Annotated in this window: 113 protein-coding genes, 1 pseudogene and 1 riboswitch (1 of these 115 only partly in view); of the genes and pseudogenes, 20 read left to right on the top strand and 94 right to left on the bottom strand. The window is 38.2% G+C overall.

Annotation, left to right across the window (positions count from 1 at the left end):
* The 11 genes from dapB to AUF14_RS00925 all read right to left on the bottom strand — a co-directional run.
* Positions 1-289: the 5' end (the start) of a 4-hydroxy-tetrahydrodipicolinate reductase gene (dapB, locus tag AUF14_RS00975; RefSeq protein ID WP_016180967.1), read on the bottom strand. The gene continues 512 nt to the left of window position 1, outside the view; 289 of the gene's 801 nt are visible here — the first part of the coding sequence; it begins with the start codon at positions 287-289; its stop codon lies beyond the left edge, outside the window.
* A 134-nt stretch (positions 290-423) separates the two neighbouring features.
* Entirely contained in the window at positions 424-1,068 is a 645-nt protein-coding gene (locus tag AUF14_RS00970) for a hypothetical protein (RefSeq protein ID WP_016180968.1), read from the bottom strand.
* Positions 1,069-1,211: 143 nt separating this feature from the next.
* Positions 1,212-2,657, bottom strand: coding sequence for an IS1182 family transposase (locus AUF14_RS00965; protein WP_456151918.1), 1,446 nt, complete (start codon positions 2,655-2,657; stop codon positions 1,212-1,214).
* A gap of 121 nt (positions 2,658-2,778) precedes the next feature.
* Positions 2,779-3,339 (bottom strand): glucose-6-phosphate isomerase family protein, encoded by a 561-nt coding sequence (locus AUF14_RS00960; protein ID WP_016180969.1) that lies wholly within the window; start codon positions 3,337-3,339, stop codon positions 2,779-2,781.
* A gap of 23 nt (positions 3,340-3,362) precedes the next feature.
* The gene (locus AUF14_RS00955; RefSeq protein ID WP_016180970.1) at positions 3,363-4,142 is read right to left on the bottom strand and encodes a glucose-6-phosphate isomerase family protein; all 780 of its coding nucleotides are present in this window, start codon (positions 4,140-4,142) and stop codon (positions 3,363-3,365) included.
* A gap of 16 nt (positions 4,143-4,158) precedes the next feature.
* A complete protein-coding gene (locus tag AUF14_RS00950) occupies positions 4,159-5,892 on the bottom strand; it encodes a class I mannose-6-phosphate isomerase (RefSeq protein ID WP_016180971.1) in 1,734 nt (577 codons plus the stop codon).
* 35 nt (positions 5,893-5,927) lie between these two features.
* Positions 5,928-6,347: a PTS sugar transporter subunit IIA gene (locus tag AUF14_RS00945; protein ID WP_016180972.1), complete on the bottom strand. Its 420-nt coding sequence runs from the start codon at positions 6,345-6,347 to the stop codon at positions 5,928-5,930.
* 28 nt (positions 6,348-6,375) lie between these two features.
* Positions 6,376-7,218 carry a PTS system mannose/fructose/sorbose family transporter subunit IID gene (locus tag AUF14_RS00940; protein ID WP_016180973.1) on the bottom strand — a complete coding sequence of 281 codons (843 nt, stop codon included), beginning with the start codon at positions 7,216-7,218 and terminating at the stop codon, positions 6,376-6,378.
* Positions 7,218-8,030, bottom strand: coding sequence for a PTS mannose/fructose/sorbose/N-acetylgalactosamine transporter subunit IIC (locus AUF14_RS00935; protein ID WP_016180974.1), 813 nt, complete (start codon positions 8,028-8,030; stop codon positions 7,218-7,220). Before AUF14_RS00935 ends, AUF14_RS00940 begins: the two co-directional genes overlap by 1 nt.
* A gap of 18 nt (positions 8,031-8,048) precedes the next feature.
* Positions 8,049-8,537: a PTS system mannose/fructose/N-acetylgalactosamine-transporter subunit IIB gene (locus AUF14_RS00930; RefSeq protein ID WP_016180975.1), complete on the bottom strand. Its 489-nt coding sequence runs from the start codon at positions 8,535-8,537 to the stop codon at positions 8,049-8,051.
* A 146-nt stretch (positions 8,538-8,683) separates the two neighbouring features.
* Positions 8,684-9,421: a GntR family transcriptional regulator gene (locus AUF14_RS00925; RefSeq protein ID WP_016180976.1), complete on the bottom strand. Its 738-nt coding sequence runs from the start codon at positions 9,419-9,421 to the stop codon at positions 8,684-8,686.
* A 166-nt stretch (positions 9,422-9,587) separates the two neighbouring features.
* On the opposite strand from AUF14_RS00925, the gene AUF14_RS00920 reads away from it, so the two are divergent.
* Positions 9,588-9,857 (top strand): hypothetical protein, encoded by a 270-nt coding sequence (locus AUF14_RS00920; RefSeq protein ID WP_227132012.1) that lies wholly within the window; start codon positions 9,588-9,590, stop codon positions 9,855-9,857.
* A 46-nt stretch (positions 9,858-9,903) separates the two neighbouring features.
* Here the strand turns inward: AUF14_RS00920 and AUF14_RS00915 are convergent, their stop codons facing one another.
* Genes AUF14_RS00915 through AUF14_RS00905 form a run of 3 tightly spaced genes read right to left on the bottom strand, consistent with a single transcriptional unit; the run spans position 9,904 to position 13,058 of the window.
* Positions 9,904-10,539, bottom strand: coding sequence for a TetR/AcrR family transcriptional regulator (locus AUF14_RS00915; RefSeq protein WP_016180978.1), 636 nt, complete (start codon positions 10,537-10,539; stop codon positions 9,904-9,906).
* A gap of 4 nt (positions 10,540-10,543) precedes the next feature.
* On the bottom strand, positions 10,544-12,151 hold the full coding sequence (locus AUF14_RS00910) for an ABC transporter permease (RefSeq protein ID WP_016180979.1): 1,608 nt from the start codon (positions 12,149-12,151) through the stop codon (positions 10,544-10,546).
* Positions 12,144-13,058: an ABC transporter ATP-binding protein gene (locus AUF14_RS00905; protein ID WP_016180980.1), complete on the bottom strand. Its 915-nt coding sequence runs from the start codon at positions 13,056-13,058 to the stop codon at positions 12,144-12,146. The genes AUF14_RS00910 and AUF14_RS00905 overlap by 8 nt, the downstream gene beginning before the upstream one ends.
* Positions 13,059-13,324: 266 nt before the next feature.
* On the opposite strand from AUF14_RS00905, the gene AUF14_RS00900 reads away from it, so the two are divergent.
* Entirely contained in the window at positions 13,325-13,963 is a 639-nt protein-coding gene (locus AUF14_RS00900) for a DUF998 domain-containing protein (protein ID WP_016180981.1), read from the top strand.
* 73 nt (positions 13,964-14,036) lie between these two features.
* On the opposite strand, the gene AUF14_RS00895 is transcribed toward AUF14_RS00900, so the two are convergent.
* The 8 genes from AUF14_RS00895 to AUF14_RS00860 all read right to left on the bottom strand — a co-directional run bounded on the left by AUF14_RS00895 (position 14,037) and on the right by AUF14_RS00860 (position 21,730).
* Positions 14,037-14,801, bottom strand: coding sequence for an acyl-CoA dehydratase activase (locus AUF14_RS00895; RefSeq protein ID WP_016180982.1), 765 nt, complete (start codon positions 14,799-14,801; stop codon positions 14,037-14,039).
* Positions 14,789-15,967 (bottom strand): double-cubane-cluster-containing anaerobic reductase, encoded by a 1,179-nt coding sequence (locus AUF14_RS00890; RefSeq protein WP_016180983.1) that lies wholly within the window; start codon positions 15,965-15,967, stop codon positions 14,789-14,791. The genes AUF14_RS00895 and AUF14_RS00890 overlap by 13 nt, the downstream gene beginning before the upstream one ends.
* Positions 15,968-16,549: 582 nt before the next feature.
* Complete coding sequence (locus tag AUF14_RS00885) at positions 16,550-17,047, bottom strand: GyrI-like domain-containing protein (protein ID WP_016180984.1); 498 nt, start codon at positions 17,045-17,047, stop codon at positions 16,550-16,552.
* Positions 17,048-17,158: 111 nt separating this feature from the next.
* On the bottom strand, positions 17,159-18,454 hold the full coding sequence (locus AUF14_RS00880; protein ID WP_016180985.1) for a sensor histidine kinase: 1,296 nt from the start codon (positions 18,452-18,454) through the stop codon (positions 17,159-17,161).
* A gap of 59 nt (positions 18,455-18,513) precedes the next feature.
* Complete coding sequence (locus AUF14_RS00875) at positions 18,514-19,227, bottom strand: LytR/AlgR family response regulator transcription factor (protein ID WP_016180986.1); 714 nt, start codon at positions 19,225-19,227, stop codon at positions 18,514-18,516.
* 518 nt (positions 19,228-19,745) lie between these two features.
* Positions 19,746-20,399, bottom strand: a complete 654-nt coding sequence (locus AUF14_RS00870; protein WP_016180987.1) for a TerC family protein — start codon at positions 20,397-20,399, stop codon at positions 19,746-19,748.
* Positions 20,400-20,502: 103 nt separating this feature from the next.
* Positions 20,503-20,925, bottom strand: coding sequence for a DUF2000 domain-containing protein (locus AUF14_RS00865; RefSeq protein ID WP_016180988.1), 423 nt, complete (start codon positions 20,923-20,925; stop codon positions 20,503-20,505).
* Positions 20,912-21,730 carry an AraC family transcriptional regulator gene (locus AUF14_RS00860; protein WP_016180989.1) on the bottom strand — a complete coding sequence of 273 codons (819 nt, stop codon included), beginning with the start codon at positions 21,728-21,730 and terminating at the stop codon, positions 20,912-20,914. The genes AUF14_RS00865 and AUF14_RS00860 overlap by 14 nt, the downstream gene beginning before the upstream one ends.
* Before the next feature lie 111 nt (positions 21,731-21,841).
* Between AUF14_RS00860 and AUF14_RS00855 the strand changes: the two genes are divergently transcribed.
* Positions 21,842-22,570 (top strand): DNA alkylation repair protein, encoded by a 729-nt coding sequence (locus AUF14_RS00855; protein WP_016180990.1) that lies wholly within the window; start codon positions 21,842-21,844, stop codon positions 22,568-22,570.
* 51 nt (positions 22,571-22,621) lie between these two features.
* Here AUF14_RS00855 and AUF14_RS00850 read toward each other — a convergent pair whose 3' ends face one another.
* From AUF14_RS00850 to AUF14_RS00760, 19 genes are all read right to left on the bottom strand, one after another.
* Positions 22,622-24,277: an LPXTG cell wall anchor domain-containing protein gene (locus AUF14_RS00850; protein ID WP_016180991.1), complete on the bottom strand. Its 1,656-nt coding sequence runs from the start codon at positions 24,275-24,277 to the stop codon at positions 22,622-22,624.
* Positions 24,278-24,876: 599 nt separating this feature from the next.
* Positions 24,877-25,698 carry a helix-turn-helix domain-containing protein gene (locus tag AUF14_RS00845; protein ID WP_016180992.1) on the bottom strand — a complete coding sequence of 274 codons (822 nt, stop codon included), beginning with the start codon at positions 25,696-25,698 and terminating at the stop codon, positions 24,877-24,879.
* A gap of 6 nt (positions 25,699-25,704) precedes the next feature.
* Complete coding sequence (locus tag AUF14_RS00840; protein WP_048718898.1) at positions 25,705-27,702, bottom strand: HelD family protein; 1,998 nt, start codon at positions 27,700-27,702, stop codon at positions 25,705-25,707.
* Between the two features lie 150 nt (positions 27,703-27,852).
* Positions 27,853-28,548 (bottom strand): N-acetylmannosamine-6-phosphate 2-epimerase, encoded by a 696-nt coding sequence (locus AUF14_RS00835; RefSeq protein ID WP_016180994.1) that lies wholly within the window; start codon positions 28,546-28,548, stop codon positions 27,853-27,855.
* A gap of 124 nt (positions 28,549-28,672) precedes the next feature.
* On the bottom strand, positions 28,673-29,350 hold the full coding sequence (locus AUF14_RS00830) for a ribulose-phosphate 3-epimerase (protein WP_016180995.1): 678 nt from the start codon (positions 29,348-29,350) through the stop codon (positions 28,673-28,675).
* A 33-nt stretch (positions 29,351-29,383) separates the two neighbouring features.
* On the bottom strand, positions 29,384-30,259 hold the full coding sequence (locus AUF14_RS00825; protein WP_016180996.1) for a class II fructose-bisphosphate aldolase: 876 nt from the start codon (positions 30,257-30,259) through the stop codon (positions 29,384-29,386).
* A gap of 17 nt (positions 30,260-30,276) precedes the next feature.
* The gene (locus AUF14_RS00820; RefSeq protein WP_016180997.1) at positions 30,277-30,987 is read right to left on the bottom strand and encodes a GntR family transcriptional regulator; all 711 of its coding nucleotides are present in this window, start codon (positions 30,985-30,987) and stop codon (positions 30,277-30,279) included.
* Between the two features lie 177 nt (positions 30,988-31,164).
* Positions 31,165-32,199, bottom strand: coding sequence for a zinc-dependent alcohol dehydrogenase (locus AUF14_RS00815; protein ID WP_016180998.1), 1,035 nt, complete (start codon positions 32,197-32,199; stop codon positions 31,165-31,167).
* Between the two features lie 24 nt (positions 32,200-32,223).
* A complete protein-coding gene (locus AUF14_RS00810; protein WP_016180999.1) occupies positions 32,224-33,072 on the bottom strand; it encodes a PTS system mannose/fructose/sorbose family transporter subunit IID in 849 nt (282 codons plus the stop codon).
* An 11-nt stretch (positions 33,073-33,083) separates the two neighbouring features.
* Complete coding sequence (locus AUF14_RS00805; protein ID WP_016181000.1) at positions 33,084-33,851, bottom strand: PTS mannose/fructose/sorbose/N-acetylgalactosamine transporter subunit IIC; 768 nt, start codon at positions 33,849-33,851, stop codon at positions 33,084-33,086.
* Between the two features lie 12 nt (positions 33,852-33,863).
* A complete protein-coding gene (locus AUF14_RS00800) occupies positions 33,864-34,337 on the bottom strand; it encodes a PTS system mannose/fructose/N-acetylgalactosamine-transporter subunit IIB (RefSeq protein WP_016181001.1) in 474 nt (157 codons plus the stop codon).
* Positions 34,338-34,339: 2 nt separating this feature from the next.
* The gene (locus AUF14_RS00795; RefSeq protein WP_227132017.1) at positions 34,340-34,822 is read right to left on the bottom strand and encodes a PTS sugar transporter subunit IIA; all 483 of its coding nucleotides are present in this window, start codon (positions 34,820-34,822) and stop codon (positions 34,340-34,342) included.
* 289 nt (positions 34,823-35,111) lie between these two features.
* Positions 35,112-36,167 carry a serine hydrolase gene (locus tag AUF14_RS00790; protein ID WP_225844240.1) on the bottom strand — a complete coding sequence of 352 codons (1,056 nt, stop codon included), beginning with the start codon at positions 36,165-36,167 and terminating at the stop codon, positions 35,112-35,114.
* A gap of 265 nt (positions 36,168-36,432) precedes the next feature.
* Complete coding sequence (locus AUF14_RS00785; protein ID WP_016181004.1) at positions 36,433-37,260, bottom strand: ABC transporter permease; 828 nt, start codon at positions 37,258-37,260, stop codon at positions 36,433-36,435.
* Positions 37,260-38,282, bottom strand: a complete 1,023-nt coding sequence (locus AUF14_RS00780) for an ABC transporter permease (protein WP_016181005.1) — start codon at positions 38,280-38,282, stop codon at positions 37,260-37,262. Before AUF14_RS00780 ends, AUF14_RS00785 begins: the two co-directional genes overlap by 1 nt.
* 24 nt (positions 38,283-38,306) lie before the next feature.
* Positions 38,307-39,911 (bottom strand): ABC transporter substrate-binding protein, encoded by a 1,605-nt coding sequence (locus AUF14_RS00775; protein ID WP_016181006.1) that lies wholly within the window; start codon positions 39,909-39,911, stop codon positions 38,307-38,309.
* Positions 39,912-40,095: 184 nt separating this feature from the next.
* Entirely contained in the window at positions 40,096-41,079 is a 984-nt protein-coding gene (locus AUF14_RS00770) for an ABC transporter ATP-binding protein (RefSeq protein WP_016181007.1), read from the bottom strand.
* Positions 41,080-42,072 (bottom strand): ABC transporter ATP-binding protein, encoded by a 993-nt coding sequence (locus AUF14_RS00765; RefSeq protein ID WP_016181008.1) that lies wholly within the window; start codon positions 42,070-42,072, stop codon positions 41,080-41,082. It abuts the gene before it with no gap.
* A 391-nt stretch (positions 42,073-42,463) separates the two neighbouring features.
* Complete coding sequence (locus tag AUF14_RS00760; protein WP_016181009.1) at positions 42,464-42,898, bottom strand: hypothetical protein; 435 nt, start codon at positions 42,896-42,898, stop codon at positions 42,464-42,466.
* A 316-nt stretch (positions 42,899-43,214) separates the two neighbouring features.
* Here AUF14_RS00760 and AUF14_RS00755 point away from each other — a divergent pair, with 316 nt between their 5' ends.
* A complete protein-coding gene (locus AUF14_RS00755; protein WP_311775818.1) occupies positions 43,215-44,108 on the top strand; it encodes an Rpn family recombination-promoting nuclease/putative transposase in 894 nt (297 codons plus the stop codon).
* A 97-nt stretch (positions 44,109-44,205) separates the two neighbouring features.
* Here AUF14_RS00755 and dagF read toward each other — a convergent pair whose 3' ends face one another.
* From dagF to AUF14_RS22725, 35 genes are all read right to left on the bottom strand, one after another.
* On the bottom strand, positions 44,206-44,943 hold the full coding sequence (dagF, locus tag AUF14_RS00750) for a 2-dehydro-3-deoxy-phosphogluconate aldolase (protein ID WP_016181011.1): 738 nt from the start codon (positions 44,941-44,943) through the stop codon (positions 44,206-44,208).
* A 40-nt stretch (positions 44,944-44,983) separates the two neighbouring features.
* Positions 44,984-46,072, bottom strand: coding sequence for a DgaE family pyridoxal phosphate-dependent ammonia lyase (locus AUF14_RS00745; RefSeq protein ID WP_016181012.1), 1,089 nt, complete (start codon positions 46,070-46,072; stop codon positions 44,984-44,986).
* The gene (locus tag AUF14_RS00740) at positions 46,062-47,168 is read right to left on the bottom strand and encodes an amidohydrolase/deacetylase family metallohydrolase (protein WP_016181013.1); all 1,107 of its coding nucleotides are present in this window, start codon (positions 47,166-47,168) and stop codon (positions 46,062-46,064) included. Before AUF14_RS00740 ends, AUF14_RS00745 begins: the two co-directional genes overlap by 11 nt.
* A 15-nt stretch (positions 47,169-47,183) precedes the next feature.
* Complete coding sequence (locus AUF14_RS00735; protein ID WP_049219320.1) at positions 47,184-47,876, bottom strand: DUF4310 family protein; 693 nt, start codon at positions 47,874-47,876, stop codon at positions 47,184-47,186.
* 120 nt (positions 47,877-47,996) lie between these two features.
* Positions 47,997-48,776: a DUF4311 domain-containing protein gene (locus AUF14_RS00730; protein WP_016181015.1), complete on the bottom strand. Its 780-nt coding sequence runs from the start codon at positions 48,774-48,776 to the stop codon at positions 47,997-47,999.
* Between the two features lie 25 nt (positions 48,777-48,801).
* Complete coding sequence (locus AUF14_RS00725; RefSeq protein ID WP_016181016.1) at positions 48,802-49,152, bottom strand: DUF4312 family protein; 351 nt, start codon at positions 49,150-49,152, stop codon at positions 48,802-48,804.
* 11 nt (positions 49,153-49,163) lie between these two features.
* Positions 49,164-49,517, bottom strand: coding sequence for a glycine-rich SFCGS family protein (locus AUF14_RS00720; protein ID WP_016181017.1), 354 nt, complete (start codon positions 49,515-49,517; stop codon positions 49,164-49,166).
* Between the two features lie 12 nt (positions 49,518-49,529).
* A complete protein-coding gene (locus AUF14_RS00715) occupies positions 49,530-49,868 on the bottom strand; it encodes a PRD domain-containing protein (protein ID WP_016181018.1) in 339 nt (112 codons plus the stop codon).
* Entirely contained in the window at positions 49,865-51,718 is a 1,854-nt protein-coding gene (locus tag AUF14_RS00710; protein ID WP_016181019.1) for a BglG family transcription antiterminator, read from the bottom strand. The genes AUF14_RS00715 and AUF14_RS00710 overlap by 4 nt, the downstream gene beginning before the upstream one ends.
* Positions 51,719-52,023: 305 nt before the next feature.
* Positions 52,024-52,458 (bottom strand): MerR family transcriptional regulator, encoded by a 435-nt coding sequence (locus tag AUF14_RS00705; RefSeq protein ID WP_016181020.1) that lies wholly within the window; start codon positions 52,456-52,458, stop codon positions 52,024-52,026.
* Between the two features lie 214 nt (positions 52,459-52,672).
* On the bottom strand, positions 52,673-53,578 hold the full coding sequence (locus AUF14_RS00700; RefSeq protein ID WP_016181021.1) for a magnesium transporter CorA family protein: 906 nt from the start codon (positions 53,576-53,578) through the stop codon (positions 52,673-52,675).
* A gap of 505 nt (positions 53,579-54,083) precedes the next feature.
* Complete coding sequence (locus AUF14_RS00695) at positions 54,084-54,404, bottom strand: hypothetical protein (RefSeq protein ID WP_225844239.1); 321 nt, start codon at positions 54,402-54,404, stop codon at positions 54,084-54,086.
* A gap of 45 nt (positions 54,405-54,449) precedes the next feature.
* The gene (locus AUF14_RS00690) at positions 54,450-55,049 is read right to left on the bottom strand and encodes an alpha/beta hydrolase (protein ID WP_049219318.1); all 600 of its coding nucleotides are present in this window, start codon (positions 55,047-55,049) and stop codon (positions 54,450-54,452) included.
* Positions 55,050-55,209: 160 nt separating this feature from the next.
* A complete protein-coding gene (locus AUF14_RS00685; protein ID WP_016181024.1) occupies positions 55,210-55,788 on the bottom strand; it encodes a VanZ family protein in 579 nt (192 codons plus the stop codon).
* A gap of 204 nt (positions 55,789-55,992) precedes the next feature.
* Positions 55,993-56,757 carry a tyrosine-protein phosphatase gene (locus tag AUF14_RS00680; protein ID WP_016181025.1) on the bottom strand — a complete coding sequence of 255 codons (765 nt, stop codon included), beginning with the start codon at positions 56,755-56,757 and terminating at the stop codon, positions 55,993-55,995.
* A 7-nt stretch (positions 56,758-56,764) separates the two neighbouring features.
* A complete protein-coding gene (locus AUF14_RS00675; protein ID WP_016181026.1) occupies positions 56,765-57,514 on the bottom strand; it encodes a CpsD/CapB family tyrosine-protein kinase in 750 nt (249 codons plus the stop codon).
* 37 nt (positions 57,515-57,551) lie between these two features.
* Positions 57,552-58,337 carry a YveK family protein gene (locus AUF14_RS00670; RefSeq protein WP_016181027.1) on the bottom strand — a complete coding sequence of 262 codons (786 nt, stop codon included), beginning with the start codon at positions 58,335-58,337 and terminating at the stop codon, positions 57,552-57,554.
* A gap of 14 nt (positions 58,338-58,351) precedes the next feature.
* Positions 58,352-59,197 (bottom strand): hypothetical protein, encoded by an 846-nt coding sequence (locus AUF14_RS00665; RefSeq protein WP_016181028.1) that lies wholly within the window; start codon positions 59,195-59,197, stop codon positions 58,352-58,354.
* 48 nt (positions 59,198-59,245) lie between these two features.
* A complete protein-coding gene (locus AUF14_RS00660; RefSeq protein WP_049219316.1) occupies positions 59,246-59,896 on the bottom strand; it encodes a class D sortase in 651 nt (216 codons plus the stop codon).
* A gap of 25 nt (positions 59,897-59,921) precedes the next feature.
* Positions 59,922-60,515 carry a hypothetical protein gene (locus tag AUF14_RS00655; protein ID WP_016181030.1) on the bottom strand — a complete coding sequence of 198 codons (594 nt, stop codon included), beginning with the start codon at positions 60,513-60,515 and terminating at the stop codon, positions 59,922-59,924.
* A 402-nt stretch (positions 60,516-60,917) separates the two neighbouring features.
* The gene (locus tag AUF14_RS00650; RefSeq protein ID WP_016181031.1) at positions 60,918-61,871 is read right to left on the bottom strand and encodes an LCP family glycopolymer transferase; all 954 of its coding nucleotides are present in this window, start codon (positions 61,869-61,871) and stop codon (positions 60,918-60,920) included.
* A gap of 39 nt (positions 61,872-61,910) precedes the next feature.
* Complete coding sequence (locus tag AUF14_RS00645) at positions 61,911-62,888, bottom strand: acyltransferase (protein WP_016181032.1); 978 nt, start codon at positions 62,886-62,888, stop codon at positions 61,911-61,913.
* A 97-nt stretch (positions 62,889-62,985) separates the two neighbouring features.
* Positions 62,986-63,816 carry an SDR family NAD(P)-dependent oxidoreductase gene (locus AUF14_RS00640; protein ID WP_016181033.1) on the bottom strand — a complete coding sequence of 277 codons (831 nt, stop codon included), beginning with the start codon at positions 63,814-63,816 and terminating at the stop codon, positions 62,986-62,988.
* A gap of 9 nt (positions 63,817-63,825) precedes the next feature.
* Positions 63,826-65,616, bottom strand: a complete 1,791-nt coding sequence (locus tag AUF14_RS00635) for a thiamine pyrophosphate-binding protein (protein WP_016181034.1) — start codon at positions 65,614-65,616, stop codon at positions 63,826-63,828.
* Positions 65,617-65,639: 23 nt separating this feature from the next.
* A complete protein-coding gene (locus AUF14_RS00630; protein WP_102865859.1) occupies positions 65,640-67,154 on the bottom strand; it encodes a lipopolysaccharide biosynthesis protein in 1,515 nt (504 codons plus the stop codon).
* The gene (locus AUF14_RS00625; RefSeq protein ID WP_016181036.1) at positions 67,147-68,274 is read right to left on the bottom strand and encodes a polysaccharide pyruvyl transferase family protein; all 1,128 of its coding nucleotides are present in this window, start codon (positions 68,272-68,274) and stop codon (positions 67,147-67,149) included. Before AUF14_RS00625 ends, AUF14_RS00630 begins: the two co-directional genes overlap by 8 nt.
* Complete coding sequence (locus AUF14_RS00620; protein ID WP_227656318.1) at positions 68,234-69,208, bottom strand: hypothetical protein; 975 nt, start codon at positions 69,206-69,208, stop codon at positions 68,234-68,236. The genes AUF14_RS00625 and AUF14_RS00620 overlap by 41 nt, the downstream gene beginning before the upstream one ends.
* A 281-nt stretch (positions 69,209-69,489) precedes the next feature.
* Complete coding sequence (locus AUF14_RS00615; RefSeq protein WP_016181038.1) at positions 69,490-70,578, bottom strand: glycosyltransferase family 4 protein; 1,089 nt, start codon at positions 70,576-70,578, stop codon at positions 69,490-69,492.
* Positions 70,579-70,612: 34 nt separating this feature from the next.
* On the bottom strand, positions 70,613-71,794 hold the full coding sequence (cps2T, locus tag AUF14_RS00610) for a beta 1-4 rhamnosyltransferase Cps2T (RefSeq protein WP_016181039.1): 1,182 nt from the start codon (positions 71,792-71,794) through the stop codon (positions 70,613-70,615).
* Between the two features lie 12 nt (positions 71,795-71,806).
* Positions 71,807-72,523 (bottom strand): sugar transferase, encoded by a 717-nt coding sequence (locus AUF14_RS00605; RefSeq protein WP_016181040.1) that lies wholly within the window; start codon positions 72,521-72,523, stop codon positions 71,807-71,809.
* A 23-nt stretch (positions 72,524-72,546) separates the two neighbouring features.
* A complete protein-coding gene (locus tag AUF14_RS00600) occupies positions 72,547-73,314 on the bottom strand; it encodes a tyrosine-protein phosphatase (RefSeq protein ID WP_016181041.1) in 768 nt (255 codons plus the stop codon).
* Positions 73,315-73,332: 18 nt separating this feature from the next.
* Positions 73,333-74,037, bottom strand: coding sequence for a CpsD/CapB family tyrosine-protein kinase (locus AUF14_RS00595; RefSeq protein ID WP_016181042.1), 705 nt, complete (start codon positions 74,035-74,037; stop codon positions 73,333-73,335).
* A 9-nt stretch (positions 74,038-74,046) separates the two neighbouring features.
* Positions 74,047-74,835 (bottom strand): YveK family protein, encoded by a 789-nt coding sequence (locus AUF14_RS00590; protein ID WP_016181043.1) that lies wholly within the window; start codon positions 74,833-74,835, stop codon positions 74,047-74,049.
* Between the two features lie 680 nt (positions 74,836-75,515).
* Positions 75,516-76,361 carry a TPM domain-containing protein gene (locus tag AUF14_RS00585; protein ID WP_233421624.1) on the bottom strand — a complete coding sequence of 282 codons (846 nt, stop codon included), beginning with the start codon at positions 76,359-76,361 and terminating at the stop codon, positions 75,516-75,518.
* Positions 76,362-76,381: 20 nt separating this feature from the next.
* Positions 76,382-76,540: a hypothetical protein gene (locus AUF14_RS22725; protein ID WP_227132122.1), complete on the bottom strand. Its 159-nt coding sequence runs from the start codon at positions 76,538-76,540 to the stop codon at positions 76,382-76,384.
* 298 nt (positions 76,541-76,838) lie between these two features.
* Between AUF14_RS22725 and ahpC the strand changes: the two genes are divergently transcribed.
* Both ahpC and ahpF read left to right on the top strand, forming a co-directional pair.
* Positions 76,839-77,402: an alkyl hydroperoxide reductase subunit C gene (gene ahpC, locus AUF14_RS00580; RefSeq protein WP_016181045.1), complete on the top strand. Its 564-nt coding sequence runs from the start codon at positions 76,839-76,841 to the stop codon at positions 77,400-77,402.
* Positions 77,403-77,411: 9 nt separating this feature from the next.
* Positions 77,412-78,953, top strand: a complete 1,542-nt coding sequence (gene ahpF, locus AUF14_RS00575; protein WP_016181046.1) for an alkyl hydroperoxide reductase subunit F — start codon at positions 77,412-77,414, stop codon at positions 78,951-78,953.
* 357 nt (positions 78,954-79,310) lie between these two features.
* Here the strand turns inward: ahpF and spx are convergent, their stop codons facing one another.
* The 3 genes from spx to AUF14_RS00560 form a co-directional block, all read right to left on the bottom strand.
* Positions 79,311-79,736 carry a transcriptional regulator Spx gene (spx, locus tag AUF14_RS00570; RefSeq protein ID WP_016181047.1) on the bottom strand — a complete coding sequence of 142 codons (426 nt, stop codon included), beginning with the start codon at positions 79,734-79,736 and terminating at the stop codon, positions 79,311-79,313.
* Between the two features lie 784 nt (positions 79,737-80,520).
* A complete protein-coding gene (locus AUF14_RS00565) occupies positions 80,521-81,714 on the bottom strand; it encodes a 3D domain-containing protein (protein ID WP_016181048.1) in 1,194 nt (397 codons plus the stop codon).
* 193 nt (positions 81,715-81,907) lie between these two features.
* A complete protein-coding gene (locus AUF14_RS00560; protein WP_016181049.1) occupies positions 81,908-82,687 on the bottom strand; it encodes a putative ABC transporter permease in 780 nt (259 codons plus the stop codon).
* Between the two features lie 526 nt (positions 82,688-83,213).
* Here AUF14_RS00560 and AUF14_RS00555 point away from each other — a divergent pair.
* The 3 genes from AUF14_RS00555 to AUF14_RS00545 all read left to right on the top strand — a co-directional run bounded on the left by AUF14_RS00555 (position 83,214) and on the right by AUF14_RS00545 (position 88,372).
* Positions 83,214-84,734: a helix-turn-helix domain-containing protein gene (locus tag AUF14_RS00555; RefSeq protein ID WP_016181050.1), complete on the top strand. Its 1,521-nt coding sequence runs from the start codon at positions 83,214-83,216 to the stop codon at positions 84,732-84,734.
* 159 nt (positions 84,735-84,893) lie between these two features.
* On the top strand, positions 84,894-86,618 hold the full coding sequence (locus AUF14_RS00550) for an ABC transporter ATP-binding protein (protein ID WP_016181051.1): 1,725 nt from the start codon (positions 84,894-84,896) through the stop codon (positions 86,616-86,618).
* A complete protein-coding gene (locus AUF14_RS00545; RefSeq protein WP_016181052.1) occupies positions 86,615-88,372 on the top strand; it encodes an ABC transporter ATP-binding protein in 1,758 nt (585 codons plus the stop codon). Before AUF14_RS00550 ends, AUF14_RS00545 begins: the two co-directional genes overlap by 4 nt.
* Positions 88,373-88,644: 272 nt before the next feature.
* Here AUF14_RS00545 and AUF14_RS00540 read toward each other — a convergent pair whose 3' ends face one another.
* The gene (locus tag AUF14_RS00540) at positions 88,645-89,322 is read right to left on the bottom strand and encodes a DUF3862 domain-containing protein (protein ID WP_016181053.1); all 678 of its coding nucleotides are present in this window, start codon (positions 89,320-89,322) and stop codon (positions 88,645-88,647) included.
* A 288-nt stretch (positions 89,323-89,610) separates the two neighbouring features.
* Between AUF14_RS00540 and AUF14_RS23290 the strand changes: the two are divergent.
* Both AUF14_RS23290 and AUF14_RS00530 read left to right on the top strand, forming a co-directional pair.
* Positions 89,611-90,086, top strand: a pseudogene (locus AUF14_RS23290) (helix-turn-helix domain-containing protein); the annotation flags it as partial.
* A gap of 393 nt (positions 90,087-90,479) precedes the next feature.
* Positions 90,480-90,616, bottom strand: a riboswitch (M-box (ykoK) riboswitch).
* 333 nt (positions 90,617-90,949) lie between these two features.
* Positions 90,950-93,031, top strand: coding sequence for a MucBP domain-containing protein (locus AUF14_RS00530; protein WP_227656317.1), 2,082 nt, complete (start codon positions 90,950-90,952; stop codon positions 93,029-93,031).
* A gap of 98 nt (positions 93,032-93,129) precedes the next feature.
* Here AUF14_RS00530 and AUF14_RS00525 read toward each other — a convergent pair whose 3' ends face one another.
* The 11 genes from AUF14_RS00525 to AUF14_RS00475 form a co-directional block, all read right to left on the bottom strand.
* Entirely contained in the window at positions 93,130-94,362 is a 1,233-nt protein-coding gene (locus AUF14_RS00525; protein WP_034876543.1) for an MFS transporter, read from the bottom strand.
* A 115-nt stretch (positions 94,363-94,477) separates the two neighbouring features.
* A complete protein-coding gene (locus AUF14_RS00520; protein ID WP_016181056.1) occupies positions 94,478-95,650 on the bottom strand; it encodes a glycoside hydrolase family 3 protein in 1,173 nt (390 codons plus the stop codon).
* Between the two features lie 264 nt (positions 95,651-95,914).
* A complete protein-coding gene (locus AUF14_RS00515; RefSeq protein ID WP_016181057.1) occupies positions 95,915-96,622 on the bottom strand; it encodes a winged helix-turn-helix domain-containing protein in 708 nt (235 codons plus the stop codon).
* A 167-nt stretch (positions 96,623-96,789) separates the two neighbouring features.
* Positions 96,790-97,401: a hypothetical protein gene (locus AUF14_RS00510; RefSeq protein ID WP_016181058.1), complete on the bottom strand. Its 612-nt coding sequence runs from the start codon at positions 97,399-97,401 to the stop codon at positions 96,790-96,792.
* 103 nt (positions 97,402-97,504) lie between these two features.
* On the bottom strand, positions 97,505-98,446 hold the full coding sequence (gene trhO / locus AUF14_RS00505) for an oxygen-dependent tRNA uridine(34) hydroxylase TrhO (RefSeq protein ID WP_049221154.1): 942 nt from the start codon (positions 98,444-98,446) through the stop codon (positions 97,505-97,507).
* A 294-nt stretch (positions 98,447-98,740) separates the two neighbouring features.
* On the bottom strand, positions 98,741-98,992 hold the full coding sequence (locus AUF14_RS00500; protein WP_049221152.1) for a hypothetical protein: 252 nt from the start codon (positions 98,990-98,992) through the stop codon (positions 98,741-98,743).
* Between the two features lie 76 nt (positions 98,993-99,068).
* The gene (locus AUF14_RS00495) at positions 99,069-99,671 is read right to left on the bottom strand and encodes a TetR/AcrR family transcriptional regulator (RefSeq protein ID WP_016181061.1); all 603 of its coding nucleotides are present in this window, start codon (positions 99,669-99,671) and stop codon (positions 99,069-99,071) included.
* 292 nt (positions 99,672-99,963) lie between these two features.
* The gene (locus AUF14_RS00490) at positions 99,964-100,209 is read right to left on the bottom strand and encodes a GlsB/YeaQ/YmgE family stress response membrane protein (protein ID WP_016181062.1); all 246 of its coding nucleotides are present in this window, start codon (positions 100,207-100,209) and stop codon (positions 99,964-99,966) included.
* Between the two features lie 192 nt (positions 100,210-100,401).
* Positions 100,402-100,752, bottom strand: a complete 351-nt coding sequence (locus AUF14_RS00485) for an iron-sulfur cluster biosynthesis family protein (protein WP_016181064.1) — start codon at positions 100,750-100,752, stop codon at positions 100,402-100,404.
* A 23-nt stretch (positions 100,753-100,775) separates the two neighbouring features.
* A complete protein-coding gene (locus AUF14_RS00480; RefSeq protein ID WP_049221149.1) occupies positions 100,776-101,627 on the bottom strand; it encodes a glycosyltransferase family 8 protein in 852 nt (283 codons plus the stop codon).
* Positions 101,620-102,492, bottom strand: a complete 873-nt coding sequence (locus AUF14_RS00475) for a glycosyltransferase family 8 protein (RefSeq protein WP_102865858.1) — start codon at positions 102,490-102,492, stop codon at positions 101,620-101,622. The genes AUF14_RS00480 and AUF14_RS00475 overlap by 8 nt, the downstream gene beginning before the upstream one ends.
* 620 nt (positions 102,493-103,112) lie before the next feature.
* Here AUF14_RS00475 and amaP point away from each other — a divergent pair.
* The 3 genes from amaP to AUF14_RS00460 are packed head-to-tail and all read left to right on the top strand — an operon-like array spanning position 103,113 to position 104,443.
* Positions 103,113-103,682 carry an alkaline shock response membrane anchor protein AmaP gene (gene amaP, locus AUF14_RS00470; protein WP_016181067.1) on the top strand — a complete coding sequence of 190 codons (570 nt, stop codon included), beginning with the start codon at positions 103,113-103,115 and terminating at the stop codon, positions 103,680-103,682.
* 11 nt (positions 103,683-103,693) lie between these two features.
* The gene (locus tag AUF14_RS00465) at positions 103,694-103,882 is read left to right on the top strand and encodes a DUF2273 domain-containing protein (RefSeq protein WP_049221146.1); all 189 of its coding nucleotides are present in this window, start codon (positions 103,694-103,696) and stop codon (positions 103,880-103,882) included.
* A gap of 12 nt (positions 103,883-103,894) precedes the next feature.
* On the top strand, positions 103,895-104,443 hold the full coding sequence (locus AUF14_RS00460; protein WP_049221144.1) for an Asp23/Gls24 family envelope stress response protein: 549 nt from the start codon (positions 103,895-103,897) through the stop codon (positions 104,441-104,443).
* 240 nt (positions 104,444-104,683) lie between these two features.
* Here AUF14_RS00460 and aspT read toward each other — a convergent pair whose 3' ends face one another.
* The 3 genes from aspT to AUF14_RS00445 all read right to left on the bottom strand — a co-directional run bounded on the left by aspT (position 104,684) and on the right by AUF14_RS00445 (position 109,305).
* Entirely contained in the window at positions 104,684-106,351 is a 1,668-nt protein-coding gene (aspT, locus tag AUF14_RS00455) for an aspartate-alanine antiporter (protein ID WP_102865857.1), read from the bottom strand.
* A 12-nt stretch (positions 106,352-106,363) separates the two neighbouring features.
* On the bottom strand, positions 106,364-107,950 hold the full coding sequence (locus tag AUF14_RS00450; RefSeq protein ID WP_049221140.1) for a bifunctional aspartate transaminase/aspartate 4-decarboxylase: 1,587 nt from the start codon (positions 107,948-107,950) through the stop codon (positions 106,364-106,366).
* Positions 107,951-108,204: 254 nt separating this feature from the next.
* Entirely contained in the window at positions 108,205-109,305 is a 1,101-nt protein-coding gene (locus AUF14_RS00445) for a hypothetical protein (protein ID WP_049221139.1), read from the bottom strand.
* An 861-nt stretch (positions 109,306-110,166) separates the two neighbouring features.
* On the opposite strand from AUF14_RS00445, the gene AUF14_RS00440 reads away from it, so the two are divergent.
* From AUF14_RS00440 to AUF14_RS00415, 6 genes are all read left to right on the top strand, one after another.
* Complete coding sequence (locus tag AUF14_RS00440; RefSeq protein WP_049221137.1) at positions 110,167-110,682, top strand: hypothetical protein; 516 nt, start codon at positions 110,167-110,169, stop codon at positions 110,680-110,682.
* A gap of 58 nt (positions 110,683-110,740) precedes the next feature.
* On the top strand, positions 110,741-111,412 hold the full coding sequence (locus AUF14_RS00435) for a response regulator transcription factor (RefSeq protein WP_049221135.1): 672 nt from the start codon (positions 110,741-110,743) through the stop codon (positions 111,410-111,412).
* Positions 111,400-112,545, top strand: coding sequence for a HAMP domain-containing sensor histidine kinase (locus tag AUF14_RS00430; RefSeq protein ID WP_102865856.1), 1,146 nt, complete (start codon positions 111,400-111,402; stop codon positions 112,543-112,545). The genes AUF14_RS00435 and AUF14_RS00430 overlap by 13 nt, the downstream gene beginning before the upstream one ends.
* An 87-nt stretch (positions 112,546-112,632) precedes the next feature.
* Positions 112,633-113,514 (top strand): ATP-binding cassette domain-containing protein, encoded by an 882-nt coding sequence (locus AUF14_RS00425; protein WP_049221130.1) that lies wholly within the window; start codon positions 112,633-112,635, stop codon positions 113,512-113,514.
* Between the two features lies 1 nt (position 113,515).
* Positions 113,516-114,721, top strand: a complete 1,206-nt coding sequence (locus AUF14_RS00420) for a hypothetical protein (RefSeq protein ID WP_049221128.1) — start codon at positions 113,516-113,518, stop codon at positions 114,719-114,721.
* A complete protein-coding gene (locus tag AUF14_RS00415) occupies positions 114,705-115,325 on the top strand; it encodes a hypothetical protein (protein WP_049221127.1) in 621 nt (206 codons plus the stop codon). The genes AUF14_RS00420 and AUF14_RS00415 overlap by 17 nt, the downstream gene beginning before the upstream one ends.
* The last annotated feature ends 18 nt before the right edge of the window (positions 115,326-115,343 follow it).

Here is a 115,343-nt window from a genome sequence, read left to right as displayed (position 1 = left end):
CCAAAGCTTTTCTATGTTTCTTAGCTAATTGTAATACCTTCAAGCCCATCTCTCTTGTTGAAAAATCAATAATAACATCGCACTCGTCAATTACTTCTTCCAAATTATCCACAACAAATACTCCTAGATTACGTCCAAGTAATGCCGTCTGTCCTAAATCCTGACCTATATAGTCACGATCCTTTGCTCCGACTCCAGCTATTAGCTCTAATTCTTTACTATCAGCAGCTATTTGCGTGATTAAGCGCCCCATCTTCCCCCGTGGTCCAACAACGATTGTTTTGATCACATTTTTCCCTCCTGTACTAACTATAAAACGATTTCAAAAATAGTTTACCATGGAAAGAACTTCATTGATGCGAAATCAAAGAAAAATAAAAAATCACCCGTAGATATCTCTACAGATGATAACCTTGAACTTAATTAAAAAAACATTCGTAGGAACGACCATAAATAACGTAATAATCGAAATAAAATAAATAAGAGGAAAATATTACCTAAAATAAAGCTAACCGCATTTCCAGCACTCGCCTTTAAATTACTCAAAGTAAATCGTCTTAAAAAGCGTGGTACTGAGCTATAACCGTTACGCTTTAAACGGAATTTTTCTTCATATGTAAGGTCAAGCATGTCATAATAGACAATTTGTAGCGGCTCCCGAGAAAAAAAGGCTTTTGAGAATCCAACCATCATTGTGTACTGTTTGTTATTAGAAGGCAGATTGCGCACCCCTTTTTTATTGATCCGGACTTTTTCAGCATCTATCACATTGTAGCTGTATTCTTCTTCTTGAATTTTATGAATCTGCACTTCTGGTTGATTTTCTGCGAGAAAAGCTTGATAGACTTCTGAAAATTTTTGTTTTTCTAAAAATAAATAAACCATTGCACAAGCTAGTATTCCCATCAATAAGATATTCAAAAACAAGTTATCTTGGAAAATACTACTGTAAGCTATAATAATAACTAATGCAATTCCACTAACCATAAGCCGTTTCCAATAATAGTTCTGATACATGACCTTGATTGTGCGTTCATAATAATCAAAATCTGACGCTGCAAAATTCATCGTTCTCATCCCCTTCATTACTTTCTTGTTTTAAGTATAGCTGAGCAATTGCTTGGTGTCAGTCCATTTTATTTATTCACGAAAAAAGCAAAGATAGTTTAAAACTATCTTAAAAAAGCTGGCGCGATAAAATCACGCCAGCTTCAGACTGTAGACAAAAGACGTCTCGAACTCGTAATTTGAGTTTGAGACGTCTTTTTATCTGATTTCTTTCGAAATTTTGAACAAAAAAATAAAGGCTCCTTGCCTTTCCATAGCCAGGTGGCTAATTTCTTTAAATTCATTGCAGCAAACACTAGCATCGTATGCGTCGCGACTTTTTCCAAGCCTCGATACTTGGTCCAACGCATCCCATGCTTTTCTTTTGCATCCGCAAATATTCGTTCAATCGTTTGTTTCCGTTTTTTGTAAATTGATTTATTCAGATCCGTTAGGCGAAGATGTTCTGCTTCATCCATTAGGTCACCCCAAACATGTCTCGTGATGACTCGTTGATGATTTTTACTTTTGGTACATTGGTTTAGCAGAGGACAGTTCACACATTCTTTTGGATTGGATTTGTATTCTCGGTACCCTTCTCGAGTAACCGTTGAAAAAGCGAGCATTTGATCTTGCGGACAAATGTAACAATCATAATACTCGTCATAGAGAAACTCGTTTTTTGATAATAGCCCCTTTTTCCCTTTAGGCCTTGAATAAGGCAAACAAGGTCGAAGGTTCAAATGAGTCAAAAAGTGAACAAACTTAGGTGTCTTATACCCAGCATCAGCGACAACACAGTTGATTTCAGGAAAAAGTCTCTTCGATTGTTTGACGAGCTGAAAGGCGACTTGACTGTCATGAATATTTCCAGGAGTGATGATTGTGCTAAGAATAAATCCGTTGTCGTCGCATGAAGTATGGGCAGAATAAGCAAATTGTTTTTCTCGTTCGCCTTTGACGTAGTAGCCGCTTTCCGGATCAGCCTTACTTATTTTTCTTTCTTTCAGCTTCACTTCCTTTTCTAAGTCCAAAGTAAAAGGGCGTTTTCCGGCCTCTATTCGTTGACGATTGATCTCATCTTCTAATTCATCCTGATAGGCTTTCGCTTCATCGTGGGTCATTTCTTTCGTAAACTTATGTTTATTGGCGTTAGCTTTGATGTGGGTAGAATCAAGATACAAATTATCCTCTGTTACAAAACCTGCTTTAACTGCTTGTTCTAAAATATAGGCAAAAATATCCTCAAACACCGTCGTTTCTCTAAATCGGCGGACATAATTCTTTCCAAAAGTTGAGAAGTGGGGGATTTTCTCCTCGAAGGAATAGCCTAAAAACCAGCGGTAAGCGACATTGGTATCGACTTCCTTAATGGTTTGTCGCATGGAACGGATACCGAATAAATACTGAATAAACACCAATTTGATCAGAATCACTGGATCGATACTTGGGCGACCTAGATCGGAGTAAGTGGCTTCAACGATTGGATAAATAAATTCAAAATCAAGCGCAGCATCAATCTTTCGAACGAGATGATCTTGAGGAACCAAATCATCAATCGTGAGCATCGCAAATTGATTTCTACCGTTCGTATTGTTTTTAGACATCATAACTATCACTCCTTGCATTCGTTTTCATAAATCTATTATAAAAGAAAAGACTGTAGACATCATCCATAAAATGGACTTTGTCTACAGTCTGAAGCTGGCGCGATAAAATCACGCCAGCTTTTTAGCTATTTGTTTCAATAACAGGCTTTCCCACTATATCCCGAAAAACTCTTAAAGGAAACATTTCTTCTGGAAGTGCATAATCATGCCCTGACTCTGTTTGCCAGCAGGCTGAAACAGATAACTCTTTTGATCCCGTATTAATTAAACGATGAGCCTTATTTCCTGGTATATAGTGAACTGATCCAGGACGTACTTCTTCTAAAATCGTTTCGCTATTTTCTGTCATCATTAACAAACCATGACCTTCTAGCCCAAAATAGTACTCCCCAGTGTTTCTTTTCGCATGAAAGTGTCCTTTTGTCAAAAAATATTCTGCTCCAACAACTCCTGGATATAAATGAGTAATACCAAAATACAATCCTCCGGGAGTTCCTTCGACTAAATCATTGTCTTGATATTCCACACGATACATCACCGTTTCCGGATCTAATTTTTCATATGCTTCTGAATTTAAAAAATATCCCGCTAAGTCTTTTGCCCGAGTCTCTTTCTCTTTGATACCCGTACCTTCTAGCTTGAACGTCTCTCCGTTATACATTACTTTACTTTTATTGATCATCACAGACTCCTTTTCGTATCATTTCATGGGAGATAATTTTCCCATTTTTCTTTACATAGATCTGGACGGACAACAAAATCAAATTTATTCTTATCTTGTTGATACTGCTGATAAATTGGTAAATCAGATTCGATCATAAACTCTGTGTATTCACGTGGTGATTTCTCAACTAGCTTGTCTGAGCGGTAACTAGGATTCTGATCCCAGACGATTGTACCTTGAGCATCAAATTTAGGATAATAAGCTAAACCGTTATGCGCTCGTACGTCTTCATATTCAAAACCGAAATCTCGTACACACCATGCGCCAAAAATCATTTTCTCAGATCTTGAGGCGTTGATTGTGCAGTGTGCCCAGCCGGGCGGAACAATCACGACTTCTCCAGCTTTTGCTTGAACAGCATAGCAACGACCTGGGGCATCTGTTGCTCTTTCCTGCATATAGATAATCGCTTCTCCTGTCCAGATCTCATAAACCTCCGGTGTCGACATTTGACAAGCCTTAGAAATTGAATGGATATGCCCTTGACTCTTGACTGGTTCTTCACCGATCGTACCCTTCGCGTAAGCAACGACGCCAAAAAGTAATTCGCGTTTCAGCAAGTCTGCTCGATCTCTTTCTAATCCTACATCCATCGCGATCGAATAAACGATCTCAGGCCCTGTCGCCTTATGATCCGCCAGACTTTGAAGAATATCTTTTAAATAGCGTTGCTCAGTTTGAGACGGACCAAAAACAGAAGATGGATAGATAAATTCATGGGAGGATTCATCAAAGGTTATACCTAGTCCTGTATCAATCATTTTCTCACCTCTTAATTTACGATAAATTTCTGACAAATGCTTGAATCACTGCTACCTCTTTATTTGGGTCACCTTGATTGACTAATTTGTACTCTTTGATTGTTTCTGGAACGATGAAAGTCTCTCCGTAATGAATCTCAAAAGGTTCAAAGCTGTTATTCAAACTTTCGACCGTGATTGTCTCACCTTCCACTAAGTTCAACATGTTGACGCTTTGATGAACATCCACTATCACTTCTTTTTTGAACCAATGACGATGAGTCTCAATAAACTCCAGTTCATGCAATCCAGTCTTTTCAACTCGTCTTTCACTATCCTTATGAAGTGTTTCAACCGGATTGATCAGATTTTCTTGGACCCAAGTCGTGTCAAAATCAGTATTCACATTTTCTTCTCCATGTGCCAAATGGACAGGTCTTGGAACACCATCTAATCCTAAACGTTCCCAATCCCATAGTTTAAAGGTAAAAATGTACGGTGTTTGACTGATTTCCAACACCACTGTATCTGGTCCACCACAATGAATCGTACCAGCTGGGATCGAATAGTGGTCATGTTTTTTCACTGGGAAACAATTGATGTATTTTTCATCTGGGAAACGATAGTCGCCCTTTTCTGCTTTGCGCAGCTCATTAAAAAGTTCGGCTTTCTCTGTTCCTTCTTTTACACCGAGATAGATCGTTGATTTTTCAGAAGCCTGCAAAATATAATAGCTTTCATTTTGCGTATAGGGCATACCAAATTTATCCTGAATATAATCCACCCGTGGATGGACCTGTAGGCTTAAATTGCCACCACCTACAGTGTCCAGGTAATCGAAACGAATCGGGAATTCATTTCCAAAGCGTGCCTGAACTTTTTTTCCTAGTAAAGCAATCGGACGTTGGTGTACCACGTTGATTGCTGGAATTTCTATCTCAGTTCCTGAAAAATTCAGACATAGACTGTTTTCCTCCGGTACGCCATCAAAGGCCCAACCGTAGTTCTCCTTTTCAGAATCCAAATTAAATTCTTTCTTCATCCATTGACCACCCCAAACACTGGCGTCAAAATATGGAACTAATCGGAACGGCTGTTCCACGATTTGATCCAAAGCAACCTGATAGCTCGTTCCATCGACCATTTTTGCCTGTTCAGGGATATTTGTATCAATCAGGTAATCAATTTGTTCAGTTAGCTGTTGTTTTAATCTATCAGCGATGCGCCATTCGAAGAAGTATCCGCGCTTCACCTTTTTTAGATTATCTTCTTTTTCATTCGCGGCTTTCCAGTTCGACATACCTGCGCGATGACGTTTTTGAATCTCCCAGCGCGTTAAATCGGCATAACATAAAATATCTGGCTGCGGCTGTATAATCGCAGCCCCTGTACCATAAACTACGATCCTCTTCTTTTCTTCAGCTAGTTCTTTTTGCACTTGTTTCACTTCATATTCTGGATAAAAATCATTTAGTGTTGCATGAGACATAATGCCAAAAACACGATCTTCGGTCATGTTCGCAGCAATTCTATTCGTCACCGTTTCAGCGTCATAGGCGTAGTCATCCGCTTTAACTAGTCGAGCATCTGTCAATTTACTCAGCAGCTGTTTCTCCAGTTCAAGTAAATTAACGCCCGGATAGCATTCTAAAGTAATAGTTTTCTTGCCATCATTAAATTGTTTATTTAGTTCTTCGGCAATCTCGTCATAATTATTCCATGTTTGTGCAGCGTGTTTAATCTTGATTTCCGGTCGCAAATTATACGTCATTTTTACCCCTCTTTAATAATTATAATGATATGACATTAGAATTCTTCGTCATCCTCTTCTTCTGAAAAATCCATTCGATCAATACTTTCTTTCCCAGCTTTGATTCCATCTGCGATCAATTGCTGGAGTTCTTTTCCTTCACGCATCAATATCATATCTAGTAGCATCGCCAGATTCATGCCAGATAGCATCTCAACCTCCATGCCAGTTTGAACCAGAATATCATAAGCGTTTGTTCCAGGTGAACCTGATGGAATATCACAGACAATAATCATCTGTTTGATTTCTTTTGGCAAATCGGCAACTAATTTTTCCAGTTTCGCTCTATACATCGCTACTCCTGATTCTTCTAATCCAAGAGAAAAGAAATTTTTCTGCTCACCGGCGACAAATTCAACTGCTGTTTTCATACCATGAGCTAGTTCTGAATGACTCACTAATAAAACTCCGATCATCGTCATTGCTCCTTCTACTAAATTATGTTTAAAACATCATTTGGATCAAATAAGCGATCCCTACACCGCCAAAGGCTGCAATAAAATAAATTCCGATTAGTTTTAAGGCAGAAACGCCTTTTTTTGCCATCAAGTACCATGAAACTAAGACCAAAACTAACGGCAATAGATTTGGGAAAATACCATCTAAAATCTGTTGAATATCAATCTTCGCACTGCTGAATTTCAAGACGATTGGCAGTTTTAAATTAACATAGCTTGCCGCGACTCCGCCGATCACGATCATTCCTAGAACTGAAAAAGCTTGCGTGATCTGTTGCGCTTTTTCTCCGACAAAAGTATCAACGGACTCAGCTCCCAGTTCATAGCCTTTAAAAAATAAGAAGCGTGAACCTAGCATTATGATTGTATTGTAAGCAACGATATAAAAGATTGGTCCTAGAATACTACCCTTTTCTGATAATCCCATCCCGATCGAAAGCAGGATCGGAATCAGCATCCCAGGAATCATTGAATCACCAATCCCTGCTAAAGGCCCCATCAAACCGACTTTTAAACCATTGACAAAATCATCATCGATTTCTTCTTTACCTAATGCTCGTTGTTCTTCTAACCCAACAACAACACCATTAATCAATGAACCGATTTGTGGTTCCGTATTGTAAAAAACAGAGTGTCTTTTCAGCATCGCTTTTTGTGCTTCAGGATTATCTTTATATATCTTTTTTGCGATTGGCTCCATTGATAAGGCAAAACCAAAGGCTTCCAAGAATTCAAAACTTGTCGCTACTAGGTTGTACATCATCCAACGAATATACGATTTATTCAACGTTTTTTTATCTAGAAGTTGGTAAGATTTTTTTTGTTCCATTAGAATTCCTCCTCGTCATCGAAATCATCATAAGAACCTTCATCTGTAGCTGCTTTTAGTGTTGGTTTAGATTTTGCCTGGAAATAGATATACGCGATCACTCCTGCTACAATTGCCAAAGCGATCATATTTAATTTTAGGAAAATTACGCAGACAAAACCAAACAAGAAGAATAGTAGCATAATGTCTTCTTTGACAACCGCCGTGAGTAACATGACGATCCCGATTGCAGGGAGTGCACCACCTAAGATGCCCATAACATCAATTAGGTATTGCGGCATACTGGCTAATAACTCCTTAGCAAAGCTTGAGCCAAAGTAGATTACTAAAAATGACGGAATAAAACGTAAGGCAAAGCTCAGTAGTTGTGGTCCAATGATTGAATTAAAATGAAAGGCTTTTTCGTTGCCTTCTTCAATCGCTTTTTGTGCCCGATGATTCCAAAAAGAATTGGCAACCTGAAAGAAATTAAACACGATCGTACCGATAACGCCAATTGTTGTAGCTAACGTCACAGCTACTTCTGTTGATGAGTTAGATAAAATAGCTAAAGCAATTGCCGGATATGCCACAAAATTTAAATCAGCCGGCATCTGACCGCCAGGAGTAACCATTGCAATATACACTGCCTGAATAGCGACTCCAATAATAATTCCCTGAGTGACATCTCCTAAAATAAGTCCAATTAAAAAACCTGATACTAAAGGGCGGCTAATCGTATACCAGCCGCCGGTTAACCCCATCAACCAAGGAGTGCCGAGAGCACCTAAGTAACATAGTAGTGAGATTAATACAGCTTGGAAAAAGAGCATAATAATTTCCTCCGTTCTTTATTTTTCGATATCTTTCCAAGTAAAGCCTTTTGAATCCGGTACCAATTTGAATTGAATGTCCATCCCTAATTCATCTAAACGCTTGAAAGCAGCTCGTTCACCTTCAGTAATTGCTACATTCGGACCAATTTTTTTGGCACCTTCTCGTGCGCTCATGGGCCCGACATTTAAAATAGAATAACAAGAAATGAAATCAGCTCCAGCATCATACAAACGTACAAGTGTTTCAGGTGTTTTTGCGATTAAAAAATAATTTTTTTTGCTGTTGACGATTTCTTCCCACTTCAAAGCCGTGCGATCAACTGTCATAACGAAGCCTTTCAATGGTTTAGGAACAGCCCCTTTAAGAGCTTTCGATAAAGTTGAATTGTTGGCTGAACGATCGTCCACTGCAATCACGCCATCACAAGCACGTTCACTCATCCATCGTGTTACCACTTGTCCATGGATAATCCGATCATCAATTCGAATAAAAGATATTGCCATTTTTTCCACTCCTGTTCTTTTATGTCATTTTGTTATAACAATAGCACATTCAAAGTATATGCTATTTTTCAAAAAAAGACAACGCTTTCTTCCTACTTTTTAAAAAAAGTGCAAAATTACTTATCGTATTCTGCACTTTTCGTCCATTAAATTTCAATGTAATAACGGTATTGATCGCCAATATAGTAACAGTCGCTGATTTCTTTGTATTGTCCATCTGCTCTTGAAACCATCCGGACTCTTTTTAAAATTGGAGTATTCTCTGGTACATCTAAGACGGCTTGCAGTTCTGGTGTTGCACTTAATGCCTCGACATATTCTTTGCTCTCACTCATGACAATATCAAAGGTTTTCAAATAATCGTATAAGGAACCATAATAATCCTTGCTATCTAACGAAAATTTTTCTGTATAGGGAATATGTGTAACGAAATAGGCAAAGGCTTTTCCATCATCAACTCCTCGAGTTCTTCTTAGCTGAAGCACTTTTGACCCCTTTTCAATTCCTAACTGTTGAGAAATTCTTTCTGAAGCATCAATAAGTTGAACCTGAGCAGATAAAGTTCGTACTTTTTTTCCTAACTCCTCCATTTCACGAGTAAAGCTACGGACCATTGTATAATGTTCCTTTTCCGTAGAATGATCCATTGATAAAACAAAGGTTCCTTTTGCTCGTTCGCGATATAAATGGCCTTCACGAACCAATTCGTCAATTGCTTTTCTAATGGTGATTCGACTAACATGATAAATATCACATAAATCTAGCTCTGGCGGTATTTTCTCTCCATCTCCCCATTCACCTGAAATAATTTTGAATCTTAAATCATCTGCAATTTGACTGTATAAAGGACTAGCGCCTTTTCCTTTAGCTAGCTTCTCATTCAAAATATCACTCCTTAAAAGTTCTATTGTCATAACAATAATATATTCAGCCAAAAATATCAACCTTATTAGTATCCGTTTTCTTTCTGTCATTCATAATAATTAAGTTTGATTTAGTGGTTCTTCAGATTTGGCTTTACCCCTTTTTTTCTAAAAATTGCGTAGTATAATGAGAAAGAGAAAAACGATTACTTTTAATCAAGTGAGGGGCACACCAATGAAAATCGCCATCATCTTATCAACGATCATACTTGTGCTAGCAAATTTCTATCTTTTCCTAGTCTATTTCAAAGAGAAAAAAATTAATGATAAACTGGAACGGTTGGCTGTGATGTTCGGAACCAATATGAGTGTCCTATTTGTCGATAGCCTGATTCTCTTCTTTGGCGCCCTAGCTGAAGAAGGCCTATTCGTGATGATCATTCTTTCTGATTTTTGATTCTGTAAACTAAAACTCTGTCACCTCAATAAGGCGACAGAGTTTTTTAGCGTTCAACAAAACCGTATTCGAGTATTTTCAGCTTGCGTTTCAACCGATCAATCACCGGCATCAGATCCTCGATTGTTTTCCATTCCGGATGTTGTGTCAATTCCTGCTGAATCTTGGTCGTCTCACTATTTAAAATGGCATAGATCGTCTCGATCACGTCCTTTTCTTGAACCTCTTTTCGCAAGGGAAGTTTGCCAATCACTTCGTCTGTTAAATTCATACTGCGGCTAAAATCCTGATTTAGGCGCTGTACCATTTCTTTTCGTAGAGGTTCTGGCAACGTCTGCATTTCAGTATAAGATTTCATCAAAAATGCAAACTCACGCGGATATTTCAACTGCAACTCGATTTTATATTTCGTAGCTTCAACGACCATCTCTAACAGATCAGAGGCATTCGTCCAAACCGAATAATCGATTCGCTGATAGAAAAAATCTGAAGCATAAGTATACGTTGCCTGATATAACCCCCCCTTATTTCCATAATAATGAAATAGCAAGCCTTTTGAAACCCCAGCTTCTTCCGCAATCTGATCAGTCTTTGTCTCACGATAGCCATGCTGACCAAATAAACTGGCGCTCGTTATTAAAATGCGTTGTTCCTTTTGCGGATCTTTCACTACTTCCTTCATTCAATCACTCCAAGTCCCGCTTATTGTAGCCCATTAATCCAACAATCGTCAAAATAAGAAAAACTGCAACTAAGACAATTGCCACAGTCGTATGAACATTCTCGGTCGGTACTTTTCCCACCCAGCCTAAAGGCGAAATATTTGCCACATCATCCGATAAGTTCAACAACGGACCAAACATTTTGACTAATACACTGGCAGCTAAATAAATCCACAGAACAGTCGTTAATTTAGGTAACGCACCAGATAAGAATGTTCCGATACCAACAAAGAATAAAGTTGCCGGTAGGAAGCCCAGCAGCGTCTCCCAGAAATATTTGATTGCAATCGGGTCATCCAGTGTGCTGTTGCCAGTAAAAAAGGCGCCAGCTAAAGTTGCTGTAAACACCACAACACTCACGATTGTCCCAACACTGAAATAGCTGAAGGCTAGGCGTGTCTTAGAAATACTTTTTGAGTGAAGGATTTCCAGATAGCCCTTTTTGTCATCTGATTTCAATCGAAAAATAATCAGAATTCCGCTAATCGCAGCGATCGCTACAAAAAACAAGCTTAACATGTTCAAAAAATTCAAGATCAATTCTCGATTCGCCGCATGAATTTGCGTTACACCGAGAATTTTACGATAGGTTGGATTACTGCCGATAATATCGCCAATCGTACTGAAGATTGATCCATAAGCCGCTCCTAGTATAACACCGCCAAAAATCCACCCAATGATACTATTTCGTTCAATCGTTAAAACTAATCCTAACGGTGAAGACAACAACCTACCTGCTTTTCCTTTTCCATCACGAGTTGCTAGAACACCGCTGCCAATATCCCTTGTCTTAGTGATCTTTACAGCAATCGCTAAACAAATCAGACCTAGCCCTAAAGTCATTATGACCGGAAGCCAATTATTATAAGTGTAGATTGCCGTTTTTTGAATCCATCCAACAGGAGATATCCAAGTCCAATTAGGATTTGTCACATCGGTCATCATTCGGATGATATAGAAGAATCCATACAACCCATAGCTCATAAAGTTCGCGCTACGAGAATTATTCGCTAGCTGAGCCAGCAGCAGACTGATAAAACCGAACATGATTCCAATACTGGCAATACTAACGCCCATCAATAGATCTCCTTGCAGCGTTGCCCCATTAAGATCAGCAGCAATCAAACTAGCGACATATAAAATTCCCATCAACCCATTGATCAAAAGTATCTCAACAGCTGTTGCGTAGGTTGGTGCCAAGCGTCCGACTGTTCGTGAGCGAACCATTTCCAACAGTCCTGAATCTTCCTCCGCCCGTGTATTTGAGATTGCCAACGAAATATTCATAAAGACCATAAACATTCCCATAAAAACCAGCATTTCAGAAGCAAAAACATTCGCTGTCGTATACGGCTCAATAGCAGAAAATTCACCAAACAGCGAAACCATAGCTGGGGTCTTCAACGTTTCAACAATTGCATTGATATCTGTTTGCGTCCCAAATAATACATTGAACTTCGTTGAAGCTGAAGCAAATAGGCCAACTAAAATCACGATCCAGATAAGGTGTTTGATACGGTTTTGCTTCAAATTTGCCTTTAACAAATAACCTGTTTTTGCTCCACTATTCATGAGAATCAGCCCCTTGTTTTTCATAATAACGCATGAATAGATCTTCTAAAGTTGGCGGCATAGATGTTAAATTGATAATTTGTTTTTCTGCTAAAAAAATCATAATTTGTGTCATTTGATCACGATCGACTGAAAGAACAGCTTTCCTGTGCGCATCGCCTGAAAAATGCGCCGTATGCACACCAGCTAATTGTTCAATACCATCAAGAGGCTCTTTCGTTTCTACTGCAATCTCCAATCGTGTTAAATGCCGCATGGAATTCAAGTCACCCGTCTCGATTATCTCTCCTTCACGAATAATCGCAATCCGATCACACATCTTTTCAACCTCTGACAATATATGGCTAGACAACAAAATGCTCTTACCTGCTTCTTTTAATTTCAACACTTCTTCTTGGAAGGATTTCTCATTCAGCGGGTCCAGTCCGGAAGTCGGCTCATCAAAAATGTACAGCTCCGCTTCTTGAGATAAAGCTGCAACTAATGCTATCTTTTGGCGATTGCCTTTTGAATAGGTTCGCGCTTTTTTCTTAGGGTCTAATTGAAATTTTTTTATCAGTTCTTCTGTTCTCTGCGTACGTTTTTGGTCATTTAATCTTAGTAGTAAGTCAATGATTTCCCCGCCCGTCAAATTAGGCCAAAGAAAGACATCCCCAGGGACATAGGAAATATTCTTATGAATTGCTGTGTCTTCTTTCCACACATCTTTACCAAAAATCGTTGCTTCTCCGCCAGACTTTTTCAGCATACCTAACAAAATCCGGATCGTAGTAGATTTTCCTGACCCGTTAGGACCGATAAAGCCTAATACTTCCCCTTTGTTCACATCGAAGGTGACATCCTTTAATGCCTGAAACTTTCCAAATCTTTTTTCTACCTTATTCAACGACACGATCTGGTTTTCCATCGTTCTCACTCCTGTTTTTATCTATTCATTTTTTAGTTTAAAAAAATTTGCTGGCTCGTTACCTATACTCAAATTGATTTCTTCTTACTGTAGCTCTATATCGAGAGAATACTCCTTTTTGACTATAGAGTCAATGACTGGCTAGTCAATTCTAAATTATTTTTTTAGTTACGAAAAGAAAGTGAAAAAAGTCTGTATTTTTCTTATTTCTCGAACTTTTGACAAAAGTACAGTATTATATAGAAAACTTTTCGTAGGAGCAGCCGATGACTATTTTGAAAAAACTTTCACCACTATTTCTGATTTGTGCAGTTATTGGTGACTTTTCATTACCTTACTACTTGGGACGCTTTTATTCTGATTTTAATCAAATGACGATGATCATTAGTCAACTAGGCGAACCGACTAGTCCTGTACAAAATTATTTTAATAATGGTTCAGTTGTTACAGGTACCTTGTTTGTCTTAGCAAGTTTCGGTATTTATAATTTCTTTCAGTCAGAATCAAAACGGTTCGCACAAATTATAGCCGGAGCGATTGCTCTCTATGGCTTTGGCGATTGTATACTAACTGGTTTGGTTCATATCAGCGAATCCGCAAGTTTCTTTAGTCCTGCTTATTTTCTGCATGCGGCATTTTCCGGGATCTCGATGGTAGCGATGATGTTTGTTCCGCTATTATTAGCTTGTCAGGCAGCTCTGAAACAGCAAAAAGTTCTTTCGCTTTTTTATTCTGTTTGTCTAATCGGTTCGATCTTAGCCTTACTATTGTTCGCTGCTTATTATCTGCCAGTGATTGGACGATGGCTTTCTTCTACTCGCGGATTTTGGCAACGATTATCCCTGTTCTTTCTCTATCTGCCAGCACTCAGTATTGCATTTAGACAACTTGCAAAAAAGAACTAGCTACGTTTCGTTGACGTATAAGACAACAAGCAAAAAGGATACCACCTCAGCCGTATCCTTTTTGCTTGTTTGCTTATCTTAATTTCTTTAGTCCAATCTGTGCTGCCCCAATAGCTCCAGCATATTGCGACAGATTGTCTCGTTTGACTGGCGCTGATACGTATTGTTCCAAGACTTTTCCAAAGATCACGCTTTTGGATAAGCCGCCTGTGAAAAGGACCTCTTCGCCTCGTACAGGTCTTAATTTTGAATATTGACTGCTGATTCGTTGAGCAATAGAATGCAAAACACCTAGTGCAATATCTTCACGTGCCTCACCTTTGGAAATCAGACTAATAACTTCTGACTCTGCAAAAACCGTACACATACTGTTGATAGTAACTGGCTTTGCATCTTGAACAAACTGGTCCAAATCAGAAATATCTTCACCTAAGGTTCGCATCATGACTTCAACAAAGCGTCCTGTTCCCGCAGCACAACGATCGTTCATACTGAACTCGACGACATTGCCTTTACCGTTTAGCTGAATGGTCTTGCAGTCCTGTCCGCCAATATCAATAACTTGCTTAACTCCTGGAGACAAATAGTCTGCTCCTTTTCCGTGGCAAGTAATTTCCGTAACTACTAGATCCGCAGGCAGCAGCTTACGACCATAACCGGTTGTCACAAGTTTTAGATCATTTAAAACATAACTACGTTTGAAGTAATCAACAACATCCGTCATCGCTCCTTTAGGATTTCCAGCGGTGGGAATCAAATACTTATCGATTAATTCCTCGTTGGAAAAAAGCACACCTTTTGTTGTGGTGGATCCTGAATCTAATCCTATTGTGTACATACAGCCTCTTCCTCTAACATTTCGATAAACGCGGTGACGCGAGTGTTGATCTGTTCGATATCTGAAGTCGAATAATCCGTCTCTAAATACATATAAGGAATATTCTTTTCTTCATTTAGGAAGCGTTTGATTTTTAATGATTCCACTGAAAACGGAATACAATTTTGCAATACCATGTCGATTACGCCATCTACTTGATAATCGTCAATCATTTGGCTCAATAATTCTTTACGCGGCTGGTTATTAGACATGCAGGCACAGCCGATATTGATGTATTTATCCGTTAAAGCCTGGTACACATCAGATTCATTCTCATCAACTAAACGTTCTACGGCTTTTGCCACGGTACAGTTTTCATAAGCAACCACCAAACCGCCATTTTCTTCAATCGCACGAATCACCTTTTCCGTCACTCCGCCCATCGGAGAACCTGTTACCAAGATTCTTGGCTTCTCTTCTAAACGTTTGCCCGCTTTGTATTCTTCTTTGACTTTTACTGTCGTTTCCTCCAGCATTTGAATAACTTCTTCTTTGTCAAATTTGTATTGTGAACCATACATCACTTGGAAAATCTCTTGACCTGTGATTGCTGGCGGATTCAGCTGGCCTAACCGATAAAAGTTTTGTTTTACCTGACGTTCGCGGTTCTTCAGCACAATCGCCTCACGAATTTTTTCATCAGTGATCTCAACACCTAAGAAATCCTCTAGCTTCTCTTTGAAACGCACGAGTTCGCTGTACCATAATTTTTTGCTCTCTTCAGTATCGCGCATATGCGGCAATTGCATCAAATAGGTATCCTTGAATTCTTCCATATATTCATACATTTTCTTCTTGCCATCACAAGTAGTCTCGCCAACCACTAAATCAGAAAAATAGAAATAGGGACATTTATCTGTTTTACCAAAGCCATAACTCGATTTAATTAGCGGGCAAAGATTTCGTGGCAAGTCTTCTTCTGCATCGGGAATCGTTTCATCTGACGTTGAACACAAACTAATCTGAATCGCCCCACCGGCTAAGACTAATTCCTCTGGCATAAAGGTACAATACACACCTACAACGGGTTTTCCCTGTTCTTTGATATCCTTAACCGCTAAAAAGCCCTGTCTTCTCGCTTCGCCAAAATCATCAAAAATCTCTGGTAAACTTGTTTTTAATTCCATTTTATCCGTTCCTTTCTTATTTGGAGGTCATTCTTTTGATTCTCGAGACGTACACCCTTCCGCTAGTCGCGTTAAACACGCGAAGTAGGATGGGCATCCTTCTCATTTTTAGTTTTTGCCTATGTTCGATATCACAAACACAGTAAAGTACGCAGTTGTACTCGCCATTTTCCCCCGAAAGAAAAGAGCACACCAAAAAAAGGCCTGCTCCTGGATAGTTTTTTACTTCACTTGATCCGAGGAGGAAAAATATTCAGTTAACGCGCTTAGAACCTCTAAGTTTTGTGTTACTCAAAGTCATCGCCTAACCATTTTTCCCACCTCCAACTATGTACCTTTAAATTTTTGATAGATGTCTTTCTAGCAACATCCCAAAAGTTTGTGTAAGCATTTACAATTACCTCCTTAGTATAACGAAGGGAATTTTCTCCCGCAATACTTCCAAAAGAGAATCGTTCTCATTTCTGGTCGGATACTCATAGGGAAAGAAAAAAGACTTGAACGTAGTATTTCCCTATTTTGAAACAGTCCTTTATAATTCACAAAAATCCAACATCATCGAGATGCTGGACTCAATTTATACTATTTTCTTTTCACTGGCACCCATATCTCCATCTCTTCACCTTGAGTATAGACTTCCAAATCAGGTCCGCCAGAAGTCATTTCTCCAGTCATGTATCCGCTGTTCAACAGCTCGTACTCTTCAGATTCAGGACCCCATTTCGTCACGATTTCGATCTGAGTCGTCCCGGATGTTTTTCCCGTACATGGGAAAACTGCCCACGTATTTGCCGGAACTTCTACTTCCTCCATACCATCAGGTGTTGCTGCTGTGGTTGCCGCGGCAATATAGTAATCAAATTTTTTACTATCCTCTGGATCAACATTATAAAAACTTGCTCCGATCACCCCAAACGGTTCACGATTAATTAAAGGTGCTACCGTTTCTTGCCTATTACCAGAAATAAATTGATTCCAGAAAGTCTCACAATCTTTCATCCCCTGCTGATTTTCATTTGTTGAACTCATTTTCACGCCTGCTAATTTGAAGCCTTCTAATTCTAAGATCCTGTAATCCATTTTCCATTCCTCCAGTTATGTGTATTGGTTGTGTTTCTCTTTGCTACATTTATAATTTATCATCTCAGGAGGTGAATTTTAGTAATGTGTCATGTTTGCTAGGGTTTCTCGTCATGTTTGCTCAAATAAGTTAAAGGTTAGCTTGAAGGAATAGTCGTCGATTGCATAATTAAGCTTGCCATGATACTTCTCGACGATTTGGCGGATTGATTTTAGGCCAAAGCCATGGCTGCTCTTGTCTTTTTTGCGGGTGGTCAGCGTTGTAACCTTACTATCCGTACTGTTCTCACAGGAGCCCACTAGAGAGTGATTAAAATAAACAAGTTTTAGCTGTACATATTTTCGCGTACTGCTATGCTCACATGCTTCTCGAGCATTGTCCAAAATATTTCCAATTAACGATGAGAGATCGGAATCGGAAAACGTCATTGTTTCTGGACACTTGATCTCAAACTCGCAAGTAATTCCTGTCTCCTTCATTGTTCGGAAATGTAAACGCAACAGAGCATTCAATCCAGTATGTTGCGTAAATGAGGGCAATTCATTTGAATCTAGCTGGTTGATTAACTGGTTGATCTGTTGATTTGCATCATCTTCCTTATTGGCATCTAAATAACCAACAATCGAATACAGCTGATTCTTCAAATCGTGTTTGATTTTTCGGACTTCTTGCTGATGTTTTTCTACCTGCTGATAGTAGTCCTCCAGCAATTCATGCCGCTGTTTTTGTAGTTGAAATTCCTGATTCTTTTTTGATAGGTTGTCCGACATTTCAAAGCTTAAATAAAATAGAATCAATAATAAAACGAAGCTGATTATCAAAATAATATCCCTCGTGACAAACTGTTCGGTTCCCGTCACGCTAATGATCAATATTCCGATCGAAAGACTGCATATGGATGCGATCAATAATTGCAGAATTGAAAAATTTCGTTGGATCGAAATGTCACGTTTCTTTCTAGCTGACCAGAAAGAAAAGACCATTAGAAAATTAATCAGCATAGCTATGCGATTTCCTATTCCACCAGAGCTTACGAAATCTAGTAAATTATCAACGGGTAAAATCAGTCGGGCCAGAATCAGCAGAATTCCTTCACTGATAATCGAAAAAACAATAAATAAGACAGCAACCAATCCTCTTTGATAAGCTTTACCATTAAAAAAGGCCTGCACACAAAGTAATAATAGCAAAGTGCTTAAGGTGGTTAAAATAGGTCGTAAACTCCCTGTTCCAGACTCATTCGCTAGATTATTAATAAAATAGTATGGGACGCAGGTCAAGTAAATCACAAGAAAAAGACTTCTTTTCGGAATTTGCGGCTTTGTTGGAAAAAAACTCGAAAACAATAAACTTAAGCTCAGGGATGTTAAAATTGTGACCGGAATAAAATTTTCTAAAAAAGCCATCCACAGTCCTCCTTATTTTCTCTGAAAAGTTTTCCTTTTGATAAGTTGGATCGCATCCTTTAACGGGATAAAATAAATTGCTGAAATTGCTCATGAAAGGAAGCGTGAAATTTTTTACTGATGGGTAATTTTTCGCCTTCTTTTAAATAGACGAAATTACTCTCCACTGTACTCAAGCTCTCCAAGTTGATAATGATCGAATTATGTATCTGGGCAAAAAGAATTCCCTTTACTTGTTCCCGCGCATCCTTCAAGGTTCCATAGTATTCGTAGTTCGCCCCATCGATTGTATGCAAAAAAATTTTTCGTCCGGAGCTTTCAATGTAATGAATTTGATTCAAGAAGAAGGTATAGATTTTCTTTTGCGACACGAATTGAAAAACACCCTTACGTTTTTGCAAATAACGTACCGCTGCGGATAAAATGCTCGATGTCTTCTCATGATCAAAAGGCTTAATGATAAATTGAAAAGCCAAAACTTCAAAAGCCTCTGACATCAATTCCGCGTGACTGGTCATGAAGATAATCACCGCATCAGAATCTGCTTCGCGAATTCTCGCAGCTGTTTCTAAGCCATCAGCCCCCTCCATTTCGATATCCAATAAATACATATGGAAATAATTAGGAGACTGCTCCAAAAAATCCAACAAACGATCCCCAGAAAAAAAGACTTCCGTGTTGTATTTACTGGTTTCGCCATGGAAGACTTGTTCGACTAATTTTTCAATTTGACCGCTCATCAAGCGATCATCATCACAGATTGCAATATTCATATCCATCTCCTTTTTTGATAGCGTTTCCTCTAGTATACCTGAGAATTCTAGCCAGTTGTTTTTCAAATTGGAACTATTGGAATCAAATCCCTGATTTTTAACTTAAAAGTTGGTTTAATCGACAACTCACAAGAAAGGCTTCGCGAACTTGCTCAGCTTTTGAGCACCAGGTAGGTACTGTTCCACATCAGCTCTGCAAGCAGTCGCTGTGTGTCTCAGCAATAAGACCAAAATATTTCTAAATTGCCAAGAAACACAGTGATCGAAGAGAACTGATGTTGATTGGCACCTACTTGGTGCTTCTCAAATTTCGAAATATTTTTGCTTATTGCCGAAATGCTAGTTCTGCTTAACGGAGTTTAGCAGTAACAGTATGCGTAGCTTGCGTAGAAAAGCTAGTTCGTGAAGCCGGACATGGATATACCTGCTAAAAAGCGATTTATCCATGTGAAATTTTATACTTTCTTTATTGGTCAAGAAAAAGCTGCCGCATTTTTGCGACAGCCTCACAAATACTCTTAGGACTTCTTTCGATTAAATAGGAAGTACATTCCCGCCAACAATACACACGAAGCTAACGATACGATATGTCCGTTGCTTAGTCCTCGAAACAAGTGATGAATGAAATGATCCTCCACCAGCATAGTGCCTGCCGTATACGCGATCAATAAAGCACCAAGCCAGATTAACCATGGGAAACGATCCATCAGTTTCAAAATAACCTGACTGCCGAAAATAACAATCGGAATACTAATAATCAAACCTAAAACGGCTAACATAAAATGACCATCAGCGACACCAGCAATCGCCAAAAAATTATCCAGACTCATCACTAGATCCGCAATAATGATCGTACGAATCGCGGATAAAAGTGTCGTCTCGCTTTTGACTTCAGTCTCTTCCCCATTTGTTTTCAGCAAATCATAGGCAATATAAAACAACAAGATAGCTCCAATGATCTTCACATAAGGCACCGTTAATAGCTCGACTGCGATCAGCATCAACAAAATTCGCAAAACAACAGCACCAGCAGCCCCAATTACAATTGCCTTATTCTGTGATGAAGCTGGCAGTTTTCGGGTTGCAAGTGCAATCACCACCGCATTATCACCGCTCAATACTAAATTCAATACAATAATCGAAAGAATCTTCGATAAAATTGCAATACTCATTTACCTGTCTCCTCAGTTTTTGAATATTTATCTTTTCTAAGATACCACCTTTTACTGAAAAAAACATGAAAATAAGTAAATGATTTGGTTTGAGAATCCTTTTTTATCGCAGCAGTGGTAAGCTTCCGGTCAGCTTATTAACCTGTTTCTTATTGCCAAAAAGAGTTAGACCAAAATAATCAATGGCAGATTCTGGAACGTGAGTCATTTTCTCGATATATTCACTATAAGTTTTACAGCCTTGGGCCACGTCAAAGAAATCAACGACTGTCAGCTGTTCAAAATTTGGTTCATACAACCGTTCCCGCATATCTCGTAAAAAATCACGATTGCCTTTTAAGATCGGGATGGGAAATTCGATGATTCCTTGGTGACGATAGCCGGTCTGATCAACGACATCTTGACCAACGACTTCAGGAAATAATTTTCCAATTGTTACACCCATAACGGCCGTACTGTTCGCAATAATTCCCTGAGGCATTGCTTCATCTACAACCATGACACATTTTAACTCATTTGCTGGCATCTTCTTCCTCATTTCCTTTCGCAAAAATGTTGCGATATTGATTAGGGGTCAAGCCGATGAATCGACTAAAATAATTGGTAAAGTGGCTCTGATCATAAAAGCCAGTCCGATTTGCAGTCTCGATCAAGCTGCAGCCTTGCTCCAATAATTCCTTTGCTTTTACGATCCGATAAGTTTCAAGATAACGATAGGGTGTAATGCCCTTTTCTCGCGTAAACTGCCGAACCAATGAATGCTTATTGAGATGAACCAATTTGCAAAGCTGATCCAACGTGACTTTCTGATCGTAATGAGCTTCTAGATACTCACAGATGACAGCAATTGGTTTTGGTGCCGGCAGCATTTGATTTTGTTTGTCTTGTGCGTAGTTTTGCAAGAGCTCCTCAATCAATAAAATGAATAATGTCTCCTTCTCCGACTTGTCACCTTCATTCATGATTAGCTGATGTAAACGATTGAAATCTTCAGCCAACGCTGTCTGACTCTGCATTGGCGAAAGAAATTTTGGCAGCTCCGTTCCTGTAAAGGGCTGAAAAATTTCTTTTTTTAGATTGATACAATGGTAAGTGAGTCGGCTATCATCGATTCCTTCGCAACTATGATTGTCATAGGGATTAAAGGTCAATAAATCGCCCGGTTCAAGTGTATAGGCTTGATTATTCACTACCATCTTTCGAAAACCTTCTTCAATTAACCCCACTACATAGTAATCGTGGAAATGATTGGGAAAATTTTGCGATACACCAGTGAAGGAATAAGCTTCAATCCCTAGATCCTCGTCATAACAAATAATTTTCTGATTCAACGCCTCGCCCCCTTTCTTTTTCCTATTGTAACAAGTCTGCCGAAGCAGTGCTTGGAAGATATTGACTTTATGGTATCATCGAATCAAAGATAAAATTGGAGGCGAATACATTTGAAGCATAAAGATCATTACAACGATCAATATATTTTAGATCTATCTGAAAAATTGACACAAGCAGTGCCTGATTTTAATAAGGAGACTTTTTCCAATTCTCTAATCGGCAAACTGGAGGATAAAGAATTGTTTGCAAGATTTGATTTTATTGTCGATGCCTTAGAGACAAATCTTGGATCAGACTATCGAGAAAATCTCCAAGCCTTCTACCAGATTCTCGGACCGGAGTTAGAGCAATCAACGGGGATGTTTAGCTTTGGTTGGTGGCTTTGGCCGATCGGTCGTTACGTGGAACGACATGGAAATGAAGATTGGAAAGCTTCTCTGACCTTTTTGAAAAAATTGACTAAACGGTTTACTGGTGAATATGCGATCCGTCCTTTGTTAAAGGAGCATCCGCAGGAAGTGATGAAGGAATTGATTGACTGGAGCAAAGATCCGAATGTTCACGTGCGTCGCTTAGCTTGTGAAGGAGTGCGAATTCGTCTACCTTGGTCGGAAAAAATCTATGTCGCTTTAGATGAATTTGAACATTATGCTGAAATTCTTACAAATTTGAAGGATGATCCGGAAAAGTTTGTACAAAAAAGTGTCGGGAATAATCTCAATGATCTCTATAAAGATGCTCCGGAAAAAGCTGACTTTCTCATTAGCGAATGGCAAAAAACACCTACTACAAAAGCACAGGAATGGATCATCAAACACGGACGCAGAAATCAAAAATAACGATAGACACAAAAAGCCTCCTTCAAAAATAATGAAGGAAGCTTCCTCATATTAATTTACTTTTCTTGCTCGTTTAAGCACAAATGCTAGAAGTACCATGATGCCACCGATCATAGCAACCCATAAGCTGCTGGATTCCTCACCGGTTTTCGGTAATTGTTTGTTAGTTTGAGTGCTCATACGTGTAGGAACAGTCTTATTATTTGTCACATTATTTCCTGTACCTGCTACATTTTTGGTTTCATCGTTTGTTTTAGTCGGTTCTTCTGTCGAACGATTTTTTACAGTCAAAGTGATTGACTTAGTACTCGTTTCACCTTCTGGTGTAGAAGCATAAAACTCAATAGTGTGCTCGCCAGCTTCAACTAACGTATTATCTGCAACTTTTACTTTAATCTCACCATTCGTTACCTTGAATCCATCAATCGTATCTGCTGGATTCTCTGTTTTGGCCCAAGCCATAATCATCTTTTCATCTAATTTATCGCCCACATACATCACTTTGTCTTCAACTAAGATTTTCGGTGTACGTTTTTCAGCTTTTTCTTTTACTGTAACACCCATTGTTTTCGTAATCGTCGCACCTGATGCTGCTAATGCTGTATAGGTCACTTTATAATTGCCCGCTTTTGTTGTATCGACAGTTGATTCTGCCCACACACCGACACCGCCTGCTGCACTTGCTTTGGTAAGTTTGTCTTCTTTGCCAGACGCGTTTAGCGCATAAGCCTGAGCAAAATTGTAGGGATCAAAGGCCTGACCGATTTCAAGGCGCAATGTCTTTTGAACGTCTAATCTGATTGTTTCATTCGTATCAAGAATGGTAATATTTACGATTTTTTTTGTCACTGTATTGTATTCAGAAACCACCGCAATCTCGACTGCAAGCTTGCCAGGTGCATCTGTTGAGTGATGGGCGACTACTACAATATTCGCATCTGCTGTTGGCACTTCTTTTCCATCAGGTTTTCTAATCACGATCCGCTCACGAATCGCTTGAATATAGTCGCTGCCTTTTGGCAAACTAAAATCTGCGATCTCGATTTCATACATACCGATATTATCCTCAACAACCTGGATAATAGCGCTTTGAGTCGTCGTATTTCCTTGTGAGTTCGTCACGGAATACGTCAAAAGATACTCACCAACTGTATCAGTATCCACTGTTCCAGTAACTGTAATCTTCGAAGTCAAATCCCCATCGGTCTTGTCGCTCGCACTGACACCTTGCTTTGGATCAAAGCTGCTACCTTTGCGAATACTTTGAGTCGGTAAAATATTTATCGCAGGATGTGTATCCGTTGGTTTATTAGGTGGGAATGGATTAACGTCTAACGGCTTCACTTCTACCTTTTCTGTTTCTACCGCTGATGAATTTGTTTCATTTTTTATCTGACTATCCGTAGTCGTCTCTGTACTTATTTTTCCGACTGGCTTCACAGTACTGCTTTCAGTAGTCAACTGCTCCGTTGTATTTTTGCTGTTCTTAGTTGTATTTCGTTTTTTACTCTGTTGGTTAGAAGTCGCTGTGTTTTCTTTTGCAGGTGAAGTATTGCTTGATTGAGTATTACTTACTTTCTTCGCAGGTTTCCCCATTTCGCTAACTGCTGTTTGAACTTCTTCTGTCGCAAGTGCCGTTGGTGCAGCAAGCAGAGCAGGTACTATTAATCCCGCAAGTGCTACACCTGTTAATTGTTTTCTTTTCATTTTTTCTCCCTTTCTCTCTTTTTTATAAGAGACTTATTTCAACTTAACCCCGTTCTTAAGCCACTTGCAAAACGTATTTAATAAATCTAGTTATTTAACACACAGACGAATAGGTGAAAAACAGTCGTAAAATAACTCGAAAAATATACATATAGTGACTCTTTTTCAAAGATACCACACAAAAACCATTGAATCAACGGCAGTTCCATCGTATAAAATTCGTAATTATTTTATTTTCGCATTGTTAAAAAAACAATAACAAAATTTTCTCTTGTTAAAATATTGTTACTTTTTCTAGCAGAATAAAATTACGAAAGAAATAAATTTAATAATTAAATCCCTTTGTTCAATATTTGATTTCAAAATTTTTTTCAGCATATACAAGAAAGAATAAAAAAGCAGAAAACAGCTAAAATTAGCCGTCTTCCGTTTTACCAAAATCTACCACGATAATAAGCAAATATCTGAAAAAAAATAAGTGGAGTTGTATTTGTCTATAGGAATTCAATTAACTAATGGACAGTTGAAAAGAAAAGCAAACGCCAAAATTGCTGCAAGCTGATTCGATCAAGCGATTTTGTTCCCATTTTCTAAAATTCTTAAGTCACAGTCAGGATCATTTTTTCCGTTGGATAATTGACCTCGACAATTTTTTGACTAGGAAGAAATCCAAGATTCAACAATCGCTGTCGATGACCAATATCTAATTTGTCGGACTCTCTAAAGGTCGTCGTGTAAAGCAGCCGCGGTCTTTTATCACGAATTACACTCGTAATAAGTTTTTTCTCCGGCTCTAACTTCCAACATGCCGGTAATGCTGTAAGGTTCTCGATTTTTTGTACCTTTGGGTCAAATAGCAGCAATCCCACAATTCGTCCTTTTGCCCAAGCCAGATAACAATTTCCTTCATTAATAAATAAGCGCAGTGAATGAAGATACGCCTCTTTCTCTAAATAAGGAAGAGCACCTCGCATCAATTGAACAAACGCAAGAATCATTTCATGCTCCTTCCATTTTCCCTGTCGAATACGAATATCCTGATTTTCAACCCAAAGCAGATAATCAATTGCGCTAAAGGGTTCCTCAATCAAGAATTCTTTTTTCTGTAAACGAAATCGGTATGGTGTAAGCTTGAAAAGCTCTTCAAATGCCTTGCTAAAGGCCTGCTGACTTTGATACCCTAATTGCAGCGCTATTTCAAGGATTCTCTGATCCGAATAAAGTAAGGCCTTTGCTGCCTCATTCAATCGACGGCGCTTGATATAGTTATAAAGAGATTGATGAGTCGTCTCCTTGAACTCATGCAGCAAATAATATTTGGAATAATGAAGCTGCTTCGCTAGTTCATCAAGCGTCATTCTTTCTTGAAGATGTGCCTCTACATAATCTGTGATAGAGGCTACTAACTGAGAATTGTTCAATGCTTCTCACTCCCTTTGGAGAAAATAGAGCGCGTGCATCGCTCGTGTGGCGGCAACGAATAATTGCTGTCTTCCTAATAAGCCAGGATATGTTGCTTCATCTGCGTCAACAACGATCACCGCATCAAATTCCAGTCCTTTCGACTGAACAAGAGGACAAATGGATAGCCTTTCCTGTAAGCTTGTCGATTCATCCGTCAATACTTCGCAGGCTAGTCCTTGATTTTCTAATAACCCTCGCCATTCATATGCTCGTACTAAGGTCTTTGTGATCAAAGCAATCGTTGCTAAATCTTGTTTTCTTAACTGTTCTACTAGTTCTAGTATACTTGATATTTCCTCTTCCTGAGAACTAACTACCCATTTTTTTGGTTTCATGCCATGACGCAACACCGGTTCAATCATGTGATCATCAATAATTTTTTTCGCACAAGTTATAATTTCATAGGTCGAGCGATAGCTTTTTGTTAAGAAAATCGATTGTGCGTTTGGATAATAGTTTTGCACGTCAGGCAAATGCAGCTCATTAATCGTAGTCAGAGATTGCGTAAAATCACCAATTAGCAACACCGGACAGGTAAACATTTTCTTGAATACTTCAAATTGGATCGGTGTATAGTCCTGCATCTCATCGATAATTAAATAGTGAATTTTGGAAAACTCATCCATTCCTTCAAGAAATAGCCGAATATAAATAATCGGGAATAAATCAGAGTAGCTTACAGCCTTTTTCATTTCGAATCCTTGTTCTGTTAAAAAATCTCGATAAAGTTGATGGCTGTTGGTCTTATTGAACATCTTTTTCAAACGATTAACTAGCTGTTTTTTCGTTGGTTTTCTTTTTGGTTGAAAAGGGCGAGTACGCAGATTTTCAAAAATATCCTCTGCGATTAGTTGAAACCGTTGAAAGATTGATTTCTTCTCGTACGCTTTGTATCGTCTCAGAATAAATTCCGCATTATACTCGTAATCGCCGATTAGGATCGATTGAGGAGAAAATGCTTCGATTTTTCTAAGATAGCCCTTCAAATCAGCAACACATTTTTTGGAAGAGAGATAACGGACTCGTTCGTTTAGTTGCGGATCTTTTTCTAGATAAAGCAGCTCAATTTCTTGAAAGCGAGAAGGAACATCGGCAATGTCAGATAGTGTTTGTCCAAACTGATCGATCGTCCATTCTGTCACCGGCTCTTCTCCTAGCTCAGGCAGTACCTGTGCGATAAATCTGCTGAAGGTACGATTGGGAGAAAGAATCATCACTTGATCTGACGTGATACGATTACGAAAATGATAAAGTAAAAAAGCAATACGATGCAATGCAATAGATGTTTTACCTGATCCAGCCACTCCTTGGATGATCATATCCTTTGAACGGTTATCACGAATGACTTTATTTTGCTCCTTTTGAATCGTGCTGATGATGGTTGACATCTGTCCACCCTTTTGCTGCCGCAATTCATTTTGCAGCACCTCATCAAAAACGGTCGTATCAGACTCCACTACATAATCGATTGCCCCATCCTTAAACTTGATCTGACGTTTTCGTTGAATGTCACCAGAGGCTGTTCCTGCTGGTGTTTGAAAATGTGCTTTACCTAAATCATAATCATAGAAAATACTCGCAATTGGCGCACGCCAATCATAAATCAACAGTCTCTCTTCCTTCGTCGAAAATGAAAAAGAGCCTATATATATTTTTTCCGCTGTCTGTTCACCATCATAAACAAAATCTACTCGGGTAAAATAAGGATTCTTTTTTTGCTTCTCCAATCGAATCAACTGCTTTCCGCTAACCGTTTCCGCAACTTGCTGTTGTTCTAAAAGTCGTGAATTGATAAACATTTCATGAGGATCGATTTCTCCTTTATAATCGACTAGATACTGATGAAACTGCTTCGTTTCCTTTGAAAAATGAAGTAGCTCATCTTTAAGAATGGTTTCCTTTTCCTCAATCTGCTTGCGAATGACTTGCCATTCCTGTTGCTCTTCTATTAAAACGTCCATCTTAATCACCTCTCACAATTGTGGTCAAATAGATAGTATAAATGAGAAGTAAAACTTTTTTTGCATCAATGTTGCGGTGTTTTTATACAAACAAAAAGAAACGAGTGCTTATTTCGTCGGCACTCGTTGGTTTTCTATCGTTTGATCATTTCATTTTAGACCAGCAACAAAGCGTTCTGTGATTTCTTTTGGTCGTGTGATCGCTCCGCCTACAACAATACCGCACACCCCCATACCTTGAATCCTTTTCGCTTGTTCTGGTGTATGAATCTTTCCTTCAGCAATCACAGAAAAATCTGCCTCCACCAATTTTTCTATTAATTCATAATCCGGCCCCTGAGCAGTCCGATTAACAGTCTCTGATGTATATCCGCTTAACGTCGTTCCTACAAAATCAATCCCTGCTTTAACGGCATTTTCGCCTTCATCAAAAGTAGCGATGTCTGCCATCAATAATTGCTCTGGGTATTTTTCTTTAATCTGTTGGATAAACTGATTGATCGTCAGTCCGTCATGCCGTTTACGCAGGGTACAATCCAAGGCGATTACCTCCACACCCGTTTCCACTAGTGCATCAACTTCCTGTATACTAGCAGTAATAAATGGTTCTTCTGGCGGATATTGTTTTTTGATCAAGCCAATCATAGGCAGCTCTACTACTGCTTTGATTTCTCGAATATCTCGTACAGAATTTGCTCTAATCGCTGCTGCGCCGCCTTCTTTTGCTGCCATAGCTAATAAGGGCATCACTCCACCTTTTTCACTATATAATGGTTCGCCGGGTAAAGCCTGACAAGACACGATCAAGCCATTTTTTATGATGGTTAGAAATTCTTCTTTTTTCATTTTCTTCTCTCCTATCCAATCTTTACATGCTTCTTATGATTTTCAATAATAAAAGGTTAACACGGCTAAAATAATCTGTATAGACAAAAAATCTCACCTAAAAAATCTTAAGGTGAGAACATGTTTACGCTTTTTCTGTTGTAACAAAACTTTGCTTCAACGTCATCACTTTTTCCGTATAGGAACCTGGTTGATCATTGAAAAGTGCAGATGTTCCAACGACATAGAGATCCGCACCGATTTTACTGATAGCAGCAGCTGTTTCTGAATGGATATTGCCATCTACTTCTATCAAGGGTTTGTTTGGTTTCATTTTTAGCTGCTGATTCAAGCTTTTGAGTTTTTCTAAAACATTCTGTTGAAACGTTTGACCCGCAAATCCAGGATTTACAGTCATTACCAGAATCAGTTCAATGACATCAAGGTAAGGAAATAGACTTTCTATTGGGGTTTCAGGATTGATAGCAATCCCCACTTTTATTCCCAAGTCATGAATTCTTTGTATTAATCTCTCAGGCTCTTCTGTTGTTTCAATGTGGAATGTAAGAAAATCTGGTTTCAGCGGTGCAAACATTTCAATATACTTTTCTGGAGTCACACAGGCTAAATGAATATCGGTGGTAAATTTTCCTGTCTGAATAATCGGTTCCAATACATAAGGAGCCATCGCCAAGTTATTTACATAAACACCATCCATCACATCACAATGGAGCCAGTCAATCCCAGCAGCGCGTATATTCTGCAGCTCCTGTCCTAGTGTCAACTGATTTCCACACATAATCGATGCAACTATCCTTTCCATCTTCTCCCCTCCATCATTCATTTCATTGAAAAGCTATGGCTTCATAAAAATTTCCATCGCGGCTTTTACATTGTCCTTCATTGCTGCAGTAGCCTTTAGTGACAGCTCATCAAAGAAAACAGCGTCTTCTGTATTGTTTTCCAAACACTCTTGAACAGCCTTGCCAGCTGCTTTGTTCATATAGGTGTAATAGTTGATTTTACATATACCATTTTTTATTGCTGTTCGATAATTTTCTTCGGATACACCTGACCCGCCATGCATGACAAAAGGTACATCGATTTTTTCTTTGATTTGCAGAATTCGATTTAAGTCAAGCTTCGGTTCTTTCAAATAAATGCCGTGAACAGTCCCAAAACCAATAGCCAAGCAATCAACACCAGTTGCTTCAACAAATTTCCGAGCCAAATCAGGATCGGTATAGACATCCTCCAAGTCCTCGTAATCATCGCTAGAGTCTGAGCCTCGTCCTTCACCGCCACCAACAGCTGAGGTGAAAATATGTCCTAGTTCCGCCTCAACACTAACACCAGCTGCGTGAGCGATTTTCACAATTTCTTTCGTTTCTTCCAAGTTTAATTCATATTCTTTGCTAGAGGCATCATACATGACCGAAGTAAAACCCAATCGAATCGCCTTGACGCACATTTCATAGGAGGCTCCATGGTCTAAATGCACTGCTACAGGTACCTTCGCCGCCTTAGCATACTGAAGCATAATGGGTCCAATTTCTTCCAAGCCAATCAAATTTTCATGTACCTCGGCGTGCTGCAGAATAACCGGAGACTCAAGTTCCTCCGCTGCTTGAATGACCCCGCGGATTGCTTCGAGGTTCGGTACATTAAACGCCCCAACTGCATATTTTTCTTCTTTCGCATCTTTTAAAAGCTCACTCAATGTTACTAACATGAATCTTCCTCCTCGTTTTATTTACTAAAACGATATTCAAGATTTGTTGAGAAAACATCCGTATAGACATAGGAAAGTTCAATCGGTTTACCATCCCAATAGGCCATGTTGTTTACAACCATGACCACTGCAGGATTAGAAATATTCAAATATTCAATCTCTGAGTAATTCGCCATCCGAGCATTCACTCGTTGACTAACGATTTCCGGATAGATTCCAAATTGATTTAAAACCTTCCAAAGAGATTTATCTGTTAAATCAAAGGAACCAATCTCCGGGCAGCGATTGAGGGGAATAAAACTTTCAGATAAGGAATACACCGCGCCATCGACACTCCGTAAGCGCAAAAGATAGAAAACGTACTCATTTTCCGCTATCTTCAATTCCTTACTTAACTTTTGATCTGCTTGAATCACGTTTTTTTTCAACACTTTAGAACTAATTTTCTTTTTACGTGAAACAATGTCCTCATAAAACCCAGAAATATGCATACTTGAAACAATCTTTACATCTCGATTGGGAATAATATATCCTTTTCCTTCTATATAAGTAACAATGCCTTGTCTTTCCAGTGACTCTAAAGCACGCTTAATTGTCGTTCTGCTCACCTCAAAGGTTTCTGATAGCTTTCGTTCACTGGGAAGCGGTTTTCCTTGTCCGCTCAACACTTTGGCTAAATTTTGAATATCATCGCTGATTTTTTTATACTTTGGAATAAATTCTTCCACTTAATAATCCTCCCTTCACTCGTCTTGTCTTGGATAGGGAGATCTATCAAAACAGACAGGCAGCTACATAATAAATAATTATCTGATCAACTAACGTTTCACTATTGATTATAACTGATTTTTTATACAACTACCTATCATACTATAGTTGCCAATATTCCTTTTTTTATTGTATAGCTAAAATTTTATTACTACACGATATTTATCACCCTTAATCGCTGATTCAAAACCTGCTACAACCTCTTCAAAAGGAATGATTTCACTGATAAACGGTCGCATATCTATAACTCTTTCACTGATCATTCTAGACGCCCGAACAAAATCACGACTGTTAGAATTAGCTGTACCAGCGATCGAATAACCGCCTTTATGCAGCTTGTCAGGACTAAAGCTAACAGGCTCATCTGGATAGAAGGATGAGTAAAGAATCACTTTACCAGTATTCGACACCAGCTCCACTGATTCTTCTGCTACACTATGAATCGGCGTCGTATCGAAAACTACATTCGCGCCCAGATTATGACTAATTTCTTTGACCTTCGCTAAAAGATCTTCTTTAGAAGAATCAATAATATAGTGAGCCCCAATTTTTTTAGCCAGTTCCAAACGTTCTGGATTTAGATCACAAGCAAGCACGCGCGCGCCGCTTTTCACAGCCAATGCAACATGTAATAATCCCATGATGCCGCAGCCGATCACTACGACCAAATCTCCATATTGAATATTGGCAGTCTCGCAACTATGAACCACGCATGACAATGGTTCGGTTAAAGCCGCTTCTTCGGGCGTTACGCCAAAATAATGAAAAAGATGCTTCGGCTCTACCAGTATATATTCTGATAGTCCTCCCATCCCCTTATGCGGAAGACCTTCAAGATGCTTGCTATGATTGAAATCGATACAATTTTGTTCCTCGCCGCTCTTACAAAAATCACAGTCTCCACAAGCAAGGTTGGTACCAAATACAACTTTATCGCCAATCTGCCATTTTGTCGGATCAATTTTATTTCCTAGCGCAACAATTTCTGCTGCTATCTCATGTCCGCCAATAAATGGATAATCAACTTTTTTTACTCCTGTATATACTCGCTGCTCCCAAGTACAAAGCGCACAGGCCTCAATTTTTATTAAAATTTTATTTTCAGATACTTCCGGTAACGGACACTCCTCAATTCTCAAATCCTCAATTCCGTAAAAAACTGCTGTCTTCATTTCTATCCCCTTCCTAACAATTGACTAGAATATATTAAATGCTCCAAATAATACCCCAATAGCCACTAAGACCAGCATTACTCTCGTTGACTTCATTTTCCTGTTTTTTAGCAGGTATAAGGTCAGCAAGGTAATCCCCAGAGGTAAGATACCTTTGAATAATTTATCGAGAATGTCTTCTTGTAATCCCAGCTTCACGGCTCCGACTTTGATCACAAAAGGAGAAGAAACAGAAACAAAGTTGGCTGTCAAAGCTCCTAAAACAATCGCTCCCATTGCCGATGCTCCAGTGATTAAATACTGCAAAATATTACTGCTTAAGATTTTTTCGATCCCAGCTTTCCCCATCTTGTATCCCTGCATCCAAACAAAATAAGCTAGAGAAAACATGATGCCAAACATCAAAAGCCCATAGACAACTGGACCCATCAAATTTCCTTCAGCCCCCAGGCTGACACCAAAGGCTAAAAGAATAGGTGTCAATGTTCCTTGCCACAAGGTATCGCCGATCCCGGCAAAAGGTCCCATCAAACCAGTCTTGATCCCATTGATGGCATCATCTGTGATCGGCGCACCATTTGCTCGGTCTTCTTCCATTGCAATCACCATGCCGCAAATAATTCCACCAAAATGCGGTTCTGTATTAAAAAAGGCCATATGTCTTTTCAGAGCATTTTGATATTCCTGCGGATCATCTGCATAAAGCTTTTTAATGATTGGACTTAGCGAATGGACAAGACCCGTTGCTTCTAACCGCTCATAGTTATAATTAGCATGACTGAAAAAAGTCCAGCGCCAAAAAGAACGAGTGACATCCTTTTTCGATAATTCTTTTTTTGGTTGTTGACTTTCATTTTCTAATGATTGCTCCATCTCTTTTCCTCCTAACTAAACCCGCCGATTTCATTTCTAGGTGTGATGGTATAAAGATATGCAATAATCGCACCTAAAACAGCAATTACAATAACATCCAGACCCATATAAATCGACATGACAAACCCTAAAATGAAAAACAGCATCGTATTCGGACGATTGATGGAACGTAAATTCATCGCAATCCCCAATGCTGGTAATAATCCACCGATTACTTGGAGCACATGTAACGGTGTGCCATCCAAGTACCCCAAAATGGTCGTTACTGCCCCAGCGCCATAATAAGCAGCTAAGGTTACTGGTATCACACTGATTAAGAAAAGAATGATTTGCGGCGGCACTACATGTAAGAAATTGATCCGATCAAGATCACCTTCACCGGCTGCCTTATCTGCCATATGAACAAAGAAAACATCGATCGTCATATGCGCGACCCAGATAACCGTTCCTAATAGTCCAATCGGCATAGCTAAGGTTACCGCAGTTTGCGGATCAGCCCCCGATGCAATCGCTAAGGCTGTTCCTAAAGTCCCAGCCAACCCAGGATCAACCGGTGCTGTTCCACCTGCTGAAATAAAAGCGATATAAGGCAATTGGATCGCAGCTCCAATAATGACACCTTGGACTGGATCACCTAAAATAATTCCTACAACGGTTCCAGCAACTAAAGGTTTCTGCATAAAAGAAATACTTCCCAATAACGACAGCCAAGGTGTTCCAGTTACCCCAAGATAGTAAACAACTCCAATTAAAATTGCTTGAATAAAAGAAATTTTCATTAATACCCCTCCCTAGGTTAATAGCTTCGCTACGTCGATCGCTTTATCTTCGGCAATAATCTGGATAGTCACTGTTGCTCCAGTATCAATTAATTTTTTGAGACTAGCTTTTTCTGCCGAAGAGGCAGAAATATTTTTATAAAATTTTGTTCTGCCTTCTTTTGCACCCATACCGCCAATGTTTACTTTCTCCAATGCGATACCTTGATTCATTAATTCAACGTATGCTTCAGGCGATTTAGCTAAAAGAATCACTTTATCCGATGCTGCTAACTGTTTAATAGTCTCGGCACCTTCATGAACGCTAAAGACTTCTGTTTTGATATTCGCTGGAGCGACAGATGTCACGATCATCTTCAAAAATGTATCATTTGCTGTTTCATCATCCACGATAATGATTCGATTAGCGCCAGTGTAATTAAGCCATGAAGTCATAACCTGGCCGTGAATCAAACGATCGTCAATTCTTGCTAATACAATACTCATTATTATTCCCCTGCCTTTGCGATTAAATTGTTATATACTTCATTCAAATCTTGGAGACTTTCTTTACCGCTTTGTAGAGCCGTTTTAGCCAATGCCTCAACATCTGTCGAAAATTCACGATTCACAACAATTTCCAGCAGCATTGCCATATTCACTCCAGAAAGCACTTTCATTTCATTTGTCGTTAAAAGCTTCATCACTTCATTCCCAGGAGTTCCCCCATAAAAATCTACTAAGACAAGTACGCCATCTCCTGTATCTAATTTTTTTACTTTCTCCTGAATCTCCTCCCTCAATCGAACCGGACTATCTCCATGATACAAACCAACAGATGCAGAACCCTTTACTTCCCCCGCAATAATAGCAATTGACTTTAAAAGCGACTCTCCTAAATCCCCATGTGTAACGACTAACAGACCAATCAAACAAAACATCTCCTTCCAAAAAGCCTTTGGTTCTAAAAAAGAACCATTGGTACTATTCACAAATCAAATATATATCCGTTTCGCTTCTTTGTCAACGAAATCTTTGAAAACATTTTCAAAACAAGAAAAATGGCTTCTGTTTATTAATAAAAGAATCATTGCTATTTTCAAAAAATATCTTTTATTTTTATAATTAGTTTTATAACTAACACGATTTTCACATTCTCTGTTGGATATAAGTCGTCTGCTTAATGTTTTTATCTAACAAAAAAAGCCAGCTCTGCTTTTTTTGTTTAAAGCAAAACTGACTCTCTTAACTATTTAATTGTATAGAAATAACGAAGCTGTTTTATTCCTTAATCTTCGTCGCTGCTAAACTAAATTCCGAAATCGCTGTCCTAGTTTTTACAATATCCGAAACGTCGTTAGTTAGTATGACAATCACAAATGGATTATCTTTGGTTAAAACGATGCCGATATCATTTTCAACATTTTGCTGTTCACCAGTAATATTAGCTACAGTAATATTATTCGGCAGTTTTGCAGGAATCTTTGTGCGAATGACTTGGCCCTTCAAAATATCTAACATTGTCTTTTGCGGTTCTTTATCACGACCGTCATAGATTTTTTTCAGCAATTTCATGCAATCATTCAAAGAAGTGTAATTATCCTTATCCGTACTTCGGACATTGATATCCACCATACGGCGTTCAATGTATGTGTCAGGGTATCCTTGATCCTTGAAATAGCTGTTCATATTCCCCATTCCATAATGATCGATTAAAACATTGGTCGCATTGATATCATTTTGTTGGATCATTGGCGTTAACCACTCATTCAACGGTTTGTCTTCAATTACTTGATTGCTGCCATCTTTTTGAGCAAGTGCATAATCCATAATGAAAAGTTCGATAATATTCGCCGCAATCGTTCGTTCAGAATTATTACTAGAAAACTCCTGCTTGCTCTTCAAATATTGCACACCGTAATAGACTTTCCCCGCACTTTGCGTTAATGCTGAAGCATCTAGTTTAGCAGCGGTCTTCTTTTTAGCCTTTGAAGTTGATTTTTTCTCAGAGCTTGCCTGTTTTTCACTTGAATTTGAGGTCTTAGTTTTTTTCTTTGAAGATTCCGTTGTTTTTTTCGTTTTTTCTTTCTTCTCGGAACTATTTTTTGTTGGTTTCTTTGCTGACTTTTTTGTGCTGCTTACGGCAGATTCCTTTTTTGACGATGATTGACTTTCTCTAGCAGTGACTGCTTCCTTTGGTTTTTCAGCTGTATTATTTAAAATGCGCGTCGCTCCAAAATATACGCCCCCTGCCAATAGAAGCGCAGCCAGACCGACCACGACATATTTTCCTTTGTTTTTTTCATTTGGATCCGTATGTCTTCCCAAATCCTTCACCTTCTCCCTTTCAGTACTTACGTTTCATTCAATAATTAGTTTATCATATTTCATTTATAAAATAATTTCTTTTAGAAAAGAATATGTGATTTATAATTTCTTAACATTATTGCTGAACGGCTTTTTTACTTCTTTTAGGGATTTCTCAACTTGGTGAATATATTAGAATGTATTTTTATCATACCTATGAATCAGTGCAGCCAGTTTCTTAATTCTTCCCGCAAAGAAGCCCATCCTATGAAAATCACAAGACAGGCTTCTTCGTTTATTTATTTTTGATTTTTGGATCAAGGTAATCTCGTAACCCGTCACCGACAAAGTTGGCGCCAATCGACATAGAAAAGATTGCAACACCTGGGAAAGTGGATATCCACCAATAGTTCATATTATTTACACCATCAGATACCATCGAACCCCATTCAGGTGTTGGCGGTTGTGTTCCCAAGCCTAAAAAGCTTAGTCCCGAGAAGGTCACAATCGCATTCCCAATATCCAGAGTTGCCATAACTAATAATGAGCCTAACGCATTTGGTACAATTTCTTTGACTAGGATGCGTAAATGACTTGCTCCTAAGACTTTTGAGGCGACGATGTACTCATTTTCCTTCAACGTAATCACGAGACTTCGCATCAGTCGAGCATAATTGGGCCACCAAATAATCGTCATTGCCAGCACAGAGTTAAAAATACTTGGTCCTAAAGCCGCCGCAATCACCATCGCTAAAATTAATGGTGGGAAAGCAGCAATCAATTCCGCAAAACGCATCATGACATCATCGATGATTCCGCCAACATAGCCAGCAATACCGCCGTAAATGGTTCCGATAACAATCGTAATACAGACCGTTACCACCCCTGCGGTAATCGACACCCTACTTCCCATCAAAACACGAGAAAATACATCACGCCCTAGCTCATCTGTTCCTAAGAAATGGCCTGCTGAGCCCGGCGGTAAAAAACGTTCCATCATATCTTGTGTCAACGGATTCCGTGGTACGATCAGCGGAGCAAGAACTGCAATGAGCACCCATAACACACAAATAACGATTCCTAATTTGAATAAAAAGTTTTTTTGTTTCAGTAATCGTTTCATTAGCTGTACCTCACTCTCGGATCAATGACCCCATAAAGAATGTCAATCACGAGATTCAGTATCACATTAATCATCGCGATCAATAATGAAACGCCGCAGATTGCCGGAAAATCTAATGTCGTAGCGGACAAATACGCGTACTGTCCAATTCCCGGCCACGAAAAGATTTTTTCAACAAAGACCATTCCGCCTAACAAGTTGCTAAACCCCATTCCCATAACAGTAATAACAGGAATCAAAGCATTTCCTAGCGCATGGCGCAAAACGATCTGACGCTGTGAAAGTCCCTTCGCTTTAGCGGTTCGGATATAGTCTAATGAAGAAACTTCCAAAAGATTCGAACGCGTCTGCCGGGAAATCAGCCCCATCGTAAAGAAGCCAAGGACGATCGCGGGTAAAATCAAATGGGAGAGAGCGTCATTGAATAACGCCCAATTGCCACTGGTTAAGGCATCCCAGACATAAAGTCCCGTTCCCCCTGTCGGTGCCGAGATTCGCGAACTGACTCGCCCGCCGCCAGGAAACAAATGCCATTTGGAATAAAACAACAGCAGCATAACTAACGCGAACCAGAAATTCGGGATCGAAACCCCGCTGATTGAGATCGTACGAACTAGATAATCAAACGGCTTGTTGCGATAGACTGCAGAGATGATCCCAAATGTGATCCCGAATAGAACAGCGATCAGCATCGCCATGATGGATAGTTCTAAAGTCGCAGGGAAAAACTGTTTCAAATCACTGATAACAGGATTACCGGTGCGAATCGAAGTTCCTAAATCTCCCCGCAACAAATTACTTAGATAAATAAAGTATTGTTCCATTAGCGGCTTGTCCAAACCCCAGCGTGCTTTGTAAGCCGCAACTGCTGCAGGATCGCTCATCGCATTTGGACTCATATTCGATGCAATCGGATCACTGGGAACGAGATGCGAGATCATAAATACTAAGAACGTCACCCCAATGATCAAAAAGCAGACAAATAGTAAGCGCCGTAATAAAAATCTAGCCATATTCCTCATACACTTTTGCCCCTTGCTATTTGGTTAGTTGATACTGACATCTTGGAAATTGATTTTTTGTACTTCGTAATAGTTAACGCCCTTTAAGTTGTCACGATAAGCCAATACTTTCGGATGCTGAACTAAGAAAGCATATGGCATATTATCTGCCAGTAATTTTTGTAACTCTTCTGATGCGGCAACGCGTTTTTCTTCATCTGATTCTGTTTGAATTGTTTGCTTCAACTCTGCCATCTTCGTATTTGAAGTGTCTGTCCATTTCGCACGCTCACCGACTGTATCACCTGGTAAGAAGACTAGCTGATTATTGATTTCCATATAGTCTGGATGCCAATGCATTAGCAAGAAGGCTTCTTTTCCTTCACGGTAAGAATCGATCACGACCCCAATCTCAGATGTTTCAATCTTGGCATTGATGCCGATTTTTTCTAGATCATCTTTGATTTTTTGACCGAGAGTCGTCCAAGACATCCCCTCTGTATCAAAGTTGGCAACCGTGAATTTCACTTCGAAGCCATCTTTATAGCCAGCTTCTTCCATTAATTTCTTCGCTTCATCAAGGTCCTGATAGTCCTCATCCTTTTCTAAAGCGCCAGTAAATCCTTTTGGCACGATATCTAGCGGCAACACAGCTTTATCGCCAGAGATTTTCAATAATTCTTTATAATTGATCGCTTTACGAACGGCTTCCTGCACTTTCGGATTGGCCATCGGTCCGCCGATTTCTTCATCTTGGTTCATTAATAGGAAGGTAGTTGTTGAACCAACGTAGTTTTTGATCTTCACGCCTTCTTGATCTTTTAATTGCGAGACATTGTCTACACCAATACCTAAAGCAATATCAATGTCCCCTTGTTTCAACATTTGAATCTGTGTGTTCACATCTGGGATTTCTTTACAAATAACTTTATCATTTTTCACTTCGCCCCAGTATTCCTTGTTCTTCGTTAAACTAAGTTCTTCGTTTTGTTTCCATTTGTCCAAGACATAAGCGCCTGAACCTGCTGAATTTGAATTCAACCATTTTTCAGCTGTATCTTTCGAAGAAGCATCCTCTGCATCCGTACCGCCATGTTCTTTGACAACTTCAGAATCAACGATCGCAAAGGAGTTATTCGCTAATTTTGACAAGAAGGCTGCATCTGGTTCCTTCAACGTAAACTTCACTGTATAATCATCTGGTGTTTCGACACTTTCCACATTTTCCGTATGATGCGTCGTATTACTCTTCAGATTTTTGGTCCGCATCACACTGAACTTCACATCTTTAGAAGTCAAGTCATTTCCGCTTGAGAATTTTACACCTTCTTTGATTTTAAAGGTATGGACTTTTTGTGAATCATCCATTTCGTGAGATTCTGCTAATGAAGGCTCTGGGGTTGACGATTCATAGGTACGATACAGATAATCATACATTGCGTAATACACCATATTCCCGTAAACTTCATAGCCATGGTGAGGATCCAAAGTCTTTAAATCAGATGCCATCCCGACTACCAACGTCTTATCGCCATCTGCACTGCCGCCACCATCACTTGACCCGTCTGTACTATCGCCACCGCCGCCACAACCAGCGAGTGTCAACATTGCCAGACAAATGACGCTCCATAACAACTTCCTTTTTTTCATACCTTTTACTCCTCCTTGTTTTTACTAATGTATTTAATTTTCCTAGGAAAAATTAAGTCTGATTAAAACGCCGTATACCATCCAACTAGATCCCTATTCTTTTATTTCACAGAAATTTTTTTTTGCACACTCCACTTTGAGGACCTGTCAAAAGTTGGACTGGCATCCTTATGTTTACTAAAAATTACTCCTCTTTATTATGCAAATGACATGCCACAAAGTGATTGTCCTTTACTTCCAATAATTCAGGTATATCTGTCTTACATTTTTCCATCGCAAATGGACAGCGGGTATGGAACTTACAGCCCTTAGGCGGATTCGCTGGACTTGGCACGTCACCAGTCAATACGATCCGGTCGATTTTTTCCTTATCAATCGTCGGTGCAGCTGAGATCAAGGCTTTTGTGTAAGGATGCAACGTATCATTATATAAAGCATCCCGATTCGCCAATTCTACGATATTTCCTAAATACATCACGGCTATACGATCACACAGATGATAAACGACTCCTAAATCATGAGAAATGAAGAAATAGGTTAAATTCATCTGTTCTTGCAACTCTACCAGCAAATTAATGACCTGCGCTTGGATCGACACATCCAGCGCTGAAACGGGTTCGTCACAGATAATGATTTCCGGCTTTAACGCTAACGCGCGAGCGATTCCAATTCGCTGTTTTTGTCCTCCTGACATCTCGTGAGGATAACGGTTTTTGTATTCGGGAGCTAATCCGACCATCGTTAATAAGCGATCAATCTCGGATTCAATTTCAGCCTTCGTCATATCCTTTTTATGATGAATCTGGAAGGGTTCAGCTAAAATACCTTTGATTTTATTTCGTGGATTTAAACAAGCAGACGGATCTTGGAAAACGAGTTGAACCTTTGAACCAAAAGCTACTTTTTCTTTCCGATTCTTAAAAGCGCTAACATCTTGTCCATCAATAATAATCGTTCCATCAGTGATCGCCCCAAGATTCAACATCGTTTTACCTAACGTGCTTTTCCCGCAACCACTTTCACCGACGATCCCGAAAGTCTCACCCTTTTTTACTGTTAACGTCACATCATCAACGGCTTTTAACGTTCCCTTTTTACCTTTACTGTCGCGAATTTCAAAATATTGTTTGACGTGCTCCATTTGAATAATCGGTTCTTGCGTCATCATTTACGTCGTCACCTCAGTTTCTTCTTCTGTCGAATACTTAAAGCAACGGACTTTTCGTCCATCTTCACTAGTTGTAATTGCCGGCCTTTTCTCCTTGCAGATAGCCATCGCGTAAGGACAACGAGGATGAAAGCTGCAACCTTGCGGCATCTCATTTAATTGAGGAACCATACCCTCGATACTGCTTAGTTTCCCTTTTTTATCATTGATAGTTGGAATTGCCGCAATTAAGCCTTCTGTATAAGGATGTTTGGGATTGTCCAATATTTCGCGAATCAATCCCTGTTCCACAACTTTTCCAGTGTACATTACAACGACGCGATCACATATTTCTGACACCACACCTAAATCATGAGTGATCAAAATGATCCCCATTTTGAGACGTTCCTTTAATTCCTTCAAAACTTCTAAAATTTGTGCTTGAATCGTCACATCTAATGCGGTAGTCGGTTCATCTGCGATTAGAAGCTGCGGATCACAAGCAAGCGCCATCGCAATCATTACCCGCTGCCGCATCCCACCGGACATTTGATGAGGATATTCGTTGAAACGCTGCTCAGGTGCGGGAATCCCTACAAGCTTTAACAATTCTATCGCTTTTTCCTTCGCATCTGTCTTTGAGATATCCGTATGGATCAACATGGATTCGACAATTTGTTTTCCGCATTTATGAAGCGGATTCAAAGAAGTCATTGGTTCTTGAAAAATCATCGCTAAATGATTACCGCGAAAATGCTGTTTCTCCCTCTCTTTCATAGCAATCAAATCTTCACCTCTAAATAGAGCTTTTCCCGTAACTGTACTGGTTGCTTCATCTAATAGGCCCATGATGCTTAAAGAAGTTACACTTTTTCCGCTACCACTTTCCCCAACAATACCCAATGTTTCATTTTCATTTAATAGAAGCTCTAAATTATTTACGGCAGTCACTTCTCCGTTATAGGTCCGAAATTTGACTGTAAGTCCTTCGACCCTTAGCAGTTCTTTCTCCATAAAATAATTAACTCCCTACTTTTTGATTTTTAAATTATGGTTAAAAAATAACTATATATTCTAATTTTAAAACTAGCCATTTACAGTTTAATTGTTCAGAATTTTCGGAAAATATTTTATTTTTTGATTATACCAGCTGACAAAAGATTGTCAACTTAAAGTTTGATCCACTATTTTTGAAAATCAAGCAATAATAACTCTCATCGTCCTTTACCCAAAATCATTATTTTTAATATGAAATAATGATGAGCGTTTCTAATTTTAAAAAAACGAAATTTATTATCAATCAAATTATTGTCTGTATTAATGCCCCGAAATAACAAAACAAGAGTTTTCGACAGTTTGCTTTTAAAAACTGTCAAAAACTCTTGTGTAAAGAATTGATTGGGTATTACATTAATTTCTCAAAGCGGCTTTCGATCACTCCTAAGTGCAGCTGATTGAAGTCTCGGAAAGATTGACAAGGCACAGTTGCTTTGTCACAATTTTCTGCAATGTACAATGGTTTAAAGCCTAATTTCTTTGCTTCATGCAGCTGTTTCAAGGAATTCGAGATGAAATTGACCTTTTGATGCGCCAACTCCACCTGCAGAAAATCCACTAATCCATGAGGAACCGTCTCAGCTTTTTCACCGTTGATCGAAAAATCTAAATAGTCAGCCAGATGATGCTCCAGTAAAACTCGATTCATCATCTCTTGATCGTAGAAAACCATGCCGATTTGCTGTTTTCGACTTTTCAAATAATCTAGCAATTGCTGGACCTTTGTTTGATCTTCTTCTCGTAAAAAAATACTCTCACTTGAAAATACAAAAGTTTCAATCATTCCGTTTCCTCCTACTCTATTCGTTTGTTCATAAATTCACTAATTGCGCTAAAAAAAATATTTCCTGGTTTTCTTCCCTGATAAGAACAAATGTAAAACTTGTTCATCAAGTTGTCTTTTAACTTACATCATTTTTGAAGCGCTGTCAAACCTTCTCATAGGTTGTGCTCATCTCGGATACGAGAAAATCTTCTAACATTAATCCATTTCATACTTTTCGTTATCTACGGGAAAAACAGGATTTATTCGTATGTTATCTATAGAAGAGTTTTTCCCGCACGTTCTATAATAAAAGCGAGAAAAGCCTTTCAATACGTTGTCAGAAAGGCATGATACGATGGAAAAATATTTACCGACAAACGATTTGTTGTTTAATAAGCTACTGACCTCTGAGGATTCTCCGCACATTCTGAAAGCCTTCGTCAAAGATTTATTAGGACTGGAATTTATGACTCTGAAACCAAAAGTTCCTTACCATATTGATACGTACAAGAAAAATTATGATGAACTGACGCTTCGAATGACCGAAGTGGATATCTTGGCCACGGCAGATGATGGCAGCTGTACAACGATTGAATGCCAGATTCAAAAGCATAAATATTTCAACGAACGCACGCTTTTTTATCTGGCAGAGGCCTATTGCTCACCCTTTGGCAATACCAAAACCGTGGAATTTATCGAGAATAATAATTTTTCTGCGCTCCGACCAGTGTACGGAATCAAGGTCGTTGATTTTGATTTATTCGATCGTGAAAAAGCGGCACTGAGAATTTTCCGTCTACTAGATGAGCAGACACACGAACCCTTTATAGGTCAAGAGAACAGACAATTGCTGATGCTCTGCTTCCTTAGCTTGACCAATAAGAATATCAAGGAAACCAGCGCAGCCTGCCACTGGCAGCATTTTCTAAAAACCGGCGAAGTCACACCAGATGCTCCCAACTATCTTAAAGAAGCCAAACGTAAAATCGATTTCTATTCGCTAAAGGAGGATGAACAGACGATGATTATGAACATCAATAAAACCGAAGCCATCCGAAATGCCGAACTTTCAACTGCGAGAGATGAAGGGATTGAACAAGGACTTAGAAAAGAAAAATGTACCATTGCTCGGAAAATGCTAGCGGCAAACCTTTCCTTTGAACAAATCGCAGAATTCACTGGTTTGAAGATTGATGAGATCAAAAAACTGCGGGATGAGCAAAAATAATCTCCGTCACAGAAAACACAACGCAAAAAGGCAGGAACTTCGAATTCCCGTCTTTTTGCGTTGTGCTAATATAATAAGCTCTGCATTCTTTCTTCTATTAAAGAAGCTCTTTTACCATATCTAATAAAGCTTTGACATCTTCTGCTCGTGTATCGCCCGTCACAGAATCAATAATCGAACTGTAAACATGAGGAATAACCTTTTTTACCCCGGCATCTAAAGCGATTTTAACGATCTCTTGAAAATTCTCCAAATCGATCCCGCCTGTTGGTTCTAAATAGAAATCATTTTCTGCGCAGGCTTTTGCAACTGCCTCGTATTCTTCTTTATGAGCAAGGCCCTTCATTGGAAAATATTTCACTGAGCTTCCGCCCATATCCTTTAATAAAGCGATGGCTGTCTCAATTGGAACGATGGCTTCTTCTGTTTGAGAGCTCAAAGGTCCGGTCGCGATATTAACATAGCCGACTTTACCGCAAGGAGAAACCAATCCATTGATCACTGTGTCCGCTTGGTCTAACAACGCTCGGGAGGTTCCGACACCTGTGAAGACTTGATTTACATGCTGTGGCTGCAGCACGCCAGAAATCCGCGAAACCATTTGGCTTTGATTTGGATCACCGGCACCAAGACCGACAGATAACGCATTTTCTGTTGCTTCCTGATAGTCTTTCATCGCTTCAATCGCGGCTTCATCGCTGTTATAATTTTTTGACAGCACTCCTAAAACAACGTGTCCTTCTGCCGCTTCGTAACAGTCACGAGCATTTTCGACAGAGTTGGCTAAGACGTTTAAACAAACACGATCTTGATAGTAATTTGGGGTTAAAGACATTTAAATTTGCTCCTTCAATTTATAATATGTTTTGATATCTCTACATGATTTCATTTAATCGTGTAACGATCTTTCCTAGTTCTTCCTCATTGACAGCGCGGATATCAAATTCGATGATGCCATTATTGGCTTGATATTCTCGTGTATAGATCGCAGGATTTTCTACTTTTAGCGCGTTAATCACTTCTGTCGCCGGTTTATTTTGGACTTTTACACTGGCCCGATAAATGTCTCTGCCAGCACCATCTTGAACAGTTTTGGCTTCGAGTCCTTCAATTTTATTAAGCTCTTCAATAAAAGGCATTAGACGCTGTTTCATCGATTCGCCTGACTCGCTGCCATTTTGTAAACGATCCTCCAAAGCCTGCGTGAAGCCTAAAATATTGTCCTTGCCGATCTTCATAGCCCGACCGATTCCTTTGCCCTGCAGACGAACCCATTCAATATATTTTGCTGTGCCAATCACCAATCCGCTGCTAGGGCCTTCAATCGCTTTGGCGCCTGAATAAATGACCAAATCCGCTCCGGCTTGAGTATATTTATAAAGGTCTTCTTCCGCCGCCGCATCAACGATCAACGGCACTTGATGCTTCTTTGCTACTGCAGCAGCATCAGCGACTGTCAGCATACTTTTTTGTACTGTGTGATGGCTCTTGATATAAAGTAGTGCTGCAGTATTGTCGGTAATCATCATTTCTATTTGTTCGGCTGAACAGCCATTGGCATATCCCGCCTCAACAACTTCACCGCCGCCTAGCTCCACCATTACTTCAACAGGAGTACCATAATCGACATTGTGTCCTTTAGGAACAATAATCTCACGTTTTTTGATCCGATCGGTATAAGGGTGATAGGCATGATACAAACTGCCTTGTCCAATAATCGCAGCGACAGATTGTGCGATGCCTGCTGATGCAGAAGATACGATCTGCGCATCCTCAACCTTTAAAAGCTTTGCCAGATAGGCGCCGGTCTGAATAAATAATTCACTCATCTCAAAGAAATGCTCTCCACCAAAGCGCTGCGCTGCTAAAACATTTTCTGATACTTTCGATACACCGAGGATCGTCATTTTTCCTGATGCATTGATAACTTCCTTTAAGCCAAATTTGTCATAACTAATTGTCATAAATGGTGCCTCCAATAATCGTTTTCACTGGTTTGATCAATTCCTTCGCAGTACGCGTAAAGCCATTTGAATCGGTCAATGTCTTTTCTCCGTTGGACAAATCAAAAATCGTTAAATCAGCATCATACCCAGCTGCCAATTTACCTTTTTTCTCTAAATGGAAATAGTGTGCCGGTACATTTGTTACCTTATCTAAAATCTCTTCCCACGAATATCCTACCACACGCAGCTTTTCCATTGTTGTTGCCAAATCGTAGACAGGTCCATTTTCGCGATTGCGATGATAAATGTCAGTACTAATTGATGTGGCTTTGATACCTGCTTTTAGCGCAGTCTCTGCAACGTGAAAGTTAAAACTGTCCGTGCCGTGGCCTATATCAAAAACGATTCCTTTTTCATATCCTACTTTAGCAAAATCCTTGATTTGATCTGTCTCCTTGTCCAAAATCCCATTTGGTTTGCCGTTAAAGCAATGAGTCAACACATCACCTTCATCCAATACTGCTAATATTTCCTGCAGCTCTGGCGGCGCTGACCCGATATGGATCATTAATGGCAGGTTTTGATTTTTCCGTTGAATATCTTTTGCTAATTCCAACGGTGTAATCCCATTTTCACCAATAACGGTCTTACTCATTCGCGCTTTGATTCCTACGATAAATTGTGGAAGCTCAACCAATCGATCATGTACAAGATCCGCCTGAATCTTCGTCAAATCGGCTAGTTCATCTTGTTCAACGATACCCCATTTTGAAATATTAATTAGTGCGTAAACATTGGTCTTGACCTTTTTAGCCAGTTCATAAAAATCACCAATATTTTCTGCACCAGTCGTTCCAGCATCAATCACGGTTGTCACGCCTTTGGTTACGCCGATTTCATCCGGATAATCATAATAAAGCGTCATTTTTTCATAACAATGAACATGATCATCAATCCAACCAGCGGATACATAATGCTCTCCTGCTAAATCGATTATTTTTTCAGCGGGAGATTCAATCGTGGTGTCTACATTTAAGATCACACCATCTTTGATTGCTACTTCGACTTTTTCCCCATTGATACGTTTCCCATTTTTGACTAATAAATCAAACATCCTTTGGCCTTCTTTCTACTGCAATGCGACTGGGAAGATCGTACCAAGTACCATCGCTCCAAGAATCGCACCGCCAGCTATAGGTTTTTTCCAAGCGTAAAATCCTAATGCTCCCAATGTTGCGCCGATCCCAATCGGAATTGAAGCACCACAAGCACTCAAAATAATCAGTGGTCCTAAGAAACGTCCTGAAGAATTACCAGCACCCATCATCACATCAGCACCAAAGGTTGAGTTCGCCTGATTGATGGTGAACTTACGAATCAAAATAATCACGCCACCAACTAATAACCCTAAAACAGCACCTGTTATCAGTGACAAGGCAAAGTTATCGATCGGTGCACGAATCCCCATACTCAAGAAGATCGCCGGAATTCCGATACCGATCCCCGTTAAAATAGATCCGCCTAAATCCAGAATCCCTACCAAAGAACCTTCCAGAATACGTGCAAATAGAAAGCTTGCACCAAATGCCGCCGCTGCTCCATATGAGCCGCCATCTAATCCTGCCTTCAACATCGCAACAATTGACACTTCATTAAAAGCTCCTACTCCGTGTACGAAATACATATGAGTCCCAGCAAAAACCGCCGCTGCCATGATTCCTACGGTGATCGGAAATGCCCAATCCGCATACCAGAAGCTTTTCGCTTTTTTCTCTTCAGAAAGCATTGCTTGTTCCCTTTCCAATTCCTCTGTGTTATCCATGTATTTCCCTCCTAATTAATGAATTACTTTTCCGTAAAAAATATGATTCTCTTCACATGTTTCAATCTATCTTCTACTCTTTTCAACAATTTTTTAACTAACTCAAAATTCAAAAATACCTTAACTCAACCCAAGCATTTTATGGATATTTTCTAACCAATTTGGTGCTTGTAGTTTGAAGCTTTCCAAGACTTGTAAATCGAACCCGCGGAAGAAACCACTCAAGACAAATAGCAAGATGATTGCACCCATCATCATCTTCGTTACTTTTGACCAGCCGATTTCATCGACGCCTTTACCGATCAGGATACCTAATACCACGCCAGGAACGGCATTCCCCATAATCAATTGTGCAATACCGCCAAATAACGTGCCCCAGAAACCCGTACGTTTTCCTGCATCTAGTGCAGCTAACCAGAAAATGACTGGCATAACAACATTAATCAAGGTGGTGGCCGCTGGGACCAATACGGCTACAGCTGTTACCTGCAAAGCTTCTGGAATAGCTGCGGCAGTTGAATTCAAAAATGCAACAACAAGTGCTCCGACAACAGCACCAACAAAGCCCATTTTCCTAGGATCATGCATCGTTTCTGAAACATTTTTATTTTTCGCTAATAAGACCGAAGCTGCCCAATTGGGAATAATCCGATGCGTAACATCCTGTGTAAATGCGCCTGCTCCAACAGTCGAAGCCCAAGCGTTGAAGAAAAAGCCTAGTCCAAATGAGAAATGCGATGCTGGATCTCCCATACACGCGTTCATTTCTCCTAATGTACGAAAGGCTCCCAAGCCCTGCGTACTTGGAGCATGAAACATCCGCGCTGCTCCCATTGAAGCTGAAAACCCAAGCAAGCCGCCAATGATAATTGATTTAATTAAGATAACTGTAAACTCCACTTCTTTACTTCCTTTCTATTTTTCCTTATATTTTTTTGGAAATAACAGGAATTTGAATACCATCAGGATCATCTGTCATTTCCTTGGTAAATTCTACTTCACCAACTTGAAGCGTTGTTACACTGACCGTTACTTCCAATTCCACATGATAGCTCGTTCTTTTTCTTGGAAAGAAGAAAAAGAGAAAGCGTTCCTTATACGTCTTTTCGATCGCTTTAATCACTTCTACTTCAATCGGTTCAATTCGTAAAATCACTTCTGATTCCTGCATCATCTTCTTTTGGATTTGACCCAGCGCACTAGCAAACGCGTGCTGCTTAGAATCCCCTTCGCCTTCGACTGTCACGATGACTTGTTGGCAATCTTGAATACTCATTTACTCATCTCCTAATTGTGTTTCTTTTCAAAGGCTTCTACTAGACGTTTGCCTAATTCTTCTTGATCCATAAAGCCGAAGCCTAAGACAGTTTTTCCGTCATTAATCGCCGTGACTCCTTCTTCGATTGAACGCATGCCATGACGTTCTGGATAGCCATATTTTGTTGAGGCAGTCAATGCTCCTGCGCCACCGCTGCCGCAAAATGAAATACCCATATCCGCATTTTCCTGCTGCATCACATCGCCTAAACGCATATCTGCGCCCATTCCTGGAACAACGACTGCTCGTGCGCCTGCTGCTTCTACCCCTTTTGCTACGTTTTGTCCTTTGCCCATACGGTCTGCAATTACTACTGTGATCATTTATATTTCCTCCTAAAGTTCATTTTGTTTGGCTGTTTCAAAATGGATCGATAAAACATACATCTCATCTTGAGACAAATTATCGATTTTTCTTACAACGCCGTCTGCTAACTGCAATGCTTCTTTTGATACTTCACTGAACATTTCCGGGTCAACCTCTGGAATTGTTTCCTGTTCCTTTGAACGCTTTAACATTTCATTCAAATGATTGATTAAAATTGTCCATTGCAGCTCAGTAGGTTCAATTTTCACTAATGTAAGTTCTTTTTTTAACCAATCAATCAATTCTTCTAATTCTTGTTGATATTCGCTGGTTGATATAATTTGTAACGCTTCTCCAGTCACGGTCATTCATTTCCTCCTTTGATATACGCAAATAGTGCTGTGATTTCTGATTGATTAATCGCTAAGTTGTGTTCGGCAAACAGCTCCTCGATCTGTTTGTTGTATGATGTAGAAGTCGGTAACACTTCATCCACTTTGTTTCCTTCCATCATATATTGCTGATCAAAGGTAATTCGATGGACCATTAGAAAGACATGCAATAAGAACGCTTCACGATACTCTTGGTTTAGCTGCTCTTGGAATAGGAGCAATAGCTTTTCGTAAATTGTGTATGCCTGTAAAATCAATTCCTTACTGAAATCTTCTAATGACGTTCGATTTCCTGCCGGCTCCCATCTCACTTTTCTGACACCGTGTTGCGGTGTTTGGCTCAGGATTTTTTTGACTGCTTGTTGAATCTTTTCCAAATCCTGCTTCGTCGGTAACGGGTGCACTTTGATAAACTCGCAATCTATTCCTTCAATTGGAAAAATGCTGATGACTAATTCAGGCTCTTTTTGCTTAATGACTTCCTTTGCATTCAGCACCGAAGCAAACGCTGCGATTTCGATATTCGAAAGCTCTTCTGATATTTTCTGCTTAATCAAACTCGTTACGCCTAAGCCAGTAGAGCAAACATAGACCGCCCGAACACTGCGCATGTCAGCCGCCTTTTCATAAGATACGAGAAAGTGCAAGGCGATATAAGCAATAAACGAATCATTGATCAGCAAGCTTTTTCCTCGAATCTCACGTCGAACGACCATTTCAATCGCATCGAACAGCTCAGGATACTTTGCCTTGATGTCATCCTTGAACGGATTGTATTCATTGACGAATTTTTGTTTACGAGATAATCGCATCGATAAATGTGCATAGAGATTATTCAGTAGCTGTGGATCATTGAAAAAGGAATAGTTGATCTTTTTACTCACCTTCTGAATCAGATTCTCGGTCAACACCATCACATCCTGCTGCAGATCATTTTCGAAGGTATCGCTGTAGATGTAGCGATATTCATCCTCAAATAGCGGCAGCTGGTAATGTGCAAAGACCTGTTGCATCAATAAGTAAGAGAGTTCCTGATGCTCTTTTGGATCATTCAGCAATTGATAACGGCCAATCGTATATTCATTTTGCAGTCGTATTGTGGCGATCGCTACTCGAATCAGCATGTTCAGCAGTTCCGCGTAATTTAACTCCGCCGTATCGATCTGCTTCAATAACTGGCGCATGTCCGCAAGAACCTGATTAAAAACTTCTTGAAAAGCTGTGCCTTTGGCTGAATAAAGCTCATAGCCTTCCTTTTTTTCACTCTGTAAAAGTAAATCCATAATTTTGTAGATGTCATAATCGGTTAAGTCCTTTTGCAGTACTTCTTCAATCAACAATCGAACCTGATGCTCAGGACCTGTGATCAAAAAACCTTTGCGGGACAAACGTTCAAGCGTCATTCCCTGATCAGTTAGACGTTTTTCTAAAACCTCCAAGTCGTTAAGAACCGTATCCTTGCTGACCATCAAACGCTCCGCCAATTCAAAAGAGGTGATTGCTTGATTTGTCAGCATCAAAAAAATACTTAGGCGGTCCAGTCGCAAGGTTTGATCGGCATACAATTCCAGACGGTCAACATCCATCAGCTCACTTTTCAGCTTGATTCGTTCAGAATCGCTTAGTGTCAACCAAACACCTTGGCTTCTTTTACTTGTCAAATCCTGATTTCGCGCCTTTAGCCACAAACGAATCGTGTCCAAATCATATTTTATTGTGCGCACGCTTACATTTTGCTGAGCAGCCAATTCCTTTGTAGTCACCGGTTGCGAATCCTCAAGCAATTGAAGCAATACTTGGATCTGTCGTTTCGTAATCTGCTGCATGATGCTCTCTCCTTACACGTTTAACTATAGTCATTTATTTCTCATTCAACAATATGAAATGATTGCACTTACTCTAGTGCAAAAAATCCATATTTTATAGGATATAGAGTGCCTTCGAGTAAAAAATAAAGTATAGTAAAGCAACTTTATCGTTAATAACTGATATACTCATTGCACTAACCACTTCATAAGGTATCATCTTTTACCTTAAAAATGTCCGTTTATTCAAAATATTTTTTTTCCATAAAAAAACGGACATGTTCCTTCTAAAAAAGGAAACAGTGTCCGTTTAGCTTGATTGATTCTTAGTGAGATCGTTCATAATGAGGCTTGATTGCTTCAGGCAGCTCCTCCGGTGTAAGGTTTTTGAGCCGTTCTTCATTGCCAAACTTCATGGCTTCATCATAATACCAACACTTGTAGTGAATCATATCGAGTACTTTATTCAACTTGGCGATTTCTTCTTCAACTGCTGCTTTTTGTTTCTCAAAAAGTTCCCTGCGTACTTCAAAAGTCTGACTTCCTTGCTTGCTCCATTCCATGAATTGTTTGATATCCTTGATTTCTAAACCAGATTTCTTTAGACATTCAATAACTCTAAGAGCTTCTAATTCACTGTCTGAAAATTTGCGAATGCCAGATACTCGCTGAATGTCTGGAAACAAACCTTCTTTATCATAATACCTCAGCGTAGATACTGGTAAATCAAACATTTGAGAAACTTGACCAATAGTATACATTATTTTACCTCTTTCTATTCCGCTTCTTAACTTAAAGTCAAGTTTAGGTATCACTATAATAATTTGTTCAATTAGCGGTTGTCAAAGATTTTTCTATACATAATCCTTGTTTAGCTTATAAACCAAACGGATTTTAATGTCAGAAAAAGAGATCGTGTCATTCTCTTCTCCTGTTTTATTAAGTTGTTAAATTCGAGTCTATGTCACTTTAGAATTATTTCATCAGTTTCCGCAGAACATACGATAATCCAAACCACAAGAAGAGACTAACGATGATCGTAATAATCCAGCCAAAAGCATTGTGCTCCAATGGTAGCGGCATGTTCATTCCGAAAAAGCCCGAGACGATCGTAGGAATCGTCAAAAGAACCGAAAGAACAGTCAAAATACGCATCGTATCATTCAAGTTATTATTCAAAACATTGTTATAAGTGCCTGAAAGCTGCTGTAAAATCTGCGATGACAGCTTCGTCATCTCCACTAATTGCTGCGCTTCAATCAGGACATCATCTAAACGTTCCTTTTCCTGATCACTTAAGCGACGATAGATACCATGGCTTTTGATTTGTTGCACTAATAGCACATTTTGCCGCGAAGCCGTTACAAAATAAACAATTCCAGTTTCTAAATCGGATAGCAGCAGCAAATTTTGCTTCGTCGTTTTTTCCTTTAACAAATTACTAATACGTTTGCGATCGCGATCCATTCCTTCGACAAATGGGAAATACTGCTCCGAGATAATGAAGAGACTGCCAAATAGCAGCTCAAACAGCGTGCTCTCGGGATTTTTTTCTAAATAATTTTTAATTTCAAAGTACAAATATTTCGTTTGCTGATTGGTCACTGTAATTAGTGTTCGATTTACAACGATAAAAGTCATCGGTACTGTCTCATAATGATTGTCGATCTTGCGCCGATTCGGTGCGTTAAAAATCAGCAACAGGACATCCGTTGCTTTATCATAATCTAAATGAGCACGTTCGTTGCGGTCTAAGGAATAATCCACAAATTCACGATCAATTCCATAATCCCGATAAAGATTCTTTAGTTCGTCTGTATTTTCCGCATCAATGTTGATCCAGCTGTTCATCTTATTATTGAAAACTTCTTTTGTATACATAGGCCTGTCTCCTAGCTATCGTTCATTCCGTCTGCATTCTATCATAGAATATGTGGATATACTAACAGAGTTTATAGTGGTTTTAGCGATGGGATCAAAATTAATTTTGGTGTTTCTAGGTGAGGAGTTCTATCAATATCTAAAAAAACAGTTTTGGTTCAAGTACAATAACATCATTCTGAAAAAAACTCGAGAATATTTTTCTTAGCTCCATCAAGGAAATCTTACATAACTTTTTAATCAGTTCCATCTAGTTATCCACTTGTGGATTATGTGGAAAATGTGGAAAATCCCGATACTTTCCCAACGAATTCCACAGAAACGAGCCGTGCTCCAAGTTATCAACAAAAGAAAATCGACAAACTACTACGATTGCTATGAATGGAGAATTTCCGGCTTAAAACAATGATTAGCATCCTACTTATCCCTTTCAACTCCACGTGTGGTAAAGACCTTTTGTGTACAAAAAATAAAAGGCGAAAGATGCGCATTCATCTTCCACCTCTTATTTATGACTATCTACGTGCATAAAGCCCCAGTTTGTCGGCATATAGTAACCATCTACAGCCATGTTTTTCAAATCGCTGGAGACTAGCTGTCCTGTAATGTAGTATATCCTTTTTGCTTTACGTTCAGCCTCACCGAGTTTTGCCAACAGACCATTTAAGTCGTATTCAGGCATCAAAAAATAATGAAAATTGAAGCCCTTCAAGCGTTCATGTGTGATCGCTCCTTCAAAGGTCAATAATTTTTGTAATTCTTCATCACTGAAGGCCAAGTCTGTCGATTTTATGGTCAAGCCCTTGTATTCAAATGAATCTGCCATTGCGCCACCCCTTCGATTCATTTTACCACATCCGAAAAAGTGTCACTACCCTTTCAGCCATTCGCGAGCGTTTTGAAGTTCGTCCATCGAGATTTGATGACCGTGGGGTGTCTCAATAACGGTGATATCTGCATCGCGATCGCGAAAGGCCGCGACTAATTTCGCAAAAGAAGCATCGCTAACGATTGGATCATTGTCTCCGCCATAAGAAACCCAAATCTTTTTATCGATTAAAGGAAATGGTTGGGTGTGGACCTCTAATGACATTGGATGGAAAAAGACACCTTTGTTTAGCATCGTTTCACGTTCCAGCAATAGATGCGCTGCGATATTTGCCCCATTTGAGTAACCGACTAATATCCATTCCTCCAAGGGGATTGCTTTTTCTTCGCTGATCTCCTTGATCACTTCCAATAGGTTATCTGTTTCCTTTTCTAAACTTTCAAAATCAAATTGATTCAGTCCATTGCGTTTGAAGAAACGATTCATGCCATCCTCTATGATCTTGCCGCGGAAGGATAAGATCGTACTATCGGCATCTAAGTATTTGGCCAATTCAATTAACGATGTTTCATCGCCGCCCGTTCCATGAAGCAAAATAAACTTTTTTCCCTCTGGTCTTCCTGCTTGATAAAGATATTCCATCTTCACACACCTCACTTACTAATTGTAAGTTAACATGAATATAAACGCTAGACAACTATTTTGATTGAAATTACCAGAGCATCCCAGCGCAATCAATTTTTTCCACAAAAAAATACCCATCAGACAAATCTGACAGGTGGTTTTCCTATTGCTATTAACATTAAATTCGTACTAAATTATTCATTCGTTTCTTTATTAAGGTAGAAATGAAATATCCCAGCATACATCCAGCAAAATTCGTAAAGATATCCCAAATATCAAACGTACCAATATAGAAAACATATTGAATCGTCTCAATCCCAATAATCGTAATCAAGGCAATTAACGCTGCCTCCACCGGCTTCGCTCGCAGTCCGTACAGACAACCTAAAGGGATAAAGTAAGCAGTATTCAAAATCAGTTCAATGATCTGCTGTCCATTGTTTAAATACAGCTCAAAGGGATTCAAGTTAAACGAGTGATACGCCCGCGCCTTCGTGAAGAGCATGATAAACAGCAATAAAAAGTAGCAGCTATAAAAAAGATACAAATATATGTTCCATAGCTTGCGCTGCTCCCACTGCCAATAGAACAGCCATAAACTCAAAAAGATGAACAGCCACAGAGCTTCATCCGTATATTCAAATCGCTGCGCCATCCTGTCCAAGCGGGGATAATTCTGCAAGGTTGGCATGACCAGATAGTAAATCATTCCATAGCTTGCCACAAAAGATACGATACCTGCGATGATTTTCTTCATACAATCCCCTCCTCGATCACTTTATCTGTGAATCCTTAACGTGATTCCTATAGCAACTAATTATAGCGAAACTTCTCAAAAGCTTCATTAAAAAGGGAGAGGTCACAAGAAAAGCTTAAAGAAAGGTATTAAAAAAAGACTGTGATGTACTTTTATCAATCACAGTCTCAATTTCTCAATACTATCGAGTTGGGATAATTCCAGTTAAAAAAGCTTGAACCGTCTTTCCTTTATCGCTTGATACTTCGGCCGCATGACTGGATCACCATTCACCAAATCCCTAGCCATTTGCTGCATGTCCGCTACCATCTTTTTCCCGCCGACTTTTTGAATCACCTTGTAGGCTTCCTTCATGTAAAAGTTCCGATGCCGCAAACTGTGGGCATCAGAAGCAACCATATACAGCATCTGGTGCTCCAGCATTTGTTTAGCCGTTCGCTGGATCTCATCTCCGAAGACACCTACGATACTTGGGGCCGTCAGTTGTGTCAGCACACCCATTTCAAGAAATGGCAGCAAGCGATTGGGTTCTCTGCGAAAAACGGTGTTCCTTTCAGGATGAACAATTACCGGAACATGCCCTTGCTTCAACAAATGATAAAAGACTTCCTCTGCATATAACGGAACCTCATTTGTCGGCAGTTCCACCAATAAATAGGTATCATCTAAATCCGTAAACAAGAGCTCTCCACGCTCGATTTCCATCAAGAGGTATTCCGTTAACCGAACTTCTTGCCCTTCCAGCAAGGTCAGCTTCAATCCCCGCTGGTCAATTTCTTTTTGTAAAGCTTCCACCTGTTGAATGATCTTGTCTGCTGGATTGTGATACTTTCCGTTGTTGTGATGGGGCGTACACATCAGATGAGTGATTCCCTGACTAATCGCCTTGCGAATCATTTCCAGACTATCCTCTAGATTTTGCGCGCCATCATCCACCCCAGGCAAGACGTGACTATGTAGATCGATCATTTATTGCTCACTTAGTTCCTTCCGCACCGTAATAATAGTAGGAGTCGTCGCCTTGTTTCTTCCCGTTGTAAATGACCCCGATGATTTTCGCCTGAACCATATCCAGCATTTTTTTCGCTTCTATCACGGCTTGCTTCTTGGTCGCCCGTTCCCGAATCACTAGGATCGTCCCGTCCACGTAAGCAGATAGAATTTGCGCGTCTGTTACTGTCACCACCGGCGGCATATCAAAAATCACTAAGTCAAAGGATTCCTCCAACACATCTACCAATTCCTGCATCTTTTTCGATCGTAGCAGTTCAGAAGGATTCGGCGGCATCGGACCGCTTGGCATGATATACAAATTCTCCGTGCTAGTTTCAATTAACCGATTATCAAGTGCCGTGCTACCTTGTGTCAGATACGTGCTCTCTTTACGAAAGCTGCCGCTGGAGGAATTTCCTTCCGTTAAATAATTGCTCAACCCATTCACATTAGGAACCTTGAAGCTCAACGCCACACTCGGCCGTCGCAAGTCCGCATCCACCAGCAGCACACGACTTCCTGTATTCGCAAACACAATCGCTAAATTAGCCGCTGTCGTCGATTTTCCTTCTGAAGGTCCTGATGAAGTAACAACCAACGATTTAATTTTTTTGTCCGCTGAAGAAAATTCAATATTTGTACGAATTTTTCGGTATTGTTCTGCTGCTGTAGAAAAAGGGTTGATTGAAGCAATTAAATCAACTGGATTGACCATCTGTTTTCTTTTCGCCATCTACTTATCTTCTCCTAGTTCTCAATAATATCGTTTCCTACACACGCTTACGTTTGCGTGTATTGACTGTCCGAGCACCCATTCGCTGAGTCTCCTCCGGCGTTTTTACAATCACGCCACGATTTTCGAACAGATCCTTTTTACTTATTTCAGATACCTGACCTAGAATTGGCAAACCTAATGATTCAGCAATAAACCGATCATCTTTAACCGTTTTATCGAACAATTCAATTAAGAATGCTAATCCGACACCAAGCATCATCCCTACGACTGCACCGATCAGTAGATTCAGTTTGTTATTAGGAAAGATCGCTTTTGATGGAACGACGCCCTTTGAAGTGATCGTCACCTTGCTGACCTCCAACACATCCTCCGCTTTTTGTTTAAATATTTCCGCGGTCACATTAGCGATCGTTGCTGCCTTCCGCGGTTCCGGAGATTTCGCGATAATACGGAACATTTGAGAATTTTGCGCCTGCTCCACTTCAATGATCTCCTTCAACTCGTTATTACTATAGGTATATTGATATTCCTTTTGCAGCTCCTTTTGAACCGCATCGATAACGATATCTCCTTTGATCATATCTTTATATGTATTGATTAACAGCACATTGCCATTGATATCATTTTGCAAATTGGTCGCTGTTCCCTCGGCCTGCTTATTTTGCACGATCAGCTGCGCCGCTGAATCATAAATCGGAGTGAGCATGAAAAAGGTGACCCCAGCCGCCAGTCCAATCCCCGCGATCGTGGTCATGATGATCAATAATGCCTTCTTCTTTAAAATTTGAATTAATTCTACTAAGCTGATTGTCTCTTCCATCACTTTTCCCCTCACTAACGAACCTTAAGTATTTTCTTACGACGAAACCGTTCACTGATAAGCACCAGTAGAATCGCCAGAACCGTTGAACCCAGTCCCGCAAAAACAAAACTCAGATCAAACGCCGTAATATATTGCGTCACAAAACGATACAAGCCTTCAGACATAATCCCTAAACGATTAATCACACCGCTAAAATAAATCGCTGCTGGCAAGACGATTAACATCAGCCCCGCGCCAAAAAAGACAATACTGCTCCAGCGCATACGTTGATGCTTCATTTTGACCATCATGATTAATCCTAGAAAAATAAACAATGCAGCGACTGCCACCAAAATCAAAATCAGATTTAACGAAGAACGAAAGCTCATGACCTTCTTCCCGTACTCCAGTAAATATGGAATCTCAATATAGGAAGAATAATTCTTAGTTGCACTCTCTGCTAAACTATTCAAATTCGTGTGTGTCGCGTCATCAATCGTGTAATTCTTCTGTTTTGCATACAGATCGACATTTTTGAGAATATTTTCTTTAATCAGATTCTCCCCTTGAAGCTCAAAAGGAATTTCCTGATAAATACTTCGAATATAATTCTCAACATTTGACGAAACCATCTCTTTAGGAACAACATCTGCCAAGACTTCAGGAGGAATATTACTACCCCGCCCTAAGTCTTGAATACTTTCTGTCATATCCTTGCAAATCGTCTCAACGTACCCCGTCCGGCGAACCTGTTGGATCATAAAATCCTGATTGAACAACGTCATGCGGATACACACCAAAGCCAACGTCGCAAAAAGAAGCAAGGACCCGATAAAGGCCAAAATCCATCGGGGAATAGTTCGTCTCATATGATTCATTGTCGTTGCTTCCTCCTTATTCTGCGATCGTTTTTTTGATAATTACCATTACTCATTGCCATTGATCATCGGCCCAGAGACAAATTCTCCGATGGCAAATAACCGTTCATTGGTTAATCCCAAGCTATCAATTGGATAACAGGTATAAAGAATCACTCGCCGATCATTGCGCTGATAGATCATGTCATTGATTTCTTTATCCTTCTTATCTCGTACTTCAATTTGATTGATGCGATAGACATAATTTCCATAGGTTGTTTGGAGTGTAATCTCATCGCCAACCTGTGCCGCACCCAACTTGCCAAAGTCATCGACATTGTGTCCGCCGATCAACGATGTTCCCAATTCCCCAGGATAAACAGAACCCATAAATTGCCCCGCACCTTCACGCAAAATTTCTTCGGTATCTCCAAAATATAAAGGAACATTCAATTGCAGTTTTTCTATCTTCACTTTCCCATAAAGCTGCCCGCCTACCGGATAATCAATCTTACTCGATGGCAGTTCATTTCTCGCATTCGTTGCGATCTTTTTATTGTCCACAGCCGTAAATGACTGTTTCGTAGTCTCAAAGTTAGGAGTGTCCGTTAATAAAAACAGTTGGATAGAAGAAGTCACAAATTGTATGACAGGTTTTCCTATTACATAAATCAAAGAATAGCCGATAACCAGAAAGATGATTGGAGCGACTAAAGTCACTCCAACCCTCTTCAAGCTTGAAGACCTAGGCAAACTTTTTACGTCCTACTACAAATGCACCTGCTGCAACGAGTAGTAAACTTGCGAAGGAAATCGCGCTAGACAAATAGGTCACGCCTGTCTGCTTCACAGCACCACCTGATGTGTAAACAGTGCTACCTGAACTTGTTGAACCGGCTGAACCAGAGCCCGGCTGAGTAATAGAATAGCCTCCAGGGTAGAAGGTAATTGTCAGCCCAAGGGTATTCGCCGCTTTGGTGATCATATCCTTCAATTGGTTCTTAGTGTTCAGCGGCAACGCCTTAATCAATGCTTCGATCGAATGGATGTTTGATACATCAAGACCTGACGCTTCAACTAAAGCACGAGCACTCTGAATCTGTTCAACCACCACATTCACCTTATCCGCAGACACATCATTCTGCTTCAAAAAGTTTTCTGCTTGCGCACGTTCAGATGCGCCAATATTGAACGTCTTTCCGCCCACAGTTACACCTTTGTCCAGTTCCGACAAAATTCTTTGCTCATCCGCAGTAATCGCACCATCCGCTTGAGCACTAGGCCCCACAAATAAAATCACCGCAATGAGTGCAATGAACCCACTTACAATTTTCTTCATCTACATACCTCCTTTACTAAAAAATGACAAACAAAAAATCATCAAAAATAATATTTTGATGATTTAAGTATACTTTTTATTAAACAAAAAGACAATATTTTTCATATTTTCGTTTTACCGATATAAAATAATAGACAAATTAATTCTTTGTTAACGAAAACAAATAAAAACTATTTATATCTTATTAATCATTAGTTGCTTCATAATCTCTTTCGAAAAATCCAAAAAAAATAAGTTTCCCCGTCAAATATTTCTATTGCAAATAGTTCTTTATTATCAAACAAAAAATTCATGATTATGACTAAAAAATTATCAGCTGTGCTGCAATCGAGTAGCAATCAATTAAAAAAATCCAAAACAGAATATTCGATGATATTCTTATCTTGGATTTTTCTATCAACTTTATTTTAATTGCGCCTTCAATTCATCCTGCACGCGCTTCAACTCAGTCGGATCGATTCGTTGATAAGAAACTCCATCTTGCATAAAGCCTTCACCCTTCATTTGATCCGATTTAATATTGCCAAACGCCCCACGATAGTCACCCATCAATGTCCGCATATCCGTAAAGCTCAAGTCCGTCTTCACATTTTCACCCATCGTTGTTAAGATCGATTGGTAATTCGTCAAGCCATTTGTACTTAACACCTTCTTCGAGACGCCTGTAATAATCTGGCGCTGCCGTTCCTGACGACCATAGTCTCCATTCGGATCATCATAACGCATCCGCGAATACTTCAAGGCCAGCTCACCATCAAGCTCCTGAGACCCCTTCGGAAAAGTCGTTCCCTCATACGTAAACTCAAAAGGATTATTAACCTCAATCCCGCCAACCGCATCAACTAAAGCCTCAATGCCTTCCATATTAATCGTGATATAGTGATTAATCGGAATATCCACTAACTTCTCTACCGTATCCATCGACATCGCAGCTCCGCCAAAGGCATACGCATGATTAATCTTATCTTCCGTATTATGGCCAACAATCTCCGCATACGTATCCCGAGGCAAACTTACTAATAAAGACTCATTCGTTGACGGATTCACCGTCGCCACCATCATCGTATCCGAGCGACCTTGCTCGGTACGACCGAGCGCGCCCGTGTCCACTCCTAGAAGTAACACACTGAACGGTTCCTGTTCAGATAAATTCACCTGACGCTTTTCAGAACCGCTACGCTTCACCGTCTCATAGGCATCATCCGCTGTAGACTTCACATCATAATACATTTTTGCACCAACACCAACGATTACGAGGATGATCGCTAGTAAGATTCCTAGTAATGTTAAGAAAATCTTTTTTGATCTGCTTGCTCTTTTGACGCCTTCACGCCTACGCTTTTTCTTTTCTGTCATTTGATCAACCCTCTTTTTTTAATTACCTATAATAAAAAATTATTTTAGTCCTTTTATATATTCTATAAACTTATCGCGGTAGCCATCATAAATTACTGAAAAAGCAAGTGATAATCCAACAGTTAAGAGCGCTACTATCACTAAAACGAAAAAATTAGTAGTGTTTACTTTCACTTTTTCTAGTACAAGAAAAAGTACCTTTAAAAAAAGGAGGTGAACGTAATATATAGTTAACGAATGTTTATCAAGCGTTCTAAAAAAACTCAACGGTTTAGATAACCTCATAAGAAACACACTCATTATTCCGATCGAATAGAAAATCATTGTGGGTCTTATTGTACTAGTTATTAAATTTATGGGTCTTTCACTAAATTCAAAAAAAAGTCCTGCTGAAAACAAAATGGCTATTGTCCCAATCAAAAATATAAAAGTACTTTTTCTTTTAATTGTCATTAATAGATTATGATTATTCGCTAAGTATATTCCAAAATTAAAATAGAAAAGCCAATTCCAAATAGTATAAGTTTCAAAATTGTATCCACTCTGATACATTATTTGGCAACTCACTGTTATAACAAAAAAAATTAGCAAACCAATTTTCCTAACTGCTATTCTTCTTATAAAAGGGAACAGTAAATAAAATTGAATTAGGACAATTACAAAATATAATTGACCACTCGCGTTCCCAGTGATAATATCTATTAATAATTTTGAAAGAGATTTATCGTTAGAACTGAAAACAAAATAGACAATTGACCAGAATATGTACTCTGGAATTATCTTTAATCTCTTTTTGTAAAAATTTAATATATTAGTTTCTGTCATATGTTTTAAACCTAAACCAAATCCTGAGGACATGAAAAATACAGGAACCGCAAATCTAGAAACTTGATCAAAAAAAAGATTAATCCAATTATTCAGCATACTGCTACTATTAAATCTCATTGTTGTAGTATGAATAATGATAACACTTAGAATAGCCAACCCTCTGATATTTATCCATTGTTCCTTTCTCATAAAAACCCCCTAAAAACTCAAAGATTACAACTAGATTAACTAGTAAAAGTATTATTATAGATACATAGTCATTATTATTAAGTATTTCGATAAATGACTATCGATCTTCAACTTGGAATATGCCATTTCCACCAGTTAAGTGCATAACAGTTCCGACAGCATATTGACCAATGGCGGAAACCATGTAAACGGCCCATTCACCAATTTCAACAGGCGTAACCAAGCGCCCAGTAGGATTTTCAAAACTTTCTATAGAATCTGTTTCTGATAAACCTTGCATGCTTGAAAAAACTGGACCAGGAGCTATTGAATTTACTATGATGCCATAAGGAATGAGAAACTGAGCCATACCAATAGTTGCTGAATCCAAGGCTTGTTTTGAAATTTGATAAGGAGTCCAACCGGGTTTTAGACCACTTCCCGAAGATATATTCAAAATATTCCCTTTTATACCTTTTTCTATCCAAAGATTAGAGACAATTTGACTTAAAAAGAAGGTACCTTTTAAATTTGTATCTATAACCTCATCCCAAGTTTTTTCTGAAACATGTCCAAAATGCTCTTTAGTAAGGATTCCAGCACTATTAACAAGAATATCGATCTCATAATTAGCTAGTCTTAATAATTCTAGTGCATTCTCTTTCATCATTTTTACATTTGTAATATCCATTTGATAGTAGTCGCAATTATCACCAAGTCTATCAGATACACTTTTCAACTTATCTGAACTTCTTCCTATCAAATAAACTTTAGCCCCACTTTCAATAAAAGCAGTTGCAATCGCTTGACCTATTGCTCCTGTACCACCAGTAATCATAGCCGTTCTATTTTTTAATAAACTATCTTTAGATGATTCTTTGATAATCGGTATTTTCTGTTTTTGTCTCATTGATAAAAAAAAATTTTTAATTTTTTTTAAGAATTCCATCTTTTTCTCCTAGTTCTTCAAATTTCTTCTTATTTTTTTTAAGCTTTCCTTTGGCAAAATACGTTCAGAAAAATTATAAGCTTTTCCTTTCAATGAATATTCTTTATCTAAGCTAACCATCTTCTCTAGAGAATCTGATTCATCCTTTGGAGTGGTAAATACCTCCACAAGAATTGGGGTATCAGTATCAGATTCCATAAAATTTGGCAAAATATTTAAATATTCATCCTTAGATTTTGCTGAGTAATATTTAAATCCTATAGTAGTTGCCCATGCTTGAGCTAAAGATTGACCTTTGACACTCGAATTGAATTTTTGTTGAAAGTGGCCTCCAGCGGCGATAAATTGATCAGATTGCTCACCAAACTGAGATCCAATATGAGAAGAGTTTCTAAACTCTGTTCCCGTACCATTATTAATTAATAGTATTCTTATATTTTTACCTAAATGTCTATTCCCTAAACTATTTACATCATAAAAAAAGGCTAGATCTCCCAATACAACAAAATATAATTTTTTCTTATCAACTAAAGAAGCGCCCAACGTAGTCGAAAGTAATCCATCTATACCAAACCCGCCAACATTTGATTCTACTTGAATAGACAAATCCATAGGATAAAAATTCCAATTTCTCAATGAATTCAAAATACCAAAATTTATAAAAGAATTCTTTGGTATCTCGGGTATTGTTTTTTGTGCAATCCAAGAGTTAGCAAAAGGTAATTCCGGAATTGAGTTGCGTAATGATGATATATACTTCCTCCATGTTTCAAAAAAAGAAATGTTTTTAGTATCACAGTGTTCTCCAATGTAATTGCTGAAAAAAACACTTTCTTTCATTTCAAATACATAACTAAGTCTTTTAAAAGTATCTCTTAACTCACCATCTTCGGAAACTCTCCAAACAGGTCCATTACTTTTATTAAAGGTATCCATACTTGAATAGTCACCTGTAACCTCACCGAGATGAATAGTTAATGTTGGTGCGTAACTAGAAAATTTAGCATGTTTTCTAGTTAAATTTACTCCCCCTAATGAAGAATTCAGAAGATACTTTCCACTATAGCCATTTGTTCTATCCCCAAAAACTGCTCCATTGTGTTGTTCACAAAATTTATCAATCAGGTGCTCTTCCTCTTTAGTAAACTTTTTATGTCTTCCAATAAATATCCCAATTTTAGAATTTTCGGGAATCTGAGGTAATTCTTGATTATGAGAAAAAAATCTTTGAACGTAATTAACATTAGGAAGTTCTTTAGTAGTAAAAGTCGCCATATAATTAGTATTTAAATTAATATGGACAGGACCACCTCCGTGACGAGTCGTTTCTAAAAAGGCTCTATTCACCTGATGATTTACGAACCAATAGTCTTGAGAAGAATTAACGACTGGAAGATTAACAGACATCTTTACAACATCATTTGGTAATTGACTTCTGTCAATATTTTGAGGCTTCAAATTTCCTACATCCTGTAAATCGTTAAGTGATGTTAGTGCAATTATAGGAATTTTACTGTAATAAGCTTCTGTAAGACCAGGAAGATAATTTCTAGATGCAGTTGCACCTGTACATGTCAATACAACAGGTTTCCCACTTTCTCTAGCAAGTCCACAAGCCATGTAAGCAGCTGATCTTTCGTCTACAGAAGAAAAAACAGTGAAAAAAGGATCATTTTGTACACTACCAACAATTGGTATATTAGTTGTTCCTGGAGAAGCAATAATCTGGTTAATTCCATGCTTTTTTAAAAGTGCTATTACTATTTGAGCATTCTTTTCATCTGTATAATATTTCTCCACTAGTATCTCTCCTTAAAACTAAATTATCTCTTTACATAATTAATCATTTTTTTTATATTACTTAATTCAAAATCAGTAGCACTGATGCACAGATAAAGGACTATGTAAATTACAGAATAGATTAATCCTAATAAAACGAAAGTAACTATATTTATATTTCCAATAATATTAGATATCGTAAACACAATAGTTGTAGCTATGATGAAAGGAATAAAAACATTCACAATACTTTTCCAAAAAAAACCCATATCTAATCCCATTTTTTTCTGATAGTACCAATTCATAGCGATACCATTTGCACATACAGTAGCAATTATGTAACCAGAAATTGATCCTAAAATTCCAAAATTAATAACTGAAAATACAGTAATGCCAACATTGATTAAAGCAAAAATTGAATAAACAATTGATCGAAAATAGTGCCTGTTCATAGCTCTTTGTATCTCAATTCCTACATTTTGGCTAAGTGGAACTAACACTGGCAAAACCATTAATATCAAAAGATAATAAGCCTGAATATTATCTTCTCCTGCCCAAGTTACTATAAAAAATTTACCAATAGCAATGAACCCCCCTAGAATGAAGGTCAAAAGAATTAGTTGAAGTCTACCGACTTTAATCATTAAATGTAACAATTTGTTTTTTGTAGTCCCAGAACTCACCAACTCATTAATATGAGGAACGTATACTCCAGACAGTCCCACGGATAGCATAAAAAATAAATTCTTTATTTGTGAAGCTACAGAATATACAGCTACATCTTTAGCGCCAAGAAACATTCCAACAATAAAACTAGGAACGTTATTATTTACTAAGTCAATTACTTGAGATAAAAAAATAAAAAACGAAAAAATCGAAACTTCCTTAAGAAGATCTAATGGTATTTTTTTAAAACTAAAACGCATGTTCAATTTGGTTACAGCAAAATTGATATTCATAATCAACAATATAATGGTGGTGATGGTTTGAGTAATCACAATCGCTTCAGCACCGGCTCCAAAAATTATTAGAGGAATACTGATTATTGGTACTGCAATAGTTTGAGCAACCTGCCGTCCTTGCTGAAACTTTAACTTCTCATTAGCCAGAATATTACAATCGAAAACTGTTGAAGGAAATGTGATAGCGATATTTAAAACTAATATCCCCATTAATAATTGAGTTTGTTGAACCTGTTCTTCAGTAAATGAAGCTCCAAAAAATCTTTTTGTATTTATAACCAATATCGATCCTATAATAAGACTTAACAGAGCAATTCCAACGAACAATATTAAATACATTCCATTTAAGTTATTAATAGATTTTTTGTCTTTTGCGTTTTTAAACTTCATATAAAATCTAACATATGAGCCCGAAAAACCCATAGATAGAACACTTAAACCCATAATAACAGAATTAGTCATCTGGTAAATTCCATATTCAGATTGACCTAAATATTTTAATAAAAAGGGGGTATAAAGAAAAACTATTAAGTTTTTCAATATGATATTTGTATATGAAAGCACTACTGCAAACTTGCGTTCGGAACTTTTATTCATTGCTGGTCACCCTATTGTCAAGAAAACAATCAAGATACTCTTTTGATTGTTTTCTTTCACTTGATAAAACAGAATCCGTTTCAGTAAAATCTGTATTTAATATATCATCGAAACTCAAACCCTCCCTATCTAAATTTTTAGTTAGTTTGAATTTTTCTAATAATGTTTCTAGCCTAGAATTCATATTACCCGTTCTACGTTCCAGAACTTGGAATGGCGTATTCAAAATTATCGAAAAAACAGCCCCGTGAAAAGAGTCAGTTACAACAAGCTCAGCCCTGTCAATCGCCTGAACAAATTGAATTACAGTAAGTATTTGGCTTTTTTCATCAATCGAATCTCCCATTATTGAAAGAATTTCATAATTCTTATTTTCAGCAAAATTACTTATCTCCTCTTTCTTGGCTCTATCCATTCCACGTAAAGTGTATACTAAAATAAATTTTTTTGAAGGTAACCATCTTATGTTTTCCTTAAGACTCAGTTCTCTCCATTCTTGAGAAGTTAATAGCATTGTTGGATCAATATGCACATATGCCTGTTTATTAGTCAACTCTTTTACAATCTTTTTACCTTGCCATTCTCGAACAGAAATTTTTTTCATCCCATTTAAGTTGTCTCTAAAGTAGCTTTTGTCTGCTCTTAAAATCTTTGATTTTCCGAAACTAGCAGCATACGAAAACCTTTTTTCATATGGAATAAAATCTAAAAAATAAGTCGAATCACTCATTGATGATTGATTCCAAACTTGATCGCTTCCAGTAATAAAACAATCATATTCGGAATGAATTTTTTTCAGTTCATTTTCTGACTTTATGAAACGTGTTATAATATATTTTTCAGTAAATGGAAGTAATTGAGGAGATTTCAGTGCAGACATTTCCAGAAACTCTTTACCGTATTCTCTTTGTTTGAATAGCTTTTTTATTAGACTTGGGCTTAAACAACATCTTTTAAATGCGGCGATAGTTTTTCTAAATTTATTCATTCGAGAAAACGTTATCTCCAATGTTTCTACTTCGTATCCTCTTTGTTTTAAAATTGTTTGTAACGCATAATTCTGTAACCTATTTCCATAATTAAAATTTCCCGGTAATGTTACTATTCCAATTTTCCCCATTATCTCTTTCTCCAATGTTTTTTTTTGCATCCGATAAAATTATTCCTAATAATCCAAAACCTAATACACCAGCACTAGATTTTACACTCCCACTTCCTATAGAGGCAATCAGATATGTGATGATGGTCGAAAGAGCAAGAATTCTTTGTCTACTTATCTTTAAATTCAAAGATAATTTGATAATTATTAAAAATAACGAGTAATACAATATCGCACCAATCCAACCGAACTGAGCTAACAACATTGCTAAATAATTATCATTCAAAGTAGAAAAATCCTGATTTCCATCTAAACCATACATATTTCCGTATCCTAAAGAATAATATATTGGTGAATAGTATCTAGCAGCCATCTCTGAACCGAATGAACCAAATCCCGTTCCAAGAGGAAAATTTTGATTTGCCAATCTTAGTGAATCCAACAACATAATTTTTCTTGGAGAATAGTGGTATACATCCAAAAAATAATCTTGTAGCTGAGAATATCCGGCTATTAATAACATGATGCCAATTACAGAAAACGCACCAATATTTACTTTCATCTTTAATTTTTTGAAAAGACCCATTCCTAGTAAAGCTATTGGAAATATCATTGCTTGTATTTTTGTTGTTTCAAAAATAACCAATCCACCTAATAAGATAAAAATATAATCGTTCATCTTTAATTTATTTGGTTTCAGCATAATAATAATCATTAGTGCTAAAACTAGAAATCCCGTATCTCCAGCAAAATCATATACAAACTTAAATGGACGTAACCCATACCTTTTTTCTATTAAAACCATATCATTGAGTATAAATTGTGATATCGTTCCTAGAAAGAACAAGCATGATATAAAAATTTTGGCAAAAACTTCCATTTTCTCATTAATATATTCTTTAGTATTATGAAAACTGATGCCATAATAAAAAGTAAAGGTAATCAATATTTTCATACTCATCAATATGTCTACCATTTTTGGAAATATTGTAATTTGAAACCCAGAGAAGTGATTTGATAACAACCCTATAATTGTTGTAATTATTATGACAATTACACAGTAACAGAAAAAAACATCAATATTCCCTTTATTCCTAAGAAGCATAATAAATATAAAAATTAAATAAACAATAGTTAATATTTCATCGGAATTAGATAAACTACTAAAAAAATTGGATATTACGCTTGTAATAATAGATAAGAAAAGAAAAAGTGTAGTTATAGAATTTGTTTTTATCATCTATTTGCTCCCTCGAAAATAGATACTAATTGGTCAGACATTTTATCAATAGAAAAATCTTGTAATGTTTTTTCAGCATTACTATGAATTAGTGACTTCTCTAATTCGCTCATATTCATTATTTCAGATACTTTTTTTACTAAACTTTCAACATTCTGACTTTCAAATAGAAAACCATTTACTTCATCCACTACGTAACTAGTAGGACCATAATTGTTAGCTGCAAGTAGAATAGTATTAGTAGACATTGCTTCTAGACCAACTAATCCTAAGCTTTCACTCTTTCTAAATGTAGGAAAAACGAAAATATCTAGGACGTTAAAAATATAATTTATATCTCGTTGAGATAATAAATTGTATTTTATAATTCTATCAGTTAATTTCAAATCCTTTACCTTTTTATCATATTCTGTTCTTTCAGATCCATCACCTACTATGATAAACTCTATATCAGTATCATCAATATTATTAATCATATCTAAGAAAATATTCCACCCTTTTGAAGTTTCAATCCTACCAATATAACCAATATAATGACGATCCTTTTTTAAACCCAATTTACTTATTGAAATGTCTCTGTCAATTTTGTTAAATGTTTTGGTATCTACGCCACCAGATGGAAAAACCACCACTTTATCACTCAAATCTGGATTTTTTTTAACAATTATCTCTCTGAAATACTCTGAAGGAACTATAACTTTAGTTGCTAGAGATGCTAGTCTCAATGTACACCTTACAAATATGGAATCCTTCTTACATTCGGGAACCAAATCATTTCCATGAATATTGATAATAATATTTTGTTTCTTAAAAAAATTGCTTAATATAACCGGTACCCCTGAAAGTGAAGGATAATGAATATATACATAATCATTTGTTTTGAATAAAAGCATATATAAAGATTTAAAAAAGTATATAAAATATGACCAAAATTTCAAAAATTTTCTATCTTCTTTTTCCATTACTACTTTAATTACTTCATAATCATTTTCATTTAAAATTTTTTCAGTGTTTCTAACGAATATCCCATAATGAGGATATCTCTTTGAAGGATACATATTTGATAACAGTAAAATTTTTTTCATTTCATTTCATCCTATACTTTAAATCATTCGAATTTTAATTCAAAAAATTTTTTTCATAGTTGGAGCAGATACTTTCCCAAGTATATATTTTTTTAATTCTTTCAGTTGCTTTTTCATGATATTGAATTTTTTTTCTCACGGTGATTTCCTCAGAAAAATCAATCATTTGATTAAGATTATTTTTTTCCCAATATATCGCGCCATCCAAAGCAACTTCTCTATTAAATCCAACATTTAATAGTAGATTCAAATCTGTAAGAATAAGAGATTCTAATAACGAAGGATTTGTTCCTCCAACTTCATGCCCATGCAAATAAGCGTATGCATTTTCTCTAATGTATTTAAGCAGCTCTTGGTCGTAAACTGTTCCAACGAACTTAATTCGAGAATCAAGATTAAAACGGGTATCTCTTTTTATTTTTTCATAAAATGAGTTTTTTTCTACATTTGTGATTATTACCAAATCTCTAATTGTATTAGATTTCATAAACTCTTTGATCATTGACTCATAATTATTTTCCGGAACAAACCTTCCAACGACTAAAAAATAATTATTTTCTCTAATCTTTTTGTCTTTAAACCATTTTCGAACAATCATACTTTTATTTTTAAGTGATGACTTTGCTAAATCAGTCCCATAAGCAATATAAATTGTCTTAGGAAAATACTTTTTGTATTCTTGTAGAATATATTCTTCGATATTTTTACTATCACAAATCAATATATCGGAATGCTTCACCATCAATCTTTCAGAATATTTCCAATAACGGCGAATGGGATAGCTCCATTTAGCTCTCATCCACTCATGACCATCTGGATTAACAAATAATTTACCATTCAAAGCAGCAATATTTTTTTTAAAACTACTAATAAATGGTCCTATTCGACAGGCTAACACATAAAAAATTGGTTTATAATCTTGATTCTTCTTAGATAATTGAATTGCGTATTTTAAAGAAGCAATATCATAATATATTGCTCGAGCTGGACCAATTCTCGGTACATCAACGTTAAAGCACTTTGCGCCATTATGCTCAAAGTGCTTGTCAGTAATACCTGATTTGGCTGAATTTTCAGTCATGCACGCTACATGATATTGGATGTTTTTATCAACTTGATATTCTGTCAATTTTTCAACAAAGGTCTCAAACCCTCCATATTTTGCAGGTATTCCTTTTGAACCAATGATATATACATGCTGCTTCTTATCTACCACAAAAAATACTCCTTAATATGCCCCACCCGGCTTAATCATTACTTTAACTGTTTTAAAAATCAATGAGATATCATAGCGAATCCCCCGATTTTGAATATAATCAATATCAAAACGAACCATCTCATCAAAATGAACATCGTTCCGACCGCTAACTTGCCATAGTCCTGAACACCCTGGTTTCACTAACAATCGCTGCATATCATACTGTGTATACTCAACAACTTCCCTCTGCAGAGGTGGCCTTGGCCCGATCAAACTCATGTCCCCTTTAATAACGTTAATCAGTTGTGGGAGTTCATCCAAACTTGTTCTTCTAATAAATTTCCCGAACTCAGTCACTCTCGGGTCTTCTTTCATTTTAAACATGGCACCCTTAATTTCATTTTTATCAACCAATCCGTCTAATCTTTCTTCTGCATCAACACACATCGAACGAAACTTATACATAGTAAATAGTTTCCCATTTCGTCCGACACGTCTTTGTGCAAAGATGACTGGAGAACCTGGCTCATCTTTATGTATTTTATAAGCAATCCAAAGCATTATCGGAGAGATTAATATAATCCCGACAATTCCTGCAAAAAAATCAATGAGTCGTTTAACGAAATCATATCCCTTTTGCTTCTGAATTTTTTCTTTATCTACCCAAATTAATTGAGAGCCTTCTCTCTTTACAGGAGACTTGGTCTTCAAAATATTCACATCCCCAAAAGCTTTTTCACTTTTCATAATAAGCTCCCCCAAACAAACTATTAATTAAAGAATTTGAAGCGTGATTCCTTCATAATCATAAATTCCGGTCTGACAACTTCATCACCATTCACCAAATCTTTTGCCATCTGCTCCATCTCTTCAATCATTCTTTCTCCACCGATTTTACGAATTTCTTCATAGGCTTCTTTCATCAGAAACGTTCGGTGTCTTAAATTATGTGCATCAGAGGCAACCATATATAGCATGTTATGCTTTAACATAAGCTTTGCTGTCTTTTGAATATCTTTTCCAAATACACCAACAATACTTGGAGCCGTTAATTGAGTAAGCACGCCCATCTGCAAAAATGGTATTAAACGATTTGGTTCTTTTCGAAAAACCGCGTTTCTCTCTGGATGAACAATTACTGGTACATGACCATGACTCATTAATTCAAAAAAAAGCTGTTCTGAATACTCTGGTACATCACCAGAAGGAAACTCAATTAAGATGTAAGTATTATCCAGATCAGTAAACAAGATTTCTTGATTGTTTATGTCTTCTAAAAGTGCCCCAGTAATCCGTACTTCTTGTCCTTCTAGTAAAGTAAGTGGAATATCCTCTTGATCCAATACTGCTTGCAATTGGTTGACCCTAGTGATCACTTGCTGAGCAGGATTGGAATACTTTCCATTATTATGATGCGGTGTGCACATCAAGTGTGTGATTCCTTGACTCACCGCTTTTTTTGCCATTTCGATACTATCTTCAATTGTTTGAGCACCATCATCTACCCCTGGTAAAATATGACTATGTAGGTCAATCAAACTGTTCACCTTCTTATACTATTTATCGGTACCATAATAGTAATAGCCTTGATCATTTGCATCCGTACTACCGTTAAAAACAGCGCCTAATACATTGGCATTGACCATTGATAGAAGTTCACGGGCTTTTTGTAATGAATCCTTACGCGTGACATTTTCACGTACTACTAACATTGTGCCATCGGCTTTAGAGGCTACGATTTGGGCATCGGTTACCGCTACGATCGGCGGCATATCAAAGATCACAAAATCATAATCAGCTCTCAATTCCCTGACCAATTGATCCATTCGAGTTGAACCTAATAGTTCTGATGGATTGGGTGACTTTGGTCCACTGGTCATCACATACAGGTTAGGAACAACACTGCGTTGAACCGCATCACTCACATTCATGTCCGTGCTTAAAACATTACTTAAACCCACACCATTATTTAATAGGAAGGTTTTGTGTACTGTTGCTTTCCGCATGTCCGCATCCACTAATAAAACACTTTGACCAGAATTAGCAAACACCACTGCCAGATTCGCTGCTGTCGTTGATTTTCCTTCTCCTGGTCCTGACGAAGTGATTACTAATGTCTTAATTTGTCGATCTGCTGAAGACGCAAATTGGATGTTTGTTCGAATTGTACGATAGCGTTCTGATACAGGTGAACTTTTATCTACTAAAGTGAACAGGCTAACTGCCTGAGCCACATCTGATTGTTTCATTCTTTTAGCCATAGTTACCTCCTAGACCCGTTTCCGTCTGCGACGATCAAGAGTCATGTCTGTTTCTTTTTTTGGAACTTCTCTTTTAGTGATTGTCGGTGCTGGTTCGCGACGGATTTTAGCATTCAATTCTTTTTGTGTTAATTCTGGAACGTTACCTAAAAGCGTCAAACCAAACTCATCTGTTAATGTTTTACTTTCTTTTACTGTACGATCCAGTAATTCAAGAGCGACTGCTAGAAAGACCCCTATCATCAACCCAATTAATAACCCAGCAGCAATTGTCAACTTCTTATTCGGAAAGACTGGATCACTACTTGCTACTGCTTGCGAGATAATTGAAATACGATCGACATTCAATACATCTTTTGCATTTGCTTTAAATATCTCAGCAGTTGTATTTGAAATATTTGCTGCAGCTCTTGGACTATTACTCGTTGCTATAATTGAAAACATTTGTGAATTCTGATTTTGTTCGACTTTAATTGTTTCTTTCAAATCATTTGTACTCATTTTCAATCCGTATTCAGAACTTAATTTCTCTGATACTTCCTTAGTTACCAAATCTCCGGTAATAATATCCTTATATGTATTGATCATCTGCAAGTTGGTATTCACGTCATTGGCATTGGTTGTTTCTGTTTGCGGTAATGTGACTACTAACTGTGCTTGTGAACTGTATTTCGGCGTTAAAATGAAAAAGGCTAATAGACCTGAAATCAAAAGGCCTGCTAGTCCTCCTAATATGATCAATCCGATCCTCTTCCTTAGTAGTTCAAATAATTGTTTGATACTGATTGTTTGTTCCATAAGCCCCTCAACTTCCCTAAAATTTACTTTTAAACTCTTCGGTTAATCCCCTTAAATTGCAGCCACATTATATCAAATACGCTTGACATGAAAGGCTTTCCTTTTAGAAATTTCATCTTCTTTTTTCAATGTTTTTTATAAAGAAAAAGAACTTTTCATCTTGTTTGCTTCCCTTTTACTCTTTCAATTAGTGCTACATTATGCGTGAAATTACGTTATTCTTTTCTCTCATAAAAAAACAAGATAATTACTTCTTTATTACACCAACGCTTCGATTTTGTTTTTTATACAACAAAAACCCAATAAGATTACAACGACTTTTTGTTTATTTATTCACTTGTATGATTGCACAGTCATTTTATTCTAACTTAAAAAACACAATCAACGTTATTATTATAGTTCAGAAAGGCTACAATATCAATGATTATTTAAATAGTGTATATAATATTATATACACTATTTATTTCAAAAAAATATAAAAGAATTAAAAGTATTTTTGTATATTATAATTAATTTGTATTAGTCTTCACTGCTGTTTTAAATAAGAATGGGTTTGCTGAAACTATTTGGGCACCACAAATAATTGATTCTTTTATTTTCGTCACAGTTGAAATATATTTGATACATTTCAAACCAATTTTTTTATGAAAAAAACTGCTGAGGAATATTCCTCAACAGTTTTACCAATCTGAACTTGCGCCACCACCGCCAGAACTGCCGCCGCCAAATGAATCTCCGCCGCTAGAAGAGCTTCCACTGCCGTATCTGTCACTACTGGAGCTGCCCTCATTCCACAAATCTTTATGGTGATAATAGACGGAGTAGCGTTTCATCTCTTTCTTTTTCTTCGTAAATAAATCCATGAACTTCAAAGTACCAAAGGCGTAACAAAAATGGTAATATAGCGGCTTTTTATTTTTCAACCGCTTATAGCGTTTTACGATTTTTTCTCTAGCGATCACTACTTCCGGCTCTTTACTGTGAATCATTTTTCTAACCGAATAGCGTTGAAATCTCGGATCTTCCTTCACTAAATCCTTCTTCAGCTCAGCGGAAAATTCTCTGCGAGCTTTCCAATAAATGTAAAGCTTCACCAATGGCGTCTCTAAAAAAGCATAGAGGATCATTATCACGACCAGGGCTGGAAATACATAATTGCGGATAATTTCCCAAGCACTTTTACCTGCAAAATGTTTTTCAAAGAACCCTGGTTCAAAATCCTTGATCGTTTTTCTTCCTATTAAAATGTGATCAATATTACCTGTAACGATTTTGATCCCTTCATCATAATTTTCCCCGCGAAAATAGTCCTTTGCTTCTTCCGTCATAAGTTCCATCGCCAAGGCATCAGGGATATCCTCTTCCAGACCGTAGCCTACTTCAATCCGTTGTTTACGATCCTTTACCGCAATCACATACATGATTCCAGAATCATACTCTTTATCCCCAACTCCCAGTTGATTGAACTTCTCATTGGCAAAGCTCTCGATCGACTGATCAGCTGGCAGTTGTTTCAAAGTTACCACGGCTAGCTGAGGACGCAGCTCTAATTCTTTATATTTTTGATTGTATGATAGATTTGTTCTTTCGTTTCGGAGGACAGGACGTTTGCATGATCCTCCACATAGATATTCTCTGCTTGGACTGTGCCGCACCAGAATAATCCTATTAGTACCAACGAAAGAAAATAAAGTACCCGCTTCATTTTCTCACCCACTTTACTTTTCCTCAATTATGGCGGTTCTTCGCTTACCGTGCAATCACTTTTTCCTTACTTTGATTGCTTATGAATGAAAAGACCCTACTTGCAAAAAATCTTTTTTTCTATATTCTTTCGCTTTTTTGGGTAAATAGTTTCAGAAATATGCGAAAAAAGCATTTACAATGTAATTGTTTTCTGTTTATAATTATTTTAAATAAAAGAAGATCAATACTAGCTTTTTCAGATTTTCTTTTATCAATTACGAGAATATTTTCTCACTATTAAACAGGAGGGTACATCTATGTCATTAATCGGAAAACAAGTTGAAGCGTTTCAAGCGCAAGCCTATCGTCAAGGAAAATTTATCGAGGTTTCTGAAGAAGTCTTACAGGGCAAATGGTCCGTTGTTTGTTTTTATCCAGCAGATTTTACTTTTGTTTGTCCAACAGAATTAGAGGATTTACAAGACCAATATGAAAAATTACAAGAGTTAGGTGTTGAGGTGTATTCTTGCTCAACAGATACTCATTTCACGCACAAAGCATGGCACGATACATCTGATGCGATCGGCAAGATTAACTACACCATGATCGGCGATCCTTCTCATCATATCTCACGTATCTTTGATGTTTTAGATGAAGAAGCAGGTTTGGCACAGCGTGGTACCTTTATCATTGACCCAGACGGTGTTGTCCAAGCAATGGAAATCAATGCTGACGGAATTGGCCGTGATGCCAGCAGCTTGATCGACAAAATTCGCGCAGCGCAATACGTTCGCACTCATCCAGGTGAAGTTTGTCCTGCTAAATGGAAAGAAGACGGTGAAACGCTGAAACCAAGCTTTGACTTAGTCGGCAAGATTTAAGGTGTTTCTATGTTAGATAATGAAACGAAGGAACAACTAAAACAATATTTAGCCTTATTAGAATCAAAGATCGTTTTTTCAGCAAGTTTGGATGAATCTGAAGAGTCGAAAAAAGTAGAAGATTTCTTGACTGAAGTCGCGGCGATGGATGATAAGATTTTGATCGAAACCAAGAACTTAAAACGGACACCAAGCTTTGAGATTAATCAGGTGGGCGCAGATGCTAGCGGCATCGTCTTTGCCGGCTTACCAATGGGACACGAATTTACTTCCTTTATCCTAGCTTTGCTGCAAGTCAGCGGTCGTGCACCGAAGATCGATGATTCGCTGATCCAACAAATCAAATCGATTGATCGGGAGTTAGCATTTGAAACCTATGTCAGCCTAACCTGTCATAACTGCCCGGATGTCGTCCAAGCGTTGAACATTATGTCTGTGTTGAATCCAAAGATTTCGCACACCATGATCGAAGGCGGGATGTACCAAGCCGAAGTTGATGAAAAGGAAGTCATGGCCGTACCGACTGTTTTTCTAAACGATGAAGAATTTGATAGCGGTCGGATGACGATCGAACAGATTATCGAAAAAGTCAGCGGACCTTTGGGCGCGGATGAATTCGACGATAAAGAAACCTTTGATGTTTTAGTCATCGGGGGCGGTCCTGCTGGTGCCAGCTCAGCAATTTATGCTGCTCGTAAAGGAATCAAGACCGGAATGGTCGTGGATACCTTCGGCGGTCAAGTCTTAGAAACGCTGGGAATCGAAAATGTGATCGGCACGCCTTACGTGGAAGGTCCGCAATTAATGCGTCAAGTGGAAGAACACGTGAAACAATATGATGTAGATATCATGAAAGGACAACGTGCCAAATCCATTCAGAAGAAGGATTTGATCGAAGTTGAATTAGAAAACGGTGCGCACTTAACGACGAAAACGGCGATTCTTTCAACCGGTGCCCGTTGGCGTGCCATCAATGTTCCTGGTGAAAAGGAATTTAAGAACAAAGGCATCGCTTATTGTCCGCATTGCGATGGCCCATTGTTCAAAGATAAAGAAGTTGTGGTGATTGGTGGCGGAAACTCAGGGATTGAAGCCGCCATTGACTTAGCTGGATTAGCGAAACATATTTATGTACTGGAATTTCTTCCTGAACTAAAGGCCGATCAAGTGTTGCAAGAAAAGCTTTACTCGTTGTCGAATGTCACGGTAATTACAAATGCAGCAACGAAGGAGATCACCGGTTCTTCTCACGTTGAAGCATTGACGTATACGGATCGTCTAACAAATGAAGAACATACCTTGAATGTTGAAGGGGTCTTCATCTTGATTGGTCTAATGCCGAACACTGAGTGGTTAGCCGATACAGTCGCCTTGAGCGATCGTGGCGAAATTCTAGTAGACAAACATGGCGCAACCAATGTAGAAGGGATTTTTGCCGCAGGTGATTGTACAGACAGCGCCTATAAGCAAATCATTATATCCATGGGATCTGGAGCCACCGCCGCTCTTGGCGCCTTTGACCATTTGATTCGTCAAACAGTTGGCACATAGGATAGGAAACATTTTATCTGAAAAATAGCTCTTGTCTTCGTGCGCATACGATTAAGCTAAACTGCTTAAGCATTTTTTGGTAAATAAGCAATGTTTATGTTTCAAGCTTAATTAACTGCGAAAAATCTAACTCGCAGCTACCTCAATTGAATAGTAATCATTTTTCCAAAAGCGCGAAAAATGATTTTATTCTCGTACGCATACGATTAAGCTAAACTGCTTGTCCATCATTTTGCTAAAAAGTTCTGTCTACATTTCACACCGAATAAACTGCGAAAGCTTAACTCGCAAAATAATCCCCAGCCTGTTCCTACCAACAAAAAAGAACGGGATGGGGATTTATCTATAATTATGTCTTTATACAAGACTTTCTTTTTGCAAATCCATATAAAGCAAGACTCTAGCCATTTTCTTCGAAGTCACTCTGCGAACTTCTCTCGGAATAAACTGATGGATCTCATCTTCGTTGTAACCGACTTGGAATTTCGTTTCATCAAAAACAAGCGGACGTCTCAACAAGCTTGGATATTTTTCGATGATATCGACCAATTCGCTTAGAGATAGCTCATCGAAATCAACGTCTAATTTTTCATAGACCTTTGAACGCGTGGAAATAATTTCATCTGTTCCTGTTTCGGTCATCGTAAGAATTTCTTTGATTTCATCCTTTGTCAAAGGATTCGACATTATATTTCTTTCTTCAAATGCCAATCCATTTTCTCTTAACCATGCTTTGGCTTTCCTACATGATGTACAACTAGCTGACGTATACAATTTAATCATTTTACATTCACCCTTCTGTTTTTCAATTTAAGTTATTAAGTAACACGAGTCATTCTACACATATTACGATACAAGATTTTTAAACTAATGTTAAATATTTCATTTGCTAAAATATTGAAAAAGGCTACTTCAGCGAACGATAAAGTTTCTTATTATAACTAAATTTGATACATATTCTCCATAAGGTATACATGATAAGATAGAATGATTCTAAGCAATACAGGCATAATGAGTATTCCTGTATAGAAAATATACATAACTAGTGTAATGTTTTACTAAAGTGATTACTCAATAATTTCTTTGTCAATCCAAAAGATGATTGTGAATTATAAAGTTCTGATTTTTATTATTATTATGACGATTTTCTGATTTAATAATAGTAATACTAATGATATCTGTATTTTCTAATGGATAATCTGTATCACTATTTACAGCAGATTTATCAACCAACTATTCTTCGTAAACACCTTTTTTTACTCTTCAACCTCATTTCATCCTATAAGTCTAAAACTACCCTTCTTACCTTTTCTCCATAAACATATGCAGATCGCGTTTTTCTTTGTAGACATAAAGCAATTTTATACACGTGTTTCCAGGGTCTGTCAGTCAGCTTAGTCGATTTTTTATACTTTTGATTTAACAGTTTCTGCTAAAGTAACTTGTAGTTTAATAATGAAGGCTTTTGACACGGTTGATAAATTGTCCATGGATCTCTTTAAATAGCTGATTACGCAAAAAAAGCACCGTCTGAAATCCTATGATCTCAAACGGTGCTTCACTTGTCTTAACTAATAACGGTCACAGTTACTGAACGACGTCCCCATTGGATACATTGTTCAACTGTTGGAAAATGGACATCAATAATATTCCCTTTGATGGCACCACCGGTATCACCGGCGATTGCAATTCCATAGCCAGATACTTCTACCATTGAACCTAATGGAATGACACTTGGATCAACAGCTACAACCTGTGGATTTTGACGTAAGTCGATTCCCATCGCTGTAAAGAATGTATTCACTGACTCTGCACATGAATAACCCGTTGATTCCATTTGCATCGTACGACCAGATGTCGTCGGTGTGCTTGGTGCTGGTTGCGCTGGTTCTTGTTTTGGTTGTTCGCTTGTTTGTGTTGTTTGTTGTGAACTTGACGCTGATGAAGCTGGTTTTGACGATTGTGAAGATGCTTGCGATGACGCTTCAGCCTTCGCCTTTTCTTGTGCCTGTGCTGCCGCAGCTTTTGAAGCTTTTTCGGCTTCCGCCGCTTTTGCAGCCTCGGCTGCTTTGGCTTCTTTCTCCGCTTTTTCCGCTTGTGCTTTTTCAGCAGCTTGGCGGGCCTTTTCTACTTCTTTGTCTTGGCTGATTTTTTCTAAGCTAGTTTTATTATCGGCTAACTCTTGCTTTAAGTTGGCCATTTTTTCATCTAACTTCGTCGTTTCAGCTTCCAGACTTTGACTATTTTGTTTTAATTGGGCTTGTGTTTTTTCTTGTGTTGCTTTTAATTCGGTTAATTTGTCTTTGGCCTCGCCTAGACTAGCAACTTTTGTTTTCTCTGCATTTTGGATAACGGTCATCGCAAAGGCACGATTCAAAAACTCGCCAAGATCCTTTGATTCCAATAATGCATTAATCGAACGATCCGTCATACCATTGACTTGAGCAGTTTTCATCCGCTCTGCAATTGCTTCTTTACGCTGTTCAATCTTCTTTTCTGTTTCCACGATATCTGTTTTGGTCTTTTCCAAAACTGCTTCATTCTCACTGATTTTTGTCCGAATATCGTTAACTTCTTGATATTTTTCGTTGACATCATTCAGTGCGATCTGTAATTCTCCGCTGATTTTATCACTTTGTCGAGCGATTGCGGATTCTTTTTTATCTAACTCATTCAGTGACTCTGCCTGTGCAAAGACTGGTAAAAGTACGTTAGCACCCAACAATAGCGTGGCAACGAACCCAAACGTTTGCTTTCTCACTTAAAAGTCCACCTTTCTATTTACCCTCAGTTATTATACGAGAAAATGACGGACTTTTTGTTTCACCAACATTACATTTCATTACAAAACGAAACATGTTTTAGTAACATTTGTTTTATTTTCCCTAGACACCATAAAAAAGATAGTCCCTTCAAGCTTTGAAAGGACTAATTTTTGTCATATTTTTGTAATATTATTTTTTCCGCAGCTCTTTAGATAACTGGCGAATCTCCGCTAAAGGACTTTTTATTTCCTTCGATTTCATATTTGGGAAGCTATTCAAGAAGCGGCGTTCTTGGAAATTCAGCCTTGGCAGTTGTTTACGCCACTCAGGCTGTTCTTTGATTTCAGCCATCCAACCCTGGCGACGTTCTTCTGCTGCTACCTTTAATTCTCCAAGATCTGCTTGCAGCTGTTCTTTCTTGTCTTGGATCGTAGCACTCATCTTGTTTATCGCCTGACGCAATGATGCAAGGTTCGCTAGGGTAAAACCTAGATCAAAACTTGTTAGCATTAATAGAAGCATTGGTAGAAAAATTCCAAAGCGCTGCTGCCAGCTGCTAACAACAGTCATTAAATAAGGATTTAAGACGCGAACAATAAACACACAGGCAATGCCCCAAAAGATGGAGACTGGTACGGCCACCCGTCCATTGATATTCAATGGAACATCCTTATAATCCCATAATGTCAGATGAAAAATTTTCTCTAATAAAAAGCTGGTCAGATATTCCAAGGCGGTCACGAGAATCAGCGCTAAGAAAAACAGGAGCACGATATTCTGCTGATAGGGTTCAATAAAATAAAGCACGCCAACGACTCCAAAGCCGTAGATTGGTGTGATTGGTCCTAATAGAAAGCCGCGATACACGAAATGTTTCGCCTTGATCGAGCAATAAATCGTCTCCCATAACCAACCAATAAATGAATAGCAAAAAAATAAGAGCACAATGATCGTAAATATTTTTTCCATTTTCTTCCTCCATTAAACGAATGCTTGGCTTTCATTATTCCACGGATAGTCAGAAAATGCTAGTTTCATGGGTAAAGCTTCCACTATGTGCCTTGTGCTTAACTTTAGAAAGCGTCTTGCCTTTCCAACTTTTAACTATTCTAGTAAATGAATCACATTGATAATAGGCAAAAGATCGCTTGCAGATTTTGTTCATTATCCATTCAGTCTTAAACCAAATGACGCTGCTAAGGTCTAAACTTAGAGCAGCTACTTGTATAAAGCTGTGTTCAATATGCTAAAAACACTTATTTTTAAGAGTATTTACAATTAACGCTTGTTTTTAACGCTTTCTCCCTATATCATTTTTATATAGAAAACGTTTTAATCACAGTGGTATTGTTACCGTATTCGTATCTTTATTTCGATCATCATCACTTTCAACTGTCAAAAATTGTAAATTTATTATTTTCGCAAAAAAAGGATTGTACTTAGCTTGTAGTTTCTAATTGTTTAAGAACTTGCTCAAAAAAAGGAGGGAACGACGATGGATTTTCGCACAACTTTAGGAACCAGCAATAAACGTCGTTTGTTGTTATTGGAGCATTTATACTACCGGCGAGATGGTCTATCCAGTGATCAATTATTAAGCCTGTTAAATTGTTCCCTGCCGATCCTATTGAACGATATCGATTTGATCAATTCTGAAAAACCAAATGTCGTCCAAATAGTCAAAGTGAAGGGCTTGTTTCGAATTATCATGGATAAATCGATCAGCCTTGGTGTCATCTATGCGGATTTTTTAAATGCTTGTCCTGAATTTCAAATTATCGAAGAGCTTCTGTATGAAGAATGCGAAAATATTACTGCACTATCAAAAAAACTATATTTAAGCTCCTCTAATACCCAACGCTACCTAAAAAAAATCGAAACTACCTTGACCAAAGCAGGGATGCAGCTTCACTATCGTCCCCTGCGAATAGAAGGAAACGAAGGTGAGATTCGAAATTTCTATTATCGTTTTTACACAGAACGACAAAGCGCCTTTGAAAGCACTCTTCCTAAATTGCCGCCCGATCATTACTACATCATCGAAAAATACGTTCAAGAATTTATTGATATGAATTGTATTCATGAGAAATATGTGTACGAGAAACGCCTGATTTACAATATGTACATTAGTTTTTGGCGACTAAAAAGAGGTCATAGGTTCCCTAAGGAAGAATTAAGGACAAATGCCATTCTTCTTCCAACAGGACTCGCCTACAAAAAATTAAAGCAGGCACTTAGAGAAGGTGTCGGCTTGGAACTAACAATCGAGATGGTTCGAGACGCACTTTGGTTAACCTTTTCTGACGCTATTGTCTTCAGCCTACTGCATCGAGATGTCGCTCTGATAGAAAATCCAAGATATCGCCGGTTATTTACACAGCACTATGCTTTAGCGAAAGAATTTGATGAAATGCTGGGAAATCGTCTCAGCAACTTGAATCGATTAGACATAGCGACGGTTTTATGCAATGATTTTTACTTATGCGATCCAAATGGAAAGTACATTGGCGTATTATGGCGCAATCGTTCTGTATTCGTACAAGAAGCATCAAAGGTCTATCGTCGAGGGGTTCAAAAGATTCGGGAATTAGTAGAACGGTTTGTCTCAAGACACAACATGTATCAAGAAGAGGATTTTATTCAAAATTATATGTATTTGTTGATTACAACCGAAGTGTATAGTATGGAATGGCTCGCCAGTCAAGATCAGCCACTAAAAGTTCTGTTACTGTCCGATTTATCTCCAACAGAAGAGACCTTTTTAGCAAAGCAGATTTCCGAAAAGGTCTATGGCAACTTCACGATCACACATTTCGAAAAATTATCAGGCGGCTTGCCTAACCTAAAAGAGGAATTAAAAAATTATGATTGCCTAATCACAACAGGTTCTTCCGAAGGACTACCAAAAGATTATCCAGTCGTCGTGATTGATCCGTTTATTACTAATCAAAGCAGGAATTTCATTCAAGAAACAATCAGTGAGCTATCCAAAAATAGAGAAGACAAAAAAGAGTGAAGGAAATTCTATCACTCTTTTTCTTTGACTCGTTTTCTACTTGGCAGACAAGTTTTCTGGTATTTCCAAGTATATTCTTCGGACTTGATTGACAAGTAAGTTACAATAGAAGCGATCCTATTTTGCAGATTATTTACTTTATCTATTGGAGGAACTTATATGCTTCAGCTTTTACGTTATGCCAAAGATTATCGAAAGCAGATTATTCTTGGCCCTTTTTTCAAATTTTTAGAGGCTGTCTTCGAACTGATTCTGCCCTTATTCATGGCTCGATTAGTAGATGAAGGCATCGCTCGCCACGATCAAGGCAAAGTGATTGAGATGACTGTCGCTATGCTGGGCTTGTCAATCGTCGGATTGCTCTGTGCGTTGATCTGTCAGTATTATGCTTCGATTGCCTCTCAGGGCTTCGGTACGGTTCTGCGAAATCGCTTGATGGAGAAAATCAACAGCTTCTCCCATAAGGAATTGAATCGCTTTGGGACAGATACCTTAATCACACGCATGACCAGTGACATCAATCAGATGCAAGGGGCTCTAGCGATGCTGATCCGCTTAGTCGTTCGAGCACCGTTTCTAAGTATTGGTTCGGTCATTATGGCTTTTTATATCGATTGGCAAATGGGATTGATTTTCTTGATTCTGCTGCCGCTTTTCTGTTTCATTCTCTTTTTGATTATCCATTATTCTGTACCCTTATATAGAAAAATTCAACAAAAACTCGATCAGTTAAATCAATTGGTGACCCAAAATTTGAGCGGCGTCCGAGTGATTCGCGCTTTTGCCCGAACAAATACCGAAACGGCTCACTTTAATGAAGAAACAGAAGAAATCTCCCGCTTAAATCAGCGGGTCGCTAACATCTCTGCCCTGCTTTCTCCTAGTACGACACTGATTATGAATGCGGGTGTCGTGGCGCTGCTTTATTTTGGCGGCTTTAAAGTCAATGTTGGACATTTAGAACAAGGTCAGGTACTTGCCCTGATCAATTACATGAACCAAATGCTTTTAGCGTTGATCGTCGTTTCTAACCTAGTTGTACTGTTCACTCGTGCAGCGGCCTCTGCGAATCGGATTAATGAAGTTTTTGCGACTGACACGACCTTAGAAGATGATGGCGCGGTTCAAAATGCTAACGAACAAGCACCATTAATTGATTTTGAGCATGTCGATTTTCGCTATACAGAAAAATCTGGTCTGGCTTTACAGGACGTCTCCTTCACTTTGCAGGAAAATAAAATTCTCGGTATTACTGGCGCTACCGGTAGTGGAAAATCAACCCTGATCAGTTTGATCCCACGGTTTTACGATGCTTCAAAGGGAGCAGTCAGCTTTGCCGGGAGCAATGTCAAAGACTGGTCGTTGGATCATTTACGTTCTGAAATCGCGATTGTACCCCAAACTGCTGTCCTCTTTAGTGGAACGATTCGGGAAAATCTGCAATGGGGAAAACAGGATGCCACAGATGAAGATTGCTGGGAAGCCTTAGCCATCGCTCAGGCTAGTGAATTTGTTGAAACCCTGCCAAAGGGCTTGGATACCATGATCTTGGAAAATGGAAAGAATTTTTCTGGCGGTCAGCGTCAACGCTTAACAATTGCCCGCGCGTTGATTCGCAAACCAAAATTGTTGATCTTAGATGATTCCTTATCTGCGTTGGATTATCAGACTGACCTAGATTTGCGCCAAGCACTGAAACGCGAGCTTGATTGTGGTGTAGTCATTATTTCTCAGCGTTTGCGCTCAATCCAAGACGCGGAAACAATTCTTTTGATGGATAACGGAAAAATCGCGGCTCAAGGCAGTCATGAAGAGCTATTGCAAGAATCTGAGCTGTATCAGGAACTGGTCAATTCTCAAGCAGAAGGAGGTGCTGTTCAATGATCAAGAAAAAGAATTTTTTCCGTTCATTGAAATTGTTCATTCCTTATTTAGCGGCTTATTCAAAGGAATTGTTTGCAGCAATTATTTTAGGAATCGCTAGTGGGATCACCTCTGTGTTGATGACCTATTATATTGGTGTCGCTGTCGATCAAATGGTCAATCAAGGCTCCGTTGACTTTACCCGACTCTTTCAGATTCTTCAATTATTTGTCGGCATCTTTTTAGTAACGGTTATCAGTCAATATTTTATTCAGCGATTAGGAAACACGGTTGCCTTTGATTCAGTGGCTAAACTGCGGGAAGAAACCTTTACTCATATGAATAAACTGCCGCTGAGTTATTACGATCAAAGCTCAAAAGGCGATATTGTCAGCCGCTTTACCAATGATATGGATAATATCTCTACTGCTATCTCCGCGGTCTTCAATCAGGTATTCTCTGGCATGACCGTTGTTCTAGTCGCCTTAGTTTTTATGCTTTATCTTAGTCCAATGCTGACGTTCGTTGTACTGGTGGTAACGCCGATCATCTTTTTGATTACCTATATCGTCGCTCGCACCTCGCAGCAATACTTTACAAGTCAGCAGCAACTAGTCGGTTCAATCTCTGGCTTCATTACAGAAATGGTCGGCAATCAAAAAATCGTCAAAGCGTTCCAACGAGAAAACCAAAATCAAACAAACTTTGAAGCGTTGAATCAAGAGCTTTATGTACGGGGACAAAAAGCTCAGTTTGCTTCTTCCTTGACCAATCCTTCCTCGCGTTTTGTCGATCATCTAGCCTATTTGATGGTTGGCCTGGTGGGTGGTTTATTAGCATTAAAAACTGATAGCGGGGTGACAATCGGGATTATCTCCAGCTTCACGATCTATTCCAGCCAGTTTACAAAGCCTTTTATTGAATTATCTGGAATCACGATTCAGATTCAAACTGCGATCGCCGGTCTTGATCGCTCGTTTGAATTATTGAAGGAACCTGTTGAACAAGCCGATGATCCTGATGCCTTCACCTTAACTGCCGCAAAGGGAAAGGTCGTTTTCGAGCATGTTGATTTCGCTTATCAAAAGGATCAGCCATTGATTGAAGACTTCAATTTAACTGTCGAACCGGGAGAAACCATCGCGATCGTCGGAAAAACCGGCGCTGGAAAATCAACACTGGTTAATCTTCTAATGCGATTTTATGAAGTAGACAAAGGAACGATCACGATTGATGGTACGGATATCCGTCATTTAACCCGAGACAGTCTTCGCCAGCAATTCGGCATGGTATTGCAAGAAACCTGGTTGATGGATAGCAGCTTACGAGCCAATTTGCGTTACGGCCGTAAGTCAGCAACAGATGAAGAAATCTATGCAGCATTGAAGGATGCCTATATGTATGATTTCGTGATGCGCTTGCCGGATAAATTAGATACGATTGTAGGCGATGCTGGTGTTAAGCTTTCCGATGGGCAGCGGCAATTGCTGACGATCGCTCGAACGATGATCAGTCAACCTTCCATGCTAATTCTTGATGAAGCGACCAGTTCAGTGGATACCTTGACTGAACAAAAAATCCAAAGCGCCTTTTTGGCAATGATGAAGAATCATACCAGCTTTGTGATCGCCCATCGTCTGTCAACAATCCAAAATGCTGATCAGATCCTCGTGCTGGATCACGGACAAATCGTTGAAATTGGCAGTCATCAAGAGCTGTTGGAAAAAGATGGTTTTTATAAGAAGTTGTATGAAGCACAGTTTTCACGGAGTTAGGTTTATATTTAGATTTCACTTATCTATCAAGTAGCGAGACTTAAAGTACGAGGTTATATTTACTTCGTACTTTAAGTCTCGCATATTTATCTCTTGAATTTTTCGCTTATCATTTTAAATCGGGATTCTCCTATTCCTTCCAAAAATCTATACTATCTTTCCACTACCTTTACACTGACTGAATCGGCTACAACTAGACAGAATTTCTTTTCGTAGTTTCAGAGAAACGCTCGATAAATGCCTCCACTTTATTAACATAGATTCATAATATTTTAGTACTCATTCTGTTTACGCTCTTTGAGTTCTCCATCTTTTAACTCTATAGAAAATATTTTATTAGAATCACTCCAAACAAAATATTCATATTGATGTTTACTATGTCTTAATACCATTTCTGAAGTTGGATATCCCAATTTTTTTATTATCTCTTCTTTAGAATAAGTTTGTCCATTCATCATTTGATTAAACTCGTTTAAAAATCCAGGAATACTTTCTTCATGTTTTTTAGCAATATCTAATGACTTAGCTACTACTTTTCCATTTCTAAAGGTTATCATCACTGAAACTACTGGATCATCCCAAGGAAAATAATTCCAGGAGTAAGAAGTCGCTTTTTCCCCTGCATTGTAATCTTCTATTTTTGAGTCTGGTTTTCCAAGCAAATTTTTAACTTCATTTTTTTTGCTCCCACCAGATCCAGAATCTTCTTCCCCAACAGTTATTTTTTCAAAAGTATATTTCAAAGTAGTTAAGCTATCAATTTTTTTATTTACTTTTGATTTAGTTAGTTCTCCATTTTTGATACTTGAATGTGTGGAAGTCACCCTCTTGTCATTTTCTCCTTGAAGATCATAATATTGGTAAAATAGCGCTACAAACGCTAAACAAATTAGTATTGTTCCCAATACAATCAATAAATTATTAAAAACTTTCGAATTTCTCTTTCTCACTATTGCCTCCTACACTGAAACAGTTAATAGATATCATTGTCTATATACCAATATGAAGATTAATCTCTAGCCATTGTAGTTAATAGTATCATCAAATCACCTATTTCTTTTTCTATTTTAACTTATTTTTCATAAAATTTATTCTTTTTTTGATGTTTTTTAACTTTTTTCATTTCAAAACAGGTAGATTTTATAATAAACTTAGTCACTTAGAAAAATAAAAAAGAGCCCTTGCAAATTTCATGTATTATTGAAGCTCCTACACAATCAATAAAGGATGAATTCGCAATGACGCAAATTGAGAATACCATAATTTCACACACAAAGGAAAACAGCTAACTTATGAGGAACGCTGCCAAATCGAAGCCTTGAAAGCTCAAGAACGTCCGTTATCAAACCGAAAAATCGTCAAACAGCTAGGTCGTGCACCACAGACCATCCATATCGAAGTGAAGAATGGTACTGTTCGTCTAATTTGGCTACAGAAAAAAATGGCATGCGTTACGAATATGAAACGTTCATCTATTCCACCTAGGCTGGTCAAGCTGCCTATGAAAAAGCGCGTTAGGATAGCACTAAGCAACCTAAATGGGGCGCTGCACCTGATTTTATGGCCTACGCCGACCAACAGATGAAAAGAGAAAAACCATCCTTTGATGCCGTGGTAGGACGAGCAAAAACTGAATCTCTTTCCACCTGAAAAGATTCCAAGAAGGACAACTCTCTACAACTATATTTATCTTGGTTTGATGACTGGTCGAAACGATAAGATGTTCACCCACTGGAATCTCGAAAAAACTCTCATAAATCATGTCTGAGGTATTGACTCAAATCCACAAGTGCCACCTAGAGAAGATTGTGCGAACTAAGTTCAGATACAATCTATTATTTGTTCCAGAAAATCTAATAAGATGAGATAGAAGGATTTAAGTCTATTGATTTGTGTAAAAAATACAAAGAAATAGGTAATAACCCTAAACATTTCTTGAAACACGAACCCCCCAAAAAATTTATAATTCGATTTTGGAATAGCATTTTACTTGATTCCTATCTCTAATAATTAAGTAAATCAAGACAATCTTCCACTAGTATAAAAAGATGTCAACCATCGGCGAAAAGAACTAACAAGACTGGTGTCTCTCACCCACACAATCAATCTCCTATCTCATCATCTGATATTTAACATTAAACAACGTGAAGAATTGCTTCTTAGCCATTTTATGAGAAGCCTTAACCCGCCATTTCTGCTCAATAGACTATGTTTGTTTAAAAATCTCACCGAACAAGTTTATGTATATTAATCTTCACAAAATACTACTTAATTTAAAATCGATCATAGAATCTTTCGTTAAAAATAAGTCGATTTTGCGACAATTGATTTAAATAAAATAAATTGCTCAAAAAACAAAAGTTATTAATTAAAAATTGATCATTATATCCTTAAAAAAAGATTTATTATTTACACACAACAAATTATAAAAGGATTTGAATTATGAAAAATAAATTATATTTACTTATCAAGAGTTCTATAATACTAGGATCTGTATTGAGTCTCCCTCTCCAAGTCACAGCTGAAACAACGACATACAGCAGTGAATCTGCTATTTCGAATTTCTCTGAACCACCCATGTCTATTAGTTCAACAAATAACGTAAGTTTATCTTCTTCACAATCTGAAACAGCTAGTTCAAACAGCACGTCGAATTCAACTGAAAGCTCCATGGTTCCTTTACAAACTGAAACAAGTTCAACGCCGAGTATACCTGAAACGCGTGCTGCGGACATCAATGCATGGATACCTGATCCTGTCTTACAAGAAATCGTCGCAAAGGCGATCGGAAAAACAAAGGAAGCGTTGACTCAAGAGGATATGTCCAAGTTAACTAGTTTATATATCCAAAACGCAGACAGTGCCATTGCTAGTTTAAAAGGTTTAGAACTGGCTACGAATCTTGATTATTTTTATATGAATTCAAACAATCAAATCAGTGATTTTTCTGTATTAGCTGGCTTGCCAAATTTGAAACAAGTTTATTTGATGGGCACGAATGTCACTGACCAAAATGTACCTGATTTCGGTACGACGATCACTCGCTTAGACCTTTCTGGAAGCAGTGTAACTAACGGTGTATACGACAAAATTACTAAAATGACCAATTTAGAATCTTTGGTCTTCCAAAGTAATATGAATATCACAACAATTGAACCACTCACTGTTTTAAAAAAATTGAATGAATTGCGTGTCCAATTTTGTGGTATTACTGATTTTAGACCGATAAATCAAATGCCTGCTTTGACGCAACTTGCTGCTTTTGGCCAAAATACCGGACGGAATGATCCTGCAACAGACATCAATGCTAAAGACTTAAATTATGATGCAGATAAACAAACAATCGATATTCCATTTTCAATTATGCCAAATCGAATGACTAACTATGACGGCTATGTTCCCCCATTCACTACGTCAAATAGTTCTAGTCAGACCTATCTTGATTTCAATGGTGTACAGCTAGACAGCAGTCGATTGACAATAACAGATGAGGGCATTACTGTTTCCGGGGTGTCGCAGGAAGAATTCGATCAGCTGCAAACCTTTGAATACAACGCTCGTTTGAATAATCCTTCTGGAACATACAATCAACCTGAGCGCTTTACTTTCTATGCCATTTCATCAGGAACCTATTTGCATCAATTCAATGTTCAACACATTATCGCATCACCCGGGGTAACGATCAAATACGTTGACGCGGATGGCGACAATATCCATGCTCCTCAAACAATCGAAGGAAACGTTGGTGACCAATACGATACAACTACAGCAGATTATCAGTTGATTATTCCCGGCTATAGCCTCGATCAAACGAGCATCCCGGAAAATGCAAAAGGCAGCTTAACTGCCGACCTGCAAACCGTTACTTATATCTATCAACGAAACGTCGCGGAATTAAAGGCGCATGACTCTACGATTTATGTTGGTGAAAGTTGGAAGGCAGAAGATAATTTTGACGGCGGAACTGATCCTCAAGGAAATCCAATCACCTTTGAAGATGTTTCTGTTGTTGGTGATGTCGATAATACCAAAGTTGGTAAATATGAGATCACTTATACTTACAATCGTGTGCCAAATAGGATATGGACGGGCGATCATGCTACAGTAAAAGCTACCGTTACCGTGATTGACACTGAAAAAAAAGCCCAACCAGTCATTGTTAAATATGTTGATCCAGCTGGTAAAATAATCCATGAAGAAAAAGTTGTGAAGGGTGAATTAGGCACGGACTTCGATGTTTCCGGCAAAGAGTATCAACCAGCGATTAAGGGATATGTTTTAGATGAAAAACAATTGCCGAAAAATTCAAAAGGAAGTTTTAGTGATAAAACGCAGATCGTCACCTACGTTTATCAGCCGGAAACAAAACCGACTACAGAAACAAGCGATTCGAGTACGTCTGGCAAGCCCTCAGCCCCAACAACGAGCACTGATTCCAGCAACCAATCCATAACAGGAAAAATTTCTGATTCAAATAATAACGTGTCTCCTGCTGGATCATCGACCAATCTTAGTCACCAAACTGTAACTACCAAAAATACAAGCACAAAATTACCAAAGACTGGTGAAACTATCGTATCGAATTATCTTATTGCGGGTATTTGTACTCTGTTCCTCGCGACTGCCTTACTGCTTTTTAGTCGAAAAAAAATAAAATGATAACGAAGAAGCATCCTAGCAGATTTAGCTAGGATGCTTCTTGTATAGCTTTCATAAACACTAATTTCTCAATAAGAGAGATCACATAAAAAATTCTCTTACGTTGATTTACTCATGCTTTTCACTTTCGCTCGGCGATAAAACACTAAACATAAAAGGCTAAAGAATAGCGTCAAAATTCCTGAAATCAAAAACCAGCGTGCGATTCCCAGCTTTTCTGAAAAAGGCCCTGCCAGTAATAAACCAACAGGCATGGCGGCGGACATCACGCTGCCAAACAAAGAAAAAACCCGACCCAGTTTTTCTGGTGCCACTGTTTCTTGCAGGTAAGCCATAAAGGGAATATTGTACAGATTTCCCACGCCGCCCATCAGAATACAGAAAAAGACAAACAGCCAGTAACCGTTTTGGTTTGCAGGCGCTAAGCCGCTGCCGATAAACGTAAGGGCTAAGCCGACACATGACAACTGTGCTGCTAATAATTTTTCCCGCCATTCCTTTTTCATTCCAATCAGAAATGCACTGATCATCATTCCAGCCGCGTAAGAAAACTCCACCATACTAGCAAACCAGGCGGATAATCCAAAATGAACATTTGTCATTAAAGGAAATAGTGTGCCCAACGGCAAATAGAAAATCATAATACAAAAGGAAAAGATCATGACCACCAACATCGGCGGATCTTCTCTAAATACATTGAGTCCATCCTTCAGCTCCTGAAAATAATGTTGCGGATGTTCATCATTGCGAACAATATTTGGTACCGCCACAATCCACAAGGTGAAGGAGGCAGCCAATGCACCGATCAAGTCCGTTAGTAGAATCAGCCACAAGGGCATCACCGCGAACATTGCAGCTCCTAAAACCGGCCCCAGCATAAACGCCCCAGATTGTAAAAATTGGTTCCAGCTGTTGGCTTTGACCAGTTCCTCTTCTGGAACCAGCAATGGTACAATCGCTTGGATCGAGGGTGTGTGAAAGACATTTGCCAATGCCCGCAAGAACAACGCCACGATCACTACAGCAAAGCCCGGTCGTCCCAATAAGAACCACATAGACAGCACGAATGCAACAAGCCCCATAAATAAATCAGCAAAAATCACCACATATTTTCGTTTTAGCCGATCCAGCCAGACACCGACAAAAGGACCTAAGAACATTTGAGGTAAATAGGCGAAAAGTCCTGCTAAAGACAACATGATCGCTGATTTTGATTCGTTGGTCAGCCACCAAATCAATGAAAACTGAACGGCCGAGCTTCCGATCAAGGAAACTGTCTGTCCAGATAAAATTGTTAAATACTTCTTTCTCCATTGTTGTTTTTCCATCATTGCTCCTTTGTTTGTCGTTTGAACAAACAAAAAGTTCGTCAAACGTTAATTATTTGGCGAATCGGTTAATTTTCAAACGCATCGAAGCACACATAAGAATTCCTCCTTTTCTATTTTACTTGATTAAACCTAATTCAACTTTCCATGTCAACAGCCGTTCCACCGATTGATTGAGCTGCTCTTCACTATATTGACCATTTTTGATCGCCTCTAGGATATAAGGAATCTGGCTGCTGTAGCTTGAGGATAAAATCATATCATTTCCCGCCTGCAAAGCCTGCAATCCGGCTTCTTCTTGAGAGATAAAATCAGCAAGTCCAGCCATATCCATATCGTCTGTCATAATCACACCCTTGAAGCCTAATTCATTGCGAATCAAGTCATGCACTGGTTTTGAAATTGAAGCTGGCCGCTGACCGTCAATTGCAGAAACGATATTGTGGGAGACCATAATACTATCAACACCTGCCTTGATTCCTGCTTCAAAGGGGAGAAAATCATTTCTTCGCAGTTCATCCAGCGAACGATTATCGGTTACAATTTCTACATGGGAATCGCGATTATTCCCATAACCGGGAAAATGTTTGATAGTTGAACCCAGCTTTTGCTTTTTCATTTCTTCTACGCTTAATTTGACATAGTGACTGGTACCAGCTGCATCCATCCCAATCGTCCGATCATAGATAAAGGATTGCGGATCTGTTGAGACATCCGCATCAGGAAACATCCCTAGTTGAATTCCTAATTCACCAAAGACCTGTGCTTTACGATCAATATCTTGTTTGATTCCATCCCAGCCATTTTTTTGATACAGCGCTTGAGGACTTTGAAAAGGCGGCGAAACGATTTGATTTCTGCTCAAACGACTCACCGTACCGCCTTCTTCATCGGACCCAATAAACATTGGCGTTTTGCTGGCCTCTTGATAACTTGTGATCGCCTGCTTCACTTCTGCTTGCCCTTTTCCTTCCATGTCACGGTCAAAAAGCAAATAACCGCCTAAATGATAATTTTGGATATCGGCTACCTGATTTTGCTCTGGTACACGAGCCATAAATAATTGCCCGACTTTTTCTTCCAAGGTCATGGCATTCATTGTTTTATCAACAGTTTCTTTCATTGTCGACTCCTTTTTCTGGGATTCAGACGTCTGCTCTGTTTGCTTTACGGACTCACTTGGTTTTGTTGAGTCACTAGTTATTGAAGACTCTTTCTTAGAATTTCCACACGCAGTCAAACTCAGGACCGCTGATAGGATCATCAAACTCAGTACAACGCTTTTTTTCACTTGGATACACTCCTTATATGAAGGGTGATCTAATAAATTAGATTGTCTTCACTAATATATGCCTTCCGTTTAACTCTGTATGCTTATTGTAAATATTCTATTATTTTTTCACATTTATAAAAAGGCGGATTATAAATATCAGAACGGATATTTTTTAATATTTACGATATTATTCTAGCACAGCTTGCGAAAAGAAAGCATCATTTCAAATTTTTCTATAAAAAATGCTGAGAAAAGAAGATATCTTCTTTTCTCAGCATTGCTTTACTTGTATGAAATTGCAGCACTTTTACGAAAACGATAGCCTTTGCCCCAAATCGTTTGAATAATCTCGTGATCAACCTCCATAATTTCCAGCTTCAGCTTGATATTCTTTACTAAAGAAGAGAGCTGGGCTAAACGCGATTGGGAAATATGTCCCCACAAGCTCTTACACAACTCATCGCGCGAGATGATCTCTCCTGGGTTACTCCGTAATTTTTCTAAAAGCTGCAGCTCTAATGACGATAAATTAACTAGCGTCATCGCTGAAAGATCCAGATCTTCTTCGACTACTTCCTGACGCTTTTCCGTTACCACAGGTTCAAAGGATTTATTCTGATATTGTGTAGCAACTTCGGCTAATTGTTCTCTCAACAGCTCTACCGAATCACTATTTTGTACGATCCCATTTATTCCTTGTACTTCTAACAATGAACGTTCCTTCTCGCTGAGGGAATGATCAACTTCTCTCAGTATGTTTTGACCATTTTCCCGTAGTTTCGGTAACATCAATTCCATCTCGTAGCTTGAAATGGTCTCACCGATGATGATAATCGGAAAATGATTGACTAAATTCGAAACGCGTCCTTCCATCTGAATCTCATTGAGAATACTGGTGGAACAAAACACTTCATAATTTAAATGCTGCAATTTATTTGTTAAAGCTTCTTCTGCTAATACATTTTTTGTTAAAACTAAGATTCGAACCATTCTCATACCCTCATTTTCTACTCATAATACTCATGAATAGAATATAACTTAAATTTAAGTAAATAAAAGTTCTTTTTTTAGAGGATAATAAACAAAATATTGAACATTATAAATTATATCGTTTTTTTGAGGCCTTAATAAAGAAAAACCGTGATTTATTATCACGGTTAAGCAGCTACCTTATTTAATTCTTTTGTATGTTTCACAGCTTTCTCAAAAATTGGTAAGTTGAATTGTTTATACAACGCACCTGCCACGAAGTAAGCAATGTTGAAATCAACTAAGCTATGAACTAAACCACCAACGCCCATCAGAATAAAGACGGTATAGATATATCCTTGTGAATAGAAGGTGTCTGGCATATTTCCCATAAAGTAAAAGGCTGAGACGACAATCATTTCAGCAATCGCGTGGATCAGACCGATGACTAGGTTAAATACTTGAAAACGCCCATTTGCTAGTGTGAATTTTCCATTTTTTAGCACAAGCTCAGGATGTTTTTGTAGATAATAAGCACCAAGCAGTGCAAAAATCAAATGTGAAAAGGCTCGTAAAGCAATAATCGGCGTAGTAGAAATAAAAAAGCCGAATGTAGTTCCTAAAACAACCGCGATCGCCACTAGCGGTGAGAAGAACATCGCAATAAACACGGGAACATGACTGGCTAACGTAAATGACGCTGGTCCAATCACAATTTTCGGCATAACCATCGGAATCAAGATCCCAAGTCCGATCAGTAACGCTGAAATCGTCAAATTTCTAATAGAATGATTTTTCATTTTTTCCTCCTTGATATGTCAAGACACTTAATTGAGTTTCAGTTTAGTCCAAAACCACTCAGGTGTCAAGACAGTTGGAGTGAGAATTTTATGAAAAATTTCATTATTGATCAATTCGTGCTAAATGTTCATCCCGTTGCTTTAGCGTCATGTGATGTTTTTTCAAATATCGATTATTAGGATGTTTGGCGCAGGCAATCGAACAAGCCCCTAAATATTTTTCTTCATTTTCTTCAGAAACAAGTATTTGCCTATTACACTCTGGATTGCTGCAATTGATATATCGTTCGCAAGGAGTACCGTCAAACCATTCTTTGCCGATCACCTGTTTGTCGACTTGGTTAATTTCCACACTGATCCGTTCATCAAAGACGTACATTTTCCCATCCCATAACTCGCCTCTGGTAGTTTCGTTTTTACCATAAGCCGCAATCCCACCGTGAAGCTGCGCCACATCTTCAAAGCCTTCACGGATTAACCAGCCAGAGAATTTCTCACAGCGAATACCGCCAGTACAATAAGTAACGATTTTTTTGTCCATGAACTGTTCCTTATTCTCGCGAATCCACGCAGGGAGCTCACGAAAGTTATGAATCTCTGGACGAATCGCCCCGCGAAAGTGCCCCAGGTCATATTCATAATCATTTCGAGCATCAATGACCACCGTGTCTTCGTCTAATAGAGCCTCACGAAATGCTTGAGGCTCTAAATAATTTCCAGTCAATTGCCGCGGATCAATGTCTTCTTCCAAATGCAACGCTACTAATTCCTTTCGAGGACGGACAAATAATTTCTTAAACGCATGCCCCTCACTTTCATCCATCTTGAAATAAGTATCTTTGAAGCGTTCATCTGCCAGCATAACATCCATATAGCGATCCGTAGCTTCCTTCGTTCCTGAAAGAGTGCCATTGATCCCCTCTGGTGCCACTAAAATCCGGCCCTTAATATCTAAATCACGACAAAAAGCCAAATGCTCTTTAGCAAACGCTTCGGGGTCTTCGATTGTTGTGTAGTTATAGTAAAGTAATACGCGATAATCCATGATGATTCCTCCTGTTTCTTTATCCTTTACTACTATAGGAGATAGACCCTGTTTTTTCGAGCTTGATGCTTGTGGATTCTTTCTCAAGTTTGGGTGTAATAAAAAATTAGTGGTACATTCGACACTTGTTGAAAACAAGATCAAATGTACCACCAATCTGTGCTATAACCATCTCTCGAGAAAAAATTGCTTGTGATTGCAGGAGCTATTTTACCTTTTTCTTTCTATACCTTCCTAAAATACAATGGAGATTATTCTAAGTTCTGATAAATCAACGTGTCCTAACGTTGTTAATCAAACCTTATCACTCGTTGTTTCTATTGATTTATCAGTACTTAAAATAGCTGCATTAGCAAAACACCCAATCCCTAATACTACAAAACTTTTTTTCTTAAACACTACCCCTGATAATAAGAAATAGCTTCCTAAAATTTTATTTGTACGAGCAATCGATTCTTTTGTTTTTCTGTCTGGTCGAGGAAGCTTTACACTCACACCTAATCTTTCACCAAACGCTTCAAAAAAATCTGCTGATTTATTTATCATCTTTCTGCTCCTCCTTTTTACTGCAACGACAGCCATTGTTGACATAAACAATCCAAAACAACTTTCTAAAGCCTTTCTAACCTGAAGCCTCTACAAATAATTCTCCAATCAATTTATCCGTCATAAAATCAAAAACAGTAAAAAAGTCGCAAACTGGTTCGATAGTTTTTTTCGTAGCGATAGAAGACAGCAAGGTACTCAGTACACCAAAAGCAGTCGCATCATCAATAACAGGTTGCAAATTAACAATCTGGCAAACCTCTTTGAAAAAAGACATACTTTCAAATTTGATTGTTTCTATTTCCTCCGTTGATAACTTTGTAACAAACGCACGAAAATCAACTGAGTTTACATCATAAAGAAATGGGTTATGATCAAACTCACGTGCTAGTTTTTTTAATGCCTTTGATAACCCCATACGATTAGGTGTCTGGAGGACAGTCTCCTTAAATCGTTCCGTCAAACGTGACTGGATTGTTTGCGCTGTTTCTAAAAATAGCTGTTCTTTTGTAGCAAACAACACATAAAACGTACCAATAGAAATCTTTGCCTCACTACAAAGGGCTTTAATGCTCGTCTTTTTATAGCCCTGAGCAATCCAAAAATCCTCACACAGTTGAAGCAGCTTCTGTTTGATTACTAATTTATCTTCTGGACTTAATACTGGTTTATTAGGCATGATCGAATTCCTTTCTAACTATACGAATATTTATATAATTATATTCGTAAAAAGAATAGCATGATCCCTTGATCCTGTCAATCTACACTTCTGCCTACATATCTTTTAATGATAAACACCTGGTCTGAAATCAAAAGCTGGATCATGCGTCTTTATTTATCCTCATTAAATGGATAGTCTGTCTTAATTTACTACTTTAGATTTCTGGAAAACAGAAAAAAATCAGGTTCTCCTTTCATCGTCTGAAAGTGAAACCTGATTTATCTATAATCTGATCCTGCTTAAAAATCGTCTATTTGCGTCGTCCTAAGAAAAACGAAACAATCAGTACTAAAATCACAGCACCAATAATTGATGGTACTAAGGCCATGCCCGCCAACGATGGTCCCCAAGAACCAAGTAACGCTTGACCTAGTGCTGAACCAACTAAACCTGCAACGATATTAGCAATCCAGCCCATACTATTTCCTCTACCTGTAATCGCTCCAGCGATTGCACCAATCACTGCGCCAATAATTAATGACCATAATAAACCCATAATAAATTTCTCCTCACTTCTATATTCTCTCTTGTTTTATCAAAAGTTTTTCTCACTGTTGTATTTTAATTTGTTTTCGTTTGTTTCTTCTTTAAGATAATAGGAATCAAAAACAGCAGCGTTGGAATAACTACTTTTTTTGCTAATTTAGCCATTTTTGCACCTCCTAAAACAACTAATATTTTAAGTCTTTTAACTAAAGAAATAATTCTTCAGTTTCATATTGTAATCCAATACTCCATCTGAATTTTCTAAAATGAAGCTGTTCAATTCATTGCAGTAATCCAATTCAATCTCTGTGCCTAAGTTAGCTTGATCCTCAGTAGAAATAAAGACTTGAAATTCCTCGTTTTCTACCGATTGATTGTATTGCTGGCTTTTTCCATAAATAGGAACGATTTGGAAATAGCTACCCTTTGCGCAGCAGCCTTTATCTCTTAATTCTTGATTTTCTTCTGTTCTGGAGGCCAATATAAACGCATGATTCTCCCCCAGCTGACGGCATAAAACATCCTTTGCTTCAGTACTTACTAGCATTTCCATAGGTATCCTCCTCGATAAATTTCTTATTTTTCAAATTCTGTCATTCGTGAATATTTAATATAAAGCTTTCCAGCTGTGACATTCTTCTTCTTTTTGTTCCACGGCTTAATGTGTCCAGTAAAATGAATAATCGCTGGCTGTTGTCGTGTCTCCTCGTATTCTTCTTCGCCTTTTTTCCGAGGATTTACGATTTCACGTTTCAAAATATAGCTTTGGGCATTCCATCTTGAATGCAGCGGAACCCAGCAATCGTGCAAGATCGCATTCAATGCATCCTGATCATGGAAACGTAATTTCTCAGGATTTTCTTCAATAAATTGAAAGACTCTCTCGGTAACATTTTCCTCCAGCCATTTTTTTACGTTAATCAGCATCAAACCAGAATTGAAGTAACGATTTGATTTTGTTTTAATCCCCATCTTTTCTAATCGCTGGTGAAATCCTGCGTCTTCTACGGCAGCTAGAATATGATCCTGCAGGTCTGTTTCCCATAGTTTAGTAATGTCCGTAAGAGCGATCATATCGCAATCCATATATAATACTTTCTCAATATTCTTGTCTCGGAATAGTTCTGGAATTTCAATTCTGAAGTAGGCAGTCGCCGGAATGCGATCGCTAGTTACGACATTTTTGAAAATTGCTTTGTCAATCGTTAAGAACGTCAAAGACCCAAAGTTTTCGAAATTCTCTAAGGTTTCACGCAGCGTTTCTTTACAATCATCTTCGATTGAATCGTCAACGATATAAAAATCAAACGTATATTCTCGATCCTCGCAATTATCTAAAATAGATACCCATAAAGCAGCTAGATGGGGAACAAATTGTGTGTTGCAGCTGGCAACTAAATGCATCTTTTTCTCTTCCTGATTATTCATTGCTAACACCTACTTCATAAGATTTATCTTCAGTAAAGATTTGCATATATTGCTCTTGATAAGGATGATTCTCTAACGTATTCCATGGTTTATCATGCCCTGTAAAATGTACAATTGCCGGTTTATTTCTACCTGATTGATACAAATGATCATAATACTTCGTTGGAGCCGGATGGACATCAAACATCAATGAGGTTTGCATATTCCATTTAGGATGCAATTGTTTCCAGTTATCATGCAAAATAGCATTCAACGCGTCTTGATCGTGGAACACAATGAGCTGTTCTTTCTCCTCAAGGAATTGAATGGTTTTTTCAGTTACATTATTCTTTCTCCATTGATCCAAATCGACCAGCATCACACCTGAATTAAAATAATAGTCATGTGAATCAACTTCTAGTCGAGCAAGAGCTTTTGCTTGACCGGGATCAATCACGGCACCAATGATATGATCGCCCAAATTTTGGTCGTATAATTCAGCCACATCAGTTAAAACAAATGTATCTGAGTCTAAATAAAGCACTTTATTATAAGGAGAATTTTCTAATAATTCTGGCAATGAAATGCGTAAATAGGCAGTTGTATTAATATGATCACTGATCATAAACTCTTCATAAAGCCCTCTATTGACGGTTAAAAATTCGATTGCTGCCTTATCTGAATATGCATCTATTAAAGCCTCCAGCTCATCTTTGCTTTGAGAGGAAAGATTATCATCAATTACAAAGAAGATTCCCCTCCTATCCTTAGAAATAGTATCCATTACTGAACGGATCATTACTTTCAAACAGGGAACATAATTCTCATCAGAGGCTGTAACAATTGGAATATCCATTTCGTTACACATTGTTAAAAGCTTTGTCATTAAAATTCTCTCCTTTTTATTATTTTTAATTAATTTTCGTTGAGACCATCCTAATACGGAAAATCAACAATTTCAAAAAATACGCTCAGCAATTATTCAATATCGTTAAAAAAATAAACAAAAAACACCAAAAAAATGATATAATAATAGACTACAGTTATATAAAAAACAGCTGTTTTTAAAATTGACAAAAACAACTGTAAATAGCATTAAATCAAGAAAATAGACAGATTAAATTATGAACATAATAGATGCTTTTCACTCTTAAAATAGTGACTAAAACGTTACACAAAATTGGAAGAAAAATGTTTTTTTCACTTTTATATCTTTTTTTGATTTTTATGGTGAGCAAAACAATATTCGAAAACATTTTGCATTAATAAATCAAATCTATATACAATTAATTATTATATTTAGTCAAACATAGCGCTCTTTATAATTTTTCCTTTTCTAAGAAAAATTTGAAGCTCTCTCAAAAACAACCGAACCCTTCCTCAAAGACTATATCTCTGTTCCACTCTTTATTATTCTTATTAATAAATAGACGAGCAGGCTTTTTTACAAAGAGTAACTAGCATCTTATGCTTTTAGAGTAAACAAATTAGAAAGGAAGTTTTGTTATGAATAAAGGCCTGAAAGCCATCTTAATCATTATCTTATTGATTCTGCTTTCCATCTTCTTACCAATCATCGCGATTTACTATTTTGTCGCATCAAAATCTTTAGATCTTACTTCTCTGCAACGTCTTGTATTAACAAATGAGTATATTCAAAGCTACTTATTCTGGGCTGCGGTTGTCCTAGCAATCTTAACAGTAGTCATTATGTTGATTATTTTGCTTTATCCAAAACGTGTGTCAACATTCATTTTGAAAGAACAACGAGGAGCTTTGGCTTTAGATAAGCGCGCAATTGAAGGGTATGTTCGAACAAGTTTAAAACAGGAAAACTTCATGGATACACCAAAAGTCAATGTGATTGCGACAAAAAATAAGCTTAAAGTCAATGTGCGAGGACAATTGAAAAAAACATCGGCATTAATTGATAGAACTGATAATTGGGCCAAAGGAATGGAAAAACAAATACACCAATTATTGGGATCTAAAGAGAAGTTCTCGATCAACGTAAAATTTTATTCTTTTGATTCTGATTCGTCTAAAACAGGCGTTGTAGAATCACGAGTGGGTTAGGAGGAAATATGATGAAAGATTTTTTAACTAGAGATAGATTGCCTCTGATTGGCGGCATCTTAGGTTTTATTTTGGCTGTATTGTTCTTTACAGTCGGCTTCTTCAAAACAATTCTATTGATTCTTATTACGATCATCGGAGGAGCGATCGGCATCTACGTGAAGAACAATCATCTCTTAGATAACCATCTAAAGAAATAGGAGGAATAGACAATGGAAAACACAACAACTAAAAGTGGTGCAGACACAAATGTGAACAACCAAAACGTGAAGGGTGACCTCACTTATGAAGACAAAGTGATTCAAAAAATTATCGGAATTGCCTTAGAAAATATTGATGGGCTATTAACAGTAGACGGCGGCTTTTTCTCAAATATGAAAGAGAAGCTGGTAAATACAGATGACATGACCGCTGGTATTTCAACTGAAGTTGGGAAGAAGCAAGTAGCTGTCGATATGGATATCGTTGTAGAATATGGTAAAGATGTAGAAAAGGTCTTTGATCAAATGACAGAATTAATTTCTAAAGAGGTTGAAAGGATGACTCATTTGGAGGTCATTGAAGTCAACGTAAATGTTGTGGATATTAAAACTCGAGAAGAATATGAAGAAGATAGCGAAACCGTTCAAGATAAGGTCAGCAGCGCTGCTCAAACAACTGGAAAATTCGCTGCTAAACAAACCGATCGAGCAAAAAATGCATTAAGCAATCAAAAAGCGAAAACAAGTGATCAATTAAACTCAGAACCCCGTGTTCACTAATTTTTTAAAAAAAGAGCAGCATAAAAACCGTGTAAGTAACCCTTGACCCTAGGTAGGTGGTAACTTCACGGTTTTTATTTTTTTATGCAGACCTTCGCTCATGGGATCGTCTATTTATTTACGTCAAGGTCATTCGTAAAAATCTTGTGTAGCACCAATACGGTGAAAGGCAGTTGAACACCGTTAAACAACCAAACGCCGCTTTTCGTCATGACTATCCATTATTCTGATTTCCATCTATCATCCTAATAAAGCAACAACTAATGGTCCCATTATTGTAAGCAGTACATTTCCAATCGCATAAGCGGGGGTAAAACTAATTGAGAAGACGCTGCTCTGTGTTTCTTCACTGACCGCGTTTAAGGCCGCATTGATTGTTCCAGCTCCTGTCAATGACCCAATGTTATCAATTGCATTCAACTTGAGTACATATTTACTGAAAAACAATGTAATCACATGCGGTAAAATGGAAATTACCGCGCCAATCAATAGGACTTGAACCCCCATTGACCCTAATGCTTTAACGAATTGGCTTCCAGCTTCCAACCCGACAGCCGCAATAAAAAGATTCAATCCGACACTTTTTAAGAACCAACGTGTAGCACTAGGAATATTGCCAAGATAAGCCTTTTTATTTTGGTACCAGCCAAAGAAGATACCGCTAAATAACGCTCCGCCACCAGCACCTAGAGTCAAAGGAATGCCGCCAATCGTCAATACTAAAGTTCCGATCAAGATACCTAAAACAATCCCAATCGACATAAAGGTAACATCTGTTTCAGAACTATTATCAACAGCATAGCCTAAAGTAGGCAGGACTTTTTTGACAGAACGATCAGGTCCCGCAATCGTCAAGCGATCCCCAGGCGTCAAAGTAGAAAGATCCTCGATTTTTTTCCCGTCGCGGGTGGCATCGATTACGACGATATTCTCATCAATCAATGTCGATAATGCATGATGGTTGAACACGTTTGTCAGCATCAGCTCAACGGTTCGCAACGGTATTTTTCGGTAAGCATCATCAAAGACTTCTTTATAGTAAACCCCCGCTTGCATAACTTTCCATAAATCTTCACTGTCTCCAAGAACTGTCAATACCTGACCTTTCTTCAAAACTGTGTGACTGTCAAAAGTCTGGGGTTTATGTTTACTGAATACTTGCTGAACAATGACCTTGTTATGAAAATCTTTTTCGAACCTACTAATCGTCAAATTTTCTTTTGGTGTCTGCAAGATTTGAAAAGATCTTGTGGACATATTGCTTAATAAGGGCGAAACATTGCGATCATCTGAGCCGATGTCCAAGGACTCAACCATTTTTTTCGTTTCATCCTTCAAATTAACTCGTAAAAGTACAGGGGCGATATTCTTTAAAAAGATCGTTACCCCCATCGTTCCAAATACATATGTCACCGCATAGGCAATCGCAACATTAGAAGTCATAGTAGCTTTGGCAGCTGCAGAGATATTTAGTCCGTTGATGGCAGAAGTTGCTGTACCGATCGTTGCTGATTGAGTCAAGGACCCAGCGATAATGCCAGCTGCTTCTCCGGCGTTAAGTTTAAATAGTTTGAAGAGTATTATTGCAACTCCAAATCCCACTACTGAAAAAAAGACCGACTGAACGACTAGCTTCAATCCAGAACTTTTCAAGCTTTGGATGAAGGCTGGTCCAACTTCATAACCAACAACAAAAATAAAGAGATCAAAAAAGACACTTTTAAGAATCGGTGCGATCGTAAATATACCTAATTGCCCGACCAACAACCCCACCAACAAGACACCAACAGTCGAACCTAAGCTAAAAGATTTAATTTTAAATTTGCCGATAAAATAGCCCCCAGCAAGTGCCAGAAAGATACTGATGATCGGATTCGCTATTAAAAAACTGCTAAATTCCTTCCACATCGGTCTTCCTCCTTACTGCTGTAAGAAACTTTGATGGTATTCATCAATTAATTCAAGAATTTGTTTCGCGATAATTTCATAGTCTTCATCAGGAAGATTGGCCTCAGAGACGCGTAGTTCTCCCGGCTGAGAACCGAAGCCCACACCGTCCATCAAAACCACACCATTTTTTTGCGATAAATTATAGAGAAAATCGACTTGTTCAAACTGTTCCATCAGATATTTTTTAAATTCTGAACCATAGATTTTTTCTGCCAACTGATAAATATTGATCAAAGAATAATACTTGCTGTTTTCTTTGCTGGCATTTCCCTCAATATTCAATCCTTTAAACAAATCTTCATAACGACGATTAACAATGGCTTTAGAGGTCTCAATATATACATCTTTTTCTTGTGAAAGTAAATGAGTCAACGAGAAAAGAACCTCCATAATTTGTTGTGGAGTCGACAATCCAGATGTGTGGTAAAGTCCAACTGACCGACTATCTGCTACCATTCGGTCAATAAACTTCATCTTTTCTGGTTCCAGCACATTGATTGAATAGCGTGTCGTCAGCTCAGCTTTCTTTTCTTGTGAAAAATTGCTGATTAAGTGATCAAAAACATTTTCCTTGTTCACAGCGACCACCCCTAAACGCCAGCCCGTTGCTCCAAAAAGCTTCGAATACGAGTATACTAATAGTGTATTGTATGGAACCACACTATAAATCGTCTTGAACTCATCGACAAATGTCCCATAAACATCATCGGTAATAATAATCAGTTCCGGTTTTTCGGCTACAACTTTTTTGATTTCTTCTAACGCCGTATCATCGAAGGCCATTGCTCCAGGATTTGATGGATTTACCGCAAAGAAAGCCTTAATTTCTGGGTCCTTTAGCTTGTCGAGTTCACTAGCTTGAATTTCCCAGTTATGTTCTTCATCAGAACGTAGATCGACTTCGACCATTTCGTAATCATTCAATTCAGGAATTTGTAAATAAGGCGTGAATATCGGTGTATTGATCGCTATTTTATCTCCTTGCTTGATTAATTTATTCTCCTTTAGTGAATTAAAAATATAAACGATTGCCGCAGTTCCACCCTCTGTTGGGAATAAATCAGTTTGTTCAGCTAGTTTTTCACCACGATACAAAGTAGATTCTAAATAAGTGTTGATTACGCGTTCGCTATGTTTCAGAATTCTGCTGGGAACTGGGTAATTATTGCCAATCACACCATCTACCAATTCTTTAACAAATTCATCTTTATCAATTTTTAGCGTATCGTGTGCGTAATTCACTGCATCGATCAAAAATTGATCAATTTCACTTGTTTTAGGTGATAAGAAAGTTTCCAAACGCTCGCGAATTCCTTCAAGTGTAGTATATCCTGCCAAATCGCCTTCCGAAATTGTACGACTGGATTCTTTAGCACCAAATTCAATGATTCGCGCAAATGCTAAACGTGCTTTTGTATTGATCCAATTGGGATTTCCTCTGCCTGCATTGAGAAAAATATTACTTTTTTTGTTGTGCTGAGCTAATTTCAACATTTCGTTGCTGATTTCAAACGCACCTAATTTCTCTAATTGTTGTTCTTCCTCTCTTATACTCATCGTTAATCCCCCTTTGTTATTATAAAAATCTTTTTGATGCTGACAGACTAGCATTTAAGCGCTTAATTGAAAAATAAGTTGCTCAAGAAATCATGTAATAGTCGAATTCGCATAATGGAGTATTAGAAAAAGGCATGCAAAATAGCCTGACACAGCATTTGTCAGGCTACTCTACTGGATTGATTCTTTTCATTTAATTAGACCACAACAAAAACAATAGATGATTATATTGGCAACTTCATCTGATCATTTGATTATTTTCTTCTTTTCCTCATTCTACTTTTCTTTTGCCTGCAGTGATAGTCATTCAACATCTTCTTGGTTGCTTCTATTCCTGGTTTCTTTTTATCTAATAATCCTGTTACTGGCTTCTGATCATCCTTAGGCGGCGACATGAGTGCAGTCATCAGTGAATGATCAGCTTGTTTTGATGTGAGATTCTTCGAGTCATCAGACGGCAGAATTTCTCCTTGCTCCGATTCCCCCTCTGACACAAGTCGCAAATCCGTCAAAGTAGCCTCCTCTGGTAATTGTTCTTTGACAATTTCCAGCAATTCCTCGCTGTTCAGATTCTCCAATTTAATCCCTGCCGGCAACGCAATCTGCTTTTCTTCTAACTCTTCAATCGTTTCTTCATTTGTCGCAGACTGAATAAGATCAGCTAATGTTGATCTAAAAGGCAGCTTCTTTTCTTCGGCTACTTCTAGCTCCTCAAACTCTTCTCCTTTTTTGGGAGCTTTGCTTTTTTTAATCAGTGAGTGGCGGGTACAGTTCATCACATCTGAACTAACTACCTCTACAAAAAGACGAACCCCATCCTTTTCAAAAACAGTTAACAGACTTAAAAGCTCCAAGATTGCCTTAACCTTCTCCTCCGATAGATAGGGATCGGCATCCCGCAGGCTCCAAGCTTGTGTCTTTTTATTTTCTTTTAAAAAGATCGAGGTAAGTTTATATTGCTGATCCTCCAGCTCCTCGATCGGTGTTGTCTTTTCAAATAAAAACTCTTTATAATGACTGATTGCCGTATCATAAGAATGATAGTTTTTCTCATTGTCAAATAAGCGGGTCATTACTTGTTTCCAATCCCCGCCAGAAAAATAGCTTTTAAAGAATGGAGCGAGCGCACGCAGAGTGTCATCAGGTTGTGAGTACAGAAGAATCTGTTGAACAATCGTTGTTAGCATCCCTGAGAAGTCAGTTACCGTCAACGCATTGCGTAATAATAAAGCAAACACAAATTGAAGCACAGTTGCAGCATCTTTTGTTTCTTCGAAATACTCTTCAATTCTTTTTTCAACAGACTCTCTTTTCATACCAAAGATTTGACGACTAGTTATTTCCTTTACTGACATGACACTCTCTCCTCACTATTTTAAAATATATATTTTCAGTTGATAGCAACACTAAACAACTCTTCGAAATTAATATACGTCAAAAATTTAAAAAAATTAATGAGTTATTGAAAAATATCCGATTCAATATTTTTATTTTTAATCATTGAAATGAATGGAAGGCGGTCTGAAGGGATTTTCTTAAAAAAATTGAGTCATTCTTGATTTTTTTAGGCAGGAAGTATACAGCTTCTGTTTATAAGAAATAAGAAATCAGAGGTTTATTTTTGGTGCTAACTTTAAGGCTTATACCTGATTAAGTACAAAATGAATTAAGGAATAAGGGGTGAAAGAGTAATTATCACACCATCCTTGGTTAATCTGGTCCACCCTTTGAAATATATAGAATATCGTTATTTTATCAATAAGAAAAATGTCAGTATTATCCCTTTTAACAACACATTACAAATCTCATTAATGAGATAAAGCACAGGGATAAGTTATTGTTTTACATTTTTAACTATAGGCATACAACTTCAGCATATAGTTACTAAAAAGACGGAGACAGATACTAAAGTAAAATACACCTCCTCCTACCGATCATCCGATCTTAACCTCCTGTAATTTAATGAACCCATTTCAGACTTCACACTCTTTAAGAATCGATAATCGACACTCATAACTGTTTTTAAAAACAGTCACATCACTAAAGAACACCGTACCACCTTTCCAATTCTTCATGTTTCCGTTATATTAAAGTTATCTTATTCCAAAACACTTCTACTAAAATAATAATCTCCTAATAATGATTTGAAAAATGAAGCCAATCATATTTATTGAACGTTCCATGATATCTTTAGCCATTTGAACTGAGGAGGAAGTATGAACTCAACAAATTTCAATGCCATTATCGGCTTACTGCTGTCACTGATTGTTATTGCAATTGCACTTGGTTTGATGTTCCTTTTTTCATTAACCTTTTTTAAAATATTAAAAACGCTTCTTTTGGGTGAAAAAATCTCCTTAGTGCCTTATTCAAAGGTGACAGAGAAAATGTATGAGGAAAGCTTCCTTTTAGCTCATAAAAGGAGCATGATCGTTCGGCTGCTGTTCAAATCTAGACGTTTCAAATCACCTGCCAATCCAAAAGGGATCGTGTCTTGTCTTAATCATAAGCAGTCTTACTATTATCCACGACGATTTCCTAACATGAAACAAACATGGCCGCTGAAATATTTGAAGGACTCCAAAGGGAGAATCCTTTTGGTTCACGCTGGATATAGAACCTTGATTTCTTTAATTACCCTCGTTTTAGTCCTTCTAATTCTGTTATTTTTGCTTTTTTCAGGTATTCAATTTTTATTAGATTGCGGGCAAGAACTTTGGATTAGGTATTAGAACAGAATTCCTAATGTAATTTCGAAATAAATCTATTTTTTTATTCAGGAGGCTCGATATGAAAAAAATACTAATTATTGATGATGAACGAGATCTGCTGGAAACCTTCAGGGATTATTTTCAACTGATGAATTATCTCGTCTACACCGCTGAAAATGGCTACGAAGGACTAAAGCAGCTTCAGTATCAACCAGACATCATTATTTTAGATGTTAATATGCCAGAGATGGACGGCTTTGAGCTCTGTGCAGCCATCCGAGAACAAATTACTTGTCCAATTGTTTTTCTATCTGCGAAAGAAGATGAAGAAAGCCGAATACAAGGGTTGACGATTGGCGGCGATGATTATTTAGTTAAGCCCGTCAGCTTAAAGGAGCTGGGATTGCGAATTGAGGCGCATCTTAGACGAGAAAATCGTAAACAATCCGCACGAAAGATAACATATTTTGACGAGTTGATGATTGACTATGATCAAAAGGTACTTTTCTATCGCAAACAAGAGATTTATTTAACTAAAGTCGAATTTTCAATCGTTGAGCTGTTGTCTAAGCATCCCGGAAGAGCTTTTTCAAAAGAAGAAATCTATCAGTATCTTTGGGACTGGGATAAACTTGGTGATGCCGCAATCATTACGGAGCATATTCGGCGGATACGAAAGAAGCTCTCAGAATACTCAGCGACTGACTATATTCAAACCGTTTGGGGGGTCGGCTATAAATGGATTGGCTAGATGATGTAATTGCTCGGCTGTTTGCTAAAAGGAGCAGCCTTGACCAAAGTCTGCTCCTTTACCTTTTAATTGGCATCTTTGGAATCGTCTGTGCAACACTTATCACCGTCTCCATCTGTGTTAGCTGGGAACGGCTAATACTTATGCCAGAAGAGGAACCTACTTTTTTTTGGAATTATTTGACTTGGGCGCCGCCTAGCACTTCATTACCAACGATTAAGCTGTTGGAAATGGTCCGACAGTCTGCGGTTTTTGTATATAGCTTTTTGGGGATATTTTTTGCAACGAAAATGTTTTACCGCAAACGAATCTTGCAGCCGATTACGATTTTAGAAAAGAGCATCCAGCAGATTGAACAAGGAAATTATCAACAGCCGGTCTACTACAATACCTACGATGAGTTTGAAAAAACCTCTCTTGGGCTGGAGCATCTGCGACTGACATTGCAGACAAACGAGAAAAAACTCAAAGAAATGTATCGTGATCAAAAAAAAGTCAACGCCGCCTTTTCCCATGATCTGCGTACACCATTAGCAACAATCCAAAATAATCTGGAGCTACTAGAAGCCTACTATGAACAAGATTGTCTGAGTCCGGAAGCCTTTGATAAATCCGCGACAAAAATCAAAAACAGTATTATCCGGCTAAGCTCCTTTTCTGAAACGATGCAGCAATTACAGAAGCTAGAAGATCGTCCGCTGTACAAAAAAATGCAACCTTTGAGTCTAATTGAAGAGCATATTCGAGAGATTGATCAACATTATCCGGAAAAAGAGCTGCTGATTACGAAAGACTATCCAAAAATCACTGCGAAATACGATCTTGATCTGATTAACGAAGTAGTGGAGAACTTGCTAAATAACGCTTATCGTTTCGCTAAGCAAACAATCGACATTACCATTGCGCTACAGGAACAGTTAGTCATTATTTATGTTAAGGATGATGGCCCTGGTTTTTCTAAAAAGGAACTGTTAACAGCGACAGAACCCTATTACTCACAAAATAAAAACAGTCATTTTGGACTGAGCTTGACCATTGCCGAAGCGCTGGCTCAAAAACATGGCGGACAATTAAAAATTGCGAATAGTCTTGATAGTGGCGCGATCGTTTCGGCTGTTTTTTTGCTTGATTAATAGAAAAATCGACAATTGTAGAGAATTTATAGAGATTTGATGAGTATCCTTTAAGTAAGGCAACAGAAGAATGAGGAGGGATCACCGATGCAAATCGAAATCAATCATTTGAATCAATACTATGGCAAAAAACAAGTTCTCTACGATATAAACCTGTCTATTTCAACGGGGATGTTCGGCCTGCTTGGTCGAAATGGTGCCGGCAAAACGACTCTGTTAAAAACCCTCGTTACCCTGCTTCCGACAAATGAGGGCGAGATCCGCATGAATGGAATCGACATTCATGATCAGAAAAGAATCCGTTCGATCATCGGCTTTCTTCCGCAGGAATTTTCGATGTACGGCAATATGACTGCTTATCAGGCACTGGATTATTTAGCTGTGCTTTCCGAGTTAGATAAACGAACACGCCAAACACGGATCAACGCTTTGCTGGAGCAGGTGAACCTGACGATCCATAAAAATGTCAAAGTCAAAGCCATGTCTGGCGGTATGAAACGACGTTTAGGAATTGCGCAGGCTTTACTGAACGATCCGAAAATTCTGGTGGTGGATGAGCCGACAGCAGGGTTAGACCCAGAAGAACGGCTACGCTTTAGAAACCTCTTAGCGGAGGTCAGTGAAAACAAAATCGTTTTACTATCGACCCATATCGCTGGAGATATTGAAGCTGCTGCAGAAAATGTCGCGATTTTGGAACAGGGACGAATCATCTTTTCAGATTCAATTGAACAATTACTGTTGAACGCCCAAGGAAAAATCTTTAGCGTTCAGGTTCCGCGAACAGAGTTGAATGCTGCAAAAAAACAAGTTCAAATTATCAGCCTGCAACAAGATGGCAGTACCTCTCACCTGCGCTTCATTGGTAATCCAGATGCCGCAATCATGAGCCATCCGCTGGTGATTGAAGAGCGTCCGACATTAGAGGATGCTTATCTCTACCTTTTATCAATGAAAGGTGGGGATTAGCATGTTACTCAAAAAAGAACTGGGATTAACCTTGAAAAGTTTGACATATTGGTTAGTCGTCCTATTTATCGGCGGATTTCTCTTTACACAACTTGGTTCGGATTTTATTTCCTTGAAGCAACCGGAACCTGGTAAAAACGATTATGGGATTGCTCGAACGACCAATAAAAAGGACATTCAACAGCAAACGATCTTTTCATTGTTGCAGCAATACAACAGTAAAGGCTTTAACACCTATCCTTTTGGTTTCTTAAAAACCGTTACACCGTCAAAATCCGATAAAGCAACGATCAAAGAAATTCTAGAGCGAGCGACTGGAAAGTCAGTCGCGGAATTAAATCAAGCCCAATCGAATCTGGCCATCGAAAATCCGCAAATCGATCAATTTGCTTTGGCAGAAAAATTTGTACTAGCAAAAGACTATACCTATCCTGCCTTCGAAAAGGATATGCGCAAAGTAGAAGAGCTGATTGGTAAAGGGTCGGATTTCTCTAAGAATGTCTATTTGAATCAAACGCGAAGACAATTAAACTATGAAGAAGCCACGAAGAACTTTCAAACAACATTGACTAAAGACCGAGTCTCTGGCGCCTTTGCTCGTATGACCTGTGATTATTTAGGATTGGTGCTGGCTTTGGTTCCAGTCTTTATCGCGGCGACCGTCGTTCTGCGGGATAAACGTGCTCAAAGCCAATTGGTGATTCACTCTAAACGAATTTGTAGCTTTAAATTATACGGCACTCGTTTTTTAGCGACCGTTCTCTTGGTGCTATTGCCAGTTATTCTGTTCAGTCTATTGCCGGCCATTCAATCCGTCTATGTCGCTCAAAAATATCAACATGTTGGAGATTTGCTGCTGTTTTATCAATACATTATCGGCTGGTCCTTACCAACAATCGTAGCGGTTATCGGAATTAGCTTCCTGATCACTACTGTATTTAATGGGTTGGTGAGCGTCATCTTCCAATTAGGCTTTTGGCTCTTATCACTTATGAGCAACGGCCGTAATATCGTTGGCAGCGTTGGGGTCAATCTGATCCCGCGATTTAATACAGTAGGGTCTCGCGAAGTCTTTGAACAGATTTTTTCTGAATTAGTTATCAACCGCGTCCTTTGGTTTGCTCTCGGTTTGATTTGTTTCTTATTAAGCTGCGTGATCTTTGATCGGAAACGGAAAGGACGAATGCACTATGGGAATTCTCGCTAAAGTATCCATCGCTTTCTGGCGATTTCATTTTTACCCAGCAGTTTTTACGGCATTCCTGTTAACGCTGCTCTTTCCCACCTTCTTTGGGGTCGAAAATGCGCCATTTTTGCAAAGTGCGGAGATCTATGAACGCTTCTTTCCCTTGATCGGATTGATCCTGTTTATCCCTCTTTATCTACCTGACAGTTCGGAAGAAACGACATTGCTGATCAAAACCAAACGTTTTTCCTATGTAGGAATCTTGTTTTTACGCTTTCTTCAGATTCTTATTACTTTACTATTAATGACTTGCGGCTGCTTACTGATTTTTGAATTGAGCAACGCAACGATCGAGCTTGATCTCTTTTTCTTTAGCGGCTTGGCTAATGCGCTGTTTATGGGCGGGCTATACGCGATTGGTTTTGTCTTTACTACCCAACCTGTTGCAGGCTTGATTCTGCCTTTGGGCTATTACGTGGCTAGTCTGTTCGCTGGTGAAAAATATTTAAAGATGTTTTATCTCTTTGCTTTGGTAGAGAAAGATACCGATTCTAAATTTGTCCTGCTTTTCAGCGGATTGCTGCTGATAATTATCAGTTTTATGGTTCAGAAAAAAAGAAAATAGATGAGCTAAAAAAGTTGT

It is taken from the genome of Enterococcus avium (genome assembly GCF_002891025.1).
GTDB classification, from domain to species: domain Bacteria; phylum Bacillota; class Bacilli; order Lactobacillales; family Enterococcaceae; genus Enterococcus_A; species Enterococcus_A avium.
The sequence above is the reverse complement of the archived record's forward strand: the minus strand, read 5'-3'. Positions and strand labels throughout refer to the sequence as shown.

Bases quoted from the DNA above. Each gene is read 5' to 3' on its own strand.
- AUF14_RS00970 (WP_016180968.1), bottom strand. From the start codon at position 1,068: ATGAATTTTGCAGCGTCAGATTTTGATTATTATGAACGCACAATCAAG.
- AUF14_RS00965 (WP_456151918.1), bottom strand. From the start codon at position 2,657: ATGATGTCTAAAAACAATACGAACGGTAGAAATCAATTTGCGATGCTC.
- AUF14_RS00960 (WP_016180969.1), bottom strand. From the start codon at position 3,339: ATGATCAATAAAAGTAAAGTAATGTATAACGGAGAGACGTTCAAGCTA.
- AUF14_RS00955 (WP_016180970.1), bottom strand. From the start codon at position 4,142: ATGATTGATACAGGACTAGGTATAACCTTTGATGAATCCTCCCATGAA.
- AUF14_RS00950 (WP_016180971.1), bottom strand. From the start codon at position 5,892: ATGACGTATAATTTGCGACCGGAAATCAAGATTAAACACGCTGCACAA.
- AUF14_RS00945 (WP_016180972.1), bottom strand. From the start codon at position 6,347: ATGATCGGAGTTTTATTAGTGAGTCATTCAGAACTAGCTCATGGTATG.
- AUF14_RS00940 (WP_016180973.1), bottom strand. From the start codon at position 7,218: ATGGAACAAAAAAAATCTTACCAACTTCTAGATAAAAAAACGTTGAAT.
- AUF14_RS00935 (WP_016180974.1), bottom strand. From the start codon at position 8,030: ATGCTCTTTTTCCAAGCTGTATTAATCTCACTACTATGTTACTTAGGT.
- AUF14_RS00930 (WP_016180975.1), bottom strand. From the start codon at position 8,537: ATGGCAATATCTTTTATTCGAATTGATGATCGGATTATCCATGGACAA.
- AUF14_RS00920 (WP_227132012.1), top strand. From the start codon at position 9,588: ATGAGAAAGAGAAAAACGATTACTTTTAATCAAGTGAGGGGCACACCA.
- AUF14_RS00915 (WP_016180978.1), bottom strand. From the start codon at position 10,539: ATGAAGGAAGTAGTGAAAGATCCGCAAAAGGAACAACGCATTTTAATA.
- AUF14_RS00910 (WP_016180979.1), bottom strand. From the start codon at position 12,151: ATGAATAGTGGAGCAAAAACAGGTTATTTGTTAAAGGCAAATTTGAAG.
- AUF14_RS00905 (WP_016180980.1), bottom strand. From the start codon at position 13,058: ATGGAAAACCAGATCGTGTCGTTGAATAAGGTAGAAAAAAGATTTGGA.
- AUF14_RS00900 (WP_016180981.1), top strand. From the start codon at position 13,325: ATGACTATTTTGAAAAAACTTTCACCACTATTTCTGATTTGTGCAGTT.
- AUF14_RS00895 (WP_016180982.1), bottom strand. From the start codon at position 14,801: ATGTACACAATAGGATTAGATTCAGGATCCACCACAACAAAAGGTGTG.
- AUF14_RS00890 (WP_016180983.1), bottom strand. From the start codon at position 15,967: ATGGAATTAAAAACAAGTTTACCAGAGATTTTTGATGATTTTGGCGAA.
- AUF14_RS00885 (WP_016180984.1), bottom strand. From the start codon at position 17,047: ATGGATTACAGGATCTTAGAATTAGAAGGCTTCAAATTAGCAGGCGTG.
- AUF14_RS00880 (WP_016180985.1), bottom strand. From the start codon at position 18,454: ATGGCTTTTTTAGAAAATTTTATTCCGGTCACAATTTTAACATCCCTG.
- AUF14_RS00875 (WP_016180986.1), bottom strand. From the start codon at position 19,227: ATGAATATTGCAATCTGTGATGATGATCGCTTGATGAGCGGTCAAATT.
- AUF14_RS00870 (WP_016180987.1), bottom strand. From the start codon at position 20,399: ATGAGTATTGCAATTTTATCGAAGATTCTTTCGATTATTGTATTGAAT.
- AUF14_RS00865 (WP_016180988.1), bottom strand. From the start codon at position 20,925: ATGCCAGCAAATGAGTTAAAATGTGTCATGGTTGTAGATGAAGCAATG.
- AUF14_RS00850 (WP_016180991.1), bottom strand. From the start codon at position 24,277: ATGAAAAGAAAACAATTAACAGGTGTAGCACTTGCGGGATTAATAGTA.
- AUF14_RS00840 (WP_048718898.1), bottom strand. From the start codon at position 27,702: ATGGACGTTTTAATAGAAGAGCAACAGGAATGGCAAGTCATTCGCAAG.
- AUF14_RS00835 (WP_016180994.1), bottom strand. From the start codon at position 28,548: ATGAAAAAAGAAGAATTTCTAACCATCATAAAAAATGGCTTGATCGTG.
- AUF14_RS00830 (WP_016180995.1), bottom strand. From the start codon at position 29,350: ATGGAAAGGATAGTTGCATCGATTATGTGTGGAAATCAGTTGACACTA.
- AUF14_RS00825 (WP_016180996.1), bottom strand. From the start codon at position 30,259: ATGTTAGTAACATTGAGTGAGCTTTTAAAAGATGCGAAAGAAGAAAAA.
- AUF14_RS00815 (WP_016180998.1), bottom strand. From the start codon at position 32,199: ATGAAGACAGCAGTTTTTTACGGAATTGAGGATTTGAGAATTGAGGAG.
- AUF14_RS00810 (WP_016180999.1), bottom strand. From the start codon at position 33,072: ATGGAGCAATCATTAGAAAATGAAAGTCAACAACCAAAAAAAGAATTA.
- AUF14_RS00805 (WP_016181000.1), bottom strand. From the start codon at position 33,851: ATGAAAATTTCTTTTATTCAAGCAATTTTAATTGGAGTTGTTTACTAT.
- AUF14_RS00800 (WP_016181001.1), bottom strand. From the start codon at position 34,337: ATGAGTATTGTATTAGCAAGAATTGACGATCGTTTGATTCACGGCCAG.
- AUF14_RS00785 (WP_016181004.1), bottom strand. From the start codon at position 37,260: ATGAAACGATTACTGAAACAAAAAAACTTTTTATTCAAATTAGGAATC.
- AUF14_RS00780 (WP_016181005.1), bottom strand. From the start codon at position 38,282: ATGAGGAATATGGCTAGATTTTTATTACGGCGCTTACTATTTGTCTGC.
- AUF14_RS00775 (WP_016181006.1), bottom strand. From the start codon at position 39,911: ATGAAAAAAAGGAAGTTGTTATGGAGCGTCATTTGTCTGGCAATGTTG.
- AUF14_RS00770 (WP_016181007.1), bottom strand. From the start codon at position 41,079: ATGATGACGCAAGAACCGATTATTCAAATGGAGCACGTCAAACAATAT.
- AUF14_RS00765 (WP_016181008.1), bottom strand. From the start codon at position 42,072: ATGGAGAAAGAACTGCTAAGGGTCGAAGGACTTACAGTCAAATTTCGG.
- AUF14_RS00760 (WP_016181009.1), bottom strand. From the start codon at position 42,898: ATGATTGAAACTTTTGTATTTTCAAGTGAGAGTATTTTTTTACGAGAA.
- dagF (WP_016181011.1), bottom strand. From the start codon at position 44,943: ATGTCTTTAACCCCAAATTACTATCAAGATCGTGTTTGTTTAAACGTC.
- AUF14_RS00745 (WP_016181012.1), bottom strand. From the start codon at position 46,072: ATGACAATTAGTTATGACAAATTTGGCTTAAAGGAAGTTATCAATGCA.
- AUF14_RS00740 (WP_016181013.1), bottom strand. From the start codon at position 47,168: ATGTTTGATTTATTAGTCAAAAATGGGAAACGTATCAATGGGGAAAAA.
- AUF14_RS00735 (WP_049219320.1), bottom strand. From the start codon at position 47,876: ATGGATAACACAGAGGAATTGGAAAGGGAACAAGCAATGCTTTCTGAA.
- AUF14_RS00725 (WP_016181016.1), bottom strand. From the start codon at position 49,152: ATGAGTATTCAAGATTGCCAACAAGTCATCGTGACAGTCGAAGGCGAA.
- AUF14_RS00720 (WP_016181017.1), bottom strand. From the start codon at position 49,517: ATGATCACAGTAGTAATTGCAGACCGTATGGGCAAAGGACAAAACGTA.
- AUF14_RS00715 (WP_016181018.1), bottom strand. From the start codon at position 49,868: ATGACCGTGACTGGAGAAGCGTTACAAATTATATCAACCAGCGAATAT.
- AUF14_RS00710 (WP_016181019.1), bottom strand. From the start codon at position 51,718: ATGCAGCAGATTACGAAACGACAGATCCAAGTATTGCTTCAATTGCTT.
- AUF14_RS00705 (WP_016181020.1), bottom strand. From the start codon at position 52,458: ATGTATACTATTGGTCAAGTTTCTCAAATGTTTGATTTACCAGTATCT.
- AUF14_RS00700 (WP_016181021.1), bottom strand. From the start codon at position 53,578: ATGTATACAAAAGAAGTTTTCAATAATAAGATGAACAGCTGGATCAAC.
- AUF14_RS00695 (WP_225844239.1), bottom strand. From the start codon at position 54,404: ATGGCAGATTCATTTGAATACAAGGGCTTGACCATAAAATCGACAGAC.
- AUF14_RS00690 (WP_049219318.1), bottom strand. From the start codon at position 55,049: ATGGAATATCTTTATCAAGCAGGAAGACCAGAGGGAAAAAAGTTTATT.
- AUF14_RS00685 (WP_016181024.1), bottom strand. From the start codon at position 55,788: ATGAAGAAAATCATCGCAGGTATCGTATCTTTTGTGGCAAGCTATGGA.
- AUF14_RS00680 (WP_016181025.1), bottom strand. From the start codon at position 56,757: ATGATCGATCTACATAGTCACGTCTTGCCTGGGGTGGATGATGGCGCG.
- AUF14_RS00675 (WP_016181026.1), bottom strand. From the start codon at position 57,514: ATGGCGAAAAGAAAACAGATGGTCAATCCAGTTGATTTAATTGCTTCA.
- AUF14_RS00670 (WP_016181027.1), bottom strand. From the start codon at position 58,337: ATGGAAGAGACAATCAGCTTAGTAGAATTAATTCAAATTTTAAAGAAG.
- AUF14_RS00665 (WP_016181028.1), bottom strand. From the start codon at position 59,197: ATGAATCATATGAGACGAACTATTCCCCGATGGATTTTGGCCTTTATC.
- AUF14_RS00655 (WP_016181030.1), bottom strand. From the start codon at position 60,515: ATGAAGAAAATTGTAAGTGGGTTCATTGCACTCATTGCGGTGATTTTA.
- AUF14_RS00650 (WP_016181031.1), bottom strand. From the start codon at position 61,871: ATGACAGAAAAGAAAAAGCGTAGGCGTGAAGGCGTCAAAAGAGCAAGC.
- AUF14_RS00645 (WP_016181032.1), bottom strand. From the start codon at position 62,888: ATGAGAAAGGAACAATGGATAAATATCAGAGGGTTGGCTATTCTAAGT.
- AUF14_RS00640 (WP_016181033.1), bottom strand. From the start codon at position 63,816: ATGGAATTCTTAAAAAAAATTAAAAATTTTTTTTTATCAATGAGACAA.
- AUF14_RS00630 (WP_102865859.1), bottom strand. From the start codon at position 67,154: ATGAATAAAAGTTCCGAACGCAAGTTTGCAGTAGTGCTTTCATATACA.
- AUF14_RS00625 (WP_016181036.1), bottom strand. From the start codon at position 68,274: ATGGGGAAAATTGGAATAGTAACATTACCGGGAAATTTTAATTATGGA.
- AUF14_RS00620 (WP_227656318.1), bottom strand. From the start codon at position 69,208: ATGAAAATATTGATTACCTTTACTTTTTATTATGGCATCAGTTTTCAT.
- AUF14_RS00615 (WP_016181038.1), bottom strand. From the start codon at position 70,578: ATGAAAAAAATTTTACTGTTATCAAATATGTATCCTTCAAAGAGATAT.
- AUF14_RS00605 (WP_016181040.1), bottom strand. From the start codon at position 72,523: ATGAAAAGTGAAAAAGCTTTTGGGGATGTGAATATTTTGAAGACCAAG.
- AUF14_RS00595 (WP_016181042.1), bottom strand. From the start codon at position 74,037: ATGGCTAAAAGAATGAAACAATCAGATGTGGCTCAGGCAGTTAGCCTG.
- AUF14_RS00590 (WP_016181043.1), bottom strand. From the start codon at position 74,835: ATGGAACAAACAATCAGTATCAAACAATTATTTGAACTACTAAGGAAG.
- AUF14_RS22725 (WP_227132122.1), bottom strand. From the start codon at position 76,540: ATGAAGCGGGTACTTTATTTTCTTTCGTTGGTACTAATAGGATTATTC.
- ahpC (WP_016181045.1), top strand. From the start codon at position 76,839: ATGTCATTAATCGGAAAACAAGTTGAAGCGTTTCAAGCGCAAGCCTAT.
- ahpF (WP_016181046.1), top strand. From the start codon at position 77,412: ATGTTAGATAATGAAACGAAGGAACAACTAAAACAATATTTAGCCTTA.
- spx (WP_016181047.1), bottom strand. From the start codon at position 79,736: ATGATTAAATTGTATACGTCAGCTAGTTGTACATCATGTAGGAAAGCC.
- AUF14_RS00560 (WP_016181049.1), bottom strand. From the start codon at position 82,687: ATGGAAAAAATATTTACGATCATTGTGCTCTTATTTTTTTGCTATTCA.
- AUF14_RS00555 (WP_016181050.1), top strand. From the start codon at position 83,214: ATGGATTTTCGCACAACTTTAGGAACCAGCAATAAACGTCGTTTGTTG.
- AUF14_RS00550 (WP_016181051.1), top strand. From the start codon at position 84,894: ATGCTTCAGCTTTTACGTTATGCCAAAGATTATCGAAAGCAGATTATT.
- AUF14_RS00545 (WP_016181052.1), top strand. From the start codon at position 86,615: ATGATCAAGAAAAAGAATTTTTTCCGTTCATTGAAATTGTTCATTCCT.
- AUF14_RS00530 (WP_227656317.1), top strand. From the start codon at position 90,950: ATGTCTATTAGTTCAACAAATAACGTAAGTTTATCTTCTTCACAATCT.
- AUF14_RS00525 (WP_034876543.1), bottom strand. From the start codon at position 94,362: ATGATGGAAAAACAACAATGGAGAAAGAAGTATTTAACAATTTTATCT.
- AUF14_RS00515 (WP_016181057.1), bottom strand. From the start codon at position 96,622: ATGGTTCGAATCTTAGTTTTAACAAAAAATGTATTAGCAGAAGAAGCT.
- AUF14_RS00510 (WP_016181058.1), bottom strand. From the start codon at position 97,401: ATGAAAAATCATTCTATTAGAAATTTGACGATTTCAGCGTTACTGATC.
- trhO (WP_049221154.1), bottom strand. From the start codon at position 98,446: ATGGATTATCGCGTATTACTTTACTATAACTACACAACAATCGAAGAC.
- AUF14_RS00500 (WP_049221152.1), bottom strand. From the start codon at position 98,992: ATGATAAATAAATCAGCAGATTTTTTTGAAGCGTTTGGTGAAAGATTA.
- AUF14_RS00495 (WP_016181061.1), bottom strand. From the start codon at position 99,671: ATGCCTAATAAACCAGTATTAAGTCCAGAAGATAAATTAGTAATCAAA.
- AUF14_RS00490 (WP_016181062.1), bottom strand. From the start codon at position 100,209: ATGGGTTTATTATGGTCATTAATTATTGGCGCAGTGATTGGTGCAATC.
- AUF14_RS00485 (WP_016181064.1), bottom strand. From the start codon at position 100,752: ATGGAAATGCTAGTAAGTACTGAAGCAAAGGATGTTTTATGCCGTCAG.
- AUF14_RS00480 (WP_049221149.1), bottom strand. From the start codon at position 101,627: ATGAATAATCAGGAAGAGAAAAAGATGCATTTAGTTGCCAGCTGCAAC.
- AUF14_RS00475 (WP_102865858.1), bottom strand. From the start codon at position 102,492: ATGACAAAGCTTTTAACAATGTGTAACGAAATGGATATTCCAATTGTT.
- amaP (WP_016181067.1), top strand. From the start codon at position 103,113: ATGAATAAAGGCCTGAAAGCCATCTTAATCATTATCTTATTGATTCTG.
- AUF14_RS00465 (WP_049221146.1), top strand. From the start codon at position 103,694: ATGAAAGATTTTTTAACTAGAGATAGATTGCCTCTGATTGGCGGCATC.
- AUF14_RS00460 (WP_049221144.1), top strand. From the start codon at position 103,895: ATGGAAAACACAACAACTAAAAGTGGTGCAGACACAAATGTGAACAAC.
- aspT (WP_102865857.1), bottom strand. From the start codon at position 106,351: ATGTGGAAGGAATTTAGCAGTTTTTTAATAGCGAATCCGATCATCAGT.
- AUF14_RS00450 (WP_049221140.1), bottom strand. From the start codon at position 107,950: ATGAGTATAAGAGAGGAAGAACAACAATTAGAGAAATTAGGTGCGTTT.
- AUF14_RS00445 (WP_049221139.1), bottom strand. From the start codon at position 109,305: ATGTCAGTAAAGGAAATAACTAGTCGTCAAATCTTTGGTATGAAAAGA.
- AUF14_RS00440 (WP_049221137.1), top strand. From the start codon at position 110,167: ATGAACTCAACAAATTTCAATGCCATTATCGGCTTACTGCTGTCACTG.
- AUF14_RS00435 (WP_049221135.1), top strand. From the start codon at position 110,741: ATGAAAAAAATACTAATTATTGATGATGAACGAGATCTGCTGGAAACC.
- AUF14_RS00430 (WP_102865856.1), top strand. From the start codon at position 111,400: ATGGATTGGCTAGATGATGTAATTGCTCGGCTGTTTGCTAAAAGGAGC.
- AUF14_RS00425 (WP_049221130.1), top strand. From the start codon at position 112,633: ATGCAAATCGAAATCAATCATTTGAATCAATACTATGGCAAAAAACAA.
- AUF14_RS00420 (WP_049221128.1), top strand. From the start codon at position 113,516: ATGTTACTCAAAAAAGAACTGGGATTAACCTTGAAAAGTTTGACATAT.
- AUF14_RS00415 (WP_049221127.1), top strand. From the start codon at position 114,705: ATGGGAATTCTCGCTAAAGTATCCATCGCTTTCTGGCGATTTCATTTT.